Origin of the sequence: Brevundimonas sp. (assembly GCF_031412435.1) — a bacterium.
Taxonomy (GTDB): Bacteria; Pseudomonadota; Alphaproteobacteria; order Caulobacterales; family Caulobacteraceae; genus Brevundimonas.
This window is the reverse complement of sequence record NZ_JANODA010000003.1, coordinates 1-99,388: the sequence shown is the minus strand read 5'-3', so window position 1 is coordinate 99,388 and position 99,388 is coordinate 1. Positions and strand designations below refer to the sequence as shown.

Below are 99,388 nucleotides of genomic sequence, written 5' to 3'. Positions count from 1 at the left end.
GTCGATGCCGCGCTTCAGGTCCATAGGGTTCATGCCCGCTGCAACCGACTTCATGCCTTCGCGAACAATCGCTTGTGCAAGAACTGTTGCAGTGGTCGTGCCGTCACCGGCAATGTCGTTGGTCTTCGAAGCAACTTCGCGAACCATTTGCGCGCCCATATTCTCGAACTTGTCCTTCAGTTCGATTTCCTTGGCGACGGTCACGCCATCCTTGGTGATGCGCGGTGCGCCAAAGCTCTTTTCAATGAGCACGTTGCGCCCCTTGGGGCCCAGGGTCACCTTGACGGCGTTGGCGAGGATGTTGACGCCGCGCAGCATCTTGTCGCGCGCATCGGTGTTGAACTGTACGATCTTGGCAGCCATTGAGGGCAGCTCCTGTCTTGAATTTTTGGAAGAAAAAGTTCGAAAATACCGGTGCTTACAGCACGCCCAGTACGTCCGACTCCTTCATTATGATCAGGTCTTCGCCTTCCAGCTTGACCTCGGTGCCCGACCATTTGCCGAACAGGATGCGATCGCCGGCCTTCAGTTCCAAGGCGTTGACCGTGCCGCGTTCGTCACGGACACCCGGGCCGACGGAGACGACTTCGCCTTCCTGGGGCTTTTCCTTGGCGGTGTCGGGGATGATGATCCCGCCCTTGGTCTTGGATTCTTCTTCCACGCGCTTGACCAGCACGCGGTCGCCGAGAGGACGAAACGCCATCTGTGTATTCTCCGATGAGACTTCTAATGTTTCCTCGTAGCCCTCGGGGTCGGCCTTTTTGGCAGCCGAGCCTCGCGAGTGCTAACGCGAGGTGCAAGTAGGCGCCAAGGCGGGGAGCGTCAAGGCACGCGGCCCCGATGAACGCCAGATGAACGGGATTTCTGTTCGCCCGTTCAGGTTCACAAGCGCAGCAATAGTATTCGTCAGTCGCCGTTCTCCCGATCGAGGAAGCAGGCTTCACTGACGGCCTTGGAGGGTGGGACGATGAAGTTGTTTCGAATGATCGCCGTGGGCGCCGCCGCCCTGACGCTGAGCGCCGTCGCCCTGCCGGCCGCCGCCCAGAACTATGGTCGCGGTCACGACCGGCACGACCGGAATGAAGACGGCGATGCCGTCGCGGGATTGTTGATCGGCGCAGTCGTCGGCGGGATCGCGGGCGCCGTGATCGGCGACGGCGACGACCGCTATGTGGCCGGAGGCGCGCTTGCCGGCGCCGCTCTGGGCGTCGCCGCCGCTAGCGACGACAACGGTCGCGGCTATCGATCCTACGGCGGGAGCAGCTACGGCTACTCCTATGCGCCCTCATACTCCTACGGGGGTTACGGCGGCGGCTATCGCCAGGACTGCGACTACTGGCGCGATGGGCGCTGCTGGCGCAATCGCGGCCATTGGGAGCGCGAGCACGGCATCAACAGCCGCGAGCGCGGCTGGGATCGTCGCGACGAGCGGCGGGACAATCGCCGCGACTGGCGTTCGGATCGGCGCGACGATCGCCGGGACGACCGGCGCGATGACCGCCGCTGGCGCAACTACTGAGATCGGAAGCGGGCCCTTCGGGGCCCGTTTCTACATCAGGCGGGTCAGCAAGGCGGCCGTCGAGGTATCGAGAGACGCCGACGGGCCGCCGTCCGCGACGTCCTTCAGGATCGCCCTGGCCAGCACCTTGCCGAGTTCCACGCCCCACTGGTCGAAGGAGTTGATGTCCCAGACCACCCCCTCGACGAAAGTCTTGTGCTCGTAAAGGGCCAGGAGGGCGCCCAGCGTCTCCGGCGTCAGACGGTCCATGACGATGGCGGTTGAAGGCCGGTTGCCGGGGAAGGTCTTGTGCGTCGCCAGCCGGTCTGCCTCGGCGGCGTCCGCGCCTGAGGCCAGAAGCTCGGCCCGCGCCGCCTCTGTCGTCTTGCCCAGCATCAGGGCCTGAGCCTGGGCGAGCGCGTTTGACCACAGCGGGCTTTCCGGCGCGTCGGCATGGGTCTTCGCCACGATGACAAACTCGGCCGGGACGACCCGGGGGCCCTGGTGAATCTGCTGGAAGAAGGCGTGCTGGCCGTTGGTCCCGGGCTCGCCGAAGACCACGGGACAGGTCTTCCGCGTCACGGGCGAGCCGTCGCGATGGACCCGCTTGCCGTTCGACTCCATCTCCAGCTGCTGCAGGAAGGACGGCAGCCTGCGCAGGGCGTGGGCGTAGGGCGCCACGGTCCGGGCCGGCCGGTTCAGGCCATCGACATTCCAGATCTGGGCCAGGGCCATCAAGACGGGAGCGTTCCGTTCCAGCGGGGCGGAGACGAAATGATCGTCCATGGCGGCGGCCCCGGCCAGCATGGCCTCGAAGACATCCGGACCCAGGGCGATAACGCAGCTCAGGCTGACCGCCGACCACAGGGAGTACCGTCCCCCGACCCAGTCGCGGAAGGCAAAGGTGCGGGCGCACCCAAAGGCGCTGGCCTTGTCCGGCGCGGCGGTGACGCCGATGAAATGCCTGTCCCGACCGGCCTCGGGCAGACCCGCCGCGAGCCAGGCCTTGGCCGCTTCGGCATTGGCCAGGGTTTCCTGGGTGGTGAAGGTCTTGGACACGACGACGACCAGGGTGGTTTCCGGATCGAGTCCGGTGAGAGCCTCCGCCATATCGCGGGGGTCGATGTTGGCGACGAAACGCAGGTCGATCTGCGGGTTCAGCGGACGAAGCGCATCCCAGACCACGCGGGGGCCGAGGTCCGAGCCGCCGATGCCGACATGCACGATGGCCGTGAACGGCTTGCCGGTCGCGCCCGTCTCGCCGCCCGAGCGCACGGCGGTCGCATAGGCGGCCATGTCGGCGCGAACGGCGTCGACCTCGGCCGAGACGGCTTCACCGAGCGCGTGGAAATCGGAGCCCCTCACCGCGCGCAGGGCCGGATGCAGGACGGCGCGGCCTTCGGTGACGTTGATCGCCGCGCCGTCGAACAGCCGGGCGCGGGCCGCCTCGACCCCGGCGGACCGGGCCAGCTCCAGGCAGGTCTCGAAGGCGGCCTGCGTCCAGCTCTGCTTGGACAGGTCGAGATACAGCCCCGCCGCCTCGACCGACATCCGGGCCAGGCGATCCGGATCGGCCGCGAACTGGTCGAGGATGCGGGCGTCGGCGTCCCGCGCGGCGGCGGCGTCGAAGGCGGTCCAGTCGGTCATTCGTCTTATGTCCCCTTAATCAAGGTCTCGTTTACGGGTGGGGCGTAGACCGGTTCAATCGCCGATTCGCGAAAAGGTCGTTCACCATGTCCTGTGGCATCGCCATCGCCGCCGCCCTCCTGCTCAGCGACCCCAATGTGGCCCTGGCTGCCGCCGAGCCGGTCGCCGTCGCGGGAGCCCCGATCTCGGTCGCGTCCGAGCCCCTGTTCGCCGACATCGTCAGCCGGGCCGGTGCACTGAAGGCTGTCGTCGACGGCTGGAACGGCATCCCGGTCGACTTCGCCGCCTTCAGGACCGGCGCCGAACAACTTGCCGCCCTGGACATGCAGGCGCACCTGATCCTCAAGGAACGCGGCACCGACGGCGACCTGAAATGCATCCTGCGCGGCATTTCAGAGGACATCCCGGTCAAGGTCGCCGCTGTCGAGACCGCCGACACGGACGCGGCCCGCGCCACGGCCCTGTCGGAACTGGCCTATCTGCTGAACGACAATGTCGAGGTCATCACCATCCCACCGCACCCGGACGCCCAGTCCGGCGTGGCGGCGAACTGAAGCCGATCAGGCCTCTTCCGGATACTTGATCGAACAGCCGTAGGGCTGGGCGTAGGCCGTGCGAACGGCCCGTCCGGCCCCCACGTCGTCGAGCGCCGCGCGGACGAAGTTGTTCGCGCCTTCGAGATCCTCGACCTTGTTGGTAGGACGGTCGTCGATCCCGCCGGAGAACAGGATCCGGCCTTCCGCGTCGATCACCCGCATATCGGGCGTGGTCATTGCGCCGAATGCCTTGCCGACGGTCCCGTCCGGATCGAGCAGCAGATGGGTCGAGGCGGCGTTGTTGCGCGTCCGCCAGGCGCGGGCGGCTTCGCCCTCGATATGGCCCTGCTTGCCCGGGGCGGACGATATCACGGTCAGCCAGACCACGCCGTCGGCGACGGCCTCGCGCTGCAGGGCCTGCATGGCACCCGACGAATAGTGCTTCTGGACATAGGGACAGCCCTCGTTGGTCCATTCGATCACGACCGTCTTGCCTCTGAAATCGGCGAGGGAGCGCTGGACCCCTTCGCTGTCGGTCAGGGTGAAAGCCGGAGCGACCTGGGCCTGACCCGGCGTCGCGACGGCGGGAGTCGCCTCGGCCGTCGGGACGGAGACCGGCGCCTCGGCCTGCTGGCAGGCGGCGAGGGTGAGAAGGGCGGCGGCGAGGATGGGCAGGCGGATCACGGCGGCGTCTCCTTCGGTGAACTCAGGGGCGGGCGGTCTCCAGGGCCTCGATCACGACGCCCTCGGTGAGCAACTGTGGCAGGATGCGGGGCTCGGGCGAGCCCGGTGCGTACAGGAGGTATAGCGGTACGCCGGACCTTCGGCGGCGCTCCAGCTCACGGGTGATTGCGTCATCTCGTCGCGTCCAGTCACCGACCAGATAGACTGCGTTCGACGCCGTCAGGGCCGCCGCGACCCTGGGCGAGCTCAGCGAGGTCCGCTCGTTGATCTTGCAGGTGACGCACCAGTCGGCGGTGAAATTGACCAGTACCGGTCGCCCCTCGGCCTGAGCCGCCGCCACAGCCTGTTCGGACCACGGTTGCGAAGCCAGAGGGCCGGACGAGGGTGCGATGTCTCCGCCTTCCGCCCGCGCCTGTATGACGGCGACACCGGTCAGGCCGATTGCGGCGACGACGGACAGGGTCGCGGTCACGGCGCTGATCACGGCGGTCCCGCCCTGCGCACGACGCGACTGATTGATCCCCGCCAGCCAGAGACCGAGTCCCAGGAACAGGATCGCGAGGAACAGGACACCCAGCGCCTCTTCCCCTGCCTGACGCGCGAAGACCCAGACCAGCCAAAAGCCGGCCCCGTACATCGGAAAGGCCAGCAGGCCCTTCAGGCGATCCATCCAGGGGCCGGGGCGAGGCAGTCTAGCCAGCAGACGCGGCGACAGGCTGACGATCAGATAGGGCAGGGCCAGACCCAGACCCAGCATCAGGAAGACGACCAGCGCCATCGGCCAGGGCATGAGCAATGCGGCCCCGAGCGCGAAGGCCATGAAGGGCGCTGTGCAGGGCGCCGCCACCACCACCGCCAGCACGCCGGTGAAAAAGGCGCCGATGCCGCCGGGCAGGCGGGACAGGGGCCCGGACCCGGCCGCCTGCAGTCCGGCGCCGACATGGAAGACGCCGGACAGGTTCAGCCCCACGGCGACCATCAGCAGGGCAAGGGCGGCCACGACGCCAGGCGACTGAAGCTGAAAGCCCCAGCCCACAGCCTGCCCGCCCGCCCTCAAGGCGAGCAGAATTCCGGCCAGGAGGAGAAAGGTCGCCACCACGCCCGCCAGGAAGGCCAGCCCGTCGCGACGGGCTTCTGCGGGCGCATGAGCGCCAGCGGCGAGTGCGGCCGCCTTCATGGCCAGGATCGGAAAGACGCAGGGCATCAGGTTCAGGATCAGCCCGCCCAGCAGGGCGAACAGCGCCGTCTGCAGGAACCCTGGCCACAACGAAGACCCGCCGCCCACCGGTTCTTCGGAGAGGTCCAGAGCCCCGCCGCCCGCGCCGGGCAAGGCCGGGCCGGGGGTCGCCGCGATCTCCCATGCGCCGTCGTCTGTGACGAGGATGCCCCCGACCGGCCCGGTCAGGCCCTGCGCCACCAATTGGCCGCCGGCCGCGAGGTTCAGGGTCACGCCGTCCGGACCCCGTTCGCCCGGCTGGGGCGCGGAATGATCGATCAGGCCGCTTTCGAAGGGGAAGAACCAGGCGCGACCGGGCTGCAGCTCGGAGAGGGGCCCGCCGGTCGCGCTGAGACGCAGCGTCCCACCCTCCAGCACGACGCGGGCGGCGATGCCGGCGGGCCTGGGCGCAGTCTCGACGACGGTCTGGATCGCGGCGCCGAAGCGGGCGTCCAGCGGCGCGGCGCCCTGGCGGACGGGAAGATCGAGCCTCAGCATCAGTTCGTCCGGCACGCACATCTCGTCGCTGCACACCAGGAACAGGACACTGACGGTCAGGGGCAGGATGGACCCGGGGCGGGCGTCGCCCGGAACCTCAATCGGAACCGGCAGGAAGACCTCGCCGGAATAGCCGTAGTTCATCAGGTCCTGCAGCCGTTGGCGCTCGGGCGTCGGCCAGACGATTTCGCCGGCCGCGACGCGTGCGGGCAGGGTCCAGTTCAGGGTGGTCGGCCCTCCGGAATCGCCAGGGTTGCGCCAGTAGGTGTGCCAACCGGGCTCGATGGTCTGGCGGACAGCGACGATGGCGGTGGAGCCGGGCGCGACCCACTGGCTCATCGGGACCAGTTCCGCCTCGATCCGCACGGTGCGCTGCGGACCCGACTGGGCCACGGCCGGCGCGCGGCTGATCTGCTGGGCCATGGCCGGGGCGGCCGAGAGGAGCAGGGAAACGAGCAGGGCGAGGAGGCGCGACATCGCCCGCAGCCTTAGCGGCCTGTGGCCGTGACCGCCACGTTGCAATCCGTCACAGCCGGGCCACCGGCTAGGTGATGGCGGCGCTCACGGCGGTCGAGACCTTGTCGAAGGTGCCCGTGGCCTTGCCGGCGAACAGGGAGACGGCGCCGACGATGACCAGGAAGATCATGGCCACGATCAGTCCGTATTCGATGGCGGTGGCGCCGCTCTCGTTGCTCAGGAACCGGCGGATCAGGCGCGTCATTCGGCCCTCCGTTGGGCGAAACCTATAGAAGATCGCGCAACCAGGCGACCAGCGGGGCGTCGGCGGGCGGCATGGGATAGTCCGACAGCTTGTTCGGCTTCACCCAGGCCAGGGCGGCGTGCTCGCGCTTGACGACCACGCCGGACCAGCGCCGACACAGGTATAGTGGCATCAAGAGGTGAAACGATTCGTAAGCGTGGCTGGCGAAAACGAACGGCGCCAGACAGGCCTCCTGAACGTCGATGCCGAGTTCCTCGTGCAATTCGCGGATCAGGGCCGCCTCGGGCCGTTCGCCGGGCTCGACCTTGCCGCCCGGAAACTCCCACAGACCCGCCAGCGCCTTGCCCTCGGGCCGCTGGGCGATCAGCACCCGGCCATCCACATCGATCAGGGCGACGGCGACGACCAGCACTGTAGGGAGAACGGTTGGCGGTACGGCTTCGGTCATGTCGCCCCTTACCGGTTCCCGTAACGCCACTGCAATCATTGGTCATCCAGTGTGTCCGCCACGTCCTTGCGGATTGGGGCGACAATCAGGCAAGCAGTTTTGCTTTCGTTCCGTCGGCGTCCGACGGCTTCACCTTGAGATCGTTCCCGCCCGCCATGGCCCCGTCGTCCCTGTCAGACACCCTGTCGAGTCCCGAAGTTCAGGCCTTCGCCAGCGGCTTCCCTGTGCTGGTCGTCCACCTCATGGTCACCTTCGGCCTGCTGGCCGCGGGAGCGGTGATCTACGCCCTGCTGACGCCCTGGAAGGAGATTTCCCTGATCCGCCAGGGCAACGCTGCGGCCGGCGTGGCCTTCGGGGGCGTCCTGCTGGGCCTCGCCATTCCGCTGGCGGTATCCATGTCGGTGTCCACCTCCGTGGCGGATATCGCCCTGTGGGGCTTGGCCACACTGGTTCTCCAGCTCCTGGCGTTCCGCATTGTCGATCTGGTTCTGACCGGCCTGCCCCAGCGCATCCAGGAAGGCGAGATCTCCGCCGCCGTGCTGCTGGTTTCGGCCAAGCTGGCGACCGCCCTGATCCTCGCCGCCGCCCTGACGGGCTGAGCCCCCGCGAATGCGTTTTCCCCGTCCGCCGGACTGGCTGATCTATTCCAGCGTGGTCTTCGCCCTGGTGCTGGGCTCTTTGAGCCGACGCGAGAACGCCGATGCGCCCCCCGCCCCGCCGCCGCCCGACGAGATCGAGGGCGCTCTCCTGGGACCGGTCACCCCCTTCGATCCATCGGTGACGGTGACCGCGCCGGACGCGCCGTTCCAGCCCGTCGCCGGCACCGCCTTCTCCATCGCCGGACGCGGACGCTGGCTAACCGCCCGCCACGTCGTGGAGGGATGTCGCCGGCCCGCCCTGGTCGTCGGCGGCGGACGGGCGGTCGCGGCCGATGTGCGGCTGTCGCCCAAGGCCGACATCGCCCTGCTGATCACAGCCGGCGGTCCGCCGGCCCTGCCGGTCACCACCGATACGCCTCTGTACGTTGGCCAGCGGGCTTTCCACCCGGGCTTCCCGCAAGGCAGGCCGGGTGAAGTCACCTCGCGCCTGCTCGGCCGCGAGACGCTGAAGGTCCGGGGGCGCGGCGCTCATGACCAGCCCGTGCTGGCCTGGGCCGAGGTCGGCCGGACATCCGGGCTGGAAGGCACGCTGGCGGGCCTGTCCGGTGCGCCCGTTCTGGATCGGCGTGGCCGTGTGGTGGCGCTGACCATCGCCGAGGCGCCGCGGCGGGGACGGCTCTATACCACCGCGCCCGACACCCTGGGCCCCGCCATCCGGGGCGAACAGCAGCCGGATGAGCAGCTGGAGAGCGAGCCCATCACCGTCGACAACTACGGCCGGGTCGCCGACGACCTTCGCCGCGATCTTCGGGTCGCCCAGGTGGTCTGCCTGTCGACGTGAGCGCCCTGCCGGTCGATCCGCATCTCTACCTCGTCTTCCTGGGCGTGATGATGGTCATGGCCGTCACGCCGGGGCCGGCCAACCTTTTCTCCATCGCCACGGGGATGGAGCGGGGCAAGCGAGCCGTACTGATCGCGGTCGCCGGGATGAATGTCGCGACCCTCGTCTGGTTCGGCGCCGCAGCGCTCGGGCTCGGCGCCCTGGTGACGGCCTTTCCGGATGTCTTTCGCTGGATCGCGATCGCGGGCGCCCTCTATGTCGCCTGGCTGGGCGTTTCCTCGATCCGGTCCGCCTTCAAGGCCGCGTCCGAAGTCTCGACAGAGGGGCGGACCCATCTGCGCCGCCCCGCCTTCATCGATGGTTTTCTGGTGCAGATCGCCAATCCGAAGGCCGTATTGTTCTTCACCGCCGTTCTGCCGCCCTTCCTCGACGTCGACCGACCCGCCGCCCCTCAGCTGGCCCTGTTCGCGGTCGCCGTCATCGGCATGGACGTGCTGACCATGAGCGCCTACGGTCTGGGCGGCGCCGTTCTGGCGCGGCGGATGAGCGAAGCTCGCTTCCGGCGCGCCTTCGGCGTCTTCGTCGGCGCCCTGCTTCTGATTGCTGCAGTCCTGATTGTCTCGCGATTATAGGGGCTTGTTGAAAACGGAACGGCGTTGTTCATGCAACGTTCAGGTGAGGTGACGGATTGTCCGCTTCCCCTTCGGAGCCCCCAATGACCTCCTCAATCAAATCCTTGTTTGTGGTCGCCGCCTCGGCCCTGACCATGGCGGCCTGCGCCACCTCCACTGCCTACGCCCCCGCCGGCTTTAACGGCCAGCGCGGCGGCTATGCCGAACAACGGCTCGAGAACGATCGATATCGCGTCAGCTTCGCCGGCAACTCGGTCACCTCACGCGATCAGGTTGAAATGGGCCTGCTGCTGCGTTCGGCCGAACTGACGGTCGAGAACGGCTATGACTGGTTTTCAACCGTCAATCGCGCCACCGATCGCGACACGCGTTTCCAGACGACCAGCGACCCGTTCTTCAATCGCTACAGCCCGTTCTGGGGCCCGTCCTGGCGCTATTTCGGCCCGCGTGGCTGGAGCCGCTGGAACGATCCCTTCTGGGGCCGCGACGACTTCGACGTTCGCCAGATCGACCGCTACGAGGCGACCACCGAGATCGTCATGGGTCGCGGCGCCAAGCCGGCTGGCGACGCCAACGCCTTCGACGCCCGCGAAGTAATTTCCAACATCGGCGGCACGGTCGTCCGCCCGATGTGATCAGGAGGTCCGAAGCGGCGGCTCAGGCCACCGCTTCGGTTTCCGCTTTTGGCGGCGCGACGTCGTTGCTCGGCGAGACATAGTCCGCCATCGCGTCGAACTCGTTCAAGAAGATCGCACGCAGGTCGTCGGTTTCCATAATGACCTCGTGCTTGGCGTGATCGACTTCGACATAACGACCGCGACCCAGCCGTTTGGCAGCCCAGCGATTGGTCTGTTTCCAGACCCGATCGTCATCGCCCGACTGCACAATGGTGCAGGGAATCTGTACGGACTTCAGTGACTTGGGTTTGAGCGACCGCTCGCCGGCGTCGATGGCGAAGGCCAGCCAGCCCCAGGTCGGCCCCCCGACCGCCAGATGGGGGCAGGCGTAGAGCTGCTGCCGCCACAGTTCATAGCGGGTCTCGTCCGACGTCAGGGCGTCCTTCTCGAAAGTGTGGTCGAAGGGGTCGTCCGAGTCATCCAGCACGAAATCCCCTGCCTTGCCGTGGCGCACGTTCCAGCGCACCGCCAACTTGACCGACCACATCGACCGCTTTCCGGTCTTGATGCGCAGCATAGGGCTGGACAGGACCGCGCCGGCGAACCGGGTCTCTCCCGCTTCCAGGCAAAGAAGGTTCAGCGCCCCGCCCATGGAGTGGCCGACCATGATCCAGGGCTTGGGCGCGCGCGTCTCGAACGCATCCAGCAGCCGCGCGTAGTCGTCCTGGAACTCCTCCACCGCCCGGGCGTGGCCCTTCAGACGGTCGGGCAGAAGGCGCGCCGACAAACCCTGACCGCGCCAGTCGTGGGCCAGGACGCACCAGCCGCGAGCGAGGAAATTGCCGATGACCTCGAAATATTTCTCGATCGGTTCGGTTCGGCCGGGGCTCAACACCACGGTACCGCGGGGTTTGGGCGCGACGAGCGCCGACGGGGTCCAGAAGGCGGCCCGCAGGCGCAGTCCCCCGGCGCCCCGGAACCATTCTCCCACCCCTCCCGGGGGAGCGGCGGCTCCGGGCACGCCCATCAGGGGGGCATTGGCTGCAAAGGCGGCGGCGCGGTTCACTCGGGCTTCCTGAACTTCAAGGTCATGCGATCACTCTCGCCGATCGCGCGGTATTTGGAGGTGTCGAAAGCGGGATCGGGCGCTTCGCCCTGAACCGCCGTCAGCAGGCGCGGGGGCAGTGTCTCGACACCGAAGGGATGATCCTTGGTGTCTTCCGGGTTCGCGTTGATCTCGGAAGCGGCCACGAAGATGAACCCCGCTTCGGCCGCCAGCTGTTTGACGAACCCTTCCTGGACATATCCATTCGCGGCGGCGGGATCCTGATCCTGGTCAGGGGCCAGGCGATGCTGTTCGATGCCAAGAACGCCGCCCGGCTTCAGCGCTGCATAGGCGTCGGCAAAAGCCTTTTCGGCGATCCCGGCGGCCATCCAGGCGTGGATGTTCCTCATGAAGAGGGCCATGTCGGCGGTCCCGGCTGGCGCGACCGGGCCGGTCGCCGACCCGAAGGCGCTGAATTTCACCTCGCCGTAGAGCTTGCGGTCCGATCCGAAACGGCGTTCGAAGTTCGCCACCAGCGCCGCCTGGGCCGGGTTCGCACCCTCACCCGTGACGAAGCCCGCCCCGTAGTATTCGCCGCCGCCCTTGTTCAGATAGGGAGCCAGGATCTCGGTGTACCAGCCGCTGCCGGGCCAGAACTCGACCACATGCATCGACGGCTGCAGGCCGAAGAAGCGCAGGGTCTCCACCGGGTGCCGATAGAGGTCGCGCGGCCGGTCGGCGGCGCGCCAAGGCCCCTGGATCGCCCATTCCAGTGAGCCTTCGGGCGGGCCGGCCGGCGCTTCCGGGTCGGTCTTGGCCTCCTTGCGGCCGCAGGCGGCCAGAACGGAAGAAAGACCCGACATCAGCAGGATGCCCGCCCCGGCGAGCATGGCCCGACGCGACGGCTCTGTTCGCCCGATCCGCGCCCGATCCCGCATCAATACTCCCCAGACAGCCGCCGTCCGGGGGGCGATGCCGCCCCGGACCGACTTGGGATAGAGGGGTTCGCCAATGCCGTCAAAGGCTTGAACCTCAGGCCGGCTTTCGGAAACGCAGCGTCATCCGGTCGCTCTCGCCGATGGCGTCGTATTCGGCGCGTTCGGCCTCTGTCAGGGGCGTGGCGCGGTCGGTGGCGTTGCCTTCGCGCGCGGCGCTGGTGCGCACCGGCGGCAGGGTCCAGACCCCGAACGGGTGATTGTGGTCGTCCTTGGGATTGGCGTTGAGTTCGCTGCGTCCCTCCAGGACGAAGCCGGCCGCCTGCGCGGCATGAATGACATAGGACTCCGAAACATAGCCTGTAGGCGCCGTCAGGTCGGCGTTCAGCCCCTCGGCAGCGCGATGCTGTTCCACGGCCAGGATGCCGCCGGGCTTCAGGGCCTTGAAGAAGGCCTGAAGATAGGGCCCGGTGCGCCGGGGATTCGATCGGTGCCAGTTGTGGAAGGCGCGGGCGACGATGATCATGTCCGCCGTGCCGTCGGCCACGACCATGCCTTCGAGCGGACGATTGACGGGGACATAGGTCCCGCCGGTCGCCTCGGCATAGGGCTGCAGGATCGCGCTCCACCAGCCGCCACGGCCCGGCTCGATCTCGACAACGGTCGATCCCGGCGTCAGGCCCCAGAAGGTCAGGGTCTCGAACGGGTGGCGGTAGACGTCGCGCACGACATCTGCGGCCGGGCGCGTATCCGAGCCGATGGCGGCCTGCAGCGCCTCGTCCTCCTGCAGGACGGGCGGCGGCATGGCCTCGCGACGGGCAACGCGCTGGGCCTGGGTCTCGCCGGGAGAGGGCAAGGTCTGGGCCGCTGCGGCGGTGGCCGACATCAGGCCGAGGACGGCGGCGAGGGCGAATTTCGAGGCGCGCATGGATGTCTCCTGAATGAGGTGGCGGCACATTAGGGACCGGCCGCGAGCGGGCAAGTGACGATCCCGCAATCCGCCTGCCCTTGACGTCGCACTCAGGCATCCCACCTTTTCATCCGAGAGTGCCGATTCCGGGCTCTTGCAGACCAGGCGGGGCCCAACAGGGACTGTCCGGGCTGACCCCACCGCCGTCCCGGGCACATTCCCAGCAATGGGGCAGGGACGGTTCAATCTTGCTGATGATCAGGAGATCGACATGCGTACCATCGACTTCACCCCCCTCTATCGTTCCGCCGTCGGATTCGACCGCCTGGCTCGCCAACTGGAAAGCGCCGCGCGCACAAGCCAGGAAAACGGCTGGCCGCCCTACAACATCGAGACCACGGGCGAGAATGAATACCGGATCGAGATCGCCGTCGCAGGTTTCAAGCCCGACGAGCTGACGATCGAGGCCAAGGAAAACCAGCTGACCGTCACCGGACGCAAGACCGCCAACGACGATGCGACGGCGCAGAAGACCTATCTGCATCGCGGCCTGGCCGAGCGCGACTTCGAGCGCCGCTTCCAGCTGGCCGACTATGTCGTGGTGTCCGGCGCCTCGCTCGACAACGGCCTTCTGGCGATCAGCCTGAAGCGCGAACTGCCCGAGGCCCTGAAGCCCCGGCGTATCGAGATCGCGACGGCCGCGCCGACTGCAGCCCTGATCGAAGGCGAAGCCGCCTGAGCCGCTTCATTTCGTAACTGGACGGAAGGGCGGTCCTTTGGGCCGCCCTTTTTGCGTCAGGCGGCCACCGCCGGGCGGGTCATGCCCGTCACGCGATCGAGGCAGGCGTCCGCCAGGTTGGCGCCGTCCAGATTGGCGCCCGTCACATTGGCGCCGGACATGTCCGCGCCCCCCAGATTGGCCCTCGACAGGTCGGTGCGAACCAGCTCGGCGTAGCGCATGCGCGCGCCGCTGAAGTTCGACGGCACGCTGCGGGTCGGTCCTAGCGGCAGGGGGCTGATGTCTGCGCCGGTCAGGTCGATCTTGGTCATCAAGGCTGCGCCAAAGCGGGCGCCGCGCAGATCCGACTTGCCCAGCAAAACGCCGCGGAGGTCCGCCTTCTCGAAATTGGCTCCCTGCAGCTGGGCGCCGCGCAGATCGAGGCCGGCCAGACAGGCCCCCCTGGCGCTCATGGCCGAGAGCTTAAGCCCCTTCAGCCGATCGCCGAGCGGACGAAGGTCCTCGCCGTCCAGGACGGCCGGGCCTCCCAGAACGCCGCCGCTTTCGGCCCAGGCGTTGGCGTCGAGAGCCATCTGATAGAGCTCCTCGGCCCGGGCGATGGTCGCTGCGTCAGGCTCTCGGATGGAGCCGGTGGTATCGGTGCGGTCCAGCCTGGCCCGATCCATGGCCACACCGGTCAGGATGGCGCCGCACAGGCGCGCGCCCGCCAGATTGGCCCCGCCGACATCGGCGCCTTCCAGCAGGGCGCCGGACAGGTCCGCGTCCTTCAGATTGGCGCCGTTCAGCCGTGCGCCCCGCATCGAGCAGTCGGTGAAATCGGCCTTGCACGCGCTGACGCCGTCGAAGCGCGATCCGTCCAGGGTGGCCCCCGCGAACCGGGCTCCGTCTGCCAGGCCCTGGCGCGTTTCGTGACGGGCGGAGGCGAGCCCCTTGGTCTCGTGCGGGACGGCGATCACCCCTTCCCGGAAATCGGCCTGGGTCAGGTCCGCCTCCGACAGGTCGGCCCCCTGGAGGCAGGCGCCCCGGATGTCGGCCCGCTTCAGGCAGGCGCGGGTCATGTCGGCGCCCCGCAGGTCACAGCCGAACAGGACCGCCCGTTCCAGTCGGGCCCCGGCCATGTTGCAGTTCTCCAGGATCGCGCCGGAAAAGTCAGCGTCGTCCAGAATCCGGTGCGCCATCGAGACACCGGTCAGGTCGATGAATTTGAGCGACAGCTTGCGTCCGCCGGGCTTGCCGGTCACGAACCGTTCGTGGGCGGCGGCGAACATGTCGAAATCACCCTGTCCAAGGCGTCGTCTTACCATCGTCATGCCCGTTCCCCCTCTCGCAGAAGTCCGCGGACCCCGGCGAGAACCGCGTCTGTGAAATCGGCATGGCGCGTCTGGGCGCCATGCATGCCGGCCCGGGTCAGATCCGCGCCCGCAAAGATGCAGCGCCGCAGATCCGCCCCGGAAAGATCGGCCGAGCGCAGCACGGCCTCTGTGAGATCGGCCGGCAGAAGTCGCTCGGGTCCGAGCATCAACGGCCCCAGCTGCACCTCGCGCAGGTCGGCCCCGTTGAGCCGCGCTCCGACCAGCCGGGCGCCACGCAGATCGGCGCCTCGCAAATTGACGGACCGCAGGTCTGCGCCTTCGAGGTGCGCGCCCTGCAGCTTCACTCCTTCCATGTTCAGGCCGTAGAAGACCGCGCGCTTCGCCGACAGGGCCGTGAGGTTAAGGCCGGTGATCGAGCCTAGTCCCCGCAGGTCGACGTCATCGAACACCGAAGGCTGGCCCTCAGCCCCGCCGCTTTCGCACCAGTTGGCATGTTCGTGCAGCATCTCGGCCGCCGGCAACTGGGCCACGGGCGCGCCATGCGAGCCCTTGTCGGTCAGGGCGCCGTCCAGATTGGCGCCGTCGGTCCGCCAGGACGACGAAATCACCCCGACAAGGATGGCGTCCCGCAGGTCCGCGCCGGTCAGATCGGCCCCGGACATGTCCGCGCCCGCCAGGTCTGCCCCCCTGAAATTGGCCTGTTTCAGGTTTGCCCGGACCAGTTTGCAGTCCTTCATGATGGCGTCGGAGAAATCCGCAGACTGGGCGGCGATGCCCGAAAGGCGCGACCGCTGCAGATTGGCGCCGACCAGACTGACGCCCTGGGCCTGAGTGGTTTCGCGTCCCCTGGCCTCAACCACGCGGAAGCCGACCTTGCGGTCGGCCGAGGCGATCGTGCCTTCGCGCAGATCCGCTTCGAACAGGTCCGCGCCCGACAGGTCGGCCCCGCGCAGGCACGAGCCGCGCAGGTCCGCGCGTCGCAGCGAGGCCTCGATCAGGATCGCGTCCTGCATGTCCGCGCCGAAGAAGGAGGCGTTGTCGAGCTTGCAGCCGGTCAGGTCGCACCCGATCATCGACGAAGCGGCGAAATCGGCGTCGGCGAGATTGCGACCCCTCAGGCTGAGACCGGAGAGGTCCATCCAGGCGAACACCGCCCGGGCGCCGCCGGGACGCGCCTGCCACAGGCGATCGTGACGCGCGCAGATCGCGTCGACCTCCTGCTGGCTGATGCGGCGTCTAAGGACGCCTTCCGGGACTGCTGACATGATCCCATGATGGGACGGGGCCGCTTAAGGAAGGTTTTCGGAAACGCTTATTTCCTTCAGCCCGTTAGCTGGAGATCTGCGCCGTGGTCACAGGTCTGGACTGCCGTTCGTCCGATGCGGACGAAAATCACACCATGACGAAACGGACGAAATCCGTTGTTCACGCCGGCCAGCGCCTTTCCCGAAGGGGTCGGTTCGCCGCCAGTCAGGTTCAAACCGTAAGCAACCCCTGTTCGGCGAGGGCGTCGGCCAGTTCACCGGGCGCTGTCCAGAGGCGGGTATAGCCGGCCTCGCCCAGCCGTTTCAGCTCCGTGACAAGGTCGGCACGGGCCGAGGCGGCGAACCGGGCGTCGAACCCCTTGCCATCGGCGCTGATCCGCACCATCGGCCGGCCTGTCTCCAGCCGATGCAGGAAGCCTTCGGACAGGACGGCGGCCTCGTCCTTCATCAGGCCCGTCTCGACCTCCAGCCCCGCCTGTCGCAACCGTTCGGTGCCGCGCCCGGAGGCGAACGGCGAGGGATCCAGCGCGGCGACCACGACCCGGGCGATCTTCGCCTCGGCCAGAAACTGGGCGCAGGAGGCGCGGCCCGACGACCGCGCGCCGCACGGTTCCAGCGTCACATAGGCGGTGGAGCCCTCGACCTCGGCGCCGGCGGCGGGCACGGCCTGTTCCTCGGCATGGGGGCGTCCCCCTGCAGCCGTCGCGGACTCGGCCAGCACCCTGCCGTCCTTGACGATGACGCAGCCCACCGCCGGGTTGGGCCAGGTCTCGCCCATCCGGTCGAGCGCCAGGTCGATGGCCCGGCGCATGTAGGTTGCGTCGTCGCTCATGAAATCGCCGGGAGTTCGGTGGCGCGCCCGGCGTCCAGATAGCGGGCTGAAACCGGCTTCAGGTCGGCGTCCAGCTCGATCTCGAGCGGATTGCCGGTCGGGATCTCGACCCCGACGATCTGATCATCGGGCACGTCGAACAGGTGTTTGACGATGGCGCGCAGGGAGTTGCCGTGGGCCGCGATCAGCACGTTCTCTCCGGCCTGAAGCCGCGGTGCGATGGCCTCGTTCCAGTAGGGCAGGACGCGGTCGAGTGTGGTCTTCAGGCTTTCCGTGTCGGGAATCGCCTGTCCGGCATAGCGGGCGTCCTTCGAGAAGTCCCACTCGCTGCCCGCCTCCAGCGGCGGCGGCGGGATGTCGTAGCTACGCCGCCAGATCTTCACCTGGTCCTCGCCGTGCTTCAGGGCGGTCTCGGCCTTGTCCAGCCCGGTCAGGCCTCCGTAGTGACGCTCGTTGAGCCTCCAGTCCTCGACCACGGGAATGTTGGACAGGCCCGCCGACGACAGGGCGAGGGCCCCGGTGCGTTTCGCCCGCGTGAGGACCGAGGTGAACATCACGGCGGGCCTGAACCCGGCTTCGGCGATCAGTTCGCCGCCGCGCCGCGCCTGGGCCTCGCCCTCGGCTGTCAGATCGACATCGACCCATCCGGTGAAGCGGTTCTCGAGGTTCCACTGGCTCTGGCCGTGGCGCAGCAGGATCAGGCGGGGCATGAACTCTCCAATTTCGATCCTCCGGGGTAGGACCGCGCCTGACGAGGGTCAAGCGGGAGGCTGTCGCACAGGTTTCGCAGCGCAGCGATAACAGGGATCGGGCGTTGTTGTCGGCCCGCCCCCCTGCGGCTATACCGCCGCACCGTCGGAACCTCTCTTCCTTCAAGGACATCGAATGCTGAAGCCCCGCCAGGACCTGGTTCCGAACACCTTCGAATTCGAGACCATTCCCCTGGTCAAGCCGACGGGCTTCCGGGAATACGACGCCCGCTGGATCCTGGAGAAGGAGATCAACCTCTTGGGCATCCAGGCCCTGGGCCTGGCGCTGGCCACCTATGTCCACGAGAATGACATCCAGCCCCGCATCGTCGTGGGACACGATTTCCGCTCCTATTCCTCGACCGTTAAGCACGCCCTGATCATCGGCCTTCTGGAAGGCGGGATGGAGGTTCTTGACGTAGGTCTGGCCCTGTCGCCCATGGCCTATTTCGGCCAGTTCGCGCTCGAAGCCCCCTGCGTCGCCATGGTCACCGCCTCGCACAACGAGAACGGCTGGACCGGGGTCAAGATGGGCACCAACCCGCCCGTCACCTTTGGCCCCGAGGAGATCGGGCGCCTGAAGGAGATCGTTCTGTCCGGAACCGGTGTGCCGCGGGCCGGCGGGCGTCTGGAGCGGGTCGAGAACTTCCGCGAACAGTACCTCCAGGAGGTGGTCGGCTCGATCAAGCTCAGTCGTCCGCTGAAGGTCGTCTGCGCATGCGGCAACGGCACGGCCGGCGCCTTTGCGCCCGAGGCCCTGCGCCGCATGGGCTGCGAGGTCATCGAGATGGACTGCGACCTCGATTACACCTTCCCCAAATACAATCCGAACCCCGAAGACCACGCCATGCTGATGCAGATGGCGGAGCGCGTCCGTGAAACCGGCGCCGACCTGGCCCTCGGCTTCGACGGCGACGGAGACCGCTGCGGCGTGGTCGACGATACCGGCGAGGAGATCTTCGCCGACAAGATCGGCCTGCTGCTGGCCCGCGACCTGTCAGCCCTGTACGCCAACGCCACTTTCGTCGTCGATGTGAAGTCGACGGGTCTCTACAAGACCGACGAGGTCCTGAAGGCCAACGGCGCGACCACGGTCTACTGGAAGACCGGCCACTCCTACATCAAGCGCAAGACCGCCGAACTGGGCGCCCTGGCCGGGTTCGAGAAGTCGGGCCACTTCTTCCTCGCGAACCCGATCGGCCGAGGCTACGACGACGGCCTGGTCGCCGCCGCCGCCGTCCTCCAGATGCTGGACCGCAACCCGGGCAAGACACTGAGCCAGCTGAAGACCGCCCTGCCGGACGCCTGGACCAGCATGACGATGTCGCCCCACTGCGACGACGAGATCAAATACGACGTCCTCGCCAAGGTCGTGGCCGAATACGAGACGCTGGCGGCCGAAGGCGGCTCGATCCTGGGCCGCAGGATCGTCGAGGTCATCACGGTCAACGGCGCGCGGGTCCATCTGGAAGACGGGTCGTGGGTCCTGGTCCGCGCCTCGTCGAACAAGCCCGAGATGGTCGTGGTCGTCGAATCCATGCGGTCCGAGGACGACATGCGCGCCCTGTTCCGCGAGGAGGTGAAGCCCCGCCTCGCCGCCCACCCGGAAGTCGGCGCCTACAACCAGGAAATCTGAGGCCTCCTTTTCCCTGACGCCGCGTCAGGACTCGAAGACAGAGTCCGCCGGGTCCGGGGAGTCCGGATGCCCCGCGCCTTTTCCGCACGAAGAGGGGAGTGTAGGGGCGTTTCAGGGCGTGATGGATAAAAGGCGTCTCGTTAGAGCCGGGCTTTGATTCCAAAGGCGGATTCGGACGATCCGTTGATGGGTAGGGCTCCGGATTCCTTCTCCCCCTGCCGGAGACGGTGGCCGAGAGAAGCGAGGTCGGATGTGGGGCCCCGCCGTTTGACCCCCGGCGCGGCGCGGTCCAGAACCGCCGCAACGGGGCGGGAGGCGGCGTGGCGGGACGGATCGACAGGGTGGCCATCGTGGGCGGAGGCTTCTCCGGCGCCATGCTGGCGGCGCGACTGGCCGAGGTCGGGATCGCATCGACCCTGATCAACCGGACGCCGGACTTCGGTCTGGGAGTCGCCTATTCGACGCCTTTCGCGGGGCATCTGCTCAACGTCCGGTCGTCGCGGATGAGCGCCCTGGCCGATCAGCCTGATCATTTCGTGCGCTGGCTGGAAGCGAACGAGCCCGAGCTGGCGGACCCTGACGGATTCGCGCCCCGCCTGATCTTCGGCCGCTATGTCCAGGCGCGGCTGGCCGAGGTCGAGGCGGCGTATCCGAAGCGGATCCATCGCGTCACAGGCGAGGTGGCGAGCGTCGAGACCGACGGTGTCGCCCTGTCGGACGGCCGACACGTGGCCTCCGACGCCGTCGTTCTGACCACCGGCAATCCGGCGCCGAAGACGGCCTCTGGCCGATCGCCGCGCGTGCTGTCCGACCCCTGGGCCCCCGGCGCGCTGGAGGCGATCGGCGCGGACGATGACGTCCTGATCGTCGGCGCCGGCCTGACCATGGTGGATATGCTGCAGGCGCTGGACGGACACGGTTGGCGCGGCCGGGCGCAAGCCCTGTCGCGGCGGGGCCTGCTTCCCCGGGCGCATGCCGACCTGCCCGATCCGCCGGAAGCGCCGAACCCCGCGATGCTGGAAGGTCCGCTGTCGGCGCGGATGAAGGCATCGCGCGCCGTGGCCCGCGCCGCCGGCTGGCGCGAGATGATGGAGGGCCTGAGGCCGATCACCGCCGATCTATGGGCGAAGGCCGATCTGGCGACGCGCCGGGGGATCGTGCGGCATCTGAGGCCCTGGTGGGATGTGCATCGCCACCGGATCGCGCCCCGGATCGGGCGCTTCATCGACGGGCTTGTGGCCGAAGGCCGGCTGAGCGTCGTCGCGGGCCGGGTGAAGGGGATCACGACCACCGATGCCGAAGTCCGGCTCGACTGGATGCGGCGTGGTCAGGCCCAGGCGCCGCTCACAGCCGCCTGGCTGATCGACTGCACCGGTCCGGGTCATGCGCCCGAGGCCGATCCGGTCACCGGGCCTTTGCTGGTGTCCGGGCGGGCTCGGCTGGATCCGCTGCGGCTCGGGCTGGAGCTGGACGGCTACGGCCGGGTGCTCGCCGCCGACGGGAGAGCCGACCCGCGCCTGTTGGTCCTGGGCCCGCCGGCCCGCGCTGCCTTCTGGGAGACCATCGCGGTGCCGGATATCAGGAAGCGGATCGAGGACGTGGTCGCGGCGCTGAAGGGCTAGCGGAAGGCGCCTTCGCGCAGGTTGAGCCCGTGTTCGACGAAGGCCTTCAGGCAGGCCAGCATCTGGGTCCAGCCCATGCAGTTGCCATAGGAGGCCTTCAGACCTGTCGGCGTGTCGCGCCAACCTTCCTCGCCGATGCGGACCAGGGTGCGCGTGTCGCCGTCGAGCGGCGAGAAGCTCATGGTCACGGTTGTCATGTAATTCGCCCCGACCACCGGCTGACCGTCCTCCGGCACGCCCTCGTTGGCCTCCCACTTCAGCACGATCTTCTCGTCCTGGACGACCTCGACCACCTCGACCGGGAAGGCGCCGGGGAAATCGGCGAAGTCCCATTGGACCGTGGCCCCGGTTTCCAGCCGCCCGACCGCGCCGCCGGTGGTGAAATAGCCGGACAGTTTCGCCGGATCGGCGACCGCCTCGAACACCTCGTGGACGGGTTTCGACACCCGCATCGACACCTCGAATTTCAGCGCCATCGTCTTTCTCCGTGGTTGCTGACCGGCTTCATATGTTATATTCTTATAACATGTCAAACGCCGACTATCTGGATACCGTGTTCAAGGCCCTGGCCAACCCGGCGCGTCGGCGGCTGCTGGATGCGCTGAAGAACAGGCCCCTGACCACCGGCCAGCTCTGCGAAGTCGAAGACGGGCTGGATCGCTGCACCGTCATGCAGCACCTGAAGGCGCTGGAGGCCGCCGACCTGATCATCGTCCGCCGCGAGGGCCGCGAGCGCTGGAACCACCTGAACGCCGGGCCGATCAAGGCCGTCCACGACCGCTGGCTGGCCCCTTACACGCGCGGCGCGGTGTCGAAGCTGGCGGAGCTGAAGGAGAGGGTCGAGGGCTAGAAGGCCATGTCGTCCGGCGCTTCGGTGGGACTGCTGTCCACAGGCGCGGGACTGGTGATCGCGCCGACCAGGGTCACGCCCTTCTCGGCCAGGGCGCGCGACAGGTTCTCTTTCCGCTCGAACTCCTGTTCGGCCTCAAGGATCGCCTTTTTGCGCTCGACATCAATCATGGGGATCGGCTGTTAGCGCCCGTCGCAGTGCAGCAGCAAGCGCAGCCATTGGGCTGAGTCCGTTACCGAACGGAACAACATCCCACTCCGCGCTGTTTCGACCCGCCCGCCCTTCGGACCCCGCCATGACCGACCTTCCCGCCATCGCGCTCAAGACTCCCGCCATCCTGCTGGCGGGCGACGTCGACTACGCCATGTACTGGAAGTTCCGGGATCAGCTGGCCGCCGCCCCCGCGACCGGTCTGGTCGTCGTGGCGCTGTCCACCCTGGGCGGGGACCCGGAGGTGGCGCGCATGATGGGCGAGGACATCCGCTTCCATTCCGAGATCAGCCCCGATCGGCGGTTCGTCTTCCTCGGCAAGGCGGCGGTCTATTCGGCGGGCGCGACCTTCATGAGCTTCTTCGCGCGGGAGAACCGGTTCCTGACGCGGGGCTGCCGGCTGATGATCCACGAGCGCAAGATGGACAAGACGCTGAACATCATCGGCCCGCTGTCGATGTGCCTGGCGTCGGTGAGGGCGACCCTGCACGAGATCGAACACTCCATCCTGATCGAGAAGGAGGGGTTCGAAAACATCATCGCCGGCTCGTCCGTGACGCTGGACGAGCTGATGAACCGCGCACCATCGAACTGGTATGTCGAGGCGAGCGAGGCGGTGGAGCTGGGGCTGGTCAGCGGCGTGATCTAGCCGCCGCCGTCACCGTCGCTGCGACATCGGCCACCACGCAATGGACCAGGGCCCCGTCGTCGCCCTCGGCCATGACGCGGATCAGTTTTTCAGGGCCCGGCGGGCGCACCAGAAGGCGGCCTTGGCTAATTAAGACAACCTGTTGAGGCTCCACATTCAGCCGTGGCGGCGCTGTCTTGCACGACTTCCGGTCTTCCCGCGCCCCAGACCGAGACCGCAGTCAGCAGCCCGACCATATTGATGGGCTTGGCCAGACAGTCGTCGATGCCGACAGCGGCATAGCTCGCCAGCTGTTCAGGCAGGGTGTTGGCGGTGACGGCGATGATCGGAACCGCACCCCTGTCACCCGCCAGGGCCCGGATGCGCCGGGACGCCTCCACCCCGTCCATGACCGGCATGGCGATGTCCATCAGGATCAGGTCGAAATCGCCCTGTTCGACCGCTGTCAGGCCCTGAAGCCCGTCGTCGGCGGTTTCGCAGTGAACGCCCTGGGCGGCCAGGATTGTCGCCACCAGGGTGCGGTTGTTCTCATTGTCGTCGACATAGAGGACCGCTGGTCCACTGTCTGGGTGGCGGGTGTAGGGCACACCGGTTTTCGGCGCGCCGAGGGTCGCGGTGGCTGTGGCGTGCCCCTCCGGCACAATCACGTCCTGGTCCGACACGATGATCATTTCGTTGACCAGCGTCAGCAGCCGCTGGCCCCCCTCGTGGATGCGTCCGGCCTGTTGCAGTGTCCGCTCCGGCAGGGTGTCGTGCATCATCACCTCGGCGAAGCCGAGGATCGCGTTCAGAGGCGTGCGCAATTCGTGCGACATGTCGGACAGGAACTGCTGGCGCGCCTCGGCCATGGCGGCCTTCTGTTCGGCGGCGGCGCGGGCCTGTTCGGCCTCAACCCGGGCGGTGACGTCCTGTTCGCTGAGCAGCAGGCTGATTTCGCCCGTCACCGGGTCCGGCACCGCGGTCAGGACCAGATGGTGCCAGCGGATCCCCTGTGAGGTGTGGATCTCGCACACATCAGAGGCGCTGTTGCCTTCCAGGGCTCGGGTCCGAAGACTTTCCACGGCCTCGGGCCTCACAAACCGCTCCGCATAGGCAAGGGTTTCGCTGCCATAGGCGCTGAAGGCGGCGGGGTTGCAGAACAGGGCCCCGCCCTCCTGGTCAAACAGGGAAATGAGGGTGGGAGCGTAGCGCAGCGCCTCGACGGCGCGCCGCTCGGCCGGCCCGACCTCGATGGGCGCAGCCTCGAACAGCAGGACGGGCCGATCGTCGGCGAGCACGAAGGTCGAGATCGTCGCCTTCACCGTGACCGGTTGGCCGTTTGGGTAGAAGGTCCAGCGCTCGCTGACCGTTTCGCCGTCCGCGGTGACCTGCACCAGTCGGTCGGTCCGCGCCTTGACTGCGGGCGACAGGTTGGAGAAATCCCGGGCGAGCAGGGCCTCAAGGGTATCCGATCCCCAAAGGACCAGGGCGGATGTGTTGGCGTATACGCCCTTGCTGGCCGCCGGGTCGAACATCCAGACCGGACGACGCAGCCGGTCCCAGGCCAGGAACAGGGACGAGTCATCCAGGGCAGGGGCCGCGCTGTGCATGGGACCCGCCATGTCAGAGCGACCTGAATTTTCATTTAAGTCCGGTGATGTCCGGTCAACCCGCCGCCTTCACCGCCGCAGCGACATCGGCCACGACACGTTTAACAAGGGCGCCGTCGTCGCCCTCGGCCATGACGCGGATCAGTTTTTCGGTGCCCGACGGGCGGACCAGCAGGCGGCCCTGGCCGGCGAGGGCGGCCTCGGCCTCGGCGATGGCGGCCTTGACCTTCGCGTCGTCGAGCGGCTTGCCGCCGGTGAAGCGGACGTTCTGAAGCAGCTGGGGCACGGGTTCGAACTGGCGGGCCAGTTCGCTCATCGGCTTCTTGCTCTCGACCAGCACGGCCAGCACCTGCAGGGCCGCCATCAGACCGTCGCCGGTGGTGGCGTGATCATGCAGGATCAGGTGGCCGGACTGTTCGCCGCCGAGGTTGAAACCGCCCTCGCGCATCCGCTCCATGACATAGCGGTCGCCGACCTTGGTGCGCTCCAGCGTCAGGCCGTCGCCGGTCAGGGCGCGTTCGAGACCGAGGTTGGACATGACGGTGGCGACCACGCCGCCGCCCTTGAGCAGGCCGCGCCGGGCCCAGTCGCGGCCGATCAGGGCCATGATCTGGTCGCCGTCGACGACCTTGCCGTTCTCGTCGCAGACGATCAGCCGGTCGGCGTCGCCGTCGAGCGCGATGCCGATGTCGGCGCGGTACTGTTTGACGGCGGCGGCCAGGGTTTCAGGATGGGTCGAGCCGCAGTCGGCGTTGATATTGGTCCCGTTCGGCGACACCCCGACGGCGCAGACCTCGGCCCCCAGTTCGAACAGGGTCGTGGGGGCCACGCGGTAGCCGGCCCCATTGGCGCAGTCGATGGCGATCCGCAGTCCTGCGAGCGACAGGTGGCGGGGGAATGCGGCCTTGGCGATCTCGATATAGCGGGGTGGGGCGTCGTCGATCCGCTTGACCCGGCCCAGCCGGTTCGACGGCGCCAGGCCTTCATCAAGGCCCGCGTCCATCATGGCCTCGATCTTGAGCTCGATCTCGTCACTCAGCTTGTAGCCGTCGGGGCCGAACAACTTGATGCCGTTGTCGGCGTAGTCGTTGTGCGAGGCGGAGATCATGACCCCGAGGTCGGCGCGCATCGAGCGGGTCATCATGGCCACGCCCGGCGTCGGAATCGGGCCGAAGGTGCGCACGTCCATGCCGACGGAGGCGAAACCGGCGACCAGGGCGGGCTCCAGCATATAGCCCGACAGGCGGGTGTCCTTGCCGATCACCACCAGATGGCGGCGGTCGTCGCCCGACATGAACAGCTTGCCGGCCGCCAGACCGACGCGCAGCGCGATCTCCGCCGTCATCGGGCGTGTGTTGGCCCGGCCGCGAATGCCGTCCGTGCCGAAATATTTGCGCTCGCCCATGTGCGGCCCTCCGCCGAAACCTGCCGAAACGCCTTTTTAGGTGTCGGCGTCTTAAGGCCGTCCTAGAGCAGACCATCCCGGCCGTCACCTTTGGCCGGACACTGCGGCAGGAGCTTCCACCATGTGCGGCATCATCGGCATCGTCGGAATCCAGCCGGTCTCGGATCGTCTGATCGAAAGCCTGAAGCGGCTGGAGTATCGCGGCTATGACTCGGCCGGGATCGCGGCCCAGGTCAACGGCGTGCTGGAGCGTCGCCGCGCGTCCGGCAAGCTGAAGGAACTGGAAAAGGTGCTGGCGGCCAACCCGCTGGAGGCTACGACCGGTATCGGCCACACCCGCTGGGCCACCCACGGCGCCCCGACCGAGGCCAACGCCCACCCGCACATCGCCGGCCGCGTGGCCGTGGTTCACAACGGCATCATCGAGAATTTCGCCGAGCTGAAGGCCGAGCTGATCGCCGCGGGCCGCGTGTTCTCGTCCGAGACCGACACCGAGGTCGTCGCCCATCTGCTGGATTCGGAACTGGCCACGGGCCTGTCGCCCCTGGACGCCTTCAAGGCGACACTGGACCGGCTGTCCGGAGCCTTTGCGCTGTGCGTCCTGATCTCTGGCGAGGACGAGGTCATCCTGGCGGCGCGGAACGGCCCGCCCCTGGCCGTCGGTCATGGCGACGGGGAGATGTTCATCGGCTCCGACGGCCTGGCGCTGGGGCCCTTCACCAACAAGATCACCTATCTGGAAGACGGCGACTACGTCATCGCCACCCACGGCGGGGCCCGGATCTTCGACGCTTCGGGCAAGGAGGTCGCGCGCGCGGTCAAGACCGTGCCCGCCTCCGCCGTCCTGATGGAAAAGGGCAACTACCGGCACTTCATGGAAAAGGAGATCCATGACCAGCCGGAGGGATGCCAGCGCACCATCGCGGCCTATGTCGACACCCTGACGGGGCGGACGACCGTTGAGGGGGTGGACTTCGCCGCCATCGACCGCATCCAGATCGTCGCCTGCGGCACCTCCTGGATCGCCGGGATGATCGGTCGGTACCTGATCGAACAGCTGGCCGACCTGCCCGTGGACGTCGAGATCGCCTCGGAGTTCCGCTACCGGAGCCCCGCGCTTCGGCCCAACGCCCTGGCCATCGCCATGTCGCAGTCGGGCGAGACCGCCGACACCCTCGCCGCCTTCCGCCATTGCGCCCAGGCGGGGATGAAGACGGCGGCTATCGTCAATGCGACCGAGTCAACGATCGCCCGCGAGGCTGATGTCGTCTGGCCGATCCATTGCGGACCGGAGATCGGCGTCGCTTCGACCAAGGCCTTCACCGCCCAGGTCTCGGTCATGATCGCCCTCGCCATCGCGGCCGCCCGGGCGCGCGGCCGGATCGACGCGATCGAGGAGCAGCGGCTGGTCCGCGTCCTGCTGGAGGCGCCGCGCCTGATCGCCGAGGCCATCGGGCTTGAGGACGCGCTGAAGGATATCGCCTCCGAGATCGCCAAGGCGCGGGACGTCCTCTACCTCGGTCGCGGCCCGATGTCGGCCCTGGCCCTGGAGGGCGCGCTGAAGCTGAAGGAAATCAGCTACATCCATGCCGAGGGCTATGCCGCCGGGGAGCTGAAGCACGGCCCGATCGCCCTGGTGGACGAAGCGACGCCGGTCATCATCCTCGCCCCTTACGACAGCTGGTTCGAGAAATCGGCCTCGAACATGAGCGAGGTCATGGCGCGCGGCGGGCAGGTGGTCTTCATCACAGACCCGGAGGGCGCGAAACACGCCCCGGCGGGCGCCAGGGTCGTGGTCACGGCCCCGGCCTGCGATCCCCTGATCTCGGCGCTCGTGATGTCCGCCCCTATCCAGCTGCTGGCCTATCACGTGGCCGTGGTGAAGGGCGCCGACGTCGATCAGCCGAGAAACCTGGCGAAGTCGGTCACCGTCGAATAGCGATTTTACCGTCAACGGGGCTACGAAACGCCGGCGCATGCGTTAGGCTCCCGCCGCTGTCAGGGGAGCCTCATGACCACATCGCCGTCCCGCGTCCGCAAGGCCGTCCTGCCCGTCGCCGGTCTGGGCACCCGGGTCCTGCCCGCCGCCAAGACGACGCCCAAGAACATGCTGAACGTGTTCGACCGGCCGATCCTGTCGCACATCGTCGAAGAGGCCCGCGCCTCGGGCATCGAGCACATGATCTTTGTGGTCGGGCGGGGCCAGTCCTCGATCGAGGACTATTTCGACCACGCCTATGAGATGGAGGCCATCCTCAAGGCCAAGGGCAAGGACGACATCCTGACTTCGGTCGTCGCCGACCTGCCAAGGCCCGGGGAGATGAGCTTCGTGCGCCAGATGGCGCCTCTGGGTCTCGGCCATGCCGTCTTCTGCGCCCGCGACCTGATCGGTGACGAGCCCTTCGCCGTCATCCTGGCCGACATGCTGATGATGGCCGACACACCCGCCCTGAAACAGGCCATCGACGCCCATGAAAAGACCGGCGGCAATGTCGTCGTGGTCGAACCGGCGCCCGAGGGCGAGACCCACAAATACGGCATCGTGGCCCTGGACGGACGAGAAGGGCGCCTGAACCGGATGACCGGCATGGTCGAGAAGCCGCCGCTGGGGACCGAGCCGTCGAACCTGTTCATCTCGGGCCGCTATGTGCTGACGCCCGACATCTTTCCCCTGCTGGCCGACCAGCAGACGGGGGCGGGCGGCGAGATCCAGCTGACCGACGCCATGGCGCGGCTGATGCAGGTCAAGGACTTCCACGCCCTGGAGTACGAAGGAACGACCTTCGACTGCGGCGACCCCGTCGGCCTGCTTCGGGCCAACGTCGCCTATGGCTTGAAGCATGCGGGCCTGGGCGCTGCGGCCCGCGCGGCGATAGCGCCCCTGCTTTAGCCAACCGCTCCGCTTTGCTCCGCCCCGCGCCTTCGGCTAGGCAGGGTCCGGGTAGAGGAAGACGATGATGAAGGTACTGGTTCTGGGCGGCGACGGCTTCTGCGGCTGGCCCACGGCGCTGCATCTGTCGGCGCGCGGCTGGGATGTGATCGTCGTCGACAACCTCAGCCGCCGGAACATCGACAACGAGCTGGAGGTCCAGTCCCTGACGCCCATCCGGACCATGGGCGAGCGGATCGCCGCGTGGAGGGAGGTCTCGGGTCGCGAGATCGGCTTCGTCAACATGACGGTCGGCAAGGAGTTCGACCGCCTCGTCGCCCTGATCAAGGACGAAAAGCCCGACTCGGTCGTCCATTTCGCCGAACAGCGGGCCGCCCCCTATTCGATGAAGTCGGCGCGGCACAAGATTTACACCGTCGACAACAACCTCAACGCCACCAACCATCTGCTGGCCGCGATCGTGGAGAGCGGGCTGGACGTCCACCTGGCCCATCTCGGGACCATGGGAGTCTATGGCTACACCACCGCCGGGCTGCGGATTCCGGAAGGCTATCTGAAGGTCACGGTCCAGACCGATTTCGGCCCGACCGAGCAGGAGATCCTGTTCCCGCCCAACCCGGGCTCGATCTATCACATGACCAAGACCCAGGACGCCCTGCTGTTCCAGTTCTACGCCAAGAACGACGGGGTCCGGATCACCGACCTGCATCAGGGTATCGTCTGGGGCGCACAGACCGAAGAAACCCGACAGGACGAGCGGCTGATCAACCGGTTCGACTATGACGGCGACTACGGCACCGTCCTGAACCGGTTCCTGATGCAGGGGGCGCTCGGCTACCCCCTCACCGTGCACGGCACGGGTGGCCAGACGCGGGCCTTCATCCACATCCAGGACACGGTCCGCTGCGTCGAACTGGCGCTGAAGAATCCGCCTGAGAAGGGCGAACGGGTCAAGATCCTCAACCAGATGACCGAGAGCCGCCGGGTCCGTGACCTGGCCGCCATGGTCGCCGGGATGACGGGCGCCGAGATCCACAATGTCGCCAATCCGCGTCTTGAGGCAGACGAGAACGAGCTGGTCGTGGCCAACGACCAGTTCAGGGACCTGGGCCTGAAGCCGATCACCCTCGCCGAGGGGCTGATGGCCGACGTCACCGACATCGCCCGGCGCTACGCCGACCGCGCCGACCGGACCAAGATCCCCTGCGTCTCCGCCTGGAATGGCAAGCGGGCGGACGCGCTCCGGACCGCGTCGGAGCCGACATCCACCCCGACGCCCGCCAAGGCGCGGGTCGGCTGATCCCCGAAATGGCGCAAAAGTCCCTGCTGGTTTTCGGCGCCGGCTATCTCGGCCGGGCCGTTCTGATCGGGGCGAAGGCGCGCGGCCTGTCCGTGGCGGCGACGTCGCGAGACCCGGAGCGCCGGGCCGGGCTTGAGGCCGACGGCATCACCGCCGTCGATCCTGCAGACACGACGGCCCTCGCGGCTGCGGTCGGTCAGGCCTCCGCCATCCTCGTAACCGCTCCGCCGGAAGGCCACGGCTGCCCCGGGGCGAAGGTTCTCCTGCCCGCCCTGACGGAAGCGGGCGCCTATCCCGACTGGATCGGCTACGTTTCCTCGACCGCCGTCTATGGCGACCGCGACGGCGGCTGGGTGTTCGAGGACGACGCCCTGAACGCCGCCAGCCTGGAGGGCGCTCGCCGAGTCCGGGCCGAAGCGGACTGGCTCGACGCGGGCCGAGGCATGGGTCTGACGGTGCAGGTGTTCCGCCTGCCGGCCATCTACGGCCCCGGCCGGTCGGTGGTGGACCGCCTGCGCGACGGCTCCGCGCGGATCGTGAAAAAGCCGGGCCAGATATTCAATCGAGTCCATGTCGACGACGCCGTCTCCGGCCTGTTCGCCTCGATGGACCGGCCCCGGCCGGGCGCGGCCTATAACCTTGTCGACGACGCGCCGTCGCCGGTGGATCTCGTCATGGCCGACGCGGCCCGGCGCATGGGCCTGCCGCAACCGCGCGAGGTCGACTGGACCGATCCGTCGGTATCGGAGGGGATGCGGCGGTTCTATCTCGACTCGAAACGCATCTCGAACGCCCGCGCCAAGGCCGAACTGGGCTGGCGACCCGCCTATCCGTCCTGGCGCGAGGGGCTGGAGGCGATCCTCGCCTCCAGCTGAGCCTCATCCCACCCGCGGGGTCTTCAGCCTGCGCTTGTTCGCATGCGTTTCCGGCGCCGTGCCCAGGGCCTCCGGGATCTCGCCCTTGAAGTAGAACCGCTGCCAAGCCTCCTTGGCCGCATCCGGGTCGCCGGAGGCGAGGCGGGTGTTGAAGTCGGTGCGCTGGCGGTTCCAGGCCTCGAACTGGCCCTTCATCACGGGATTGGACTCCAGCGTCCGGATCACGGGCTGGACCGCCTCCATCTTGCGGTGCTCGACCAGGTGGATGAAGCAGAAGGGCTCGCCACGCTCGAACTTCACGCGGCCCGGCCGGGTGAACAGCCAGTTCATGGTGAAGGGGAAGGGCAGCCAGTCGGTCTCGATCAGCCCGACGAGGGGCTGGATCCCGTCCTTCATATGGTTGGGCGAGCCCGAACAGATCATCCCCCAGCCCGGCGGCGTGCGGAACAGATACTGGGGATGCATGGTCAGGACCCCGCGCGAGAAGTGCGAGGTGACGAAATGATCCAGCTCGGGCTGGGGCCGCTCGGGCGTGATGGTGATGTCGGCCTGCGACGGCCCGCCGTTCCATTCCGCCGTGAAGGTGAAGGGGCACAGGATCTCCCACCCCGTCGTATTGGCCATGGTCAGGGGCAGGCAGCGATAGGGATGCCGGCTGACGAACGCATCCATCCAGTTCCGCGACTGGCGCCCGGGCACCAGATCCGGCGGCCGGGCCGACATGGGATAGCATTCCAGTTCCAAGGCGACGCTCCGGGCGGTATCGAACGGAACCACTCCTAGCCCGGCCGGACATGACCGCTCAACCACTGCATAATCGCGACACCCTGCTAGCCTGGATGGCCGAGCGCGGGATCGGGCAGACGACGCACGACCATCCGGCCGTCTTCACCGTCGACGAGGGTCACGAGATCAAGGCCGCCCTGCCGGGCGCCCACACCAAGAACCTGTTCCTCAAGGACAAGAAGGGCCGGCTGTGGCTGATTTCGGCGCGTCAGGACACGGTCATCGACCTCAAGGCCGCGCCCCGGACCATCGGCTCGGACCGGGTGTCGTTCGGCAATGAGGTTCTGATGGTCGAGACCCTGGGCGTGCGGCCCGGGTCGGTCACGGCCCTGGGACTGATCAACGATGTGGAGCGGCGCGTGACCTTCGTCATCGACAGGCGGCTGTGGGACGCCGACATCGTCAACTTCCACCCCCTAACCAATACGGCGACCACGGCCCTGTCGCAGGCTGCGTTCCGGCGGTTCATGAGTGAGATCGGGCGCGAGCCGCTGGTGATCGACTTCTCCGCAGACTTGCCGCCGGCCGCCCCCGCGACCATCTGAGCCCTTCCGCGTTACCGACCCTGAGCCGCATAGAGATCCGATGACCCTCGCCGACACCCCGACCTCCGCCGACGACCTGATCAAGGACGGCTCCGACGGCGGCTTCATGGACGACGTGATCGCCCAGTCGAAGATCCAGCCGGTCATCGTCGACTTCTGGGCCACCTGGTGCGGCCCGTGCCGGACCCTGACCCCGGCGCTCGAAAAACAGGTCCGGGCGGCCGGAGGCGCGGTCAAACTGGTCAAGATCGACGTCGACAAGAACCCCGCCTACGCCGGCCAGCTGCGGGTCCAGTCGATCCCGACCGTCTATGCCTTCGTCGACGGCCAGCCAGTCGACGGCTTCCAGGGCGCGGTGCCGGAAAGCCAGATCAAGGCCTTCATCGAGAAGCTGTCCGGCGGCGCCGGCGTCAACACCGACGTCGAGCAGCTTCTGGCCCTGGGCGAGGAATCGCTGGGCCTCGATGATTTCGGCGGCGCGGCCCAGGCCTTCGCCCACGTCCTGACCATGGAGCCCGAGAACCAGAAGGCCATCGCCGGCATGGCGCGGGTCTATCTGGCCGGCGGCGACGCCGATCAGGCGCGCCAGACCATCGCCATGGCCCCGCAGGACTCGACCGAGCCCTCCGTCGTGACCGTCCGCGCCCAGCTGGCCTTGTCGTCGAGCGCCCCGACCGGCGAGACCGCCGCGCTGGTGGCCAAGGTGGCGGTCGACCCGACCGATCATCAGGCCCGCTACGACCTGGCCCTGGCCCAGGCGGCCGAGGGCGACCTGAAGAGCGCGGCGACCAGCCTGCTCGACATCGTCGCCGCCGACCGCGACTGGAACGATCAGGCTGCGAGAAAGCAGTTGCTGGTCGTGTTCGAGGCCGCCGGCCTGTCGTCCGACATTGCAAAGGACGGGCGTCGTCGCCTGTCCTCCATTCTGTTTTCCTGAAGGACGTTCGATGGCCCAAGGCTATGTAAAGGTCGTCGACCTGCCGCAGGTGATCCCGGTCTTTCCGCTGCCTGGGGCCATCCTTTTGCCGCGCGGTCAGCTGCCGCTGAACATCTTCGAGCCGCGCTATCTGAACATGATCGACGACGCCATGGCCGGCGAGCGGATGCTGGGCATGATCCAGCCGACCGGCGGTTCGGCCCAGCTGCCCAGCCTGTCGGCGGTCGGGTGCGCCGGACGAATCACCAGTTTCGCCGAGACCTCGGACGGCCGCTACCTGATCACCCTGACCGGAATCGCCCGGTTCCGCGTGACCAGTGAACTGCCGAGCCAGACCCCCTATCGCCAGGTCCGCGCCGCCTTCGCCCCGTTCGAGGCCGACCTGTCGGCGCCGCACGGGGGCGAGGCCTTCGACCGTCCGGCCTTCCTCGCCGGGTTGAAACACTATCTCGAGCGCCGTCAGCTGGAGATCGACTGGGAGACCGCAGAGGCCGCGCCCCAGGAGGCCCTGATCAACAGCCTGTCCATGGCCCTGCCGTTCGAGCCCGCCGAGAAACAGGCCCTTCTGGAGTCGCCCGCGCTGGACGACCGTGTCGACGTCCTCACTGCCCTGATGCGCATCGACGCCGCCGAGACCGGCGACGGCGACACGCCGGCATCAATGCAGTAGACCGACGCCATCACCGATCCAGCAGAGGACCGGGCTCAAGCAGCAAGCGCCCGCGGCGCGAGCGGTAGCCCTCTACAAAAATGAGCGATGCCTTTCACACCCCGTCATCGGTCGATCCGCGCCTGCTGGAGGTGCTGGTCTGTCCGGTCACGCGCGGTCGCCTCGAGTATGACCGCGAGGCCAATGAGCTGATCTCCAAAGGGGCCAAGCTGGCCTTCCCGATCCGCGACGGCGTGCCGATCATGCTGCCGGAAGAGGCGCGGTCGCTGGACTAGACATCCTCCCCCAACGGGGGAGGGGGACCACGAAGTGGTGGAGGGGGCCAGCTGCACTCACCGTGTCTGAGGTTGGCCCCCTCCGTCATTCCGCTTCGCTCCATGCCACCTCCCCCGCCGGGGGAGGACTTTAAACCAGCTCGCCCCGCAACAGCTTGGGCAAATCTCCCGTCGCGCCGCCGGCCTCGCGCATGAAGGCGCGGCGCAGGGGGGCGATGCGGTTGACGGCGGCCATGCCCAGGTCGCGCGTCAGGCGCACCGGCGGCAGATCGTTTGAAAACAGCCGCACGAAGCCGTCGAAACCGGCCGCCAGGGCCACATTGTCGAACCGGCGCCAGCGGGCGTAGCGGTCCAGCACCACCGCAGAGCCGATGTCCTCCCCCAGCCGCATCGCCTCGATCAGAACCTCGGCGAGGGCGGCGGCGTCCTTGAGGCCCATGTTCAGGCCCTGGCCCGCGACCGGATGCACCCCGTGGGCCGCGTCGCCGATCAGGGCGGTGCGCGGGGCGGTCAGTGTCGTCGCCAGCTCCAGCGACAGCGGATAGACGAAGCGCGGCCCCTCCGGCGTCGCGCCGTCGAGAAACTCGCCGAAGCGACGGGTCAGGTGCGACTGGAAGGCCTCGTCCGAACAGGCCTTCAGGGCGTCGGCCGCCCGGGTGGTTTCGGTCCAGACCAGGCTGGCGCGCTGTTCCGTCAGGGGCAGGATGGCGAACGGGCCGCCGGGCAGGAAATACTCGTGGGCGACATTGCCGTGATCGCGGCCGAGCCGGACCGTGGCCACCACGCCCGACTGGCCGTAGCCCCAGCCGACTGTCTCGATCCCGGCCGCCTTGCGCACCTTCGACCCGCGCCCCTCGGCGCCGACGACCACCGGGGCGCTGAGGACCGATCCGTCGGCGAGGGTCACTCGCGCGGCGGCGTGCGTCTGTTCGACCCCGACCACCGAGCCCGGCGTGCGCAGATCGATGTCGGTCGCCGCCACCGCCTCGGCCAGCGCCGAACGGATGCGCCGGTTCTCGACCATATAGCCCAGCGGTTCACCGCCGTTGGCGTCGCCGATCTCGTCGGCGTCGAAGCGCAGGAAGGCCGGCGAGGCGGCTTTCGACGCCGCGCCGGGACGCCGTCCGTCGGTGACCAGAATCCGGTCCATCCGGCAGGCGTGCGGCCGCATGGCTTCGCCGACGCCCAGCGCATCCAGCATCCGGAACGTCGACCAGGCGATCGCCGTCGACCGGCCGTCGAACGCCGGCGCCAGCTGGGCCGGGAACGGCTGGGGATCGATCATGGCGACCCTCAACCCGCCGCGCGCCGCCGCCAGGGCGAACGCCGCCCCCGCCATGCCGGCTCCGGCGATGATGACGTCATGGGTATGGGGGGAGGACATGCCCGCTTGTCGCGCCGCCCGGGCCGCACGTCCAGTGGCGTGCGGTCGCAGGCGCGGTGACTGGCGGCTCGTGACTGGTGGCTGAAGCACGACCCACCCACGCGCCACCAATCACCAGCCACCCCTCCCTGGTAAACAGCCCCTTAACCCTGGGCCTGCGACACTGGCCTCCAAGTCCGTCCGGAGCTTCTGCATGTCCGCAGCCCTCGCCATCAGCCAGCGCGCCGTCCAGGGCGCCCTCATGATCTGGGACGCGCCCTTCATGGTGCGTTTTCGCGGCGTGCTGCAGGCCCTGCTGGCGACCCTGCTGGTCGTGGCCCTCGTGTCATGGAACCCGGCCGATCCGAGCCTGAACGCCGCCGCGTCGACCGCCCCGACCAACTGGCTGGGCGCCAACGGGGCCCTGTTTGCCGACCTGTTCATGCAGTCCTTGGGCCTCGCCGCCTGGCCGGCCGCCGCCCTGACGGTGGCCTTCGGCCTCGCCGCCGCGATCGGCGACGCGATCCAGCAGCGCCTCAAGCCTACGGCGCTGAAGGCGCTGGCCGCCTCGGGCGGCGTCCTCAGCCTGTCCGCCGCCCTCTCGGCCCTCGCCGCGCCGACCGCCTGGCCGCTGGCCGCCGGCCTCGGGGGCCTGTGGGGCGACGGGGTCATCGGACTGGTCGATTCCGGTTTCCGCGCCCTGGGCGTGCCCGGCGGCAGCATCATCGGGGGCATAGCCTTCCTCGCGTTCGGTCTGTGGGCCTGTGGCTACGCCGTGGGTCTGCGCCTCAGCGACTTCGCCGAGGGCGTCGCCTGGGCCTCCGGCCTGCGCCGTCCGGCCGAGCCGGTCACGCCGGTGCGTCGCCGTCCCGTCCGGCCCGAGCCGGGAACCGAGCCCACGCCGGTCCGCGCGCCCCGCCGTGCACCGAAGCTGGAACTGCCCGATTACGACGAGGCCGAGGCCGAGGCCGACACGCCCCTGCCCTGGGACGAGCCGGTCCACACCCCGGCCTACGCCGCTCCGCGCGCCGCCGAGAACGAGATCAAGGTCGCTGCGCCCAAGCCTGCCAAGACCTCGAAGAAGACGCTCGACGACGACCAGGCCGTGTTCGACTTCGTCCGGCCGGAAGGCGACTTCTCCCTGCCGCCGCTCGGCATGCTGGCCAAACCCCAGGCCCGCGTCGGCATGGTCGACGAGACGGCCCTGAAACAGAACGCCAGGATGCTGGAAGGCGTGCTGGCCGAATTCGGGGTCAAGGGCGTCATCGACCAGATCCGCCCCGGCCCGGTCGTCACCCTGTACGAACTGGTCCCTGCGCCCGGGGTGAAGCACGGCCGCGTCGTCGCCCTGTCCGACGACATCGCCCGCTCGATGTCGGCGCGCGCCTGCCGCATCAGCGTCGTGCCGAACCGCAACGCCATCGGCATCGAACTGCCGAACCTGAAGCGCGAGACCGTCTATCTGAGGGACCTTCTGGCCTCGTCCGAATACGGCAAGCCGGCCCACATCCTGCCGCTGGCTCTGGGCGAAACGATCGGCGGCGACCCCTATGTCGCCGACCTGGCCCGGATGCCGCACCTTCTGATCGCCGGCACCACCGGCTCGGGCAAGTCGGTGGGGGTCAACGCCATGATCCTGTCGATCCTGTACCGGCTGTCGCCCGCAGAATGCCGCTTCATCATGATCGACCCCAAGATGCTGGAGCTGTCGGTCTATGACGGCATTCCGCACCTGCTGGCGCCCGTCGTCACCGATCCGAAGAAGGCCGTCGTCGCCCTGAAATGGACGGTGCGCGAGATGGAGGACCGCTATCGCCGGATGTCCAAGCTCGGGGTCCGCAACGTCGCCAGCTACAACGAGCGCGCCATCGAGGCCCAGAAGAAGGGCGAGCATTTCGAGCGCACGGTCCAGACCGGCTTCGACGACCAGGGCCGCCCGATCTTCGAATCCGAGAAGATCCGGCCCGAACCCATGCCCTATCTGGTCGTGGTCATGGACGAGATGGCCGACCTGATGCTGGTCGCCGGCAAGGACGTGGAGGGGGCGGTCCAGCGTCTGGCCCAGATGGCCCGCGCCGCCGGGATCCACCTGATCATGGCGACCCAGCGCCCGTCGGTGGACGTCATCACGGGCACCATCAAGGCCAACTTCCCGACCCGGATCTCCTTCCAGGTCACCTCCAAGATCGACAGCCGCACCATCCTGGGGGAACAGGGCGGCGAACAGCTGCTGGGCCAGGGCGACATGCTCTACATGGCCGGCGGCGGCCGCATTACCCGCCTGCACGGCCCGTTCGTGACGGACCAGGAGGTCGAGGAGGTCTGCAAACACCTGCGCTCGCAGGCCGAGCCTGACTATCTGGACCTGATCACCGACGACCCGGACGGCGACGGCGACAATGCGATGGACGAGGGCGGCGGATCGTCCGGCGACGACCTCTACGACCGCGCCGTGGCTGTGGTGACCCGCGACCGCAAGGCCTCGACCTCCTACGTCCAGCGCCGCCTGCAGATCGGCTACAACCGCGCCGCCTCCCTGATCGAGCGGATGGAGCAGGAAGGCGTCGTTTCGGCCGCCAACCATGCGGGCAAGCGGGATATCCTGGCGGGTCCGCCGCCGATGGCGTGAGGTCGCGCGGGAACCAACGAGCCTGAACAGGGCTTCATCCCGCCGCCGGAATAAGGTCTAGCTCGCGTCATCGCGATGCCGCGCCGACCCGTCACAACGGCGACATCGAAAATCGTCCCGTCCCCCGGTCGAGCCGGAGGATGACGAAGGGAGAAAGACGACCATGACCCTGTCACGCAGAGACCTCGGCTTCGGCCTCGCCGCCATTGCCGGTCTGTCCAGCATAGGGGCCGCCCTGCCCGCGTCCGCCCAGACGGCCCTGTCGGCCGAGGACCGCGCCACCCTGGCCACGGCCCAGACCTATCTGCAGAACCTGACCTCGGCCCAGGGCAATTTTGTCGAGACCGGCGCCGGCGGCCAGCGCCGCGAGGGCCGCTTCTACCTGCAGCGTCCGGGCAAGATGCGGTTCGAGTACACCAATCCGGCGGGCCTTCTGGTCGTGTCGGACGGAAACAACGTCAAACGCTACGATCCCCGCCTGAACGTCTTTCGCCAGGTGCCGCTGGGCATGACGCCCCTGTCGACCTTCCTGGCGCGCAACGTCCGCCTCGATCAGGGCGTCCGCATCGACCGCGTCACCCGGATGCAGTCGGGCGCCTTCGCCATCACCGCCCGCGATGAGCGTCGCCCCAACGAAGGATCGGTCATCCTGGCCTTCGCCGGCAGCCCGCTGCGGCTGCAGGAATGGACGATCACGGATGCTCAGGGGTCACGCACCCGCACCCAGCTGACCAGCCTGACGCCGGCCTCGGGACTGGCCTCCAGCCTGTTCCGCCTGACCGATCCGACCCGTCGTCCCGGCCGAAATTGACGGCTTAACGAATCGTGAACCGTGTTCTGACGATCACAGGCAATCGCTCTCGTCGACCATTTGACTAATTCGCCGAGGCGTGACATTTTGATCGCAGGGCGGCGGCGGCCGCTCCTTCGCCCTCGGACCTCATCCCCTCCCGACGGCGGCGAGAGAGAAACAAACTGGACCCTCCGGCGCAACGCGTCGGAGGGTTTTTTGCAGCTTTCTGGCGCTATCGCTCGCCGCGCGGCGGCTCCCTGCTTGAGCGCGGGCGCGCTTCCGCTAGACGGGGCCCATGCTTCGCATCGCCACCTGGAACATCAACTCCGTCCGCCTGCGCATCGACCAGGTCGCGCGGTTCGTCGCCGAGGCGAACATAGACGTCCTGTGCCTGCAGGAGATCAAATGCCTGGAGGACCAGTTCCCCCGGAACGGCTTCGTCGACATGGGTCTGCCCCACCTGAAGATCGCGGGTCAGAAGGGCTGGCACGGCGTCGCCATCGCCTCGCGCCTGCCGATCGAACACTCGGACACCTTCCAGGCCTGCAAACTGGGCCACGCCCGCTGCGTCTCGGCGCGGATCTCGGGGGTCGACATCCAGAATTTCTACATCCCCGCCGGCGGCGACGTGCCGGACCGCGAGGCGAACCCGAAATTCGATCACAAGATGGATTTCTACGAACAGCTGACCACGACGATCGCCAGCCAGGACCGTTCGGCGCGCCTGCTGATGTGCGGCGACTTCAACATCGCCCCCTCGGAGTTCGACGTCTGGAACCACCGCTATATGTCGAAGATCGTCAGCCACACCCCGCTGGAGGTCGAGACCCTGAACCGGCTGCAGGCGGCGGGCGGCTTCCATGACGTGGTCCGTGCCGCCTATCCCGAACCCCAGAAGCTGGCGTCCTGGTGGAGCTACCGCGCCGAAGACTTCCGCAAGTCGGCGCGCGGCCTGCGTCTCGACCACATCTGGACCTCGCCGGGCCTGACCCCGTCGGTCGTGCCTGGCTCGGCGATCATCCACGAGCCGGTGCGGGCGTGGGAACAGCCCAGTGACCACTGCCCGATCACGGTCGATCTGGACGTCTGACCCCGACCTCTAGAACGGGAAGAAGATCGGAATGGCGACCATGGCCGCGACCCAGGTCACCAGGTTCAGCGGCAGGCCGACGCGGACGAAGTCCATGTAGCTGTACCCGCCCATGTTGAAGACCAGCACATTGGTCTGATAGCCGAACGGGGTGGCGAAGGCGGCCGAGGCGGCCATCATGACGCAGACCAGGAAGGGGCGCGGATCCACGCCCAGGCTCTCGGCCAGGGCCACGGCGATCGGGGTGATCAGCACGGCCACCGTCGCATTGGACAGCAGCTCCGTCGCAAACAGGGTCACGCCGTAGAGGACGATGAGCGCGCCCAGCGGCCCCATCGGCCGGATCACGTGAATGAGGGCGCCGGCCCCCGTCGCGGCCAGTCCGGTGACCTCGATCGCCGTGCCGACCACGACCATCCCCGCGATCAGCAGCAGGATCTCGGGTCTCAACCCGGCATAGGCCTCTTCGGGCGTAATGACGCGGCACAGGATCAGGGCCACCGCCCCGGCGAAGGCCGAGGCCGCGATCGGCGCCCATCCCAGCGCCGCGGAAGCGATGACGAGGGCGAAGATCGCCAGCGAGATCATCGCCGGTCTCAGGCGAAACGGCAGGTCCGCGGCTCCGTACAGGGCCACGTCTCCAAGATGGGCGTCGCCCGAGCCGTCCGACTGGTTGCGGGATTCCCCGAGGCGCGGCAGGCCAAAGGGCAGCAGCCGGCGGCGCTGGCGGTTCTTCGCCTCAGCCTCGGCGCGCCGACGGCCCTCCTCGATCAGCGCGAGGCGCGCAGACTCGGCCTCGTCCTCGGCCACCGCGCGACCCAGCTGGCGCGCGCCGACGAAATAGAGCCACAGCGCGCCGGCCACGGCGATGAACAGGCCCACCGGAGTGATCTCGAACAGGCTGAAGACCGGCTGTCCCGCGTTCCGCGCCATGTCGTTGACCAGCAGGTTGGTCGACGTCCCGATGAGCGTCAGCAGCCCTCCCAGGACGGTCACATGGCTGAGCGGCATGAGGAACCGCTTGGGCGACAGATGCAGGGATTTCGCCACGTCGCGGATGACGGGCGCGGCCAGCACGACAACTGGCGTGTTGTTCAGAAAGCCGCCGACCGAGCCGCACAGGCCGATGACGATCCAGATCCCCGTCGCCCCGATCCTGGCGGCGAGCTGGGTCGCCTGGCGGATCAGCAGGCCCAGCAGACCGGAAAGCTCGATGGCGTAGGCGATGACGAACAGGCCGGCGAGGGCGATGACGGCCGGGCTCGCGAAGGCGCCCTGCACCTCGACCGGCCGCACGACCCCGAGCAGCAGCAGGACGGCGGCGCCGGTCAGGGCGACGACGTCGGCGCGGACCTTGCCATGGATCAGGACGCCGACCACGCCGACAAGCACCGCGAGGGCGGCGATCTGATCGAAGGTCATGGACCCGTGCAGACCGCTCGGGAGCGCGGACGTCAACCTTTTTCAGGCCCCGGACCCCGAAACAGCGAACCCGTGCTAGACTTGACCTATGCCCGCACCGACCGTGTTGCTTCGCCCGTCGGCCCTCGTGCTCGCGGCGACCGCCCTGCTTCTTTCGGGATGTGAGAGGGAGGAAGCCGCGACGCCGCCGCCAACGACCACGCCTCCGACGGCCGAACCTGCGGCGGCGCCGGCCGCGCCCGCCCCGACCCTGGATCGCGCCGGCCTGTTGCAGGCCATGGACGCGGCGGCCTCGGCCTATGCCGCAGGCCGGGCGCCGGAGGTCTCGCTGGCCGGGCGGCGCTTCATCATTCGAGAGGCGTTCGGCTGTGCGGGCGAGACTGCGCCGCCTGTGGAAACGGCCCCCGGAAACGGTCTTGCGACCTGGTCGTGGGGGCTGCAACGCGAAAGCCTGAAACTGGTCATGGCCCCGGGCGACTGGACGGATTCGCCGTTGCTGGCAGGGGGCGCCGACAGCTGGGAAGCGGCCGAGGGCTTCTGGATATCCCGGCCCTGGTTGAGAGGTGACGGTTGTCCGGCCGTGGGGGGCGACCCCCTCGCGAGCGGCCCGGTGGCTCCGTCGCCCCAGTCCGTCGGCCTTGCCGCGGTGTTCGAGCAGGACGGCTCGCGGCTGGGCCGCCGCAACGGTCGCGCCTACGCGTTCACCGTCCGCGGCGAGGGCGAACAGCCCCCCGCAGCGCCCGTTGCCGGCTATCGTCTGGTGCTGGAAGGACGGATGGCCGCGTTCGCTGACGGGCGCGCCATTCGTTGCCGGGCCGCCTCAATTGATCAACGGCCGGTCTGCATCGGCGCAGTTCAGCTCGATCGGGTGGCATTCGAGACGGCTGACGGCGCCAACCTGTCGGAATGGCGGGTCGGAGGCTGACGGCTACGGCTGCAGCCGGTACCCGCCCGCATCGGTCAGCAAGAGGCGCGCCTGGCCGGGCTCGGGCTCGATCTTCTGACGCAGGCGATAGATGTGGGTTTCCAGCGTGTGGGTCGTGACCCCGGCGTTATAGCCCCAGACCTCGGTCAGCAGCTCCTCGCGCGACACCGGCTTGGCGCCGGCGCGATAGAGGTATTTGAGGATATTGGTTTCCTTCTCGGTCAGCCGGATCTTCTTGCCCTTGGGATCGACCAGAACCTTCCCGGCCGGGCGGAATGAATAGGGGCCGATCTGGAAGACGGCGTCCTCGGACTGTTCGTGACTGCGCAGATGGGCGCGGATCCGGGCCAGCAGGACGGCGAAACGGAAGGGCTTGGTCACATAGTCGTTGGCGCCAGAGTCGAGACCCAGAACCGTGTCGGCGTCCGAATCCTGGGCCGTCAGCATGATGACGGGGGTCGAGACCCCGTCCTTGCGCAGCAGGCGGCAGGCCTCGCGGCCGTCCATGTCGGGCAGGTCGACGTCGAGCAGGATCAGGTCGGCTCGGATCTCGCGACCCAGGCGCACGCCCTCCGTGGCCGTTGAGGCCTGGACGGTCTTGAACTCCTCGTGCAGCGCCAGCTGTTCGGCCAGGGCTTCGCGCAGGTCGTCGTCGTCGTCGATGATGAGCAGGGTCTTGGCTGTGGGCATCTGTCTAGAATGGCGAGGCTTGGCCCGAACGCCAAGGCGGTGAACCAATTTGGTTCGGAATCAGCCTCTAGAGGGCGCGAAAGCCGGGTTTCGTTCCCCGAACAACGCCGATCCGACCCGAACGTGTGTAGCGCCGAGCCGGATCGCGGCCTCGTAGTCGGCGCTCATCCCCATCGACAGGACCTTCAGCCCGTTGCGTTCGGCGATCCGGGCCAGAAGCGCGAAATGCAGGATCGGCTCCTCAGCGGCGGGCGGAATGGCCATCAGGCCTTCGACGATCAAACCCTCCGCGCGGGCGGCCGCGATCAGGGCGTCGGCGTCGCGAGGAGCCACTCCGGCCTTCTGCTCTTCCTCGCCGGTGTTGACCTGAACCAGCAAACGGGGCGAGCGGCCGGTCTTCTGCGAGGCGGAGGCCAGGGCGCCGATCAGTTTCGGGCGATCCAGGGTCTCGATGACATCGAACAGAGCGACGGCGTCCTCGGCCTTGTTGGACTGGAGCGGGCCGATCAGACGAAGTTCCAGATCGGGCAGGCCCCGTTTCTGAAGACTGGCCCGTCGGTCGGTCCAGCGCCCCTGCGCCTCCTGCACGCGGTTCTCGCCGAACACCCGCAGGCCGGCGGTCAGGGCGGCGTCGATGGCCTCATCCGGCTGGGTCTTGGAGACGGCGGTCAGGGTGATCGCGGCCGGGTCGCGGCCCGCCGCCTTCGCCGCCGCCGTCATGCGCGCCCGGATCGCGCCGAGGCGAGCGGCGAAACCGACATCAGTGGACGGCAGGCTCGAAGCGGAGGATGAGGCGGCCATGGAGTTTCCGGAGACGACGGAAGAGGGAGCCCGGCTGTGGGCCATGGCGCAGGGCTTAGCCCGGGCGGCGGACGCTGTCAGGGGGGGCATGCGGTCGCGGGTCCCGCCGATGCTGCTGTTCACCGACCCGGAGCGGACCCCCAGGCCCTGGGAGATCGCGGCGCGGATGCCTGCGGGATCAGGGGTGGTCTACCGGTCGTTCGGGGCTCAGGACGCGCGGGAGACGGCCGAACGGCTTCGCGCCGTGACGCGGGCGCGCGGCATGACCCTGTTGATCGGGCTCGATGCCGGACTGGCGGATCGGGTCGCCGCTGACGGCCTGCATCTGCCCGAACGCGCGCTGTCTGCGGCCTACGCCCTGTCGGGACGGCGACCGGACTGGATTCTGACGGGGGCGGCCCATTCCGTTGAGGCGGCACGAGCCGCGCGGGATCTCGACGCCGTCGTCCTGTCGCCGATCTTTCCGGCAGGCGGGGCTTCGGCCGACAGGCCGGTCCTCGGCGTCGAGGCTCTGATCGAGGCGTCAGCCGGTCACGCGCGAATCATCGCTCTCGGCGGGATTACGGCCGGGCGATCGGGCGAATTGCGGGAATCAGGCGCTTACGGACTGGCGGCGATAAGCGGGTTGGCTGGAGCGTTCGCGCCCTAGAAGCGGAAAAGCGTTTCCAGACGCACGCGCGGCTGGGCGCGGCGGTCGGTCTCGGGGGCGCGGGCCGGGTCCTGTTCGGGCGTGGCGAGGCCGGCGGCGGCGCCGACGCGCAGACGCGGCGACAGGCGGTAATAGGCGCCGGCTTCGACATCGCCCCATTCGGCTTCGCGGCCGACAGGCTGGTTCAGGTTGAAATCCAGGCCCCAGCGGCCGTTCTGATTCCAGCGCAGGCCGCGACGCGGTGCGGCGGGTGTGGTCGAACGCTGGGCGGTGGACGCTTCGGCCAGGGTCACGACAGGCGCGCGCGACCGGGTCTGGGCCGACGCTTCGCCTGCGACGCTGACGAGAGCGACAAGACCGAAAGAGGCAGCGAGGATCGCCGACAGACGCATTTCCAACCCTTCGACCCGGCGTTTCTCGCCGGACCCTTGTTCCTGAACCCGATGTTTCCACCGTGAGCCCGCCGATTAGACACCGGTAGTCCGCCCGGTCAACGCAACGAGGCCTAACGAACCCGGTTCCAGGGACTCTTGCATCCGCCTGTGGCGCAAGCGTCACGCGAAGTCGGCTGGAAGGTGTTCGCCGTGTTGGAGAAATGGTCATGCGGCCCCGAAGCCGCAAGCAACCGCGGATACGGATGGCCTCGGCTGTGGATTGCCTTGTCATCGCCCCTTTTGGGCGTGTTATAGAGCCGCGCTTGGCGAACGGTCGGGGACCGTCGCGCCTTTGCGCCCGCCGCCCGCATCGGGTCCGGCGGGTCAGCACCCGAGGGAGACGACGTTCGATGGGTTTTGTTCGCGGCAAGACGGTCCTGGCGACCACGCTGGTTGTCACCGGCGGTCTGCTCCTCTCCGCCTGCGGCGGCCTGCCCTTCTCGGGCAACTCGACCCCTCGCGCGACGACGGCGCAGCAGGGCATCGGCGTCAACGCCTATCTGTGGCGCGCCACGCTCGACACCCTCAGCTTCATGCCGCTCCTGACCGCCGATCCGTGGGGCGGCGTCGTGAACTATGACTGGTACGTCAATCCGCAGACGCCGAATGAGCGTTTCAAGGCGACCGTCTTCATCCTCGACACCCGCCTGCGCGCCGACGCCCTGAACGTCACCGTCACCAAGGAAGTCCGCGGCGCCGCCGGCGAATGGACCGCCTCGCCCGTAGCCGCCCAGACCGAGGCCGATCTGGAAAACGCGATCCTGACCAAGGCGCGCCAGCTCAACCTTTCGAACGCGGGCTAAAAACCGCTAGAACACCGCCCTCCTTCGGGTCCTCCGACAGGAGCCGCCCGAAGGAATCCCGTGTCCGCCTCTCCGACCCGCTACGATCCCAAGACCGCCGAGCCGCGCCAGCAGGCGCGCTGGGCCGATGCTGACGCCTTCGTCACGAAGGATACGGGCCGTCCGAAGTACTATGTCCTTGAAATGTTTCCCTATCCTTCGGGGAACATCCACATGGGTCACGCCCGCAACTATGTGATGGGCGACGTGGTCGCTCGCCATAAGAGGGCTCAGGGCTTCGATGTCCTGCACCCGATGGGCTGGGACGCCTTCGGAATGCCGGCCGAAAACGCCGCCATGGAGCGCGGCATCCACCCCAAGGGCTGGACCTACGACAACATCGCCTCGATGCGCGCCCAGCTGAAGCTGCTGGGCCTGTCGCTGGACTGGTCGCGCGAGTTCGCGACCTGCGATCCGGAATACTACGGCAAACAGCAGGCCTGGTTCCTGGAGCTGTATCGGCGCGGGCTGGTCTATCGGAAGGACGGGGTCGTCAACTGGGACCCGGTCGACAACACCGTCCTGGCCAATGAACAGGTCATCGACGGGCGCGGCTGGCGCTCGGGCGCCGTGGTCGAGAAGCGCAAGCTGAACCAGTGGTTCCTGCGCATCACCGACTATGCCGACGACCTGATCGAAGGTCTGGCGACCCTGGACCGCTGGCCCGACAAGGTCCGGCTGATGCAGGAAAACTGGATCGGCAAGTCGAAGGGCGCGACCCTGTGGTGGGACATCGCCGAAGCCCCGGCCTTCCTGCCCGCCTCGCCTGACGGTGAACCGAACCATGCGCGGGACCCGATCGAGGTCTACACCACCCGACCCGACACATTGTTCGGCGCCAGCTTCATCGCCCTGGCGCCCGACCACCCCCTGACGAAGGCGATCGCCGAACACCGGCCGGACGTGGCGACCTTCGTGAAGGCCTGCGCCCAGACGGGCACCTCGGAAGCCGATATCGAGAAGGCCGAGAAGCTTGGCGTCGACCTGGGCGTCCGCGTCCGCCATCCCTTCGATCCGGACAAGACCCTGCCCGTCTGGGCGGCCAACTTCGTCCTGTCGACCTATGGCTCGGGCGCCATCTTCGGCTGCCCGGCCCACGACCAGCGCGACCTGGACTTCGCCCGCAAATATGCGCTGCCGGTCACCCCGGTGGTCAAGCCCGATGACGCCGAAGACGTCGAGATCGGAACCGAGGCCTATGTGGGCCCCGGCCGGATCGTGAATTCGGACTTCCTGAACGGCCTGTCGATCGAGGAGGCCAAGGCGGCCGCCATCGCGAAGATCGAGGCTGCAGGACAGGGCAAGGGCGCGACCATCTATCGCCTGCGCGACTGGGGCGTCAGCCGCCAGCGCTACTGGGGTTGCCCCATCCCCATCGTCCACTGCCCGTCGTGCGGCGTGGTCGAGGTTCCGGCCGATCAGCTGCCGGTCGTCCTGCCCGACGACGTGACCTTCGACGTGCCCGGCAACCCGCTGGACCGGCATCCGACCTGGAAGCACGTCAAATGCCCGTCCTGCGGCACGGACGCCGTGCGCGAGACCGACACCCTCGACACCTTCGTCGATTCCAGCTGGTACTTCGCCCGCTTCACCGATCCGACGGCGGCCGAGCCGATCAACAAGGACGCCGCCGACCGCTGGCTGGCTGTCGATCAGTATATCGGCGGCGTCGAGCACGCGGTCCTGCACCTGCTCTACGCCCGCTTCATCACCCGGGCCCTGTCGGACGCCGGCATGCTGTCGGTGAAGGAACCGTTCGCCGGCCTGTTCACCCAGGGGATGGTGGTCCACGAGACCTACCGCCGGGAGGACAGCGCCTGGGTCGAACCGACCGATGTCGAGCTGACAAACGATGCGGGCAAGCGCAGCGCCCGTCAGCGCTCGACAGGGGAGACGCTGATCATCGGCGACATCGAGAAGATGTCGAAATCCAAGAAGAACGTCGTCGCGCCCCAGGAAATCCTGGACTCGCACGGCGTGGACGCCGGCCGGCTGTTCGTCCTGTCCGACAGCCCGCCGGAGCGCGACGTGCAATGGACCCCCGGGGGCGTCGAGGGCGCCAGCCGCTTCGTCCAGCGCGTCTGGACCCTGTTCGACGGCTACGACGCCGATGCGGCCGGCGATCCGGCCGCGGACGCCCTGCTGCTGAAAGAGACCCACAAGGCCATCAAGGCCGTGTCGGAGGGGGTCGAAGGCTTCCGCTTCAACTCCGCCATCGCCAAGCTCTACGCCTTCGTCGCCACGATCCGGGATCACGACGGCGCGTCCGGCAAGGCGCGACGCGAGGCCCTGTCGGCCTTGGCGCGTCTGGTCGCACCCTTCACGCCCCACGTGGCTGAAGAGGGCTGGACCCGTCTGGGCGAGACCGGAATGGTGCTCGACGCCCCTTGGCCCGTCTTCGACCCGGCCCTGGCCGCCGACGACGAGGTCGTCCTGCCCATCCAGATCAACGGCAAGCGTCGCGGCGAGATCACGATGCCGCGCGGGGCCGATGCCAAGGCCGTGGAGGCCGAGGCGCTCGCCAACCCGGCCGTTCAGGCCTATCTGGAAGCCAACGCTCAATCGATCCGCAAGGTGATCGTCGTGCCCGACCGCATCGTCAACCTGGTGGCCGGCTGAGATGTCGCTCCGCAGCCTGTCAGTCCTTGCGGCCGTCTCCCTGCTGCTGGCCGGGTGCGGGTTCACGCCCCTGTATGGCGACGCGGGCGGCTCCCCGTCGCTCAGCCGGATTTCCGTGACGACCCAGGACGACCGCCTCGGCTATCGTCTGCGCGAGCAGCTCGAGGACGCCCTCGGCTGGAACCGCAACGCCGCGCCCCTCTACCGGCTCGAGACCCTCGCGCAACAGAACCGCCGTCCGCTGGGCCGCCGGATCGACGACACCGCGACCCGCTATGAGCTGACCGTGCGCGGGGCCTGGACCCTGACGCCGGTCTCGGGCGGCGCGGCCCTGACAGGGACGGAGACGGTGACCACCACCTACGCCGCCGCCGACCAGCCCTATGCCGCCATCGCGGCCCAGCAGGACGGCGAGGACCGCGCGGCGGCCGAACTGGCCCGGCTGATCCGTGTCGACCTGATGCGGGCCCTGTCCGCCCCATGATCCTGGCCAAGCGGCCCGAGGTGGACCGCTTCCTGGCGAAGCCGGACGCCGGGATCCGCGCCGCCGTCATCCACGGCAAGGACCGCTCCGGCGTGGCCGAGCGCGCCGAGGTCCTGTGCAAGGCCATCACGCCCGACCTTAACGACCCGTTCAATGTCACCCTGCTGACCGACAGCGACATCGACGGCGACGAGGCCCGGCTGGAGGAGGCCCTGACCGCCCTCAGCATGATCGGGGGACGCCGGCTGGTCCGGGTCCGTCTGGGCGGCGACAAGGCCTCCGTCGACAAGATGCTGGCGGGCGCGCTCAAGAGCCACGCCGAGGGCCTGTTCAACCCGGACTGCATGCTGGTGGTCGAGGCGGGCGCGCTGGGGCGTGATTCGGCGCTCCGCAAGGCCGCAGAGGCCGGCAAGGGCTCGGTGGGCATCGCCTGCTACGAGGACGAGGCTGGCGACATCGCCCGCATGACCCGCGAGGCCCTGGCCGTCGACAAGGTCGGCCTGACCACCGACGCCCTGGCCGCCTTCGTGTCCCGCCTGCCGCGCGAACGCGGCCTGATGCGTCAGGAGATCGAGCGGCTGGCCCTCTATGTCGGTCCGGGTTCCGGCCGCACCATCGATGTCGAGGAGCTGGAAGCCCATCTGGGCGTCGAGGCGGACGCCTCCCTGTCCGACGCGGCGCTGCAGGCCTTCGGCGGACGCCCCGCACCGGCCCAGGGCGGGCTGAGACGCGCCCTGGCCGAGGGCGAGAGCGCCGTCATGGCGGTCCGCTCCGCCTCGATCCACCTCGGCAAGCTGCGCCGCATCAATGTGCTTCAGAACGCAGGCGCCGGGGCCAAGGAGGCCGCCAAGGCCGCCGGCGTCTTCTGGAAACAGGAAAACGAGATGCTGCGTCAGGCCCGCGCCTGGCGTCTCGAAGAGCTCGACGTCGTGCAGGACAGCGTCAACACCGCCGACGTCGCCACCAAGACGACCGGCATGCCCGAACACCTGATTGCCGAACGTCTCCTGCTGGAAATCGCCGCCAGGGCTCGCCGCTTGGGGCTCTAGGGCCGATCGACACGGCGCGAACTGCAGTTTTCCGCACAAATGGCCGTAGCCATCATCGTCGAAGTCACCAAATCCCGCCGTCTTGGCCTAGTCGAAATCGCCTCGTACTAATCGTTCTGCGCTTCGCCCGGCATTGACCGCAATCAGCCCCGCTTCGAGGCCTTTCTGAACGCAGGTTTGGCCATGGCCGCGCTCTTGAGAGCGGCGATCTTCTCCGGGTGCTGGCCAGCCTTGAAGGCCGGGCCACCCGCCTTGCCTGAGGCTTGCTTCGCCGCGAGGACGCGTTTCAGGGCTTCGGCGGGGGTCTCGGGCGTATCGGTCATGCCCTCACCCTAGCACACGACCGTCTCAGGCGCGCATCAACCGCCGGCAGAGATCGTCCAGCTGCTCCAGGCTGGCGTAGGACAGGGTGAGTTCGCCCTGCCCGCCCCGGTCCGCCAGAGAAACCTTGATGCCCAGCGCATCGGCCAGATCCTGTTCCAGGGCCGCGATGTCGGGCGAGACCGGGCCTTGCGCGCCTGCTGCCTTGCCCGCCTTCGGCGTCTTCTCGTCCTGCGACTTGCGGGCCAGGGCCTCGGCCTGACGGACGTTCAGGCCCTGGTCCACGACCTGATCGGCCAGGGCGTCGGGATCTTTCGCCGTCAGCAGGGCGCGGGCGTGACCGGCGGACAGACGTCCCTCCAGCACATGGGCCCGGGCGCCCGGCGTCAGCTGTGTCAGGCGAAGCGTATTGGCGACGTGGCTCCGCGATTTGCCGACGATGCCCGCGACCGCGTCCTGGGTGCGGCCGAACCGCTCCATCAGCACGCCATAGGCTGCCGCCTCTTCCAGCGGGTTGAGATCCGCCCGCTGGACGTTCTCGATGATGGCGACCTCCAGCACCTCAAGATCGTCCATCTCGCGGACGATGATCGGCACCTCTGTCAGGCGGGCGGCCTGGGCGGCGCGCCAGCGGCGTTCGCCGGCGATGATCTGCCAGACGCCGTCCTCGCCGGGCTGCTGACGCACCAGGATGGGCTGCAGAACGCCCTTGTCCCGGATCGACTGGGTCAGCTCGTCGTGCTCGGCCTTGGTGAACAGCTTGCGCGGCTGGTCCGGGTTCGGCTTCAGGCTCTCGATCGGCGCGGACAGCACGCCGGTCGGCAGAACCGCGCCCGGCGCGACCGATACGGGCTCGGCGACCGCTTCACCCATAAGGGCGGACAGGCCGCGGCCCAGACCTCTTTGACGTTCAGACAAACTCTTGATTCCGTATCGTTATCAGGCGGCGAGACGGCGGCGTTCGCGACCGACCACCTCCTTGGCGAGACGCAAGTAGGCCTGGCTGCCCGTGCATTTCAGATCGTAGATCAGCACCGGCTTGCCGAAGGACGGCGCCTCCGAAACCCGCACGTTCCGGGGGATGACGGCCTCATAGACCTTGTCCCCGAAGTGCGCCCGGACGTCCGCCGCTACCTGTCCAGACAGGGCGTTGCGGCGATCGTACATGGTCAGGACCAGACCCTGGATTTCGAGGGTCGGATTCAATGATTGACGTACCATTTCGATCGTCTTCATCAACTGCGTCAACCCTTCCAGGGCGAAGAACTCGCACTGCAGCGGGACGAGGACTCCGTCGGCGGCGGCCATGGCGTTGAGCGTCAGGAGGTTCAGGGACGGCGGGCAGTCGATCAGCACATAGTCATACCCGGTATGGCCGTCCGTGGCCTGGGCCGCCAGCGCGTCCCTCAGCCGATAGGAGCGGCGATCGGCCTGGCTGAGCTCGATCTCGACGCCCGACATGTCGGCGTCGGCCGGGATGATATGCAGCCCGGGTACGGCCGTCGGCACCGCCGCGTCATGCACGGACCGCCCGTCCACGATCACGTCATAGATGGTGATCCGGCGCGTTTCACGTGGAACGCCCAGCCCCGTCGAGGCATTGCCCTGCGGGTCCATGTCGACGATCAGGACCTTCTCGCCGATGGCCGCGAGCGCCGTGCCGAGGTTGATTGCGGTCGTCGTCTTGCCCACTCCGCCCTTCTGGTTGGAGACCGCCAGGACGCGCGGAGCCTTCTTGAGGGAGGGCTGGGTCATACTAACCACGTTGCTGATTTCCACGGGGGCGGAGGCTCCGGACGGTGACGATGCGGCCCCTCGGATCGCTGCGCGAGACCGAAAGCTCAGCTTCGACATGCCAAGAGTTGGCGGCGTTCTGCAACTCGGTCTCTGCCTTCTCTCCCTTGAGAAACAGACCTTGTGCACCGCGAGACAGGTACGGCTGTGCATAACCCAGAAGCTTTTCCATCGGCGCCACGGCGCGCGCAGTGACGACATCGACTTTCAGCGCCTGTTCCTCCGCCCGTCCCCAGACGACGGTGGCCGGCAGGGCGAGTTCATCAACGATGGTCTGCAGGAAGCGGCAGCGCTTCTGCAGGGAATCGATCAGCCAGACGTGGGCGTCCGGCCTGCCCTTCACGAGGATGGCCAGGATTACGCCGGGAAAACCCGCTCCCGCGCCGAGGTCCGCCCAGGTCCGCGCGAAGCCGGCCAGGTCAAGCAGCTGGGCTGAATCCCAGGCATGACGGTTCCAGAAGTCCGGCAGACTGTCGGGCCCGACCAGGTTCATGACTGCATTGGCCTCGGTCAACATGACCCGAAATCGTTCGAGGTCGGCCATCCGCTCCGGCCAAGCGCCGGTCGCCTTCTGAAATTCCTCGGCGGTCATCAGGCTGCGATCGCCGCTTTCTTGACGTGCGAAAGAAGCGCCGTCAGTGCACCGGGCGTCACACCCTCGATCCGCCCTGCCTGCCCCAGGGTGCGAGGCTGGACGAGCGACAGCTTCTCACGGACTTCGTGCGACAGACCGCCGATGGCCGCGTAGTCGAGATTGGCCGGCAGCGTCAGGGCCTCCTCCCGGCGCAGGGCCTCGGCGTCTGCCGTCTGGCGATCCAGGTATCCCGCATAGCCCGCGTCGATCTCGACCTGATCGCGCACGGCCGGGCTCCAGTCGCCGATGACCGGGAAGGCTGCAGCGAAGGCCGAGAGGTCGACGCCCGGATAGGCCAGCAAGTCCCGCATCGAACGGCGCTGTCCATCGGGATTCACGGAAATGCCCAGGGCCTGAGCCTCCTTCGGCGTAAACGTCGTCCCGCGGGCGAGGGCTGTCGCATCGGCCAGGGCGGCCGACTTGAGCTCAAAGGCATCGCGACGCTCCGCAGACACGATCCCGGCCTCGATACCGATGGGCGTCAACCGTTGATCGGCGTTGTCGGCCCGGAGAGTCAACCGGTACTCGGCGCGGCTCGTGAACATCCGGTAGGGCTCGGTCACACCCCGTGTGACCAGATCGTCGATCATGACGCCGATATAGGCCTGGTCCCGCCCCAGCACGATTTCCGGGGAGCCTCCGGCGGCGCGTGCCGCGTTCAGCCCGGCAATCAACCCTTGAGCGCCCGCTTCTTCATACCCGGTCGTACCGTTGATCTGACCGGCCAGATACAGTCCCGGACGCCGCTTGACCTCCAGGGCGGGAGTCAGTTCGCGCGGATCGACATAGTCGTATTCGATCGCATAGCCGAAGCGGAACACCTCGACCTTCTCGAGCCCCGGCATGGTGCGCAGGAAGGCGTTCTGCGTCTCCGGCGATACCGAGGTCGAGATTCCGTTCGGATAGACCGTCGGGTCATCCAGACCCTCTGGCTCCAGGAAGACCTGATGCGAGGTCTTGTCGGCGAAGCGGACGACCTTGTCCTCGATCGAGGGACAGTAGCGCGGACCGATGCCGGTCAGCTTTCCACCATAGACGGCGCTTTCGCCGAGGTTGGCGGCGATGATGGCGTGGGTGTCTGCCGTCGTGTGGGTGATGCCACAGGCGATCTGGGGCACGTCGATCCTGTCGGTCAGGAAGCTGAAGGGCACGGGTTCGGCGTCGGCCGCCTGCATCTCCAGCCGGTCCCAGGCGATGGTCCGGCCGTCGAGGCGGGCCGGGGTGCCGGTCTTGAGGCGGCCCATCTGCAGGCCCGCGCCATAGAGGTCGACGGCGAGTCCGGTCGACGACGCCTCGCCGTGGCGGCCGGCGGGGATCCGCTCATCGCCGCGATGGATGACGCCGTTGAGGAAGGTGCCTGTGGTCAGGACGACGGCGCCCGCGCGAAGGCTGACATCCTCGCCCGTGGTGACGCCCACGACGCGGTCTCCGTCGAGGATCAGGCTCTCTGCCGTCCCGGCCATCAGGGTCAGGTTAGGATAGTCGGCGAGCTCGGCCTGCATGGCCTCGCGGTAAAGGCGGCGGTCGATCTGGCTGCGAGGACCGCGCACGGCGGCGCCCTTTGACCGGTTGAGCAGACGGAACTGGATTCCGGCCTTGTCAGCGAGACGGCCCATCAGCCCGTCGAGCGCATCGATCTCACGCACCAGATGGCCCTTGCCCAGGCCGCCGATGGCCGGATTGCAGCTCATCTCGCCGATGGTCTCGAGCTTCTGGGTGAGCAGCAGGGTGCGCGCACCGGCGCGCGCGGACGCGGACGCGGCCTCGCAGCCCGCATGGCCGCCGCCGATCACGATGACGTCGAAGTTCGAAGGCGAGTTCATGGCGGGGGACATAGGGGAAAAGGGGTCCAAACGCCACCGATCGGCTGTTTCACGTGAAACAGCGGCCGATCACTTTCCGATGCAGAAGGTCGAGAAGACTTCGCCGAGGATGTCCTCGACTCCGATCGCACCGGTGACTCGACCCAGGGCGTCAGCGGCCCGGCGCAGGTCGTCGCCTGCGAGTTCCGGCGCAGCGCTCAGATTCCCTCGTGCGGCTGCGACGGCCGAGACCGCTTCCGACAGCCGCCGCCGGTGCCGCTCGCGGGTGACGGCCGGGAAGTCCGCACCGGACAGATCGCTGGCCAGTCGCGCGGCCAGCGCCTCATAAAGATCACCCAGGCCGTCGCCCGTCAGGGCGCTGACGGCGATCCCCTGTCCGGCTGCCGTGGCCAGGTCGGACTTGGTCCAGACGACGAAATCGTCGGATCTGGCGAAGGCGGCGGCCTCGCCTTCAGGGTCGCCCGGCGCGCGGATCCAGAGCCTAAGGTCTGCGGCTTCGGCCCGGGCGCGGGCCCGACGGACGCCCTCGGCCTCGACCACATCATCGCTCTCACGCAGACCGGCCGTGTCCGAGAGGGTCACGGCATAGCCGCCGATGACCAGATCGGCGTCGAGCACGTCTCGGGTCGTGCCGGCGACGGCGGTCACGATGGCGGCCTCCCGCTCGACCAACGCGTTGAACAGGGCCGACTTGCCCGCATTGGTCTCGCCGATCAGGACGATGCGATAGCCGTCGCGCACGCGGCGTCCGCGGTCGGCGTCGGCCAGGGCGGCGTTCAGGGCGGCGGTCAGTCGATCGAGCACAGGCCCGGCGGATCGGGCCAGATGGTCGGGCACGTCTTCGTCCGGAAAATCGATCTCGGCCTCAACGAGAGCGAGGGCCGTCAGAAGGTCCCGACGGAAGCCGGCATAGGTCTGGCTGAGCGCGCCGTCGAGTTGGCCCAGCGCCTGGGCCGCCTGGGCGGAAGTCTCGGCGTCGATGAGGTCTGCGACGGCCTCCGCCTGGGCCAGGTCCATACGACCGTTCTCGAAGGCCCGCCGGGTGAACTCGCCGGGCTCGGCGGGGCGAAGACCGAGATCGATCAGGGCCGATGAAACGGCGTCGATGACCGCCCGTCCGCCGTGCAGATGCAGCTCGGCGCAGTCTTCGCCCGTGTAGGACCTCGGACCGGGAAAGCGGAGAACGAGAGCCTGGTCTAACGCGGCACCGCCGTGGCCCAAGGTCCGCAGCGACGCGAGCCGGGGCTTGAGGTCGGGCGCACCCAGGGCGGCGAGGGTCTGATCGGTCGCCGGGCCGGAGAGACGCAGGACCGCGATGGCGCCGCGCCCGGGAGGCGTGGCGAGGGCGAAGACGGTGTCGGTCATGGGAACAGTGTCCTCCCTGTCGGCGAAGCCGATGGGGAGGTGGCTCGCAGCGAAGCGAAGAGACGGAGGGGTTGTTTCCGCCATCCAGACCCCCTCCGTCTGCTCGCGAAGGGCTCGCATCCACCTCCCCTTCGCTGCGCGACAGGGAGGAGACGACGGGCAGTCACTTCGGCGTGGTGACCGCCGCCTGCATCAGTTGCCGGAACTGGTCCTGCGCCTGAAGGCCGAAGCTGGTCCAGGTCTTCATCAGCTCCTCGGGCTGCATGGCGGACATGTTGGCGTCCATCCGCTTCTGCATTTCGGCGACCAGATGATCGTTTAGCGGCGCGACATCCGGCAGACCCAAGAAGGCCCGCGCCTCGGCCGGGGTGCACTCGACTTCCACATTCACCTTCATCGCGGTCTCCCTGTTTCACGTGAAACATAGAGCGAATCCCCGGGGCGGTCGCCCCTAGGTATTCATCGACTGGAAGAAGTCGGCGTTGTTCTTCGACTGGCGCAGCTTGTCGAGCAGGAATTCGATCGCGTCCTGCGGGCCCATCGGGTTCAGGATGCGGCGCAGGACATAGGTCTTGGTCAGCTGATCCTTCGGCGTGATCAGCTCCTCCTTGCGGGTGCCGGACTTCAGCACGTCGATGGCCGGGAAGATGCGCTTGTCGGCGACCTTGCGGTCCAGCACGATCTCGGAGTTGCCGGTGCCCTTGAACTCTTCGAAGATCACCTCGTCCATGCGCGAGCCGGTATCGATCAGGGCGGTGGCGATGATGGTCAGCGAGCCGCCCTCCTCGACGTTCCGCGCCGCGCCGAAGAAACGCTTGGGCCGCTGCAGGGCGTTGGCGTCGACGCCGCCCGTCAGGACCTTGCCCGACGACGGGACCGTGGCGTTGTAGGCACGACCCAGGCGCGTAACGGAGTCCAGCAGGATGACGACATCCTTCTTGTGCTCGACCAGGCGCTTGGCCTTTTCGATCACCATTTCGGCGACGGCCACGTGGCGGGTCGCCGGCTCATCGAAGGTGGAGGCGACGACCTCGCCCTTCACCGTCCGCTGCATGTCGGTGACTTCTTCGGGACGTTCGTCGATCAGAAGCACGATCAGCGAGACCTCGGGGTGGTTGGCCTCGATCGACTTGGCGATGTTCTGCAGCATCACCGTCTTGCCGACCCGCGGCGGGGCGACGATAAGGCAGCGCTGGCCCTTGCCGAGCGGGGCGACGATGTCGATCACCCGGCCCGAACGGTCCCGCAGGGTCGGGTCCTGGATTTCCATGGTGAGCCGCTCGTTGGGATAGAGCGGAGTCAGGTTGTCGAAATTGACCTTGGTGCGGACCGTCTCCGGGTCCTCATAGTTGATGGTGTCGACCTTGAGCAGGGCGAAGTAGCGCTCACCCTCGCGGGGGCCCCGGACGGCGCCGTGCACCGTGTCGCCCGAACGCAACCCGAAGCGACGGATCTGGGACGGCGACACATAGATGTCGTCCGGACCCGGCAGATAGTTGGCGTCCGGCGAGCGCAGGAAGCCGAAGCCGTCCGGCAGCATCTCCAGCGTGCCGGAGGCGATGATCTCGACCTCCTCGTCGGCCAGGGTCTTCAGGATGGCGAACAGCAGGTCCTGCTTGCGCAGGTTGGAGGCGTTCTCAATCTCCAGCTGTTCGGCGAAGGCGACCAGTTCGACCGGCGTCTTGTCGTTCAGTTCCTGAAGCGTGATCCGGCCGGAGGGGACGACGGGTTCGCCGTCATCCTCGGCGCCCTCGGCGTCATCACCGATGTCGGCAGCCACATCGGCGTCGTTGGCTCCGTCCGCCTGAGAGCTGTCCTCGGCGGTTTCGGGCGTCACGCCCTCGAGCGCTTCAGCTTCAGGGACGATGTTGTCGGTGTCGCGGACGTCAGTCATGTCGGAACTCTGGATTCACGCCGTCACGACCCGGCGTCGAGGGACATCAGGCGGGGACGGATGCCCTCCGGTCAAGCCGGAGGATGACGGAGGCCTTGCGGCCGGGTGGGAGAGCGTCGGGTCCGAAGGCGGCCTTGAGCCAGGCGATCGGTCGGCGCGAAGAGAAGGGCAGCGCCGCGAACGACGCCTCACGGCCAGCGGAACCACATTCCGGGCCTGCGGGTCAAGCGTCGCGCGTCAGAAGGTCCACTCGGTCGTCACCGACAGGACCATGATGCTGGCCAGCACAAAGGGGATCTCGTTGGTCATTCGCCAGAACCGACCGGTCTTGGTCGACGTCCCGGCGGCGATCTTCTTGCGCTCGCCGGCAAGGAAGCCGTGCCAGCCGGCCAGGAGGAAGACGCCGACCAGTTTGGTCACCATCCAGGCCTCGGCGAGGAAGCTCCAGCCCCGCATCTCGACATCGAGCCAGATCAGCCAGCCGCCGAAGACGAAGGCCAGGACCATGGCCGGGTTGACGATGATGCGCAGCAAGCGGGTTTGCCACAAGCGTAACAGGGTCTGCATTTCCGACTTCAGCGGCTCGGCCTTGCCGTTCTGCTCGGCGTCATAGGCATAGAGCCGGGGCAGGAACAGCATCCCGGCCATCCAGGCGATCACCGCGAGGATGTGAAGCCCGCGTGCGAGATCGTACCCGTTCATGCCGCAGCCCCTTCGTCCTGGAATGGACAGGCCTTCCACCGCGCCTGGCAGCCGGGGCCGAACGGCGCGGCGCCGGTGCGGCCCAGACCATCCACGACAGCGGCGGCGAGCGTCTCGATGAAAGTCTCTGCCACGCCGACGGCTGGCGCGCGAAGGTAGGGGTGCACGCCCGCCTCATGGGCCAGTTCGCCGTATTCGATATCCAGTTCGACCAGGGTCTCGATGTGTTCGGAGACAAAGGCGATGGGGGTGACGACGACCCCGACTCCATCGGCCGCAGCCTGTTTGATCGCATCCGGCGTCGCCGGGCCCAGCCATTTCATCGGCCCGACGCGACTTTGATAACACAGGCTCCAGTCGGTCAGGCCCGCGGCCTCGGCGACGGCGGCGACCGTGCTCTCGATCTGCTCCTGATAGGGATCGCCTTGGGCCACCAATTTCTCCGGAATGCCATGGGCGGAGAACAGCACGCGCATCGACCGCCCAGGGTGGTCCCGGGCGGCCTCGGCCAGTTTCGCGCGGATGCCCTTGGCCTGGGCGTCGATCCATCCAGCGGCGCGGGGATAGCAGCACACGGCGCGCGATTGGCCCGGTCCAGCGTAGGCGGCAACCCAGGCCTTCAGCGACGATTGGGTCGTGGTGGTCGAGAACTGAGGGTAGAGCGGAAGAAGGACCAGTTCGTCCGGTCCGAAGGCGGCGACATCGGTCGCGGTCTCCTCCGTCATCGGATGCCAGTAGCGCATGGCGAGGAAGCTCTTCACCTCGTCGCCGGGCAGAAGGGCGGCGAGGCGGGTGTCCAGCGCCGCCATCTGTTTGAGGGTCTCGGCCTTCAGGGGCGAGCCGCCGCCGGCGTCCATCATCGCGTAGTTGGCCTGTGCGCTCTTCTCGCGACGCGAAGAGATCAGTCTGGCCAGCGGCGTTCGGGCGAAACCGGGCAGGCCGATAATCGCCGGATCGTTGAACAGGTTGAACAGGAAGGGGCGAACCGAGGCGGCGTCGTCCGGCCCGCCCAGATTGAACAAGACGACTGCGATGCGTTTGCCGGCCATTGGTCTTCCTACTGTGCGCCCAGGCGCTTCAGCACCCGTTCGACATGGGCGATCGGCACATCCGGCAGGATGCCGTGGCCGAGATTGAAGATCCATGGACCCGCGCCCCAGGCCTCGACAAGCTGATCGACCCTGCGGTCCAGAGCCGCACCGCCGGCGCGGAGCAATAGCGGATCGAGCGCGCCCTGGATCGGCTTGATCTTCTGAACCTGTTGGCCACGCTCCAGCGAACAGGCGGTATCCAGCGCCACACCCTGAACATCGACCTCACGCGCATAGCGTTCGGCATGCAGGGCTGACCCGCGCGGGAAGCCGATCAGGGGGACGGTGACGCCCAGTTCCCTCACGCGGGCGACCAGCTTCCTGTGCGGCCGCATGACCAGCCGTTCGAACAGATCGTCAGGCAGCCCTTCGGCCCAGCTCTCGAAGATCTTCAGGGCGTCGGCGCCGGCGTCGGCCTGCATCTTCAGATAGCGGGCGGTGGCCTCGACCAGAACGTCCAGAACCGCATCGACCCGCTCGGGATCGGAATAGGCATACGAACGCGCCTGAGCCCGCTCGCCCTTGCCCATCGTGTTGTGGTGACCGTCCAGCATATAGGTGGCGACGGTCCAGGGCGCTCCCGCGAACCCGATCAAGGCCCGCTCCGGATCCAGCTCGGCCCGCACCCGGCTGAGGGTTTCTCCGACCTGATGCAGATGCGCGCCTGCCTCTTCAGCCCGTTCGGCCATAGCGCCCGGAGACGGCATAAGGCCCAGTTTCGGTCCTTCACCCGTCTCGAACCAGACGTCCTGGCCCAGGGCCTGGGGAATCAGCAGGATGTCGGCGAACACGATGGCCGCGTCGAAACCGAAACGGCGCATCGGCTGCATCGTCGCCTCGGCCGCCATCTCCGGATTCAGGCAAAAGGCGATGAAGTCAGGAGCTTGGGCCCGCAAGGCCCGATACTCGGGCAGATAACGACCCGCCTGCCGCATGAACCAGACGGGAGGCCGCTCAAGGGTCTCACCCTGCAGGACCCGGATCAACGAAGGCGTATTGCTCATGACCCCGGCTCTACGAGGATGGGCGCATCCTCTCAACCCCGCGCTACTCCTCTTATCCTGATCAGAATCTTAGAATCTTTTGAGGAAGCAGGCAGAGGGCGGGACGACGGGGATGAATTCCGCCGGATCCCCACGCCGGACCGCATTGTCCCGAGCCCGTGCCCGCGCTCACGACCGACGGATGACAGCCTGTGGATACCGGGCAAAACCCTTAACAAACCCTTAACGGAAGGGCTCCCCGTCAGGCGTCTGGCCGGCGACCGGGTTGGGGGTCGTTTACCTTTCGTTAAGCATTTCCCCAGCCGTTCGAAGCAGGCCAGCGCGCCTTGGGATGATCCGGGAGCGGACGAGGCGTGCGGTCCACCGTCGTCCCCGCTCGCCGGGAGGTGAGGCCCGCGCTATAGAAATCGGCGCCCCCGCCTGGTCGGTCGGCGCCCCGCCCGCTCCACAGGATTCATCACCATTCGCACGCTAGCGCTTCGCGTAGTCCCCGGGCCGGGATGGGCCCAGCCTCGCCGGGATCCGGCATGAGCCCGGCGCGCCCGGCGGGGGCGTCGCGACTGGCGACCTATTTCCATGTTCATCTGGTCTCTGACTCGACGGGTGAGACGCTGAACGCCATGGCCAAAGCTGTGACGGCCCGTTTTGACGGGGTCATTCCGATCGAACACATCTACGCCCTCGTGCGCTCCGACAAACAGATGGAGCGGGTGCTGGGCGAGGTGGCCGCGGCGCCGGGCGTGGTTCTGCACACGATCGTCGATCGAGACCTGCGGGCGCAGCTCGAGGAAGGCTGCCGCGCACTGGACATGCCGCATATCGGGGCGCTGGACCCGCTGGTCGGGGCCCTCTCCCGTTATCTGGGGGCGGCCCTGTCGACCCGGGTCGGGGCCCAGCACGCCCTGGACCATGACTATTTCAACCGCATCGGAGCGCTGGACTACGCGATGGCCCACGACGACGGTCAGGGCACGGCCGAACAGCTGGAGGGCGCCGATGTCGTCCTGGTCGGAGTGTCGCGGACGTCGAAGACCCCGACCTGCATCTATCTGGCGCACCGCGGCGTCCGCGCGGCCAATGTACCTCTGGTCCCGGGACAGGAGGACGGAGAGCGGCTGGTGGGGCTGAAGAACCCGCTGATCGTCGGCCTGACGGTGTCGCCCGACCGGCTGGTCCAGATCCGGCGAAACCGGCTGGACGGGCTGAACGCCACCCATGCCTCCTCCTATGTCGAGCCCGACGCGGTGCGTGAGGAGACGATCAAGGCCAGACGGGCGTTCGAGCGCCGGGGCTGGCCGACCATCGATGTCACCCGCCGGTCGATAGAGGAGACTGCGGCGGCTATCCTGAACCTGCTCAATGAACGTCGCACGCGCCGCTTGGGGGCCTCCTGGTGAGCGAAGTCGCCGAACGTCTGATCCTCGCCTCCCGCAGCGCCGCCCGACGGGCCATGCTGACCGGCGCCGGCGTCCCTTTCACCGCCCTCGACGCCGGGGTGGACGAGGATGCGATCAAGACCTCGCTCGCCGGCGTCGATCCGGCCGAACTCGCGCTGGAGCTTGCGCGAGCCAAGGCGCTCGCCGTGTCCCGCCACGATCCGGAGGCCTGGGTCCTGGGCTCTGACCAGACGCTGGATCTCGACGGCGGGATGATCTCGAAGGCGCCGACCCTGGCCGTGGCGCGGGAACGACTGCATGCCCTGCGCGGGCGCACCCACCATCTGAATTCCGCAGCGGCCCTGGCCAACAACGGCGCGGTGGTCTGGTCGGGCGTCGACACGGTCCGGATGACCATGCGTCGGTTCTCCGACGACTTCCTCGACGCCTATCTGGAGGCGGAGGGCGACGGGCTGCTGGGCTCGGTCGGCTGCTACCGGCTGGAGGGGATGGGGTCCCAGCTCTTCGACCGGGTCGAGGGCGACTATTTCACCGTCCTCGGCATGCCCTTGTGGCCCGTGCTGAATGAGCTGCGCCGGGCCGGAGTGATCCGCACATGAGCAAGGCCCGCATTACCGGCGCCGTGAAGGTCGGCGGCATCGTCGGCAACCCCGTGGCCCACTCGCTGAGCCCCGTGATCCACAACTACTGGATCGAGGCCGCCGGGCTGGACGCCTCCTATGTCGCCTTCTCGCCAAAGGATGCTGCCGGGTTCGAGACTCTGGTCGCAGCCGGCCGCGCCGGTCTTCTGAGCGGCGTCAACGTCACCGCCCCCTTCAAGGAACAGGCCTTCGCCCTGGCCGATACGGCTTCTGAGACAGCGCGCGACAGCGGATCGGCCAATATCCTCGTCTTCCGCGACGGTCGGGTTTTCGCCGACAGCGCCGACGGCCAGGGCCTGTTGCGCGCCTTGCAGCAGCAGGCGCCGAAACTGTCCCTGGCCGGATCGACGGTGGTCATGCTGGGCGCGGGAGGGGCCGCGCGCGCCGCCGCTGCGACCCTCGCGGGCGCCGGAGCCCAGGTCCGGATCGTCAACCGCAGCCGTGACCGGGCCGAGGCGCTGGCCGCCGATCTCGGGGGATCGGTCGCGGTCGCCGAGGGTCCGGCGGCTTTCGAGGGGGCGGTCCTGATCGTCAACGCCCTGACCGTCAGGCCTGAGATCGATCTGGCTGCGCTCGACCGGTCCGTGACGGTCATGGACATGACCTACAAGCCGGTGATCACGCCCTTCCTTCAGGCGGCTCGCGATGCAGGATTGGTCGCTGTGGACGGTCTGGCCATGCTGATCGGCCAGGCGGCGCCGTCGTTCGAGGCGATCTTCGGCGTCGCCCCGCCGAATCTGGATCCGAGGCCCTTTCTTCTCGCTCATTTGGGAGGGTCCCCTCCTGGAGGGTCCCTGTGATCCTGCTGGGCCTGACCGGTTCGATCGGCATGGGCAAGTCGACGACCACGGCCATGTTCGCCACGCATGGCGCGGTGGTCTGGAACGCCGACGACGCCGTCCACGCCCTCTATGCGGCCGGTGGCGCGGCGGTCGAGCCGATCGGCGAGGCCTTTCCGGGTGTGGTCGTGGACGGCACGGTGGACAGGACGCGGCTGGCCCAGGCGCTCGGCCACGACGACACGGCCTTCAAACGGCTCGAAGCCATCGTCCATCCGCTGGTCGCGGCCGGGCGGCTGGCCGATCTGGAGACGGCGAGGGCGGCAGGGGTCAAGCTGGCGGTGCTCGACATTCCCCTGCTGTTCGAAACCGGCGGAGACCGGGCCGTGGATGCCGTCGTTGTGGTCACCGCCGACGCCCAAACCCAGCGCCGTCGGGTCCTCGCCCGTCCCGGCATGACCGACGCCCGGTTCGAAGCCATCCTGGCGCGCCAGATGCCGGACGCTGAAAAGCGCCGCCGCGCCGACTTCGTCATCGATACCGGCCGGGGTCTGGAGGTCGCTCGCGCCCGGGTCGCGGAAATCGTGGGGATCGTTCAGTCGCCGGACTGGAAACGGCCCGTCCGGAGGGTTTCAGACCCCGCCGAAACACCCCATTAAACCGGCATGTCCCGCGAAATCGTTCTCGACACCGAAACCACCGGCTTCGACCCCCGCACGGGCGACCGGCTGATCGAGGTCGGCTGTATCGAGATCATGGACCTGTTGCCGACCGGCCGGACCTTCCACCGCTTCGTCAATCCGGAACGGCTGATCCCTCCGGATGCGACCCGGGTCCACGGCATCACCGACGACAAGGTCAGGGGCGCGCCGAAATTCGCCGAGATCGTCATCGACCTGATGGACTTCATCGGTGACGCGCCCGTGATCGCCCACAACGCCCAGTTCGACCGCAACTTCATCGACCATGAATGCGGCCGCTGCGGCCAGGCCCTGCTGCACGAGACCCGCTGGATCGACACCCTGCAACTGGCGCAGAAGCGCTGGCCGGGCATGCCCAACTCGCTGGACGCCCTGTGCAAACGCTACAAGGTCAGCCTGGCGGATCGCTCGTTCCACGGCGCCCTGATCGACGCCCGCCTTCTGGCCGAGGTCTATCTGGAGCTGAAGGGTGGCAAGGAACGGGTTCTGGACCTGTCGAGCCGCCGCGAGAGCCAGGCGGCCGCCGCCCATGCCGCCGCCGGCGGCTATCAGCCACGTCCACGCCCGCTGAGCCCGCGCATCCGCCTGGAAGAAGCCGAGGCGCATCGCGCCTTCCTTCTGGCGACCCTCAAGGATCAATCTCTCTGGGCCGGCTACGGGCTCGAGGTCGTCGAGCCCGCTGCTCAGCCTTAGGCCACGCCGCCTTGCTGGGCCTGCTGCTGCTGGCGCGCCGTATAGATGCCGGCGAAGTCGATCGGATCCAGCATGAAGGGCGGATAGAAGCCGCCGTCTGCTGATGCGCGCGAGATGATTTCGCGCGCATAGGGGAAGAGGTAGCGCGGGCATTCGATCAGCAGCATGGGCTCGATGTCCGCCTCGGGGATGCCGGTCAGCTGGAACAGGCCGCCGTACAGCAGCTCGACCTGGAATACCCGCATGGTATCCGTCGAGGCCTTGATCGACAGCTTGATGTCGACCTCGAACAAGCCGTCGGGACGGCCTTGTGCGTTGAGCTCGACGCCCATGTCGATCTGGGGCTTGCCGTCCATGCGCAGGCTGTCCGGGGCTTTCGGATTCTCGAACGACAGATCGCGCACGAACTGGGCCAGGATGCGGAAGCCCGGGACGGGGGGCTGTTCGGTCGGGGCCGAGCCGTTGGCGTCGGCGGGCGAGACGTCGGTCATGGAAGCGGAACCGTTCAAAATGGCGGAAAAGCGAGGCGCCGCGACTAGCATCCGCCTGATCGCCTCGCAACTTGGCTCTTTCGGGCGCTAAAGCGCGCCGCGCGGCGGCGCACAGCTTGAGCGGCTCCTTGTAGGCGCTACCGCTCGCCGTACGACGCCTCGCTGCTTGAGCGCCAGGGGTCGCGGCGGCATGTCACAACTCGCCCGGGATGCGCCGCGCCTTGCGCGCGCCCATATCAGACCGTAATCGTCCCGTCCGACGCGCCCGGCCCTCTTGGCCGGGATCAGGACGCCATCCAGGGATACCCCGTGCCGGTACAGTTCCAGCTCGTCATCTTCGCCGTGATCGCCGCGGTCGTCCTCTTCCAGCTCTATAACGTGCTGGGCAAGAAGGTCGGCCGGCAGCCGCAGGAAGACGCCAAGACACCCGCCCTGCCCGCTACGGGCGCCACCGGCCCGGAGGCCCAGGTCCGGGTGCCGGCGCTCGACGCTGCGACCATGGCCGCCGCCGCCTCACTGCGCGCTCGCGACCCGGCCTTCGACCCCGCCAAATTCATCGAAGGGGCCCGCCAGGCCTATGAGACCATCGTGCGCGGCTACGCCTCGGGCGATCGCGCCGCGCTGAAGCCTCTGCTGACGCCCGCCGTGCTGGAATCCTTCGAGACCGGCATCGCCGCCCGCGAAACCCGGGGGGAGACCGAACAGGTCGAGTTCCTGCACCCGCCACGGGCCGACCTGGAACTGGCCTCCGCCGAGGGGGACCGGGCCGTGGCCAAGGTCCGGTTCCTCGCCGAAATCCGCTCGAAAATCCTGCTGCCCGAAGGCGAGGCGACCCCGGGCGCTCCGGCCGAACCCCGCATCGAGGAACGCCGCACGGCCGAGCACTGGACCTTCGAACGGTCCCTGGGCGCCGCCGACCCCAACTGGGTCCTCGCCCGCGTCGAACCCGCCAACGCCTAGGGGCGGCCACGTCTTGGGACTCGACCTGAGGCTGGCTCTGGCAGGCGTGCTCCTGCTTCTGGCCGGGTGTGCGACCTCGACGATCGAGCCGCCCGAGCCGCCCGAGCCGCCTGCCGGTCCCGTCGCTCCGCCAGCCCAGGTCTCGACCCTCCCGGGTCCCCAGTCCCTGCCGAGATGGGACGACGAAGATCATCTCGCCGCCTTCCAGGCCTATGCCGAGACCTGTCACGTCGCGCGTGAAGCCGGCGCCGTGCGCCAGTGCGAGCGCGCCCAACACATCAGGCGGACCTCGCGGCCGGTGACGCCGTCGATGGCGCGGGCCTTCTTCGAGGCCGGCTTCGCGGTGGTCGAAGCCCGGCCCGCCGAGGGCCGGTCGCCCCTGTTGACCGCCTATTTCGCCCCGGAATATGAGGCGCGTCGCAACCCCGACCGGGTGTTCGACACTCCCGTGCTCGGCCGGCCCGCCGGCTGGTCGCGTGGCCAGGTTCTGGATGAACGTTCGGTGATCGAGGCCGGCCCGCCGCCATCGCCTCCACTGGCCTGGATGCGAGCCGAGGACCTGTTCTTCCTCCAGATCCAGGGCTCGGGCTACCTGACTTTCGAGGACGGAGCCCAGGCCCGCGCGGCCTATGCCGCCGACAACGGCCGGACCTTCGTCGGCATCGCCCGGCCGATGGCGGAGCGCGGTCTTTTGCCGGCCAACGGAACCTCGGGCGAGGCGATCCGGGGTTGGCTGGCGGCGCATCGGGGGCCGGAGGCGCGGGCGATCACGGCCCTGAACCCCCGCTACATCTATTTCGCGCTCGATCCCGACGACGGCGGACATCCGGCGGGGGCGGCCGGCGTTCCCCTGCCGGCGCGGCGGGCCATCGCGGTGGATCCGGCCAGCTGGACCTATGGCGACCTGGTGTGGATCTCCGCCGGCGCCGGCAATCTGGTGGGGGCGTTGCACGGCTACACCGGTCTGGTCATGGCGCTGGACACGGGCTCGGCCATTCGCGGTCCGGTTCGGGCTGACCTCTATATGGGCCGGGGCGAGGCTGCGGGGGCGGAGGCCGGGGCGGTGAGGCATCCATTGCGGATGTGGCGGTTGATCCCGCATCCATGATCCGGGCCGAAATCGCCGCGCGTTAGGGTTTCCGGCGGAAAGCGCCTAGATGGGCGGCGGATTCGCCGCCTGGCCATCCCTCCCATGACATCCCCGACCGTTCGCACGCCGCAGCCCCTCACGGAGCGCGTCCTCGAACGCCTCGTTTATCGCAGCGACGCGGTCAGCGAGGCCGAAGGGCCGATGGACCTGTCCGGGATCGTGGCGACCTCTGTGCGCAACAACGGCCGCCGCCGGATCACCGGCGCCCTGGCCCGCCAGTCCGGAACCTTCGTCCAGGTGCTGGAGGGCGATCCTGAGGCCCTCACCGCCCTGATGGCCGACATCGAGGCTGACGAACGGCATCGCAATGTGCGCGTCCTGGCCCGCTGGCCGGTTCAGGCCCAGCTGTTCCTCGGCTGGGCCATGGTGCTGGTCGACACCCGAAAACTGTCGCCCCACCTGTCCAAACTGTTGTCCCAGACGGGCTCGGGCGCCCAGGTTACGGGCGTCATCGCCGAGCTGGCCAACGCCCGCCTGGGTTCGATGGTCTAGGCTAGCGGCGCAACCCGCCCAGAATGCCCCGCAACAACTCCCGCGTCAGGGTCGAGCCCGCCGTGCGCAACACCGACTTGGTCAGGGCCTCCATCGGCGTTTGACGGTTCGACTTGCGCGGGGCCCTGGGCGTGGGCGGAGCTTTCGGAGTAGCCGGAGCACGCCCCTGCGGCACGGGCTTCGCGGCCGGTGCGGTCGCAGCCTTCGTTTGTTCGTGGCGGGCCGCGAGGATTTCCTCGGCGGACTCGCGGTCCACGACGGTGTCGTAGACGCCCTTCACCGGGCTGGCCGCCATGACGGCCGCGCGTTCGACATCGGTTGCGGGACCGAGGCGGCTGTCCGGCGGACGGATCAGGGTGCGGGCGACAATGCGGGGCGCCCCCTTCTCATCAAGGGTCGAGACCAGGGCCTCGCCGGTGCCCAGCGCCTGTATGGCGTCGGCCGTATCGAAGGTCGGATTGACGCGGAAACTGTCCGACGCCGCCTTCAGGCCGCGCTGATCGGACGGGGTATAGGCGCGCAGCGCATGCTGGATGCGGTTGCCGAGCTGGGCCAGGACGCTATCAGGAATGTCGGCGGGGTTCTGGGTGATGAAATAGACCCCGACGCCCTTCGACCGGATCAGGCGCACGACCTGTTCGACCTTTTCCAGCAGGGGCTTGGGCGCGTCCCTGAACAGCAGGTGGGCCTCGTCGAAGAAGAAGACCAGGCGCGGTTTTTCCGGGTCGCCGATCTCGGGAAGCTGTTCGAACAGCTCCGACATCAGCCACAGCAAAAAGGCGCCATACAGGCGCGGGCTGTTCATCAGCCGCGTCGAGTCGAGCACGTTGACCTGACCCCGCCCGTCCAGCGACGTCCGCATCATGTCCGTCAGCTTCAGCGCCGGTTCGCCGAAGAAGGCGTCCCCGCCGTCCTGTTCCAGCTGCAACAGGGCGCGCTGGATCGAGGCGATGGAGGCCGGGGCGACATTGCCGACCTCGCGGCCGATGCGGGCGGCGTTCTCGGCGACATAGACCAGCATGGATCTCAGGTCGTCGAGATCGAGCAGCAGCAGGCCTTCCTTGTCGGCCACATGGAAGGCGACGGTCAGGACGCCCTCCTGCACATCATTGAGGTCCAGCATCCGCGCCATCAGCAGCGGGCCGATCTCCGACACGGTCGCCCTGACCGGGTGCCCCTTCTGGCCGTAAAGGTCCCAGAACACCGTCGGCGAGGCCTTCGGGGCCAGGGCCAGGTTCATCCCGGCGGCGCGGGCCAGCAGTTTTTCGTTCGGGGTTCCGACCTGGCTGATGCCCGAAAGGTCGCCCTTCACATCGGCGCAGAAAACGGGAACGCCCATCTCGGAGAAGCCCTGGGCCATGATCTGAAGCGTGACGGTCTTGCCGGTGCCGGTCGCGCCCGCGATCACCCCGTGCCGGTTGGCCCGGTTCCACAGCAGGATCTCGCGCTGAGGCGTCTCCCCGTCGGCGGACTGGCCGAGAAACAGGCCGGGGTTTGTGGCGACGTCGGTCATGCGGATCTCCTTGCCCGATGCTTAGCGGGAGCGTGGCTTCGGGCCAATCGGTGATTGACCAAGGGTGCGCCGCCCCCGACAAGTCGATCCATGAAATCGCCGATCTCCGTTCCGACATCGACCGTGGCCCGCAACGCACTGGTGACCCTGGCCGTGGTTGCCGCCGGAGCGGCGCTCTACTGGCTGCGAGACATCCTGACGCCGCTGGCGATGGCCATCTTCCTCCTGATCATGATCGACGGGGTGAAGCGGTTCATCGAGGAGCGGACCCGGCTGCCGCACCACTGGGCCGGGACGGCGGCTCTGACTGTGGTGGTTCTCGCCTTTCTGGCCTCGATCGCCTTCATCGTGAACGGCGCGGCCGGCTTCTTCACCGACGCCTCGGGTGTCTCCAGCGGCATCGGTCCCCGCATCGACGCCATCATCGCCGATGGCGCGCGCCTCTTCGGCATGACCACACCCCCGACGGCCCAGGAACTGTTCGCCGGTCTGGATATCCGGGGCTATCTGACCACCCTCGCCTTCCAGGTTCAGGGTGTCGTGTCGGGCGCCTTCTTTGTCATGGTCTATCTGGCCTTCCTGCTGGCGGCCCAGACGGGCTTCCGGCGCAAGCTGGTCAGCCTGTTCCCAAACCGCGAGAGCCGCCAGGAGGCCAGCGGCGTGTTCGAGCGGGTGCGGGGCGGAGTCGAGGGCTATCTGTGGGTCCAGACTGTGACCGGCGGCATCATCTGCGTCGCCGCCTGGATATTGATGCGACTGGTGGGGCTTCAGAACGCAGAGTTCTGGACCTTCGTCATCTTCGTGGTCGGGTTTATCCCGGTGCTGGGCGGGGCTATCGCCGGGCTGGCGCCGCCCCTGTTCGCCCTGGTGCAGTTTCCGACCTACTGGCCCGCCCTGATCCTGCTGGTCGGGCTGCAGTTGATCCTGTTCGTGGTCGGCAACGCCATCCAGCCGCGCATGCAGGGCGACAACCAGAATATCGATCCGGTGGTGGTCCTGTTGTCGCTGGCCCTGTGGGGACAGCTGTGGGGCGTGGTCGGCATGTTCCTGTCGACGCCGCTGGCGGTCATGGCCATGGCCATCCTGGCGGAGTTCAAGGGATCGATGTGGATCGCCATCCTCCTGTCCGGCGACGGCCGGCCCTACGCCGAGGAGGACGAGGAAGACCGCGCGCACAAGCCGCCGGCTCGCCGGCCCGCCCGCGTCAAACCGCCACGCGCCGGAGCCGCAGAACCCTGAAACCCGACCCCTTGCGGGCCGGTTCTGTCGATCCCATCTGCCTTCCAGACGTCGCGGCCCCCTCCCCTCCCCCAAGCCGCGGCGGCATCGACCGGCGCTCGTTCCCCCCTCCAGCGCCGGTTCAAGAGAGGCCGTCGGACGCCCGTCCGGCGGCCTTTTTCTTGGCTGGCTCGCATCCGCCGGGAACGCCCGAACGTCGCTGTCGTTAGGCCGCCGGAAGGGTTGTCACGCCGCAGTCTAGACGCGGGTTCGACCAAGGATTGGAAAACATGATCAAAATCATCTCCGGGGCGGCTACAGTGCTGCTGCTCACGGGCGTCGCGGCGCCAGCCCTGGCGCAAAACTGGATGCCAAACTGGGACGCGCGCCCGGAGTGGTCCGGACCCTATATCGGCGTCTACGGCAGCGCGACAAAGGCCAACGACCAGGACGACGAGCGTCTCCGGTTTGATCGGAACCTGGACGGGAACTTTGGTGATCCCGTCGTCACGGCCGCCGGCGCGGACGCCTTCAGCCCCGGCTCGTGCGGCGGATCGGCCAATACCGGCGCCATTGGAGGCGGCTGTGATGACGACGCAGACGGATCCGAAGGCGGCGTGCGGGCCGGCTGGGACTTCCAGTTCGGGTCCTTCGTGGTCGGCGCGGTGGCGGAATATTCCGGCTTTGCGGGCGCCGAGGACAGCGTGACGTCCTATTCCACGACTCCGGCCTCCTACACCTTCGAGCGCAAGCTCGAGAACCTGGCCGCCTTGCGCGCCCGGATCGGCTACGCCTACGGCCCGGCGCTGCTTTACGGCACGGCGGGCGCGGCCAGCGGCGAGATGTCCAACCAGTTCTACTCGTCGAACACCCAGAACAGCTTCACCGCCACGACGGACGACGACCAGGCGGACGGCTACCAGGCCGGCGGCGGCGTCGAATACATGCTGGCCCCGAACTTCAGCGTGACGGGCGAGTATCTCTACACCTCCCTTGAGGCCCCCGAGTTCGATGTCCGCGTCGGACGTGGCGTCGCGATCGCAACCAACCCCTTCGTGCTGACCCCGAACACTACGGGTACGGACATGCGGCGCTCCAACGGCCGGTTCGGCCTGCACGCGGTGCGGATCGGCATGAATTACCGTTTCTGATTTGCCCCATCAGTGAACGGTGATCAGACGCCGGGTTCTCGCAAGAGGACCCGGCGTTTGTCGTTTCCGGTCTTTCCGCGCGGAGCGGTCCGGCCTATCCAACGGATCAGGGACGGGATGCGTCGCGGTCGAGCGATGGCGTCCGGTCCAGACCCTGGCGGCCCTGCCGCGCCTTTCGAGACCCTGCCCATGTCCGGCGACCTCCGCGCTACCTCCCAGCCCTCCAGCCCGGAGGCGCTGCAACGGGCCTTCGCGGAGGCCGTGGGAAGCGACGGAGGGACCGGCCAGCTGGAACAGTCGTTCGTCGCCCAGGCCTTCGAGGACTATGCCGAGGACGAGACGCCGGAACTGGCGCTGGAGGATGTCGGCGCGGTGCTGGCCGACGCCTGGCGCTGGGCGGAGCGGCGCAATCCCGGCGAGACCCGCGTGACGGTCGACCCTCTGACGGTCGGCGGGGGTCGCGTCACCCCCTATGACGTCCTTCGCATCGTCCAGGACGACAGACCCTTCCTGGTCGACAGCGTCATGGGCGAACTGGCCGATACCGGCGTCTCGGTCCGGGCCCTGTTCCACCCCGTCCTGAAGCTCTCCCGCCAGGCCGACGGATCGCGCGAGGCCGATGGCGGCGGCGCCCGCGAATCCCTGATCGTCCTGGTCATCGATCCCCTGCCGCCCGAGCGGCGCGAGGCCCTGACGGCCGGCGTCCAGCAGACCCTGGCCGACGTGCATACGGCGGTCGCCGACTATCCGGCCATGAACGAACTGATGGCGCGCTCGATCGCCCATCTGGAAGCCTGCCCCGGTGGCATCGACCCGGCGATCGTGGCCGAGAACCTGGAGTTCCTGCGCTCGCTCAACGACGACGCCTTCGTCTTCCTGGGCGCCCGCGACTACGACTATCCGCGCACCACCGACGGCGGTTATGCGGCCGAGGCGCCGCTGGACCAGTCGGGCGCCGGCGTCGGCGTGCTGCGCGATCCGGCGCGGACCGTGCTGCGCCGCACGTCCGAGCCCGCCGTCCTGACCGCCCAGATGAAGCGTCAGATCGACCTGTCGGACCCCGTCACCGTGGCCAAGGCCAATTTGCGTAGCCGGGTCCACCGTCGCGCCTACATGGATTACGTCGGGGTCAAACGGTACGGCGACGACGGTCGTCCGTCTGGCGAGACACGTTTTGTCGGCCTGTTCACCGCCGAGGCCTATGACAGGCCGCCGTCGCAGGTGCCGCTGATCCGCAGGAAGGTCGCCAATGTCCTGGCCCGCGCCGCCAAGGCGCCCGGCAGCCACAACGAGAAGCGGCTGAAGAACATCCTTGAGAACTATCCTCGGGATGAACTCTTCCAGATCACCGAGGACGAGCTGCTGACCACGGCGCTGGGCATCCTGCACCTGTTCGACCGGCCGCGGATCAAGACCTTCACCCGCAAGGATCCCTTCGACCGGTTCGTCTCGGTCCTCGCCTTCGTGCCGCGCGAGCGGTTCGATGCCGGGGTGCGCGAGCGGATCGGCCGTATCCTGGCCAGGGCCTGGGGCGGACGTCTCTCTGCCTGGTACCCGCAGCTGTCGGACGCGCCGCTGGTGCGCATCCACTACATCATCGGCGTGACGCCGGGCGACCACCCGACGCCGGACGCAGCGGCCCTCGCCGCCGAGATCATCGAGACCGGCCGCAGCTGGGTCGATCGTTTCGAGGGCGCCCTGCGCGCCGCCGAGGTCGACGACAGCCAGATCGGCGCCATGAGCGCCCGCTGGGCCGAGGCCTTCGGACCGGGCTACCGCGACCGCTATGACGCCGCCGAGGCCGTCACCGATCTGCATGAAATCGATCGACTGAACGAGACGGGCGACACAAACGTCGGCGAACCCGTCGCCGTCCGCGCCTTCCGCCACGCCGCTGACAGCCCGCTGCAGTTCCGCTTCAAACTCTATCGCCGCGGCGCCGCCGTTCCCCTGTCCGACGTCCTGCCGATCCTGGCCGACATGGGTCTCAAGACGCTGGAGGAGTTCGGCCACGCCATCCGTCCGGCCGGCCAGACCGGCTCGGCGCAGGAAATCCACGTCCACGAGTTTCTGCTGGAAGACCCGCGCGGCGCCGCGCTTGAGTTCGGTGACATCAAGGGCCCGTTCCAGGCGGGCTTCTCGGCCGTCTGGTCCGGCCAGACCGAGAGCGATGGCTTCAACCGCCTGGTGCTGGAACTCGGCGTCAGCTGGCGCGAGGCGGCCCTGATCCGCACCCTTGCCCGCTATCGCCAGCAGACGGGTCTCGATCCGTCGCAGGCGGTGCAGGAAGAGGCGCTGCGTGACTATCCCGCCATCGCCCGCGCGCTGCTGTCCTTCTTCGCCTGCAAGTTCGATCCCGCGCACGGCGGTTCGGCTGATCAGCGCGCCGCGTCCTGCAATGAACTGAACGACAAGATCACGGCCCTGTTGATGGACGTGAAGTCGCTGGACCACGACCGGGCGTTGCGCCGCATGGCGGCCCTGATCGGGGCGATCAAGCGCACCAACTATTACCAGACCGCCGCGGACGGCGGCTTCAAGCCGCATATCTCGATCAAGATCGCCTCGCGCGAACTCGAGGATCTGCCCCTGCCCAAGCCCTATCGCGAGATCTTCGTCTGGGCGCCGCATATCGAGGGCGTCCACCTGCGCTTCGGTCCGGTGGCGCGTGGCGGTCTGCGCTGGTCCGACCGTCGCGACGACTTCCGCACCGAGGTCCTGGGTCTGGTGAAGGCCCAGCAGGTCAAGAACGCCGTCATCGTGCCGGTCGGTTCCAAGGGCGGCTTCTTCCCGAAACATCTGTCGGGCATCGTCCGCGCCGGCGGCGATCGCGACGCCCAGCAGGCCGAGGCCATCCGCGCCTACAAAACCTTCCTGTCCGGCCTTCTGGACATCACCGACAACATCGCCGCCAACGGCCATGTGGTCCGTCCGGCCAACGTCGTGCCGTTCGAGGGCGACGACCCCTATCTGGTCGTGGCCGCCGACAAGGGGACGGCGACCTTCTCCGACATCGCCAACGGGGTTTCGGCCGACTACGGCTTCTGGCTGGACGACGCCTTCGCCTCGGGCGGTTCGGTCGGCTACGACCACAAGGCCATGGGCATCACCGCCCGCGGCGCCTGGGAGGCGGTCAAGCGTCACTTCCGCGAGATCGGCAAGGACATCCAGACGGAGCCCTTCACCGTCGTCGGCGTCGGCGACATGTCGGGCGACGTGTTCGGCAACGGCCTGCTGCTGTCGAAGGCCTCCAGACTGGTCGCCGCCTTCGACCACCGTGACATCTTCATCGACCCGACCCCCGACCCGGCTTCGTCGTGGGAAGAGCGGAACCGTCTGTTCGCCCTGCCGCGCTCGTCCTGGCAGGACTATGAGAAGGCGAAGATTTCACCCGGCGGCGGCGTCTTCTCCCGCTCGGCCAAGTCGATCGAACTGACTCCGGAAATCCGCGCCGCGCTCGACATAACCGATGAGGCGCTGGACCCTGTCAGCCTGATCCGCGCCATCCTCAAGGCGCCGGCCGAGCTGCTCTATCTCGGCGGCATCGGCACCTATGTGAAGTCGGCCCTCGAGACCGACGCCCAGGTCGGCGACAAGGGTACGGATGCGTTGCGCATCAATGCCGACGAATTGCGGGTCAAGATCGTAGGGGAGGGGGCCAACCTCGGCCTCACCCAGGCCGGCCGGATCGCCTTCGCGGCCAATGGCGGTCGCATCAACACCGACGCCATCGACAACTCGGCGGGCGTCGACACCTCAGACCACGAGGTCAATATCAAGATCCTGATCGGCTCTGCGGTCACCAACGGCGTCCTGCCGCTGGCGGAGCGGGTGCCCTTGCTGGCTTCGATGACCGAGGAGGTCGGCCATAAGGTTCTGGCCCACAACTACGACCAGACCCTGGCCCTGACCCTGCAGCAGGCGGAGGGCGCCGGTGCGCTCGACACCCAGCAGCGGTTCATGCAGGCGCTGACGGCGCGCGGCAAACTGGACCGCAAGGTCGAGGGCCTGCCCGGCGACGTCCGCATCGCCGAGATGAAGATGGCGGGCCTGGCTCTGACCCGTCCGGAGCTGGCCGTGCTGATGGCCTATTCCAAGCTGGAACTCGCCGACGAGATCGTGGCCTCCAGGGCGCCGGAGGACCCGTTCTTCGAGGAGACCCTGGTCCGCTACTTCCCCGAACCGCTGGCGCGGTTCGAAGACCAGATGCGCGGCCACCGGCTGCGGCGCGAGATCGTGGCGACGGTGCTCTGCAACGAGATCGTCAATATGACGGGCCCTACCTTCCCTGATCGCCTGCGGTCGGCGGCCGGTTGCGACACGACGGCCCTGGTCATCGCCTTCGAGGCCGCGCGGCGGGTGTTCCGCCTCGACGAGGCCTGGGACGCGGTTAACGCCCTGGATCTCAAGGTTCCAGCCGAGACCCAGACGGCGCTCTATCTGGAAATCTCCACCGTCCTGCGGCGCCAGACCTTCTGGCTGGCGCGGCGCGCGGGCAAGTCCGGGGCGACGGTTCAGGGGCTGATCGAGGCCTATCGCCCGGCGGCCGATGCGCTGCGGGCCGCGGGCGGCGACGTCCTGAGCCGCTTTGAACAGGGCCGTCTGGCGGATCGCCTCAAGACCTTCGCCGACATGGGCGTGGGCGAAGATCTGGCCCAGACCATCGCCATGTTGCGCCCGCTGGTCGCCACGGCCGACGTCGGCGATCTGGCGCGCGAAGCCGGATGGTCCGAACCCCGGATGGCGCGTCTCTATCACCAGGTCGGAGCCGCCTTCGACTTCGACCGTCTGCGGGCCGCGGCCGGGGCCGTGCCGTCGGGCGATCACTTCGACCGGCTGGCCGTGCGCCGGCTGATCGAGGACCTGATGGCCGAACAGGTCGCCCTGACCCGCGCGGTGGCTGTGGCCTCCGACCCCGCCGTGGGCGATACCGAAGCGACGGCGGAAGCGGCCGTCGATGCCTGGATCGGGCCGCGTCAGGCCGTGGTCGAAGGCGTCCGCGCCGCCGTGGACGAGATCGAGGCCTCGGGCACGGGCTGGACCTTCGCCAAACTGACCATCGCCAACGGTCAGATCCGCCAGGTCGCGGGTGCGCTTTGATGCCCCGGAAGTTCCTCGTCGTGGTCGATGACAGCCCCGAGTTCGAGGCGGCCCTGCGCTACGCCTCGCGCCGGGCGCGGTCGACGGGGGGGCGCGTCGCCCTGCTGCGGATCATCCCCGGAGGATCGGACGAGCACTGGGCCGGGGTGCGGGAGGAGATCCAGCGCCAGCAGCGGGCCGAGGCCGAAGCCCTTCTGAACCGGCTGGGCGAGGAGGCGCAGGAGCGATCGGGCGCCCAGCCCGTCTTCCTGATTGAGGAGGGCGAACCCCAGGCCGCGATCCGCAAGGTCTGCGGCGATGATCCGGAGATCAAGATTCTGGTGCTCGCCGCCGGGACCGGCAGCCGGGGGCCGGGCCCGCTGGTGTCCGCCGTCCTGAAACAGGGCGCGGCCTTCGGCGGGCGGAAACTGCCGGTGACCATCGTGCCGGGGGAGCTGACCGACGCCGAGATCGAGGATCTGGCGTAACGACGTCCTTCTCCCGGTGAGAGACGGTGGCGGGCGCAGCGAGACGGATCAGGGTCGGACCTCACCAGTGACGCACGGCCCTCACCCTTTCGCGCAAGGCCGACAGCCTGACGGCTCTCGGGTGCTCAAGCCCTCTCCCAACGTGAGAGGGGACCCGTACCCATCAACAGATCCCCTGAATCCGCCAGGAATTTCAACGCGCGGCTCTGACGAGAGCCCTTTTACCCATCACGCTCTGAAACGCCCTCATACTGGTCCCTTTCGCGTGAAGACGACCTTATGGGCGAACGTATCGGACGCTTCGAACGGTGTTTTGAAGGCCGGACCGACGGGACTCTAAGGACGATCTGGACTCCAATTCCGGAGTCTGACCCGCACCGCGCCGCCCTTGCGAACCGCTCGAACGAGGCGCATTTCCCGCCCATGTTCATCCAGACCGAACCGACCCCGAACCCGAACGCGCTGAAATTCCTGCCCGGCCGAGAAGTCGCCCCGGCCGGATCGCGCGAGTTCCTGTCGATCGACCAAGCCACAGCCTCGCCCCTCGCCGAGGCCCTGTTCACCTTGGAGGACGTCTCCGGCGTCTTCTTCGGCGCCGACTATATCTCGGTGACCAAGGCCGAACACGGCCGCGACTGGTCGGAGATGAAGCCCGAGATCCTGTCGGTCATCATGGACCATTTCGTCTCGGGCGCGCCCCTCCTGCGCGACAGCGAGGCGGGCCCTGACGACGGCGTCGAGGATTCCGAGGTCGTGGCCGAGATCAAGGCCCTGCTGGACAGCCGCATCCGCCCGGCCGTGGCCCAGGACGGCGGCGACATCCTGTTCGACGCCTTCGACGAGGAGACCGGCGTGCTGTCGCTGCGCATGCGCGGCGCCTGCGCCGGTTGCCCGTCCTCGGCCATGACCCTCAAGGCCGGAGTCGAGCAGATGATGAAACACTACGTCCCGGAAGTGACCAGCGTCGAACAGGTGATCTAGGCTTCCGTGCGCGTTCTGGTCATCGATACGGCGCTCGACGCCTGTACCGCGGCGGTGTTCGAGGACGCCGGGCTGCCGACGATGCGCCCGCTCGGCCTTCGATCCGAGGTCATGGCGCGGGGTCATTCCGAGCGGCTGGGCGGCTTCGTCCGCGACGCAGTCGCCGGGGCCGGCGGCGGGTTCGGGGCGCTCGACCGGATCGGCGTGACCGTCGGACCGGGCTCCTTCACCGGTCTGCGGGTCGGACTGGCCTTCGCCCAGGGACTGGGCGCGGCGCTGGGTCTGTCGGTGGTCGGGGTATCGACCCTCGCGGCCCTGGCCCGGTCCGCCGATGGGGGCGAAGGCGCGACGGCGGCGGTCATCGATGCGCGGCGGGGGCAGGTCTATCTGCAGCTGTTCGGGGATGGGCATCCGGTATCCGAACCGGAGGCCCTGTCTCTGGAGGACGCGGTCACGCGGCTTGCCGGCCGGTCGTGGCGCATCATCGGCTCCGGCGCGGCTCTGGTCGGTGGAGCGGCATCGATGCAGACCGCACCCGATCCGGCGGCGCTCGCGACCTTGACGGCGACGTTCGGCCCCGCGACGAATCCGCCCCGACCGCTCTACCTCCGGGCGCCGGATGCGACCCCGCCGACGCGCCTGCCCGGCCAGGCCCGTCCCGCGCCCGCCGTATGAACGCGGCGACCGATTCCGAGGATCTGGCGCAGGCGCTCGCTGACCTGCATGCCGGGGCCTTCGACGCGCCGTGGTCCGCCTCGGCCTTCGCCGATCTGCTGGGTCAGGCCGGGGTGGTCCTGGAGGGGGACAACGACGGCTTCATCCTGATCCGTACGGTCGCGGACGAGGCGGAGATCCTCACCCTCGCGGTTCGACAGGCCGCCCGACGACAGGGACTGGGCGCGCGTCTGGTCCGCGCCGCGACCGCTCGCGCCGCCGCGTTCGGGGCGACCCGGATGTTCCTGGAGGTGGCGGAGGACAACGCCCCGGCCTGCGCCCTGTATGGCTCTCTTGGGTTCGAACCGGCGGGTCGGCGGCCCCGTTACTATCCGCGTCCGGAAGGCCCCGCCGTCGACGCGCTGCTTCTGGTTCTCAACTTGCAGGAGCCGCTTCCCACAGGGTGATCTCGGCCCTATCTTGCCACCCCATGGACCGGATCGAAAAACTCTGCGCCGAGCGCGGCATGCGCATGACCGAACAGCGCCGGGTGATCGCCCGTGTTCTCGGCAGCGCCGAGGATCACCCCGACGTCGAGGAGCTGTACCGCCGCGCCTCCGCCATCGATCCGCACATTTCGATCGCCACCGTCTACCGCACCGTCCGCCTGTTCGAAGAGGCGGGAGTGGTCGAGAAGCACGACTTCGGCGACGGTCGCAGCCGCTATGAAGAGGCCGGCGACGACCACCACGACCACCTGATCGACACCCGGACCGGCGAGGTCATCGAATTCTTCGACGCCGAGATCGAACGGCTCAAGACCGAGATCGCCGAACGCCTCGGCTTCGAACTGGTCGGCCACAAGCTGGAACTCTACGGCAAGGCCATCGACGGCGCCGAACCGTCCAAGCGCGAGGGCCTGATCTTCACCCGCAACGCCCATCGGGTCGATCCGGGACAGTTGTCCTGAGCGACGGCGTGGCGTCAGCGGTTCGCCGGGACTGACAGACCCGAATGTCCGATACCTTGATCGCGCCCGAGGTCGGGACCGCCGAGGGGAGCGCGCCTCCCAAACGGCTGTTCATCAAGACCTACGGCTGCCAGATGAACGTCTATGACAGTGAGCGCATGGCCGATGTCCTGCGCCCGCTGGGCTATGCCACGACCGACCAGGTCGAGGCCGCCGACTTCGTCATCCTGAACACCTGCCATATCCGCGAGAAGGCGGCCGAGAAGATCTATTCAGAGCTCGGCAAGATGCGGGAGATTCGGGAGCGGAAGATCGCGCGCGGCGAGAGCCGGATGACCATCGCCGTCGCCGGCTGCGTCGCCCAGGCGGAGGGCGAGGAGATCATGAGGCGCGCGCCGGCCGTCGATATCGTGGTCGGACCGCAGGCCTATCACCAGCTGCCGGAACTGCTCACCCGCACGGCGCGGTCGCGTGGCGAACGGATCGGCGCCGACTTCGCGCCCAGTGAGAAGTTCGACGCCATGCCGGTGGTGCGCGGGGTCAAGGGGTACGCCGCCTTCCTGACGGTGCAGGAGGGGTGCGACAAGTTCTGCAGCTTCTGCGTCGTCCCCTACACGCGCGGCGCGGAGTGGTCGCGGCCGGTCGTGGATGTGCTGGCCGAGGCGCGCGGGCTGGCGGATCAGGGCGTGCGCGAAGTCACCCTGCTGGGCCAGAACGTCAACGCCTATGACGGCGAGGGCGCCGATGGAAACGTCTGGACCCTCGCGACGCTGGTGCGCGCACTGGCGGAAATCCCGGGTCTGGACCGCATCCGCTATACGACCAGCCATCCCAACGACATGTCCGAAGACCTGATCGAAGCCCATGCCGAGGTCGAGGCCCTGATGCCCTATCTGCACCTGCCGGTGCAGGCGGGCTCGGACCGGATCCTGCGCCTGATGAACAGGAAGCACGGGCGTCAGAAATACATCGACCTGATCGGCCGCATCCGCGAGGCGCGGCCGGGCATCGCCCTGGCCGGCGACATGATCGTCGGCTTCCCCGGCGAGACGGATCGGGATTTTGAGGATACCCTCGATCTGGTGCGTCAGGTGAACTACGCGGCCTGTTTCTCGTTCATGTATTCGCCGCGCCCCGGCACCCCGGCCTCGACCATGCCTGGCCAGGTTCCGGGCGAAGTGATGAAGGGCCGGCTGACGGCGTTGCAGGCCCTGCTGACCGGGCAGCAGACCGCCTTCAACCAAGGTCAGGCCGGTCGGACGCTGAATGTCATGTTCGACCGCAAGGGCCGCCATCCCGGGCAGGCGGTCGGTCGATCTCCCTATCTGCAATCCGTGCACGTCGACGGCGCGGATCATCTGCTCGGCCAGATCGTTCCGGTCCGGATAGAGCAGGGCTCTCAGAATAGTTTGAAGGGTACGATTGTTGGCTCGTGAGAGTGAATTTCTGGCGCTGGACGATGCGTCGCTGCGGGCCGTTATCGGGCCGAACAGCCGCCACGTCGCCCTGATCGAGGATGCGTTCAAGGTGCTGATCGAGGCGCCGGGCGGCGGGGTCTCGATCAACGGCGGTGCGCGCGATCGGGCCAACGCCAAACAGGTCATCGAGGGTCTGGCGACGCGCTCGGACAAGGGCGCCGACGTCAACGAGGCCGACGTGCGCGCTCTGATCGGCTCAGCCCGAACGGGCGTGACCGGGAGCGGTCGCCGGGTCGATCCCATGGCCCTGCCCATCGGCAAGCGTGGCGCAATCGTGCCCAAGACCGACGCCCAGGCGCGCTATCTGGACACGCTGGCCAATCATGAACTGAGCTTCGGCGTGGGGCCGGCAGGGACGGGCAAGACTTTCCTCGCCGCCGCCTACGGCGCGTCCCTGCTGCGGCGGGGACAGGTCGATCGGCTGGTCATCACCCGACCGGCGGTCGAGGCAGGTGAAAAGCTGGGCTTCCTGCCCGGCGATCTGAACGAAAAGGTCGACCCCTACCTGGCCCCGATCTGGGAGGCGCTGAACGACATTCTCGGCGCCGAAGACGTGCAGCGACGGCGTGACAAGGGCGAGATCGAGGCCGCGCCGATCGCCTTTATGCGCGGCCGGACGCTCAGCCACGCCTTCGTCATCGTCGACGAGGCGCAGAACACCAGTCGTCTGCAGATGAAGATGGTCCTGACCCGGCTGGGGGAGGGGGCGCGAATGGTGGTCACCGGCGACCCGTCGCAGATCGACCTGTTGAACCCGCGCGATTCCGGCCTGGCCCATGCGCTGCGCATCCTGCGCGGCGTGAAGGGGGTCGGGGTGCTGGAGTTCGAGGCCCAGGACGTGGTGCGTCACGCCATGGTCGAGCGGATCGTGCGGGCTTATGACGCTGATGCGGCCGCCGGACGGCCCGCGCCCGATCTGGAAGATTCCGCGCGATGATCGAGGTCGAGGTCGAGGTCGAGGGCTGGACGTCCGCCATCGACGATGTCGTGTCGGTGGTCGAACGGGCGGCGATGGCGGCTCTGGGCGATAGAGAGGGTGGAATCGTCATCCTGTTGACCGACAATGAAACGGTGCGCGACCTGAACGACCGGTTCCGGGGCAAGGATCGGCCGACGAATGTCTTGTCCTTTCCGGCCGCCGAGATGCCCGGTGTCGAGGGCGCCGCGCCGCTGGGCGATATCGTCCTGGCCTACGGCGTCTGCGCCGCCGAGGCGACCGAGCAATCGAAGACCCTGCGCAATCACCTGACCCATCTCGTGGTGCACGGCGTCCTGCACCTGCTGGGCCGCGACCATGAGGACGATGCCGAGGCCGAAGCGATGGAGGGCGAGGAGCGCGCCGTTCTTGCCAGGCTGGGCGTATCCGACCCATACACCCTCCCGCATGACGGCTGAGCTTCTCCAGAAATCGAGCGACGTCCTGACGGGCGCGCTGAACGGCAGGCTGGCCCGCATCGGCCTGGCGCTGGTCGCCGGGATCGCGACGGCTCTGGCCCATCCGCCGTTCGGGGTCCTGCCAGGCCTGCTGGGCTACCCCTTGCTGATGTTGCTGGCCGAACGATCGACGTCGGTGCGCGGCGCCTTCTGGATGGGGTGGCTGGCAGGCTTCGGCTATTTCGGCGTCGGCTGCTGGTGGGTGGCCGAGGCCTTCCTGGTCAATCCGTCCCAGGCCTGGATGGCGCCCTTCGCAGCAAGCCTGCTGCCCGCAGGGATCGGTCTGTTCTGGGGTTCGGCCATGGCGCTGTATCGTCGGTTCGCGCCGGATGGGTTGCTCCGCGTTCTGTTCTTCGCCGCCTGTTTCTCCCTGCTGGAATGGTTGCGTGGTCATGTCCTGACAGGCTTCCCGTGGAATCCGGCCGGGTCCAGCTGGGCCGCCGGATCGGCGGGATCGCAATTCGCCGCGGTGGTCGGGGTCTATGGCCTGGGGTTGGTCACTGTCGCGGCGGTCAGCGCCTTCGGGCCCCTGCTCGCGCCCGGATCACGCAAGGCGAGGGCGGGTCTGGCCCTGGCCGGCGTCGTCGTGCTGGCCGCCTTGGTGATCGGCGGAACGGTGCGGCTGACGGGCGCCCAGGTGCGCGACACCGACACCCTGATCCGCATCGTTCAGGCCGACGTGCAGCAGGAGTCCAAATGGTCGCCGGAGAGCTATCGCTCCATCGTCGACCGCTACGTCAATCTGACCGCCCGCGCGGGCGCGGCCCAGCCCGATGTGATCGTCTGGCCCGAAGGCGCCTTGCCGGCCAGTTTCAACGACGTCTTCGCTCCGGAATCCCCGGACGGTCCGGCCATCGCCCGCGCGGTGCAACCGGGTCAGACTCTGCTGGTGGGTCTGCCCCGGGGCGAACTCGGGCCTGATGGCCGGGCGCGATACTACAACAGCTTGTTCGCCATGGCCGATGAGGGCGAGGCCGGGCTCCGGGTGACCGCTGTCTATGACAAATACCGGCTGGTGCCGTTCGGCGAGTTCCTGCCGCTGGGCGGTCTGATGGGCGCGATCGGCGTGCGTAGTCTGGTGCATATGCCCGCCGACTTCAGCCCGGGGCCGCGCCCGTCGCCGATCGACCTGCCGAACGCGCCCAGGGTCCAGCCGTTGATCTGCTACGAGAGCCTGTATCCGGGGTTCACGCCGGGCGCGGGCGACCGGCCTGAATGGATCGTCAATGTGTCCAACGACGCCTGGTTCGGCGCGACCTCGGGGCCGATCCAGCACCTGAATCTTGCCAGCTATCGCGCCATCGAGACGGGCCTGCCCGTGGTGCGGGCCACGCCGACGGGAGTTTCGGCCATGATCGATCCGTGGGGCCGGGTCATCGACGGCCGGCGACTGGATCCCGGCGAGAGCGGGGTCATCGACGCCCTGTTGCCGGAACCCGTCGGGATCACCCCCTACGGCCGGGTCGGCGACCTGTTCTTCTGGCTGATGGTGTTGGCCGGACTGGCGCCGGCGGTGGTGTCGTTCGCGCGGAGTCGCCGGCGGTGAACCCAGTCGTCAACGGATCGGTTCCGGATCGCCGTTGAAATCGTCTGGGCGGTGAAGCTGGGCCCCGCCAGACGGGTAATGTCCATTTCCTAGAATTCAGATGACAGCTTGGCCGGACGAGCGCATGAGGTCGCCGGTTTCAATCAAGGCGTAAGACGAGCAATGGTTAGAGGTGTCGGCGAGGATGGTCCCCACCCGGTGGACCGCCATGTGGGCAGACGGGTGTGCGAGAAGCGCATCAGCCTGGGATACAATCAGAGCGACCTGGGTCGGGCGCTGGGGCTGACCTTCCAGCAGATCCAGAAATACGAAAAGGGCGCCAACCGCATCTCGGCGTCCAAGCTCTGGGACATCGCCCGCTTCTTCAAGGTGGACGTCGGATACTTTTTCCAGGGGTTGAATTCTCAACCGGGAATGGCGGAGAGCGAGGCCGGCGCAGCCGCCTTCGATCACGACTTCCCCTCGACCCGCTACACGATCGAGATCGCGCGGCTGGCCCCGCAACTGTCCAGCCGCCAGCAGAAATTGGCCCTCGAAATGATCCGCGAGATGACCGGCAAGACGGAAGAAGCCTGAGGCTTCGTCCGTTTCTTGGGCGCTAACGCTCGCGACGCGGTCGCTCGCTGCTTGAGCGGCTTTTTGGTGCGTCATCGCCGAAGACGCAGTCGCCCGCGGCTAGAGCGCGCGGTCAGAGCGATGCCGCCCGCCGCGCGGCGGCTTGTTCATCTTCAGTTCTGCGATCGTCGCTGGCCAAAGGTCGGGGCGGACGCCTTTTGTTCGGCCCAGTAGGTCGGACCGTCGTCCGGTTTGAACATGGTCCGCGCCGTGCCGTCTCGGGCCACGACGGCAAAGGTATTGGTCGAGGCCTGATACAGCAGGGTGTCGCCGTTCGGCCGCGTCGCCGTCTCCGTCCCCAGGGGCGGTCGTGTGGTGAAGCTCGTCACCTTGGCCAGGAAGTCCTCCGCCGACCGCGCGTCGAAATCGGAGCCGTTGCGCTCGTAGAGACGCTGGATCTTCTCGTCGATGGTCTCGCGCCGGCTGGCGGTGAGGACTGCCTTTTCGGCCGGCGCCTCGGTGGTCGGCGTCGCGGCGGCGGCCGTAGAGGTCAGACCGACCGTGCTCGCTTCGGTCGTTCGATCCCGCGTCTCGACCGCTGAATGCTCGTTGCCGCACGCAGTCAGAGTCAGCATCGCCGCAAAGGCGACGCTCGTGGTCATCCAAACCCTCATCACACCCTCCAGGTGAAAGCCGCTGGACAGACTTAGCCACAGGTTGTTTGTTCCTGCAATGTTCTTTTTCACCGCCTCGACGTCGGGCGCGGCGGCGGCTAGACGGGCGTGATGTCCAGCACAGCCCTGACCAACCGGAGAATCCTGCTGATCGTCGGCGGCGGCATCGCCGCCTATAAGGCGCTGGAGCTGGTACGGCTGCTGAAGAAGGCGGGCTGCGAGGTGCAGTCAATCCTGACCGGCAGCGGGGCCGAGTTCATCACGCCGCTGTCTCTGGCGGCCCTGACCGGCAATCCGGTGCGGATCGGACTGTTCCATCCGGACGAAGAGACGACGATGGGCCATATCGAGCTCTCGCGCTGGGCCGATCTGGTGGTCGTTGCGCCGGCGACGGCGGGGCTGATCGCCAAGGCGGCGAACGGCATGGCCGACGACCTGGCCTCGACGACGCTTCTGGCGACGGACAAGAAGGTGCTGCTCGCCCCGGCGATGAATGTGCGGATGTGGCTGCATCCGGCGGTGCAGGCCAATGTAGCGCGGCTGAAGAGCTTCGACGGCTTCCACGGCATGGCGGTGGTTGGGCCCGACGACGGAGAGATGGCCTGCGGCGAGTTCGGTCCCGGCCGGATGGCCGAGCCGGCGGCGATCCTGGCCGCGATCACCGATCTGCTGGCCGGGCCGGACGGGCGGGCTCTGGCGGGCCGCAGGGCCGTGGTCACGGCCGGACCCACTTTCGAGCCGATCGATCCGGTTCGGGGCCTGACCAACCGCTCCAGCGGGAAACAGGGCTACGCCATCGCCGCCGCCCTCGCCGCACGCGGCGCCGAGGTGACGCTGGTGTCGGGTCCCACAGGGCTGTCCGTGCCGGTGGGCGTGACCCGGATCGACGTCGAGACGGCGATGGAAATGAAGGCGGCGACGGAAGCGGCGCTGCCGGCTGATATCGCGGTGCTCTCGGCCGCCGTGGCCGACTGGCGCGTGGACACGGTCGCGGGCGGCAAGATCAAGAAGGCCCCCGGCGGGCCGCCGATGCTGAGCCTGATCGAGAACCCCGACATCCTGGCGGGTATCGCCAAGCCCGGGCCGAACCGTCCCAAGCTCGTGATCGGCTTCGCCGCCGAGACGACGGATCTGGAAGCCAATGCGCGGTCGAAACTGTCGCGCAAGGGCTGCGACTGGATCGTCGGCAACGATGTCTCGGCCGATGTCTTCGGCACGGACGGCAACACGGTCCTGCTGGTCACAAGGAACGGCGCCGACGCATGGCCGCGTCTTTCGAAGATAGAGGTGGCCACACGCCTTGCCGACCGCATCGCCGACCATTTCTCCGCCAAAGCCTGAGAGCCTCTCCTTGAGCACCCTCCGTATCCTGCGCCTGCCCCACGCCGAGGGTCTGGCCCTGCCCACCTATGAGACCGCCGGTTCGGCGGGCATGGACCTGAGGGCCGCCGTCCCGGCGGGTTCGCCGATGACACTGGAACCTGGCGCGCGGGCCCTGGTGCCGACCGGTCTGAAGATCGCCCTGGAACAGGGCTGGGAAGCGCAGATCCGGCCGCGCTCGGGCCTGGCCCTGAAGCACGGCATCAGCGCGCCCAACACGCCGGGCACGATCGATAGCGACTATCGCGGCGAGGTCGGGGTGATCCTGATCAACCTGGGTCGGGAGCCGTTCGTCATCAATCGCGGAGACCGCATCGCCCAGATGGTTATCGCCGCCGTGGCCCAGGCGACGGTCGTCGAGGTCGACACCCTGGACGATACGGCGCGCGGCGCCGGGGGCTTCGGATCCACGGGTCGATAGAGGAAGCATCCATTCCCGCAGACCGGCGTTAACCCTGCCGACGGCCAAGCTGGGCCGTAGCAAATCCGGAGCGTTGCGTGATGGAAGAGTTCTTCGCCCAGCTGGGCAATCTGCTGCAGGGGCTGTTCGCCCTGACCCAGAGCGGCTTCGACACCGTCAATCAGGTGGTCGGCCTGGTCATCGCCCTGATCGCCGCCTTCATGATGCCCGCCTGGCGCAGCCTGTTCAGCACGGCTCTGGGCGCCACCCTGGTCTATATCCTCGTCGGCCTGTTGAGGCCGATGCTGGATGGCGGCGCCTTCGCCTTGCCGGACCTGATGGGCATGGCGTTCTGGATGACCGTCCTAGCCCTGTTCCTGGCCTTCTCGGTGATCATCGCCGTGTTCTTCTTCCTCAAGACCCTGCTGGGCGGTGGTCATCGTCACCGCGCACACGCCCACTAGAGTCTGAAGGCGGGCGTTCGCGTCCGCCCTTTTACTTTCGGCGATTGGGGTCTATATGGCCTCCTACATCGTTAGACCGGCGTCCAACGGCGTCGTTCAAAGCGGCGGCCGTGGAGGCCGACCGCTTTTCTTTTTGCCCGCTGTACACCCTCCGGGTGACGGCCAATCCAGAAGCATAGAACCCGCTTGCGCGCCAAGACCGTCGAAGACCGCCAGATCCTGGAGCTGATCGATCCCGTCGCGGAATCGGTCGGCCTGGATATCGTGCGCGTGCGTCTGATGGGCGGGACCCTGCGTCGTCGCCTGCAGGTCATGGCCGAGCGGCCTTCGGACAACGACATCGACGTGGGCGAATGCGCCCGTCTGAGCCGGGCCATGTCCGAGGTTCTGGACGCTGCCGACCCGATCGCCGGCGAATATCTGCTGGAAGTCTCCTCGCCCGGCATCGACCGGCCTCTGACCCGCCTGAAAGACTTCGACCTGTTCGAGGGCCTGGAGGCGCGTCTGGAGACGGACCGGATGATCGAGGGGCGCAAGCGCTTCAAGGGCATCGTCGCCGGCACCGACGGCGACAACATCGCCATCGACCTGGACGGCGAGGAAGAAACCGCCCTGATCCCTTTCGACTGGCTGGTGGACGCCAAGCTGGTCATGAACGACGCCCTTCTGAAACGCGGAGCCGCAATCCGCGCCGCGCGGGGCGAACCCGAAGACGACGGCCTGCCGGCCCATTCTCCCGAAGACGGCGCGCCTGAAGACCAAAACAACGCCAAGACTTCTGAGGACGACGCCTGATGGCCGTGACCGGTATTTCCGCCAATCGCCTGGAACTTCTGCAGATCGCCAATGCGGTCGCGCAGGAAAAGAACATCGACCGCGAGATCGTGATCGAGGCTCTGGAAGAAGCGATCCAGAAGGGCGCCAAGTCGCGCTACGGCGCCCATCATGACATCCGGGCCAAGATCGATCCGAAGACGGGCGAACTGGCCCTGACGCGTCACGTCACCATCGTCGAGGACGACTGGATGCCGGAAGACGAGCTGGAAGAATTCAACGACTCGGCCATGGTTCGCCTGACCGATGCCTCCAAGCGTGACGCCGAAGCCGTGGTCGGCAAGGAATACGTCGAGGACCTGCCGCCGTTCGAGTTCGGCCGGGTCCAGACCCAGATGGCTCGTCAGGTCATTACCGGCAAGGTTCGCGAGGCTGAGCGCGCCAACCAGTACGAAGAGTTCAAGGACCGGGTCGGCGAGATCGTCAACGGCACCGTCAAGCGCGTCGAATACGGCAACACCATCGTCGACCTGGGCCGGGGCGAGGGCATCATGCGCCGCGACCAGTCGATCCCGCGCGAAGTGTTCAACATCGGCGACCGGATCCGCACCTACATCTACGACGTCCGCCCGGAGGCCAAGGGTCCGCAGATCATGCTGTCGCGGGCTCACCCCGGCTTCATGGCCAAGCTGTTCGCCCAGGAAGTGCCGGAAGTTTACGACGGCGTGATCGAGATCCGCGCCGCCGCCCGCGACGCCGGTTCGCGCGCCAAGATGGCCGTGCTCTCGAACGACTCCTCCATTGACCCCGTCGGCGCCTGCGTCGGCATGCGCGGCTCGCGCGTCCAGGCGGTCGTGGCCGAACTGCAGGGCGAGAAGATCGACATCATCCAGTGGAACCCGGACGAGCCGACCTTCATCGTCAACGCCCTGGCCCCGGCTGAAGTCTCCAAGGTCGTGCTCGACGAAGAAGCCGACCGCGTCGAGGTCGTGGTACCGGACGAGCAGCTGTCGCTGGCCATCGGCCGTCGCGGCCAGAACGTCCGGCTGGCCTCCCAGCTGACCGGCTGGCAGATCGACATCATCACGGAATCGCAGGACTCCGAGCGTCGCCAGCGCGAGTTCAGCGAGCGCACCACCCTGTTCCAGGAAGCCCTGGATGTGGACGAGGTCATCGCCCAGTTGCTAGTCACTGAAGGCTTCGCCACCATCGAGGACCTGGCTTTCGTCGAGAACTACGAAGTCGCCGAGATCGAAGGCTTCGACGAAGACACTGCCGAGGAGCTGCAGGCCCGCGCCCGCGACTATCTCGAGAAGCAGTCCGCCATTCTGGACGCCAAACGCGTCGAACTGGGCGTGCTGGACGAGGTCATGGCCGTTCCGGGCGTGACCCTTCCGATCGCCGTCGCCCTTGGCGAAGGCGGCGTGAAGACCGTCGAGGACCTGGCTGATCTGGCCACCGACGAGATCCGTGGCGGTTACGAGATGAAGAATGGCGAGCGGACCAAGGTCGCCGGCGTGCTGGAAAGCTTCAACTTGGCCCAGGAAGACGCCGAACTGCTGATCCTGCAGGCACGCGTCGCTGCCGGCTGGATCGACGCTTCAGAACTGCCGCAGCCGCCGGAGCCCGAATACGAGGAAGAGTACGCCGAGGGCGAGTACGATCCCGAGGCCGTGTTCGACGCCGCCCCCGAGGGCGATGCCGAAGCCCAGGTCACCGCCGATGACGCCGAGGTCGAAGACGACCTCGAGCCGACCCCCGACGCGTGATGAGGTGCGCTGTCCATGAGCCTGCGCGACGCGACGATCGATAGAGAGCGCCGGGACCTGGTGACCCACCAGGCCATGGATGAATCTCGACTGATCCGTTTCGTCGCCGGCCCGGACGGCATGGTGGCTCCCGATCTGGGCAGGAAGCTGCCCGGCCGCGGCATGTGGGTGGAAGCCTCGCGGGCGTCCGTCGACGCGGCCGTGAAGAAAAACCTGTTCTCGCGCTCGGCCAAGGCTCCTCTGAAACCGACCGCCGATCTCGCCGATACGGTCGAAACCCTTTTGGTTCGCCGTTGTCTGGACCAGCTGGGACTTGCCCGGCGTGAAGGCGTACTTATCTCAGGCTTCGAGAAATCGGCTGCGGCGATCCGGTCGGGCAAGGCCGCATGGCTGATCGAGGCCGCCGACGGATCGGCGGATGGACGCGGAAAGCTCGCCGCTCTGGCCCGACATCAGACGACCAAGGTCTGCGGCGCCTTCAGCGCGGATGATTTGAGTTTGGCCCTTGGGCTGGAAAATGCGATACACGGCGTCCTGCTGCGTGGCGGCAGAGCCGATCGCTGGACCATCGAGGTCGAACGACTGGCGGGATTTCGATCGCTTCGGCCTGCGGCCTGGGACCTGGATCATCCGGGTTCCACTCGCGGGGACGGGTCGGACGAGGACCCGAAGGACGAGCCTGAACGGGCGGATTGACGGGCGGGGTCAGGCCTCTTTCGAGGGGCGGACGCCGCACGACTTTTTGCGTTTCCAGGTAACGAGACGATTTTTGACTAAGACGCGGCGGACTTCTCCGCCCACGAGTAAAGCGACCGGATGAGCGACGAGAACGACAAGACCAACGACGGCCAAGCTCCGCAGGCCCCTACCGGGACTCCGTCCACGACGGGACCGCGGGCGCCGCTGAGCCTGAAGCCGCGCGCCGTGGGATCGGTTTCGACCGGCACCGTGCGCCAGAGCTTCAGCCATGGCCGCACCAAGACGGTGGTGGTCGAGACCAAGCGCCGCCCGGGCGCCCCGGTCGCTCCGGGCCTTGGGGGACATCAGCGTCCGGCGGGCTTCGATGTCGCGCGGCCGCGTTCCGACACACCGGCCCCGCAGGCGCCCTCGCCCCGTCCGCAGATGCAGCAGCCCGCCGGCGGCCGCCTGTCCAACGAGGAACAGGAAGCCCGACGTCGCGCCATCGAGACGGCGACCCATGCCCAGGCCGAACGCGCCGCCGCCCAGGCCGCCGAACAGGCGCGTCGTGACGCCGCTGCTCGCGATCAGGCCGCCGCGACCGCCGCCGCCGCCAGCGCCGCCCAGGCCGAGGCCGCGGCAGCACGCGCAGCAGCCGAGGCCGCCCGTGCTGAAGCCTCCAAGCTGACGGCGGCCGCGCCGCTGCCGCCCGGCAAGCCTGCCGCCCGCGCGCCGCTGGCCCCGAAGCCTGTCGTCGCGCCGCCGCCGCCGGCTCCCGAGCCCGTCGCTCCGGTCGCCGCCGCGCCGGAACCGATCCCGGCTCCCGCGCCCGTCGCTCCGGCCCGTCCGGCGCCGCCGGCGCGTCCGATCGTGAACTTCGGCCAGCGCGTGCCCAAGGCGCCGAACCCCGCCCGCGCCCCGATCGACCGTCCCGCCTTCGGCGCCCGTTCGGCGCGTGAAGAGGCCATGGGCGGTGGTGAGAAATCCTATTCCGACCGTCCCGCCAACGCCCGTCCTGGGGGCGCTCCGGCGAAACCCGCCGAGCCGGTCCGCTATTCGGCCCTGAACCCGCGCCCCGCTGCGGGCGCGGCCCGTCCCGGCGGCGCCCGAACGGGCCCGGGCGGTCGTCCGGCCCCGAACGCCCCTCCGGCCGAGGCCAATGTTCTGCGCCCGGCCCGCGCCCCCGGCGGCGGCTTCGCCAAGCCGTTGAAGCCTGAGGACGATCGCGACAAGCGTTTCTCCGACGCGGGCAAGGCCGTCAGCCGCACGCGTGGCGAGCCCAAACGCCGCGAAGGCCGCCTGACCATCCAGTCCGTGGCCGGCGACGGCGACACGGCCGAGCGGATGCGTTCGCTGGCCTCGGTCCGCCGGGCCCGCGAACGTGAGAAAGAGAAGCGCAAGGGCGGGTCCACCGATGCGCCGAACCGTCCGCGCGAAGTCGTCATCCCCGACGTCATCACCGTGCAGGAGCTGTCCAACCGGATGGCCGTGCGCGGCGTCGACATCATCAAGTTCCTGATGAAACAGGGCCTGATGATGAAGATCAACGACGTCATCGACACCGACACCGCCGAACTGGTGGCCGACGAGTTCGGCATGACCGTGCGTCGCGTCTCGGAATCCGACGTCGAGGCCGGCTTCCTGTCCGATGATATCGACGACGAGGCGACGACGCCCCGTGCGCCGGTCGTGGCCATCATGGGCCACGTCGACCACGGCAAGACCAGCCTGCTTGACGCCTTGCGCACCACAGACGTCGCGTCGGGCGAAGCCGGCGGCATCACCCAGCACATCGGCGCCTATCAGGTGAAGACGCCGTCGGGCGAGGCCGTGACCTTCCTGGATACCCCGGGCCACGCAGCGTTCAGCGCCATGCGGACCCGCGGCGCCAACGTCACCGACATCGTCATCCTGGTGGTGGCGGCCGATGATGGCGTCATGCCGCAGACGATCGAGAGCATCCAGCACGCCAAGGCTGCGGGCGCTCCGATCATCGTGGCCGTCAACAAGATCGACAAGCCGGACGCCGACCCGCAGAAGGTCGTCAACGAACTTCTGCAGTACGAAATCATCGGCGAGGCCTTGGGCGGCGACACCCAGATCGTCGAGGTGTCGGCCAAGGCGCGCACCAATCTGGACGGCCTGATCGAAGCCATCCTGCTGCAGGCCGAGGTCATGGACCTGAAGGCCGATCCGGAACGCTCCGCGGAAGGCGTGGTCATCGAGGCCAAGCTGGACAAGGGTCGCGGCCCGGTCGCCACCATCCTGGTCAAGCGCGGCACGCTGAAGAAGGGCGATCTGGTCGTCGCCGGCTCCAGCTTCGGCCGTGTCCGCGCGCTGTTGAACGAACGTGGCGAGCAGCTGACCGAGGCTGGTCCGTCCGTGCCGGTCGAGATTCTGGGCCTGGACGAGGCTCCGAGCCCCGGCGAACCCCTGGCCGTGGTCGAGAACGAGGCCCGCGCCCGCGAGCTGACCGAGTACCGGTCGCGCATCAAGCGCGAGAAGGCCACCGGCGGCATCAACCAGGTCAGCCTGGTCGACATGATGGCCAAGCTGGGATCCAAGAAGATCTCGGAACTGCCGGTCCTCATCAAGTCCGACGTCCAGGGCTCGGGCGAGGCCATCCAGGGTTCGCTGGAGAAGATGGGCAACGACGAAGTCCGCGCCCGCGTCATCTATTCCGGCGCCGGCGGCATCACCGAGTCGGACGTCCAGCTGGCCAAGTCGGCAGGCGCCCCGATCCTCGGCTTCAACGTCCGCGCCTCGAAACAGGCCAAGGATCTTGCCGAGCGTGAAGGCGTGGAGATCCGCTACTATTCGATCATCTACGACCTGCTGGACGACATGAAGGGCGTTCTGTCCGGCATGCTGGCTCCGCTGCAACGCGAAACCTTCCTCGGCAACGCCGCCGTGCTGCAGGTCTTCGATATCTCGAAAACCGGCAAGATCGCCGGTTGCCGGGTGTCCGAGGGCGTGGTCCGCAAGGGCGCCAAGGTCCGGATCATCCGCGACGACATCGTCGTCCTGGAGCTGGGCACGCTCGCCACGCTCAAGCGCTTCAAGGACGAGGTCAACGAGGTGCCGTCGGGTCAGGAGTGCGGCATGCACTTCCAGGGCTTCCACGACATCAAGGTCGGCGACTACATCGAGTGCTTCACCGTCGAAGAAATCCAGCGCACTCTCTAGTAGCGCGCTACCGCTCGACGCGCGGCGTCTCGCTGCTTGAGAGCGGTTGTCCCCTCCCTGTCGCGCAGCGATCGGGAGGGGCCGCCGCCTCCCTTCCGCCGCAAGTCGCGGTATGAAGTGACGTCATGCTTCACCGTATGCTCGCTGTTCTGACGCTCGTCGCCATCGCCACGCCGGCGACGGCCGACACCCGCTATCTCGCGTTCGACCCCTCCGACCGGGTCACGACCGCCCTGACGCGCGGCGTGACGCTGGAGGTCGAGCGCGGATGGTTCGGCGCGGTCAGCGTCCGGCGGATCATCTCCACCACCGCCCGGGGGTCTGCGACCATATCGCGTGGCGGCCCGGATGAGGCGCGACGCGCCCTGCCGGAGGGCGCCGGCGAAAGCACCGTCTATTCCATCGCCCAGGAAGGCGACGGCCGGGGGTTGGCGCGGGCCCTGTGCCCCGGCGCCGAAGCCACCTTCCTGGTCGTCGGCCGGGTCCGGGCAGGGCGGCCGATGGCCATGCACGGCGCGGGGCGCTGGTCCGACGGAACGTTCCGCTACTGCGTGACCCTGTCCTACAGTTATCGCGGTGAATGGAGCCTGCCGCCTCGCGCTTCGGTCGAAGACGCCGACTGATGCGGAGCGTGGGGGCGATGCTGCTGGCGGGACTGCTGGGGCTGGGCGCTGCTCTGTGGACCTGGACCCGTCCGGGCGAGCCGGCGACGGCAATCTCGCCAGAGGCCGGCGTCACCCTGCACGTGCTCAACAACGGCTTCCACACCGACCTCGCCGTGCCGCGTGCGGCGCTGGAAGCCGGCGGCGGCCCACTGGCCGAGGCGTCACGGTCGGTGGGCGCAGGGGACTGGATCCTGATCGGCTGGGGCGATGCGAAATTCTTCGTCGATACCAGCCCCATGGAAGACCGGATTCCCGACGGCCTTCGCGCCTTCTTCCGGCCGGGCAACGCCTCGGTCGTGATGCTGGACCCGGAAGCAGGCGATCCTGCAATGCGATTCGCGCCCGAGAGCCGACGCACCCTCGTCCTGTCGCCAGAGGCCTTCGCCGGTCTGCGCGGCCGGGTGCAGGATTCACTCTCGCTGGTGGAGGGCAGGCCTCGCCCGTCGACGGCGCGGAGTGGCGACGGGGCTCACTTCTTCGCCAGTCGGGAGCATTTCTGGATCGGCTACCTGTGCAACAGCTGGACCGCCCGGGTGTTGAATTCAGCGGGCCTGCCGATCCGGCCGCTGCGCTCCGTGACCGCCGGAGAGATCATCGCCGCCGTGGATCGCGCCCAATTGGACACCGGCGCCAGACAGGACTAGACCCCGCGCCTTCGCTTTTACCGGCCGGGTCCGATCCCCGGCGGCGAACAGGACGACCTCCATGAGCAACCGAAAATCCTCCAAACCCGCCGCCAAGGCCGGAACCGTCAGCCAGCGCCAGCTGCGCGCTTCGGAAATGATCCGCCACGCCCTGGTCGAGGTCATGCGCGAGAACGAGATTCGCGATCCCGCCTTGATCGGCGTGTCGGTCACGGTGACCGAGGTCCGGCTTTCTCCCGATCTGAAGCACGCCACCTGTTTCGTCGAACCCCTGGGCGCGGGAATCGAGACCTCGGACACGGCCGGCCATATCGACGAGATCATCAAGGCGCTCAACGTCCACGCCAAATTCCTGCGCGGCGCCCTGGGCCGCCATATCGACATGCGCTTCACGCCGGATCTGCGTTTCCGCCACGACGAGAGTTTCGCCGCCGCCGAGCGTCTGAACCGGCTGCTGGACGACCCCCGCGTCCGCGCCGATTCCTTCGTGCCGCCCGTCGAAGACGACGAGGACTAGGCGTGGGCCGCAAGAAACGGGGTGTCGTCGTCAACGGCTGGGTGTGCCTGGACAAGCCGTTCGAGATGGGCTCGACCGACGCCGTATCGAAGGTCCGCCGCCTGTTCGACGCCCAGAAGGCCGGGCATGCCGGTACGCTGGACCCGCTCGCCTCGGGCATCCTGCCGATCGCGCTGGGCGAGGCGACCAAGACCGTGCCGTTCATGATGGAGGCGGAGAAGGTCTATCGCTTCACCATCAACTGGGGCGTCTCGACCGACAGCGTCGATCGCGAGGGCGAGATCATTGGCCGCTCGGACGTGCGTCCGTCGCCGGAAGCCGTCACTGCGGTGCTGCCGACCTTCGTCGGCGAGATCGACCAGACCCCGCCCCGCTTCAGCGCCATCAAGGTCGACGGCCAGCGCGCCTATGACCTGGCCCGCGAGGGCGCCGACTTCGAGCTGGAAAGCCGCCGGGTCACCATCTACGAGGCCGAGGTCACGGATGCGCCGGACGCCGATCACATCGAACTGACCATCCGCACCGGCAAGGGCGTCTATGTCCGCTCGCTGGCCCGCGATCTGGCGGTCATGCTGGGCGCCGAAGGGCATGTCTCGGCCCTGCGGCGCGAGCGGGTGGGGCCGTTTTCGGTCGAGAACAGCGTCACGCTGGATTTCCTGACCGATCTGGTGCATAGGGACGCCGCCTTGGAAGGCCTGCTGCCCGTTGCGACCGCCCTGGACGACATCCCGGAGCTGGCCGTCACGGAACAGGACGCCTTCTCGCTTCGTCAGGGACGACCGATCGTTCTGCTCCCCCGACAGGTCGAGACGCTCAAGAGCCGCCTTCGGGACGGCTCTCGCACCGTTTCCGCCTTTCAGGGTCAGACCCTCGTCGCTCTCGGTCAGATGCGGGCCGGCCGGCTAGAACCCGACCGCGTTTTTAATCTCTAATTTTGGAGAAACACGATGTCGATTACGCCTGAGCGTAAGAACGAAGTCATCGCCGAGAACGCCCGCACCGCAGGCGACACCGGTTCGGCCGAAGTCCAGGTCGCGATCCTTTCGGAACGCATCGCCAACCTCACCGAGCACTTCAAGACGCACAAGAAGGACAACCACTCGCGCCGCGGCCTGCTCAAGATGGTCTCGCAGCGTCGTCGCCTTCTGGACCACCTGACCAAGGTCGATAAGGAGCGTTACACCGCCCTGATCACCAAGCTGAACCTGCGCCGCTAAGCGCAGCACGCGGAAACAGTTTCGAGGCGCGGGCCACGTCCGCGCCTCTTTCCGCATCCAGAGACCACCCGCGCGCCGCGGTTTGTATCGGCGCAGACGCGAGGGCCAGACCGGTCCTCTTCTTCCCGGGTCGATCGCGATGGCGCGACGATCCTTGGACCGAAGGACTGAACGCCCGACGCTCCAGCCCCACTGATGGGATCCCGCGCGGAATACGCCGCCCGGGCTACGAAAGACGAAACATGTTCGATATCAAACGCAAGACGATCGACTGGGCCGGCCGCCCGCTGACGCTGGAAACGGGTCGTATCGCCCGCCAGGCCGACGGCGCCGTTCTGGCCACCTATGGCGAGACCATCGTCTTGGCCACCGTCGTCTACGGTCGCGCACCCAAGCCGGGCCTGGATTTCTTCCCGCTGACCGTCAACTACCAGGAAAAGACCTTCGCCGCAGGCAAGATTCCGGGCGGCTACTTCAAGCGTGAAGGCCGTCCGACCGAGAAGGAGACCCTGGTCTCCCGCCTGATCGACCGTCCGATCCGCCCGCTGTTCGTCAAGGGCTTCAAGAACGAGACCCAGGTCGTCATCACCGTGCTGCAGCACGACCTCGAGAACGATCCCGACATCGTCGGCATGGTCGCCACCTCCGCCGCCCTGACCTTGTCGGGCGTGCCCTTCATGGGCCCGATCGGCGCCGCACGGGTCGGCTATATCGACGGCGAGTTCGTGCTGAACCCGACGCTGGACCAACTGCCTGAGTCGCAGCTGGACCTCGTCGTCGCCGGCACCAAGGACGCCCTGATGATGGTCGAGTCCGAAGCCAAGGAACTGTCCGAGCAGGTCATGCTGGACGCCCTGATGTTCGCGCACCGCGGCATGCAGCCGGTGATCGACGCGATCATCGAGATGGCCGAGCACGCCGCCAAGGATCCGTTCGACTTCACCGCCGAGGACCACTCCGACGTCGTCACCCAGATCCAGGGTCTCGTCGGCGAAGACATCAAGGCCGCCTACACCCACCCCGGCAAGCATGCTCGCCATGAGGCCGTCGGCGCCGCCAAGAAGAAGGCCTCGGCCGCCCTGGTGAAGACCGACGAGAACCCGGACGGCGTCGATTCCGCCAAGTTCGGCACGGCCTGGAAGGAATGCGAAGCCCACGTCCTGCGTCGCGACATTATCGACAACGCTCACCGGGTCGACGGTCGTGCGCTCGACAAGGTCCGTGACATCGTCTCGGAAGTCGGCGTCTTCCCGCGCACCCACGGTTCGGCCCTGTTCACCCGCGGTGAGACCCAGGCCATCGTGGTCGCCACCCTGGGCACCGGCGAGGACGAGCAGTACGTCGACTCGCTGGCCGGCACCTACAAGGAGAAGTTCCTCCTGCACTACAACTTCCCTCCCTACTCGGTCGGCGAGACCGGTCGTATGGGCGGCGCGGGCCGTCGGGAAATCGGTCACGGCAAGCTGGCCTGGCGGGCGATCCGTCCGATGCTGCCGACGTCGGAAGAGTTCCCCTACACGATCCGCATCGTGTCGGAGATCACCGAGTCCAACGGTTCGTCCTCCATGGCTTCGGTCTGCGGCGCCTCGCTGGCGCTGATGGACGCGGGCGTGCCCCTGAAGAAGCCCGTCTCGGGCATCGCCATGGGCCTGATCCTGGAGCCGTCGGGCGAGTTCGCCATCCTGTCGGACATCCTGGGTGATGAAGATCACCTGGGCGACATGGACTTCAAGGTCGCCGGCACCCGTGACGGCATCACCTCGCTGCAGATGGACATCAAGGTCGCAGGCATCACCGAAGAGATCATGAAGAAGGCCATCGCCCAGGCGTCGGCCGGCCGTCTTCACATCCTCGACGAGATGGACAAGGCCATCGACGGCGCTCGCACCGAGCTCGGCGAGTACGCGCCGAAGATCGAGTCCATCAAGGTTCCGGTCGACAAGATCCGCGACATCATCGGCACCGGCGGCAAGATCATCCGTGAGATCGTCGAAAAGACCGGCGCCAAGATCAACATCGAGGACGACGGCACGGTGAAGATCGCCGCCTCGGACCAAGAGAAGATCGACGCCGCCAAGAACTGGATCTCGTCGATCGTGTCCGAGCCCGAGCCCGGCATGATCTACTCCGGCAAGGTCGTGAAGGTCGTCGACTTCGGCGCCTTCGTGAACTTCTTCGGCGCCAAGGACGGCCTGGTCCACGTGTCCCAGATCTCGCTGGAACGCGTCTCCAACCCGGCTGACGTCCTGTCCGAGGGTCAAGAGGTC

At 67.9% G+C, this 99,388-nt stretch carries 101 protein-coding genes; 62 read left to right on the top strand and 39 right to left on the bottom strand.

Features of this window, described 5'->3' with window-relative positions; genetic code table 11:
- A partial coding sequence (locus RMO01_RS00745) for a TCP-1/cpn60 chaperonin family protein (RefSeq protein ID WP_309627138.1) occupies positions 1-363 on the bottom strand: 363 nt, incomplete at its 3' end.
- A gap of 55 nt (positions 364-418) precedes the next feature.
- Positions 419-703, bottom strand: a complete 285-nt coding sequence (gene groES, locus RMO01_RS00740; RefSeq protein WP_309627137.1) for a co-chaperone GroES — start codon at positions 701-703, stop codon at positions 419-421.
- Positions 704-967: 264 nt separating this feature from the next.
- On the opposite strand from groES, the gene RMO01_RS00735 reads away from it, so the two are divergent.
- On the top strand, positions 968-1,519 hold the full coding sequence (locus tag RMO01_RS00735) for a hypothetical protein (protein WP_309627136.1): 552 nt from the start codon (positions 968-970) through the stop codon (positions 1,517-1,519).
- 30 nt (positions 1,520-1,549) lie between these two features.
- Here the strand turns inward: RMO01_RS00735 and pgi are convergent, their stop codons facing one another.
- Complete coding sequence (gene pgi / locus RMO01_RS00730) at positions 1,550-3,145, bottom strand: glucose-6-phosphate isomerase (RefSeq protein WP_309627135.1); 1,596 nt, start codon at positions 3,143-3,145, stop codon at positions 1,550-1,552.
- Between the two features lie 86 nt (positions 3,146-3,231).
- On the opposite strand from pgi, the gene RMO01_RS00725 reads away from it, so the two are divergent.
- On the top strand, positions 3,232-3,699 hold the full coding sequence (locus tag RMO01_RS00725) for a hypothetical protein (protein ID WP_309627134.1): 468 nt from the start codon (positions 3,232-3,234) through the stop codon (positions 3,697-3,699).
- A 6-nt stretch (positions 3,700-3,705) separates the two neighbouring features.
- Here RMO01_RS00725 and RMO01_RS00720 read toward each other — a convergent pair whose 3' ends face one another.
- From RMO01_RS00720 to RMO01_RS00705, 4 genes are all read right to left on the bottom strand, one after another.
- Positions 3,706-4,365, bottom strand: coding sequence for a redoxin domain-containing protein (locus tag RMO01_RS00720; protein WP_309627133.1), 660 nt, complete (start codon positions 4,363-4,365; stop codon positions 3,706-3,708).
- A gap of 22 nt (positions 4,366-4,387) precedes the next feature.
- Positions 4,388-6,556 (bottom strand): thioredoxin family protein, encoded by a 2,169-nt coding sequence (locus RMO01_RS00715; RefSeq protein WP_309627132.1) that lies wholly within the window; start codon positions 6,554-6,556, stop codon positions 4,388-4,390.
- Between the two features lie 67 nt (positions 6,557-6,623).
- Complete coding sequence (locus tag RMO01_RS00710) at positions 6,624-6,800, bottom strand: Flp family type IVb pilin (protein WP_309627131.1); 177 nt, start codon at positions 6,798-6,800, stop codon at positions 6,624-6,626.
- A 22-nt stretch (positions 6,801-6,822) separates the two neighbouring features.
- Positions 6,823-7,248, bottom strand: coding sequence for a (deoxy)nucleoside triphosphate pyrophosphohydrolase (locus tag RMO01_RS00705; RefSeq protein WP_309627130.1), 426 nt, complete (start codon positions 7,246-7,248; stop codon positions 6,823-6,825).
- A gap of 155 nt (positions 7,249-7,403) precedes the next feature.
- Here RMO01_RS00705 and RMO01_RS00700 point away from each other — a divergent pair, with 155 nt between their 5' ends.
- From RMO01_RS00700 to RMO01_RS00685, 4 genes are all read left to right on the top strand, one after another.
- Positions 7,404-7,847 (top strand): DUF350 domain-containing protein, encoded by a 444-nt coding sequence (locus tag RMO01_RS00700; RefSeq protein ID WP_309627129.1) that lies wholly within the window; start codon positions 7,404-7,406, stop codon positions 7,845-7,847.
- A 10-nt stretch (positions 7,848-7,857) separates the two neighbouring features.
- On the top strand, positions 7,858-8,688 hold the full coding sequence (locus RMO01_RS00695; RefSeq protein ID WP_309627128.1) for a serine protease: 831 nt from the start codon (positions 7,858-7,860) through the stop codon (positions 8,686-8,688).
- Positions 8,685-9,320, top strand: a complete 636-nt coding sequence (locus RMO01_RS00690; protein ID WP_309627127.1) for a LysE family translocator — start codon at positions 8,685-8,687, stop codon at positions 9,318-9,320. Before RMO01_RS00695 ends, RMO01_RS00690 begins: the two co-directional genes overlap by 4 nt.
- Positions 9,321-9,403: 83 nt before the next feature.
- The gene (locus RMO01_RS00685) at positions 9,404-9,955 is read left to right on the top strand and encodes a CC0125/CC1285 family lipoprotein (RefSeq protein ID WP_309627126.1); all 552 of its coding nucleotides are present in this window, start codon (positions 9,404-9,406) and stop codon (positions 9,953-9,955) included.
- A gap of 22 nt (positions 9,956-9,977) precedes the next feature.
- On the opposite strand, the gene RMO01_RS00680 is transcribed toward RMO01_RS00685, so the two are convergent.
- The 3 genes from RMO01_RS00680 to RMO01_RS00670 all read right to left on the bottom strand — a co-directional run bounded on the left by RMO01_RS00680 (position 9,978) and on the right by RMO01_RS00670 (position 12,845).
- On the bottom strand, positions 9,978-11,003 hold the full coding sequence (locus tag RMO01_RS00680; protein WP_309627125.1) for an alpha/beta hydrolase: 1,026 nt from the start codon (positions 11,001-11,003) through the stop codon (positions 9,978-9,980).
- Positions 11,000-11,920, bottom strand: coding sequence for a methyltransferase (locus RMO01_RS00675; protein ID WP_309627124.1), 921 nt, complete (start codon positions 11,918-11,920; stop codon positions 11,000-11,002). The genes RMO01_RS00680 and RMO01_RS00675 overlap by 4 nt, the downstream gene beginning before the upstream one ends.
- A gap of 94 nt (positions 11,921-12,014) precedes the next feature.
- On the bottom strand, positions 12,015-12,845 hold the full coding sequence (locus RMO01_RS00670; protein ID WP_309627123.1) for a methyltransferase: 831 nt from the start codon (positions 12,843-12,845) through the stop codon (positions 12,015-12,017).
- Positions 12,846-13,098: 253 nt separating this feature from the next.
- On the opposite strand from RMO01_RS00670, the gene RMO01_RS00665 reads away from it, so the two are divergent.
- Positions 13,099-13,566, top strand: a complete 468-nt coding sequence (locus RMO01_RS00665; RefSeq protein ID WP_309627122.1) for an Hsp20 family protein — start codon at positions 13,099-13,101, stop codon at positions 13,564-13,566.
- A gap of 56 nt (positions 13,567-13,622) precedes the next feature.
- Here RMO01_RS00665 and RMO01_RS00660 read toward each other — a convergent pair whose 3' ends face one another.
- From RMO01_RS00660 to gpmA, 4 genes are all read right to left on the bottom strand, one after another.
- A complete protein-coding gene (locus RMO01_RS00660; protein ID WP_309627121.1) occupies positions 13,623-14,876 on the bottom strand; it encodes a pentapeptide repeat-containing protein in 1,254 nt (417 codons plus the stop codon).
- The gene (locus RMO01_RS00655; RefSeq protein WP_309627120.1) at positions 14,873-16,144 is read right to left on the bottom strand and encodes a pentapeptide repeat-containing protein; all 1,272 of its coding nucleotides are present in this window, start codon (positions 16,142-16,144) and stop codon (positions 14,873-14,875) included. The genes RMO01_RS00660 and RMO01_RS00655 overlap by 4 nt, the downstream gene beginning before the upstream one ends.
- 211 nt (positions 16,145-16,355) lie before the next feature.
- Positions 16,356-16,976: a bifunctional diaminohydroxyphosphoribosylaminopyrimidine deaminase/5-amino-6-(5-phosphoribosylamino)uracil reductase RibD gene (locus tag RMO01_RS00650; protein ID WP_309627119.1), complete on the bottom strand. Its 621-nt coding sequence runs from the start codon at positions 16,974-16,976 to the stop codon at positions 16,356-16,358.
- Positions 16,973-17,686 carry a 2,3-diphosphoglycerate-dependent phosphoglycerate mutase gene (gene gpmA / locus RMO01_RS00645; RefSeq protein ID WP_309627118.1) on the bottom strand — a complete coding sequence of 238 codons (714 nt, stop codon included), beginning with the start codon at positions 17,684-17,686 and terminating at the stop codon, positions 16,973-16,975. Before gpmA ends, RMO01_RS00650 begins: the two co-directional genes overlap by 4 nt.
- 175 nt (positions 17,687-17,861) lie before the next feature.
- Between gpmA and RMO01_RS00640 the strand changes: the two genes are divergently transcribed.
- Both RMO01_RS00640 and RMO01_RS00635 read left to right on the top strand, forming a co-directional pair.
- Complete coding sequence (locus tag RMO01_RS00640; protein ID WP_309627117.1) at positions 17,862-19,361, top strand: phosphomannomutase/phosphoglucomutase; 1,500 nt, start codon at positions 17,862-17,864, stop codon at positions 19,359-19,361.
- A 227-nt stretch (positions 19,362-19,588) separates the two neighbouring features.
- On the top strand, positions 19,589-20,983 hold the full coding sequence (locus RMO01_RS00635; protein WP_309627116.1) for an FAD/NAD(P)-binding protein: 1,395 nt from the start codon (positions 19,589-19,591) through the stop codon (positions 20,981-20,983).
- Here RMO01_RS00635 and RMO01_RS00630 read toward each other — a convergent pair.
- Positions 20,980-21,459: an SRPBCC domain-containing protein gene (locus tag RMO01_RS00630; protein WP_309627115.1), complete on the bottom strand. Its 480-nt coding sequence runs from the start codon at positions 21,457-21,459 to the stop codon at positions 20,980-20,982. The genes RMO01_RS00635 and RMO01_RS00630 overlap by 4 nt on opposite strands.
- Before the next feature lie 50 nt (positions 21,460-21,509).
- Between RMO01_RS00630 and RMO01_RS00625 the strand changes: the two genes are divergently transcribed.
- On the top strand, positions 21,510-21,833 hold the full coding sequence (locus RMO01_RS00625) for a metalloregulator ArsR/SmtB family transcription factor (protein WP_309627114.1): 324 nt from the start codon (positions 21,510-21,512) through the stop codon (positions 21,831-21,833).
- Here RMO01_RS00625 and RMO01_RS00620 read toward each other — a convergent pair.
- Positions 21,830-22,003, bottom strand: a complete 174-nt coding sequence (locus tag RMO01_RS00620; RefSeq protein WP_309627113.1) for a hypothetical protein — start codon at positions 22,001-22,003, stop codon at positions 21,830-21,832. The two genes, RMO01_RS00625 and RMO01_RS00620, sit on opposite strands and share 4 nt — an antisense overlap.
- Before the next feature lie 125 nt (positions 22,004-22,128).
- Between RMO01_RS00620 and RMO01_RS00615 the strand changes: the two genes are divergently transcribed.
- Positions 22,129-22,692: a peptidase S14 gene (locus RMO01_RS00615; protein ID WP_309627112.1), complete on the top strand. Its 564-nt coding sequence runs from the start codon at positions 22,129-22,131 to the stop codon at positions 22,690-22,692.
- Here the strand turns inward: RMO01_RS00615 and RMO01_RS00610 are convergent.
- The 3 genes from RMO01_RS00610 to glmM are packed head-to-tail and all read right to left on the bottom strand — an operon-like array spanning position 22,676 to position 25,686.
- On the bottom strand, positions 22,676-22,801 hold the full coding sequence (locus RMO01_RS00610) for a hypothetical protein (RefSeq protein WP_309627111.1): 126 nt from the start codon (positions 22,799-22,801) through the stop codon (positions 22,676-22,678). The two genes, RMO01_RS00615 and RMO01_RS00610, sit on opposite strands and share 17 nt — an antisense overlap.
- 16 nt (positions 22,802-22,817) lie before the next feature.
- Complete coding sequence (locus RMO01_RS00605; protein WP_309627110.1) at positions 22,818-24,281, bottom strand: response regulator; 1,464 nt, start codon at positions 24,279-24,281, stop codon at positions 22,818-22,820.
- Positions 24,282-24,336: 55 nt separating this feature from the next.
- Positions 24,337-25,686, bottom strand: coding sequence for a phosphoglucosamine mutase (gene glmM, locus RMO01_RS00600; protein WP_309627109.1), 1,350 nt, complete (start codon positions 25,684-25,686; stop codon positions 24,337-24,339).
- A 121-nt stretch (positions 25,687-25,807) separates the two neighbouring features.
- Here glmM and glmS point away from each other — a divergent pair, with 121 nt between their 5' ends.
- From glmS to RMO01_RS00580, 4 genes are all read left to right on the top strand, one after another.
- Complete coding sequence (glmS, locus tag RMO01_RS00595; RefSeq protein ID WP_309627108.1) at positions 25,808-27,625, top strand: glutamine--fructose-6-phosphate transaminase (isomerizing); 1,818 nt, start codon at positions 25,808-25,810, stop codon at positions 27,623-27,625.
- Between the two features lie 72 nt (positions 27,626-27,697).
- Complete coding sequence (locus RMO01_RS00590) at positions 27,698-28,576, top strand: UTP--glucose-1-phosphate uridylyltransferase (protein WP_309627107.1); 879 nt, start codon at positions 27,698-27,700, stop codon at positions 28,574-28,576.
- Between the two features lie 67 nt (positions 28,577-28,643).
- The gene (locus tag RMO01_RS00585; protein ID WP_409013023.1) at positions 28,644-29,876 is read left to right on the top strand and encodes an NAD-dependent epimerase/dehydratase family protein; all 1,233 of its coding nucleotides are present in this window, start codon (positions 28,644-28,646) and stop codon (positions 29,874-29,876) included.
- 8 nt (positions 29,877-29,884) lie between these two features.
- Positions 29,885-30,751, top strand: coding sequence for an NAD-dependent epimerase/dehydratase family protein (locus RMO01_RS00580; protein WP_309627105.1), 867 nt, complete (start codon positions 29,885-29,887; stop codon positions 30,749-30,751).
- A 3-nt stretch (positions 30,752-30,754) separates the two neighbouring features.
- Here RMO01_RS00580 and RMO01_RS00575 read toward each other — a convergent pair whose 3' ends face one another.
- Positions 30,755-31,495 carry a DUF6065 family protein gene (locus RMO01_RS00575; RefSeq protein ID WP_309627104.1) on the bottom strand — a complete coding sequence of 247 codons (741 nt, stop codon included), beginning with the start codon at positions 31,493-31,495 and terminating at the stop codon, positions 30,755-30,757.
- 50 nt (positions 31,496-31,545) lie between these two features.
- Here RMO01_RS00575 and RMO01_RS00570 point away from each other — a divergent pair, with 50 nt between their 5' ends.
- The 4 genes from RMO01_RS00570 to RMO01_RS00555 all read left to right on the top strand — a co-directional run bounded on the left by RMO01_RS00570 (position 31,546) and on the right by RMO01_RS00555 (position 33,964).
- The gene (locus tag RMO01_RS00570) at positions 31,546-32,082 is read left to right on the top strand and encodes a prolyl-tRNA synthetase associated domain-containing protein (RefSeq protein WP_309627103.1); all 537 of its coding nucleotides are present in this window, start codon (positions 31,546-31,548) and stop codon (positions 32,080-32,082) included.
- Positions 32,083-32,122: 40 nt separating this feature from the next.
- Entirely contained in the window at positions 32,123-33,019 is an 897-nt protein-coding gene (locus RMO01_RS00565; RefSeq protein WP_309627102.1) for a co-chaperone YbbN, read from the top strand.
- Between the two features lie 10 nt (positions 33,020-33,029).
- Positions 33,030-33,689: an LON peptidase substrate-binding domain-containing protein gene (locus tag RMO01_RS00560; RefSeq protein ID WP_309627101.1), complete on the top strand. Its 660-nt coding sequence runs from the start codon at positions 33,030-33,032 to the stop codon at positions 33,687-33,689.
- 80 nt (positions 33,690-33,769) lie between these two features.
- On the top strand, positions 33,770-33,964 hold the full coding sequence (locus RMO01_RS00555; RefSeq protein WP_309627100.1) for a Trm112 family protein: 195 nt from the start codon (positions 33,770-33,772) through the stop codon (positions 33,962-33,964).
- 130 nt (positions 33,965-34,094) lie between these two features.
- On the opposite strand, the gene RMO01_RS00550 is transcribed toward RMO01_RS00555, so the two are convergent.
- On the bottom strand, positions 34,095-35,348 hold the full coding sequence (locus tag RMO01_RS00550) for a UbiH/UbiF/VisC/COQ6 family ubiquinone biosynthesis hydroxylase (RefSeq protein ID WP_309627099.1): 1,254 nt from the start codon (positions 35,346-35,348) through the stop codon (positions 34,095-34,097).
- Positions 35,349-35,541: 193 nt separating this feature from the next.
- Between RMO01_RS00550 and RMO01_RS00545 the strand changes: the two genes are divergently transcribed.
- From RMO01_RS00545 to xth, 3 genes are all read left to right on the top strand, one after another.
- Positions 35,542-37,956 (top strand): DNA translocase FtsK 4TM domain-containing protein, encoded by a 2,415-nt coding sequence (locus RMO01_RS00545; RefSeq protein WP_309627098.1) that lies wholly within the window; start codon positions 35,542-35,544, stop codon positions 37,954-37,956.
- 163 nt (positions 37,957-38,119) lie between these two features.
- Complete coding sequence (locus RMO01_RS00540) at positions 38,120-38,767, top strand: outer membrane lipoprotein carrier protein LolA (RefSeq protein WP_309627097.1); 648 nt, start codon at positions 38,120-38,122, stop codon at positions 38,765-38,767.
- Between the two features lie 277 nt (positions 38,768-39,044).
- Positions 39,045-39,839, top strand: coding sequence for an exodeoxyribonuclease III (gene xth / locus RMO01_RS00535; protein ID WP_309627096.1), 795 nt, complete (start codon positions 39,045-39,047; stop codon positions 39,837-39,839).
- Positions 39,840-39,848: 9 nt separating this feature from the next.
- Here xth and RMO01_RS00530 read toward each other — a convergent pair whose 3' ends face one another.
- Complete coding sequence (locus tag RMO01_RS00530) at positions 39,849-41,261, bottom strand: SLC13 family permease (protein WP_309627095.1); 1,413 nt, start codon at positions 41,259-41,261, stop codon at positions 39,849-39,851.
- Positions 41,262-41,349: 88 nt separating this feature from the next.
- On the opposite strand from RMO01_RS00530, the gene RMO01_RS00525 reads away from it, so the two are divergent.
- Positions 41,350-42,186 (top strand): hypothetical protein, encoded by an 837-nt coding sequence (locus RMO01_RS00525; RefSeq protein ID WP_309627094.1) that lies wholly within the window; start codon positions 41,350-41,352, stop codon positions 42,184-42,186.
- A 3-nt stretch (positions 42,187-42,189) separates the two neighbouring features.
- On the opposite strand, the gene RMO01_RS00520 is transcribed toward RMO01_RS00525, so the two are convergent.
- Both RMO01_RS00520 and RMO01_RS00515 read right to left on the bottom strand, forming a co-directional pair.
- Positions 42,190-42,876 (bottom strand): response regulator transcription factor, encoded by a 687-nt coding sequence (locus RMO01_RS00520; RefSeq protein ID WP_309627093.1) that lies wholly within the window; start codon positions 42,874-42,876, stop codon positions 42,190-42,192.
- A 60-nt stretch (positions 42,877-42,936) separates the two neighbouring features.
- A complete protein-coding gene (locus RMO01_RS00515) occupies positions 42,937-43,677 on the bottom strand; it encodes a YggS family pyridoxal phosphate-dependent enzyme (protein ID WP_309627092.1) in 741 nt (246 codons plus the stop codon).
- On the opposite strand from RMO01_RS00515, the gene RMO01_RS00510 reads away from it, so the two are divergent.
- Entirely contained in the window at positions 43,676-44,326 is a 651-nt protein-coding gene (locus RMO01_RS00510) for a thiamine phosphate synthase (protein ID WP_309627091.1), read from the top strand. The genes RMO01_RS00515 and RMO01_RS00510 overlap by 2 nt on opposite strands.
- On the opposite strand, the gene RMO01_RS00505 is transcribed toward RMO01_RS00510, so the two are convergent.
- Complete coding sequence (locus RMO01_RS00505) at positions 44,323-44,718, bottom strand: NtrZ family periplasmic regulatory protein (protein WP_309627090.1); 396 nt, start codon at positions 44,716-44,718, stop codon at positions 44,323-44,325. The genes RMO01_RS00510 and RMO01_RS00505 overlap by 4 nt on opposite strands.
- 392 nt (positions 44,719-45,110) lie before the next feature.
- On the opposite strand from RMO01_RS00505, the gene RMO01_RS00500 reads away from it, so the two are divergent.
- From RMO01_RS00500 to holA, 4 genes are read left to right on the top strand one after another with little or no spacing between them, the layout of a single operon-like run.
- Complete coding sequence (locus tag RMO01_RS00500) at positions 45,111-45,563, top strand: DUF3576 domain-containing protein (RefSeq protein ID WP_309627089.1); 453 nt, start codon at positions 45,111-45,113, stop codon at positions 45,561-45,563.
- A gap of 60 nt (positions 45,564-45,623) precedes the next feature.
- Complete coding sequence (leuS, locus tag RMO01_RS00495; RefSeq protein ID WP_309627088.1) at positions 45,624-48,221, top strand: leucine--tRNA ligase; 2,598 nt, start codon at positions 45,624-45,626, stop codon at positions 48,219-48,221.
- A gap of 1 nt (position 48,222) precedes the next feature.
- Positions 48,223-48,705: an LPS assembly lipoprotein LptE gene (lptE, locus tag RMO01_RS00490; protein WP_309627087.1), complete on the top strand. Its 483-nt coding sequence runs from the start codon at positions 48,223-48,225 to the stop codon at positions 48,703-48,705.
- Entirely contained in the window at positions 48,702-49,754 is a 1,053-nt protein-coding gene (holA, locus tag RMO01_RS00485) for a DNA polymerase III subunit delta (protein WP_309627086.1), read from the top strand. The genes lptE and holA overlap by 4 nt, the downstream gene beginning before the upstream one ends.
- Positions 49,755-49,897: 143 nt before the next feature.
- Here the strand turns inward: holA and RMO01_RS00480 are convergent, their stop codons facing one another.
- The 11 genes from RMO01_RS00480 to hemE form a co-directional block, all read right to left on the bottom strand.
- The gene (locus RMO01_RS00480; RefSeq protein WP_309627085.1) at positions 49,898-50,077 is read right to left on the bottom strand and encodes a hypothetical protein; all 180 of its coding nucleotides are present in this window, start codon (positions 50,075-50,077) and stop codon (positions 49,898-49,900) included.
- Between the two features lie 25 nt (positions 50,078-50,102).
- On the bottom strand, positions 50,103-50,993 hold the full coding sequence (locus tag RMO01_RS00475) for a ParB/RepB/Spo0J family partition protein (RefSeq protein WP_309627084.1): 891 nt from the start codon (positions 50,991-50,993) through the stop codon (positions 50,103-50,105).
- 21 nt (positions 50,994-51,014) lie between these two features.
- Positions 51,015-51,830: a ParA family protein gene (locus RMO01_RS00470; RefSeq protein WP_309627083.1), complete on the bottom strand. Its 816-nt coding sequence runs from the start codon at positions 51,828-51,830 to the stop codon at positions 51,015-51,017.
- Between the two features lies 1 nt (position 51,831).
- Positions 51,832-52,461 carry a 16S rRNA (guanine(527)-N(7))-methyltransferase RsmG gene (gene rsmG / locus RMO01_RS00465; protein WP_309627082.1) on the bottom strand — a complete coding sequence of 210 codons (630 nt, stop codon included), beginning with the start codon at positions 52,459-52,461 and terminating at the stop codon, positions 51,832-51,834.
- Complete coding sequence (mnmG, locus tag RMO01_RS00460; protein WP_309627081.1) at positions 52,461-54,326, bottom strand: tRNA uridine-5-carboxymethylaminomethyl(34) synthesis enzyme MnmG; 1,866 nt, start codon at positions 54,324-54,326, stop codon at positions 52,461-52,463. Before mnmG ends, rsmG begins: the two co-directional genes overlap by 1 nt.
- A gap of 69 nt (positions 54,327-54,395) precedes the next feature.
- Positions 54,396-55,691, bottom strand: coding sequence for a tRNA uridine-5-carboxymethylaminomethyl(34) synthesis GTPase MnmE (gene mnmE, locus RMO01_RS00455; protein WP_309627080.1), 1,296 nt, complete (start codon positions 55,689-55,691; stop codon positions 54,396-54,398).
- Positions 55,692-55,854: 163 nt separating this feature from the next.
- Complete coding sequence (locus RMO01_RS00450) at positions 55,855-56,088, bottom strand: DUF6489 family protein (protein WP_309627079.1); 234 nt, start codon at positions 56,086-56,088, stop codon at positions 55,855-55,857.
- Between the two features lie 54 nt (positions 56,089-56,142).
- Entirely contained in the window at positions 56,143-57,585 is a 1,443-nt protein-coding gene (gene rho, locus RMO01_RS00445; RefSeq protein WP_309627078.1) for a transcription termination factor Rho, read from the bottom strand.
- Positions 57,586-57,822: 237 nt separating this feature from the next.
- Positions 57,823-58,287, bottom strand: a complete 465-nt coding sequence (locus tag RMO01_RS00440) for a CopD family protein (RefSeq protein WP_309627077.1) — start codon at positions 58,285-58,287, stop codon at positions 57,823-57,825.
- The gene (gene hemH / locus RMO01_RS00435) at positions 58,284-59,336 is read right to left on the bottom strand and encodes a ferrochelatase (RefSeq protein WP_309627076.1); all 1,053 of its coding nucleotides are present in this window, start codon (positions 59,334-59,336) and stop codon (positions 58,284-58,286) included. The genes RMO01_RS00440 and hemH overlap by 4 nt, the downstream gene beginning before the upstream one ends.
- Before the next feature lie 8 nt (positions 59,337-59,344).
- The gene (gene hemE / locus RMO01_RS00430; protein ID WP_309627075.1) at positions 59,345-60,382 is read right to left on the bottom strand and encodes a uroporphyrinogen decarboxylase; all 1,038 of its coding nucleotides are present in this window, start codon (positions 60,380-60,382) and stop codon (positions 59,345-59,347) included.
- Between the two features lie 527 nt (positions 60,383-60,909).
- Here hemE and RMO01_RS00425 point away from each other — a divergent pair.
- From RMO01_RS00425 to dnaQ, 5 genes are read left to right on the top strand one after another with little or no spacing between them, the layout of a single operon-like run.
- A complete protein-coding gene (locus tag RMO01_RS00425) occupies positions 60,910-61,779 on the top strand; it encodes a pyruvate, water dikinase regulatory protein (protein ID WP_309627074.1) in 870 nt (289 codons plus the stop codon).
- Positions 61,776-62,378: a Maf family protein gene (locus RMO01_RS00420; protein WP_309627073.1), complete on the top strand. Its 603-nt coding sequence runs from the start codon at positions 61,776-61,778 to the stop codon at positions 62,376-62,378. Before RMO01_RS00425 ends, RMO01_RS00420 begins: the two co-directional genes overlap by 4 nt.
- On the top strand, positions 62,375-63,220 hold the full coding sequence (locus RMO01_RS00415) for a shikimate dehydrogenase (protein WP_309627072.1): 846 nt from the start codon (positions 62,375-62,377) through the stop codon (positions 63,218-63,220). The genes RMO01_RS00420 and RMO01_RS00415 overlap by 4 nt, the downstream gene beginning before the upstream one ends.
- Positions 63,217-63,858, top strand: coding sequence for a dephospho-CoA kinase (coaE, locus tag RMO01_RS00410; protein ID WP_309627071.1), 642 nt, complete (start codon positions 63,217-63,219; stop codon positions 63,856-63,858). Before RMO01_RS00415 ends, coaE begins: the two co-directional genes overlap by 4 nt.
- Positions 63,859-63,864: 6 nt before the next feature.
- On the top strand, positions 63,865-64,593 hold the full coding sequence (gene dnaQ / locus RMO01_RS00405; RefSeq protein ID WP_309627070.1) for a DNA polymerase III subunit epsilon: 729 nt from the start codon (positions 63,865-63,867) through the stop codon (positions 64,591-64,593).
- Here dnaQ and secB read toward each other — a convergent pair.
- Positions 64,590-65,084 carry a protein-export chaperone SecB gene (gene secB / locus RMO01_RS00400; protein WP_309627069.1) on the bottom strand — a complete coding sequence of 165 codons (495 nt, stop codon included), beginning with the start codon at positions 65,082-65,084 and terminating at the stop codon, positions 64,590-64,592. The two genes, dnaQ and secB, sit on opposite strands and share 4 nt — an antisense overlap.
- Positions 65,085-65,393: 309 nt before the next feature.
- On the opposite strand from secB, the gene timA reads away from it, so the two are divergent.
- From timA to RMO01_RS00385, 3 genes are all read left to right on the top strand, one after another.
- The gene (gene timA, locus RMO01_RS00395; protein ID WP_309627068.1) at positions 65,394-66,044 is read left to right on the top strand and encodes a TIM44-related membrane protein TimA; all 651 of its coding nucleotides are present in this window, start codon (positions 65,394-65,396) and stop codon (positions 66,042-66,044) included.
- 13 nt (positions 66,045-66,057) lie between these two features.
- A complete protein-coding gene (locus tag RMO01_RS00390; protein WP_309627067.1) occupies positions 66,058-67,152 on the top strand; it encodes an MltA domain-containing protein in 1,095 nt (364 codons plus the stop codon).
- An 84-nt stretch (positions 67,153-67,236) separates the two neighbouring features.
- Complete coding sequence (locus RMO01_RS00385; protein ID WP_309627066.1) at positions 67,237-67,686, top strand: BLUF domain-containing protein; 450 nt, start codon at positions 67,237-67,239, stop codon at positions 67,684-67,686.
- Position 67,687: 1 nt separating this feature from the next.
- On the opposite strand, the gene RMO01_RS00380 is transcribed toward RMO01_RS00385, so the two are convergent.
- Positions 67,688-69,199: a helicase HerA-like domain-containing protein gene (locus tag RMO01_RS00380; RefSeq protein WP_309627065.1), complete on the bottom strand. Its 1,512-nt coding sequence runs from the start codon at positions 69,197-69,199 to the stop codon at positions 67,688-67,690.
- 90 nt (positions 69,200-69,289) lie between these two features.
- Between RMO01_RS00380 and RMO01_RS00375 the strand changes: the two genes are divergently transcribed.
- The 13 genes from RMO01_RS00375 (at position 69,290) to RMO01_RS00315 (ending at position 84,774) form a co-directional block, all read left to right on the top strand.
- The gene (locus tag RMO01_RS00375) at positions 69,290-70,438 is read left to right on the top strand and encodes an AI-2E family transporter (protein WP_309627064.1); all 1,149 of its coding nucleotides are present in this window, start codon (positions 69,290-69,292) and stop codon (positions 70,436-70,438) included.
- A 269-nt stretch (positions 70,439-70,707) separates the two neighbouring features.
- Positions 70,708-71,568, top strand: a complete 861-nt coding sequence (locus RMO01_RS00370; RefSeq protein WP_309627063.1) for an outer membrane beta-barrel protein — start codon at positions 70,708-70,710, stop codon at positions 71,566-71,568.
- Between the two features lie 189 nt (positions 71,569-71,757).
- Positions 71,758-76,668, top strand: coding sequence for an NAD-glutamate dehydrogenase (locus tag RMO01_RS00365; protein WP_309627062.1), 4,911 nt, complete (start codon positions 71,758-71,760; stop codon positions 76,666-76,668).
- A complete protein-coding gene (locus tag RMO01_RS00360; RefSeq protein ID WP_309627061.1) occupies positions 76,668-77,135 on the top strand; it encodes a universal stress protein in 468 nt (155 codons plus the stop codon). Before RMO01_RS00365 ends, RMO01_RS00360 begins: the two co-directional genes overlap by 1 nt.
- Before the next feature lie 423 nt (positions 77,136-77,558).
- Positions 77,559-78,116 (top strand): NifU family protein, encoded by a 558-nt coding sequence (locus tag RMO01_RS00355; RefSeq protein WP_309627060.1) that lies wholly within the window; start codon positions 77,559-77,561, stop codon positions 78,114-78,116.
- A gap of 6 nt (positions 78,117-78,122) precedes the next feature.
- The gene (tsaB, locus tag RMO01_RS00350; protein WP_309627059.1) at positions 78,123-78,791 is read left to right on the top strand and encodes a tRNA (adenosine(37)-N6)-threonylcarbamoyltransferase complex dimerization subunit type 1 TsaB; all 669 of its coding nucleotides are present in this window, start codon (positions 78,123-78,125) and stop codon (positions 78,789-78,791) included.
- Positions 78,788-79,237, top strand: a complete 450-nt coding sequence (locus RMO01_RS00345) for a GNAT family N-acetyltransferase (RefSeq protein ID WP_309627058.1) — start codon at positions 78,788-78,790, stop codon at positions 79,235-79,237. Before tsaB ends, RMO01_RS00345 begins: the two co-directional genes overlap by 4 nt.
- A gap of 23 nt (positions 79,238-79,260) precedes the next feature.
- Positions 79,261-79,740 (top strand): Fur family transcriptional regulator, encoded by a 480-nt coding sequence (locus RMO01_RS00340; protein ID WP_309627057.1) that lies wholly within the window; start codon positions 79,261-79,263, stop codon positions 79,738-79,740.
- Positions 79,741-79,784: 44 nt separating this feature from the next.
- Positions 79,785-81,176, top strand: a complete 1,392-nt coding sequence (gene miaB / locus RMO01_RS00335) for a tRNA (N6-isopentenyl adenosine(37)-C2)-methylthiotransferase MiaB (protein WP_309627056.1) — start codon at positions 79,785-79,787, stop codon at positions 81,174-81,176.
- Positions 81,166-82,155, top strand: coding sequence for a PhoH family protein (locus RMO01_RS00330; RefSeq protein ID WP_309627055.1), 990 nt, complete (start codon positions 81,166-81,168; stop codon positions 82,153-82,155). Before miaB ends, RMO01_RS00330 begins: the two co-directional genes overlap by 11 nt.
- Positions 82,152-82,613: an rRNA maturation RNase YbeY gene (gene ybeY / locus RMO01_RS00325; protein WP_309627054.1), complete on the top strand. Its 462-nt coding sequence runs from the start codon at positions 82,152-82,154 to the stop codon at positions 82,611-82,613. Before RMO01_RS00330 ends, ybeY begins: the two co-directional genes overlap by 4 nt.
- Positions 82,603-84,198 carry an apolipoprotein N-acyltransferase gene (gene lnt / locus RMO01_RS00320; protein ID WP_309627053.1) on the top strand — a complete coding sequence of 532 codons (1,596 nt, stop codon included), beginning with the start codon at positions 82,603-82,605 and terminating at the stop codon, positions 84,196-84,198. The genes ybeY and lnt overlap by 11 nt, the downstream gene beginning before the upstream one ends.
- A gap of 162 nt (positions 84,199-84,360) precedes the next feature.
- Positions 84,361-84,774 (top strand): helix-turn-helix transcriptional regulator, encoded by a 414-nt coding sequence (locus RMO01_RS00315; protein ID WP_309627052.1) that lies wholly within the window; start codon positions 84,361-84,363, stop codon positions 84,772-84,774.
- A gap of 152 nt (positions 84,775-84,926) precedes the next feature.
- Here RMO01_RS00315 and RMO01_RS00310 read toward each other — a convergent pair whose 3' ends face one another.
- The gene (locus RMO01_RS00310; protein ID WP_309627051.1) at positions 84,927-85,415 is read right to left on the bottom strand and encodes an S-type pyocin family protein; all 489 of its coding nucleotides are present in this window, start codon (positions 85,413-85,415) and stop codon (positions 84,927-84,929) included.
- Between the two features lie 123 nt (positions 85,416-85,538).
- Between RMO01_RS00310 and coaBC the strand changes: the two genes are divergently transcribed.
- The 13 genes from coaBC to pnp all read left to right on the top strand — a co-directional run.
- On the top strand, positions 85,539-86,768 hold the full coding sequence (coaBC, locus tag RMO01_RS00305) for a bifunctional phosphopantothenoylcysteine decarboxylase/phosphopantothenate--cysteine ligase CoaBC (RefSeq protein ID WP_309627050.1): 1,230 nt from the start codon (positions 85,539-85,541) through the stop codon (positions 86,766-86,768).
- A 10-nt stretch (positions 86,769-86,778) separates the two neighbouring features.
- Complete coding sequence (gene dut / locus RMO01_RS00300; RefSeq protein WP_309627049.1) at positions 86,779-87,228, top strand: dUTP diphosphatase; 450 nt, start codon at positions 86,779-86,781, stop codon at positions 87,226-87,228.
- An 80-nt stretch (positions 87,229-87,308) separates the two neighbouring features.
- A complete protein-coding gene (locus tag RMO01_RS00295; RefSeq protein WP_309627048.1) occupies positions 87,309-87,671 on the top strand; it encodes a hypothetical protein in 363 nt (120 codons plus the stop codon).
- Between the two features lie 186 nt (positions 87,672-87,857).
- Positions 87,858-88,466 (top strand): ribosome maturation factor RimP, encoded by a 609-nt coding sequence (rimP, locus tag RMO01_RS00290; RefSeq protein ID WP_309627047.1) that lies wholly within the window; start codon positions 87,858-87,860, stop codon positions 88,464-88,466.
- A complete protein-coding gene (nusA, locus tag RMO01_RS00285; RefSeq protein ID WP_309627046.1) occupies positions 88,466-90,214 on the top strand; it encodes a transcription termination factor NusA in 1,749 nt (582 codons plus the stop codon). The genes rimP and nusA overlap by 1 nt, the downstream gene beginning before the upstream one ends.
- A 15-nt stretch (positions 90,215-90,229) precedes the next feature.
- On the top strand, positions 90,230-90,910 hold the full coding sequence (locus tag RMO01_RS00280) for an RNA-binding protein (RefSeq protein ID WP_309627045.1): 681 nt from the start codon (positions 90,230-90,232) through the stop codon (positions 90,908-90,910).
- Between the two features lie 120 nt (positions 90,911-91,030).
- Positions 91,031-94,078 (top strand): translation initiation factor IF-2, encoded by a 3,048-nt coding sequence (infB, locus tag RMO01_RS00275; protein ID WP_309627044.1) that lies wholly within the window; start codon positions 91,031-91,033, stop codon positions 94,076-94,078.
- A 125-nt stretch (positions 94,079-94,203) separates the two neighbouring features.
- The gene (locus RMO01_RS00270; RefSeq protein ID WP_309627043.1) at positions 94,204-94,701 is read left to right on the top strand and encodes a hypothetical protein; all 498 of its coding nucleotides are present in this window, start codon (positions 94,204-94,206) and stop codon (positions 94,699-94,701) included.
- Positions 94,701-95,387, top strand: coding sequence for a DUF2459 domain-containing protein (locus tag RMO01_RS00265; RefSeq protein WP_309627042.1), 687 nt, complete (start codon positions 94,701-94,703; stop codon positions 95,385-95,387). The genes RMO01_RS00270 and RMO01_RS00265 overlap by 1 nt, the downstream gene beginning before the upstream one ends.
- A gap of 61 nt (positions 95,388-95,448) precedes the next feature.
- Entirely contained in the window at positions 95,449-95,904 is a 456-nt protein-coding gene (gene rbfA / locus RMO01_RS00260; RefSeq protein ID WP_309627041.1) for a 30S ribosome-binding factor RbfA, read from the top strand.
- A gap of 2 nt (positions 95,905-95,906) precedes the next feature.
- A complete protein-coding gene (gene truB, locus RMO01_RS00255) occupies positions 95,907-96,836 on the top strand; it encodes a tRNA pseudouridine(55) synthase TruB (protein ID WP_309627040.1) in 930 nt (309 codons plus the stop codon).
- 15 nt (positions 96,837-96,851) lie between these two features.
- Positions 96,852-97,121, top strand: a complete 270-nt coding sequence (rpsO, locus tag RMO01_RS00250; RefSeq protein WP_077353982.1) for a 30S ribosomal protein S15 — start codon at positions 96,852-96,854, stop codon at positions 97,119-97,121.
- 242 nt (positions 97,122-97,363) lie between these two features.
- Positions 97,364-99,388: polyribonucleotide nucleotidyltransferase (gene pnp / locus RMO01_RS00245; RefSeq protein WP_309627039.1), on the top strand; the 2,025-nt coding region annotated here is incomplete at its 3' end.

Coding starts and splice junctions, on each gene's coding strand:
- RMO01_RS00450 (WP_309627079.1), bottom strand. CDS start 56,088: ATGAAGGTGAATGTGGAAGTCGAGTGCACCCCGGCCGAGGCGCGGGCC.
- RMO01_RS00695 (WP_309627128.1), top strand. CDS start 7,858: ATGCGTTTTCCCCGTCCGCCGGACTGGCTGATCTATTCCAGCGTGGTC.
- RMO01_RS00355 (WP_309627060.1), top strand. CDS start 77,559: ATGTTCATCCAGACCGAACCGACCCCGAACCCGAACGCGCTGAAATTC.
- RMO01_RS00280 (WP_309627045.1), top strand. CDS start 90,230: ATGAGCCTGCGCGACGCGACGATCGATAGAGAGCGCCGGGACCTGGTG.
- RMO01_RS00360 (WP_309627061.1), top strand. CDS start 76,668: ATGCCCCGGAAGTTCCTCGTCGTGGTCGATGACAGCCCCGAGTTCGAG.
- lnt (WP_309627053.1), top strand. CDS start 82,603: ATGACGGCTGAGCTTCTCCAGAAATCGAGCGACGTCCTGACGGGCGCG.
- RMO01_RS00515 (WP_309627092.1), bottom strand. CDS start 43,677: ATGGCCGCCTCATCCTCCGCTTCGAGCCTGCCGTCCACTGATGTCGGT.
- ybeY (WP_309627054.1), top strand. CDS start 82,152: ATGATCGAGGTCGAGGTCGAGGTCGAGGGCTGGACGTCCGCCATCGAC.
- RMO01_RS00345 (WP_309627058.1), top strand. CDS start 78,788: ATGAACGCGGCGACCGATTCCGAGGATCTGGCGCAGGCGCTCGCTGAC.
- gpmA (WP_309627118.1), bottom strand. CDS start 17,686: ATGCCCCGCCTGATCCTGCTGCGCCACGGCCAGAGCCAGTGGAACCTC.
- RMO01_RS00265 (WP_309627042.1), top strand. CDS start 94,701: ATGCGGAGCGTGGGGGCGATGCTGCTGGCGGGACTGCTGGGGCTGGGC.
- RMO01_RS00380 (WP_309627065.1), bottom strand. CDS start 69,199: ATGACCGACGTCGCCACAAACCCCGGCCTGTTTCTCGGCCAGTCCGCC.
- dnaQ (WP_309627070.1), top strand. CDS start 63,865: ATGTCCCGCGAAATCGTTCTCGACACCGAAACCACCGGCTTCGACCCC.
- RMO01_RS00670 (WP_309627123.1), bottom strand. CDS start 12,845: ATGCGCGCCTCGAAATTCGCCCTCGCCGCCGTCCTCGGCCTGATGTCG.
- RMO01_RS00625 (WP_309627114.1), top strand. CDS start 21,510: ATGTCAAACGCCGACTATCTGGATACCGTGTTCAAGGCCCTGGCCAAC.
- xth (WP_309627096.1), top strand. CDS start 39,045: ATGCTTCGCATCGCCACCTGGAACATCAACTCCGTCCGCCTGCGCATC.
- RMO01_RS00425 (WP_309627074.1), top strand. CDS start 60,910: ATGAGCCCGGCGCGCCCGGCGGGGGCGTCGCGACTGGCGACCTATTTC.
- RMO01_RS00525 (WP_309627094.1), top strand. CDS start 41,350: ATGCCCGCACCGACCGTGTTGCTTCGCCCGTCGGCCCTCGTGCTCGCG.
- RMO01_RS00385 (WP_309627066.1), top strand. CDS start 67,237: ATGACATCCCCGACCGTTCGCACGCCGCAGCCCCTCACGGAGCGCGTC.
- infB (WP_309627044.1), top strand. CDS start 91,031: ATGAGCGACGAGAACGACAAGACCAACGACGGCCAAGCTCCGCAGGCC.
- RMO01_RS00565 (WP_309627102.1), top strand. CDS start 32,123: ATGACCCTCGCCGACACCCCGACCTCCGCCGACGACCTGATCAAGGAC.
- mnmG (WP_309627081.1), bottom strand. CDS start 54,326: ATGAACTCGCCTTCGAACTTCGACGTCATCGTGATCGGCGGCGGCCAT.
- RMO01_RS00580 (WP_309627105.1), top strand. CDS start 29,885: ATGGCGCAAAAGTCCCTGCTGGTTTTCGGCGCCGGCTATCTCGGCCGG.
- RMO01_RS00505 (WP_309627090.1), bottom strand. CDS start 44,718: ATGCGTCTGTCGGCGATCCTCGCTGCCTCTTTCGGTCTTGTCGCTCTC.
- hemH (WP_309627076.1), bottom strand. CDS start 59,336: ATGGCCGGCAAACGCATCGCAGTCGTCTTGTTCAATCTGGGCGGGCCG.
- RMO01_RS00700 (WP_309627129.1), top strand. CDS start 7,404: ATGGCCCCGTCGTCCCTGTCAGACACCCTGTCGAGTCCCGAAGTTCAG.
- pgi (WP_309627135.1), bottom strand. CDS start 3,145: ATGACCGACTGGACCGCCTTCGACGCCGCCGCCGCGCGGGACGCCGAC.
- RMO01_RS00590 (WP_309627107.1), top strand. CDS start 27,698: ATGACCACATCGCCGTCCCGCGTCCGCAAGGCCGTCCTGCCCGTCGCC.
- RMO01_RS00440 (WP_309627077.1), bottom strand. CDS start 58,287: ATGAACGGGTACGATCTCGCACGCGGGCTTCACATCCTCGCGGTGATC.
- rsmG (WP_309627082.1), bottom strand. CDS start 52,461: ATGACCGCCGAGGAATTTCAGAAGGCGACCGGCGCTTGGCCGGAGCGG.
- RMO01_RS00375 (WP_309627064.1), top strand. CDS start 69,290: ATGAAATCGCCGATCTCCGTTCCGACATCGACCGTGGCCCGCAACGCA.
- RMO01_RS00685 (WP_309627126.1), top strand. CDS start 9,404: ATGACCTCCTCAATCAAATCCTTGTTTGTGGTCGCCGCCTCGGCCCTG.
- RMO01_RS00555 (WP_309627100.1), top strand. CDS start 33,770: ATGAGCGATGCCTTTCACACCCCGTCATCGGTCGATCCGCGCCTGCTG.
- RMO01_RS00735 (WP_309627136.1), top strand. CDS start 968: ATGAAGTTGTTTCGAATGATCGCCGTGGGCGCCGCCGCCCTGACGCTG.
- RMO01_RS00545 (WP_309627098.1), top strand. CDS start 35,542: ATGTCCGCAGCCCTCGCCATCAGCCAGCGCGCCGTCCAGGGCGCCCTC.
- RMO01_RS00705 (WP_309627130.1), bottom strand. CDS start 7,248: ATGACCGAAGCCGTACCGCCAACCGTTCTCCCTACAGTGCTGGTCGTC.
- RMO01_RS00530 (WP_309627095.1), bottom strand. CDS start 41,261: ATGACCTTCGATCAGATCGCCGCCCTCGCGGTGCTTGTCGGCGTGGTC.
- RMO01_RS00605 (WP_309627110.1), bottom strand. CDS start 24,281: ATGCACAGCGCGGCCCCTGCCCTGGATGACTCGTCCCTGTTCCTGGCC.
- miaB (WP_309627056.1), top strand. CDS start 79,785: ATGTCCGATACCTTGATCGCGCCCGAGGTCGGGACCGCCGAGGGGAGC.
- RMO01_RS00470 (WP_309627083.1), bottom strand. CDS start 51,830: ATGACCCAGCCCTCCCTCAAGAAGGCTCCGCGCGTCCTGGCGGTCTCC.
- RMO01_RS00615 (WP_309627112.1), top strand. CDS start 22,129: ATGACCGACCTTCCCGCCATCGCGCTCAAGACTCCCGCCATCCTGCTG.
- RMO01_RS00640 (WP_309627117.1), top strand. CDS start 17,862: ATGCTGAAGCCCCGCCAGGACCTGGTTCCGAACACCTTCGAATTCGAG.
- RMO01_RS00660 (WP_309627121.1), bottom strand. CDS start 14,876: ATGACGATGGTAAGACGACGCCTTGGACAGGGTGATTTCGACATGTTC.
- RMO01_RS00315 (WP_309627052.1), top strand. CDS start 84,361: ATGGTTAGAGGTGTCGGCGAGGATGGTCCCCACCCGGTGGACCGCCAT.
- RMO01_RS00665 (WP_309627122.1), top strand. CDS start 13,099: ATGCGTACCATCGACTTCACCCCCCTCTATCGTTCCGCCGTCGGATTC.
- RMO01_RS00630 (WP_309627115.1), bottom strand. CDS start 21,459: ATGGCGCTGAAATTCGAGGTGTCGATGCGGGTGTCGAAACCCGTCCAC.
- holA (WP_309627086.1), top strand. CDS start 48,702: ATGATCCTGGCCAAGCGGCCCGAGGTGGACCGCTTCCTGGCGAAGCCG.
- RMO01_RS00365 (WP_309627062.1), top strand. CDS start 71,758: ATGTCCGGCGACCTCCGCGCTACCTCCCAGCCCTCCAGCCCGGAGGCG.
- RMO01_RS00520 (WP_309627093.1), bottom strand. CDS start 42,876: ATGCCCACAGCCAAGACCCTGCTCATCATCGACGACGACGACGACCTG.
- RMO01_RS00270 (WP_309627043.1), top strand. CDS start 94,204: ATGCTTCACCGTATGCTCGCTGTTCTGACGCTCGTCGCCATCGCCACG.
- rbfA (WP_309627041.1), top strand. CDS start 95,449: ATGAGCAACCGAAAATCCTCCAAACCCGCCGCCAAGGCCGGAACCGTC.
- RMO01_RS00415 (WP_309627072.1), top strand. CDS start 62,375: ATGAGCAAGGCCCGCATTACCGGCGCCGTGAAGGTCGGCGGCATCGTC.
- RMO01_RS00480 (WP_309627085.1), bottom strand. CDS start 50,077: ATGACCGATACGCCCGAGACCCCCGCCGAAGCCCTGAAACGCGTCCTC.
- RMO01_RS00310 (WP_309627051.1), bottom strand. CDS start 85,415: ATGACCACGAGCGTCGCCTTTGCGGCGATGCTGACTCTGACTGCGTGC.
- RMO01_RS00500 (WP_309627089.1), top strand. CDS start 45,111: ATGGGTTTTGTTCGCGGCAAGACGGTCCTGGCGACCACGCTGGTTGTC.
- rpsO (WP_077353982.1), top strand. CDS start 96,852: ATGTCGATTACGCCTGAGCGTAAGAACGAAGTCATCGCCGAGAACGCC.
- RMO01_RS00550 (WP_309627099.1), bottom strand. CDS start 35,348: ATGTCCTCCCCCCATACCCATGACGTCATCATCGCCGGAGCCGGCATG.
- hemE (WP_309627075.1), bottom strand. CDS start 60,382: ATGAGCAATACGCCTTCGTTGATCCGGGTCCTGCAGGGTGAGACCCTT.
- glmM (WP_309627109.1), bottom strand. CDS start 25,686: ATGGGCGAGCGCAAATATTTCGGCACGGACGGCATTCGCGGCCGGGCC.
- RMO01_RS00655 (WP_309627120.1), bottom strand. CDS start 16,144: ATGTCAGCAGTCCCGGAAGGCGTCCTTAGACGCCGCATCAGCCAGCAG.
- RMO01_RS00715 (WP_309627132.1), bottom strand. CDS start 6,556: ATGTCGCGCCTCCTCGCCCTGCTCGTTTCCCTGCTCCTCTCGGCCGCC.
- coaBC (WP_309627050.1), top strand. CDS start 85,539: ATGTCCAGCACAGCCCTGACCAACCGGAGAATCCTGCTGATCGTCGGC.
- RMO01_RS00560 (WP_309627101.1), top strand. CDS start 33,030: ATGGCCCAAGGCTATGTAAAGGTCGTCGACCTGCCGCAGGTGATCCCG.
- RMO01_RS00675 (WP_309627124.1), bottom strand. CDS start 11,920: ATGCGGGATCGGGCGCGGATCGGGCGAACAGAGCCGTCGCGTCGGGCC.
- RMO01_RS00725 (WP_309627134.1), top strand. CDS start 3,232: ATGTCCTGTGGCATCGCCATCGCCGCCGCCCTCCTGCTCAGCGACCCC.
- RMO01_RS00620 (WP_309627113.1), bottom strand. CDS start 22,003: ATGATTGATGTCGAGCGCAAAAAGGCGATCCTTGAGGCCGAACAGGAG.
- nusA (WP_309627046.1), top strand. CDS start 88,466: ATGGCCGTGACCGGTATTTCCGCCAATCGCCTGGAACTTCTGCAGATC.
- rho (WP_309627078.1), bottom strand. CDS start 57,585: ATGACTGACGTCCGCGACACCGACAACATCGTCCCTGAAGCTGAAGCG.
- RMO01_RS00370 (WP_309627063.1), top strand. CDS start 70,708: ATGATCAAAATCATCTCCGGGGCGGCTACAGTGCTGCTGCTCACGGGC.
- mnmE (WP_309627080.1), bottom strand. CDS start 55,691: ATGACCGACACCGTCTTCGCCCTCGCCACGCCTCCCGGGCGCGGCGCC.
- RMO01_RS00710 (WP_309627131.1), bottom strand. CDS start 6,800: ATGACGCGCCTGATCCGCCGGTTCCTGAGCAACGAGAGCGGCGCCACC.
- RMO01_RS00295 (WP_309627048.1), top strand. CDS start 87,309: ATGGAAGAGTTCTTCGCCCAGCTGGGCAATCTGCTGCAGGGGCTGTTC.
- RMO01_RS00510 (WP_309627091.1), top strand. CDS start 43,676: ATGGAGTTTCCGGAGACGACGGAAGAGGGAGCCCGGCTGTGGGCCATG.
- RMO01_RS00340 (WP_309627057.1), top strand. CDS start 79,261: ATGGACCGGATCGAAAAACTCTGCGCCGAGCGCGGCATGCGCATGACC.
- secB (WP_309627069.1), bottom strand. CDS start 65,084: ATGACCGACGTCTCGCCCGCCGACGCCAACGGCTCGGCCCCGACCGAA.
- RMO01_RS00585 (WP_409013023.1), top strand. CDS start 28,644: ATGAAGGTACTGGTTCTGGGCGGCGACGGCTTCTGCGGCTGGCCCACG.
- lptE (WP_309627087.1), top strand. CDS start 48,223: ATGTCGCTCCGCAGCCTGTCAGTCCTTGCGGCCGTCTCCCTGCTGCTG.
- RMO01_RS00650 (WP_309627119.1), bottom strand. CDS start 16,976: ATGAGCGACGACGCAACCTACATGCGCCGGGCCATCGACCTGGCGCTC.
- glmS (WP_309627108.1), top strand. CDS start 25,808: ATGTGCGGCATCATCGGCATCGTCGGAATCCAGCCGGTCTCGGATCGT.
- RMO01_RS00570 (WP_309627103.1), top strand. CDS start 31,546: ATGACCGCTCAACCACTGCATAATCGCGACACCCTGCTAGCCTGGATG.
- RMO01_RS00540 (WP_309627097.1), top strand. CDS start 38,120: ATGACCCTGTCACGCAGAGACCTCGGCTTCGGCCTCGCCGCCATTGCC.
- groES (WP_309627137.1), bottom strand. CDS start 703: ATGGCGTTTCGTCCTCTCGGCGACCGCGTGCTGGTCAAGCGCGTGGAA.